The organism is Brevibacillus sp. FW306-2-1A-C05A (assembly GCF_058781555.1).
In genome coordinates, this window is record NZ_JBYSWV010000007.1 from 1 (window position 1) to 114,266 (window position 114,266).

The following is a 114,266-nucleotide window of genomic DNA, read 5'->3' on the forward strand; positions in this document are numbered from 1 at the left end:
AGGAACTTTGTTAAGCTTAGAAAATCAAGTACGCCAATATCTCATTACGGAGAAAAATCTCGATGAGAAAACAATAGTTAGTCTAGATGGCGTTTTTGGGAAGCTTCCGGTCTTTAGTGTAGAAGTTATTTTTGCTGATGAACCCGATGTAAGATACTTTTATACTGAAAAAAACGGAAACATAATACCTTTACATCCATCGCCTAAACCCAAAGGATACGAATACAAACATAAGTGAGTCCCGATAATCTACACGTCCGAATCCCCAGATTCGGGCGTTTTTCCCTGTTATGAGCGATTGGCGTTCCACCGATCGTCTCAAAAAGTCCACCCATTATGGACGTCCTACGCTGGTACCGCCTTTGGAGGCGAAAGGGGGATTGTCCCTCGCGGATGACTGCAATTAACTCCATTTTCATTTGTTGGATACTATCTTCTTGCGGTTGTTTGATATACCGCGATAGAAAAATCATATCTGGCTCAAACAAGGTAATAAGCGTTTCTCATGCTTGCTAGCGCGGTCAGTGGAGCGGCGAGCAACTGCTGCCAGCACCAGCGAAAAAATTTGACCTAGCGAAATACGAATCAGGCTAGCGCAGCCCTTGAAGCCGCGAGCAACTGCCGCCAGCATTCTACGAAAAACTGGCCCTAGCGAAAATCCACCAGCTACTGCTGTCCTTGAAGCCTCGAGCAGCTACTGCCAGCATCCAACAAAAAATCGCCCCAGCAAAATTCGCACACTAATCACGCGGCAGCACTTGCAAAGCAGAATCCTCATGGAAACCAACACAAACGATTGATATTGCGGGCAGTACATCAAAGGCGGCATACTAGAAGGCAAAACTGCATTCGCCAACGCCTTCCTCGATCGCTTTGGACGATTCGAATTTGTTGGTTACGAACTTTGTGCAAGGGACGCTATCTGTTTTCGATGCCGAAAAATTAAGCCAAATACGGCAAGTGCCGGTCGGGGAGTGGCCTACCCAAGTGTTTGTTGTGCCAAAATCGAGTGCGAACGAATAAGGAAGCAAGCCCTGATTTTGGCGTGATTTTGCGAAAGGCAGGAGGCTGAGTGTGAAGGCAGGAGGGCAGGAACACATACAGGCGGGAAAGCATAAAGCCACGAACACACGAACTCATGCCCACCCAACCAACAATTAAGCACCTCCCCAACACCCCCCGAAAGAAAGAACGACTGCACCCCCAACAGATGCAGTCGCCCTTTTCTCGCACAAAACTTTATTCAACAACCTTTCTCATTCGCAATTACAACCTTGTTCCTCCCAGACTCTTTCGCCTGGTACAAAGCCTGATCGGCCAGTTCGATGAGCTGTGTAGCGGAATCTCCGTGGAGCGGGCTGCTGACGATGCCGACCGATACGGTGATGGGCTGGCCCGTCGGATTTGTGCTGCTTTCCATCTGCGTTCGGATTTTTTCCGCGACGGACAAGGCTTCTGTGCTGGAAGCGCTGCGGAGCAGGGCGATGAATTCTTCGCCGCCGAAACGGCCGCAAATGTCGCTTTTTCGCACACAGCTTTTCATGATTTCCGCAAACTGCTTCAAGACTTCATCGCCGACCGGATGGCCGAAGGTGTCGTTGACGTGCTTGAAGTGATCGATGTCCAGCAGGAGGATGGAAAAGTTCTTTTTCTCTTTCGTCCACGTTTGCAAAATCTCTTCGACGGAACGGCGGTTCGCAAGCCCTGTGAGCACGTCGGTGGTTGCTTCGTGGGTCAAGCGGTCGGTTTTCTCTTTGATTTTTTTGGCCGCTGTCCGGAATGCTTTGGTCAATAAATCGGCCTCCCGGTTCCAATGGTGCTTGTCCGGGGGCAGCTCGACTCTTTCTGAGCCCATTTTGCTCATCAGATCGGCTAGGTGGACAAAAGGTCTGGCCAGCTTGTGGGCGAGCTGAATCACAATCAGAAGCAGGAACAGAGACGGAGGCAGCAAGTAGAGCAGCATCATTCGCACCTGGCTGTGCAGCTCGTTGTAAACGAGTTCCATCGGCGAAGTGACGATGACTCCCCAGCCGTTTGCCGGAACTTGCGCATACCCGGCCAGCAGGTGATCGCCGTTGATGCTCAACATCTGGTCGTAGCCGTTGTTGCCCGCGAGCAGCTTTCGTACGACGGGATTGGACTGGATGTTCTGGCCGATCTGCTGTTTGTCCGGATGGAACAGCAACTGTCCATTCGAGCCGACAATCGAATAAGACGAGCCGCTCGTATCTATCTCCGGGTTGCCGATAATCATGTTCAAAATGTTGTGATCCTGCAAATAGATCGTTCCCCCGACGAATCCGCGATACTGTCCGTCCTTGTCAAAGATCGGTTCGCTCATAAACAGCAGGAGGCGCTTGTACTTTTTGGAAATGTAGGGCGATGAGATGTAAGGCTTTTTCAATGCCAGTGCGTATTGCGCTTCCCTGGTCGTAAGCTTCTGTCCGACAGTGCCGAGCGATGGCGGGGACACACTGCGAACCGTTCCGGTTTCATCTACGACAGTAAGCGAGTTGAAGTAGTTGCCGCTTTTGCGAAGAATCTCCAGATGTTCGATGGCTTCTTGTTGCGTCCGTGAGGGATGGTCGATTAAAACGGTGGCGGAATAGCGCAGGCTGCTGCGCATGGATAGGAACAGGGAGTCGATCATTTGGCTCATTTTGCTTGCGCTCGAATAGTTAAGAGTGAGAGTCGTATCAATCAGCGACTTCTTTTTCGATTGATACGAGGCTACGAGAAGAATCGTCAGCGTCAACAGAATGGACAAGGAAACAAGACCCGTCAAAAGGGTAGTCAAACCAATCTTTTTCCCCTGGCTCGTTGGAAAACGATGAAAAACAGGCATATGGCTTAGGCCTCTCTTTGCGTTGGATCGATTCACGATGGAAGAGAACTGTAAAAATTCCATGTGTATTATAAGCGATACAGGCGGGACATGCTATGTAGAAAAATGAATTTTATAAAAAAATCTCGCCGATTCCACAATTATCCAGACATGCACGCAAAAAAACCGCCCTCTACAAAAGAGAGGGCAGTTGCATAAAAATCCAGCCAGCTTTGCTGCTTACGTATTCAAACCGCGAATTTGTTGCTCGATCTTTTCGAAGCCGCCGGATACTTTGACGATTTCCTCTTTTTGCTCGGAGACGAGCACGAGGACTTCTTCGAGGCTTTCCTTGTTTTTGTCGGTGATGTCTGCGTTGACCTCGACTTTGGCGTTGACTTCCTGAATCATGCTGTGGACGTGGACGATGAACTCTTGCAGATTTTTCGTTTTCTCGGCGAAGTTGTGCATGTAGTTGTCCACGTTCGTAAACATTTCCTGAACCTCCATGATCCCTTCGCTGTTTTTCTCAAACGACAGTTGGGACTCGGAGATCATGTCGGAGACGAGCTTCATTTTTTCGCGAATCGTCATCAACAAGGTAGAGATTGATTCGGAGGACAGCTTGGAAGATTCGGCCAGCTTGCGCACCTCGTCCGCTACGACGGCAAAGCCGCGACCATGCTCGCCTGCACGGGAAGCCTCGATGGTCGCATTGAGCGCCAGCAGGTTGGTCTGTGCCGAAATTTCCGAAATCGTTTGGATGATTTTTTCAATGGATTCCGTTTCTTTGTTCAGCTCTTGGATCAGCTTGTTCGTGCCTTGAATGTCCTTGATAAAGCGCTCGAAGTCGTTGCCGATGTTGCTGATGCGCTTGCTGCTTTCATTGGTCGCTTCTTTGGTCGATTCTACGTATTCGTGCATTTCGGTCACGGAGCGGGTCATGTCCTCTACCTGGAGGTTGGTCGTGCCCATCTCGCGGCGCAACTCGTTGGTGTTGTCGGTCTGGATCGAGAAGGAGCGCATGATCTCCTGAAGGGCAGCCACTGTCTCCACCGCGCGGACGTTGACGCCATCTGTAACCTTGTTCAAATTCTCCTGATATTCCTGGACGGAGTTGAGCGATTCGTTGATCTGGTCCAAAATGCGCTGCAGCGACTCTTTGGAGGCGATCGCTTGCTGCTTTTGCTCCTCGCTTTCCCGCTGCAGCTTGTTGTTGAAAACTGCGTGCATCATGCTTGTCGCCGATACGAAGCAGAAGGCCAGCAAGTAGTACATCAAATGAACAGGATCGGACGTGTAGAAAATCGCTTCGCCGTTCGTCAGGAAATAGTAGGTGACGATCCCCATGGCTGCGATGATGGTCAAGATGTTAATCAGTTTGTCCTGATAAATGCCCATGACCGCGACGAAGAACATGATCGTCATGATGTTGACCAGCCAAGGATCGAGTCCCACGATGACGAACATGAAAATGCCGATGACAGCGAAGTTGAAAAACTTCATGAAGGGAGCCATCTTGTCCCGCCAGGCTGGCCGGTTGGAAAGGTAGGCAAAAGGTGCGAGCACCCCGTACAAAATCCCCAGCACGGTTAAAACGAAGGAGAACGGAACCCCCATGATGAGGTTCACGATCTGGACGATGGTAATGATGCTCGCAAAAACAATGACCACCCAGTTATTTCTTCTTTGTAAGAGTTCCATGTCAGCTAACCTCAACTTTTATTTGTTTGCAAAGCTCTTGATACCAGGCAAATTCGGGCTTGTCCTTGTTCAAATAGGCTTCTTGCAGGTGGAAGACGGTCGGAATGGCATTCGCCCCTTTGTAGAAGACCATCTCTTTCACTTGCGTCGCTCTGACGTTGTATTTACGGTTAATCAACTGAAAAAAAGCCGGATCTGCCAAACCGACTGCATGCGTATATCCGTGTTTTTCTGCATAATCGATCATGAGGGCAACTCCCCATCGTCCCAGCTTTCCGCGGAACTTGGGCAAGACAGCGAAACTGTCCACTTCGACAACTTTCATATCGCTCGTCAAAACATCCTGAAACAAATTTTGCAGATAAGCAGAAGATTTTTCATGTGGTGTAAATTCAAAAGTCCCGCCTGGTTCGTCCTCATCCGACAACAAAAGATAGACGTCGGAACCATCTTTGGCGTATTCCATCTCGAAGCCCATTGAGGTCCAGACACTTTCCTTGATTTGATGGAAAAGAGCCAAAGATTGTGCTGAATCAACCAGTTTGTACATAATACTCCACTCCATTTTTCTCTCTCTTTGTTTTTTCATGTACAAGTCTAGTGTTGATCGATAAAATGGCGCCTCCTTTCTTCCATGTGAGCATAAAAAAGGCCATTCCCCATGCGGAAATAGCCCAAAGTCACCATCATCTTCCTGCTATGCTCATGATGTATGGCAACCCGGCTGTCATGGTCAAAGACTTTAGACCCGTGGTTTTGCGTCGCCACCTTTCGATGACTTTGCCTTTGTCATTCATTTGCGAAAAATGTATAGAAGTGTCGAATTATGCAAAATATAATCCAAGAGAAACAATCTTGTCAAGTTTTGGTAGGGTAAAGTAACCGATTGTTCATAAATAGTCCGCTCCAAATTGGTAGTTTGGACAGAGAAAGATGCGAGGAAAAACAGAGAAAAGATAGGAATATAGTCAGGTTGTGCCGGGACTTTTGCCAATGGCCGACTCAGCTACTTGCGCCTGGTGCGTAACAAAAATTTACCATCCGTCCGATAACTAGAAAGAACAGGAGGGATGCGAAAATGAGTCAGGCCAAAACGATTGAGTTTCACTTTTCCGGTGGCGAGCTGGTTAAGATCGAGACAACCGAGCCGGAAGAAATCATCCAAATGGTCGCCAACCAAAAGGATGGGTGGCTGCAATACGATGACATCGTGATTAATGTAAGAAACGTTTCTTACATTAAAGTGCGCGATCTCGCTTAGGCTGCTTGCTTGCCAAAAAGGCCCTCGTTCACGGAGGGTTTTTTTTATTTTCGCTTGTGCCGGGAAAAGCACATTGACAAAGGAACGAACCTGAACCTATAGTGAGTATAAAACTAACTACTAAGAGGTCGGGATGGAAGACATATACAAGGAATTGCAAAAGCTCGGATTTTCCCAGTACGAGTGCAAGGCTTACATCAGTCTGCTCAAGCACTCTCCGATCACCGGATACGAAATCAGCAAACGCTCTGGCGTGCCGCGCTCCATGATTTACGAAGTCGTGGGCAAGCTCGTTGACAAAGGGGCTGTTTACACCGTGCCTTCCGAGCCTGTCACGTATGCGCCGCTGCCAGCAAGAGAGCTGGTCCGCAGGCTGCGCGGGCAGTTCGAAGCGTCCTTCGACTATTTGGAAAAAAACTTGTCGGCCTTAGAGTCCGAGCAAGAGATCGACGTCATTCGGCGAATTAGCGGTGACGAGCTGGTGCTCATGGAAATGAGGCAAATGATCGAGCAGGCTGGCGAGGAAGTGTGGCTGTCGATCTGGGAGCCTCAGGTGCCTTTTATCCAGGAGGCGGTGGACAGACGAACCGAAGAAGGGATTTCCGTCTTTACCGTTTTGTTTGGACAGCAAGAGACGCGCGTAGGGACGACGTATCACCATGACTATATGGCGCCTGATGTGGCCGAGGAACGGATGGGCGGGCATCTTACAATCGTCGCGCGTGATCTGGAGGAAGTGCTGATCGCCAACTTCACGCCAAATACGGCTGCCTGGGCGGTCAAGACGAAGGATCCGGCGCTCGTTCTGGTCGCTGTCGAGTACATTCGCCACGATATTATGTTTGCGGAAGTGACAAAGGTGCTCGGCCCGGATAAGGTCGAAGCGCTCTGGCGCAGCAAGCCGGACTTGTACCAGGTGGTCACCGGGAAGAGATTCAAGTAAGCGGAGCGAAGCAGGAGGCAAGCGCGCAAGCCGGAGTGAAATAAAGAGAGAGTGAGGGAGAAGCAGTGGGGCGAGAACAACTGCAAGTAGAAGCATTGTCGAACGCGGGTGAGCAGGGAAGCTTCATGCAGGGGGTCAAGGATTGCATTCCAACCTTGCTCGGGTATTTGAGCATCGGGTTTGCGGCAGGTGTGCTGGAAAAGACCGCTGGGCTGAGCATCATGGAAATTGCCTTGATGAGCATTTTGCTGTACGCAGGCTCGGCGCAGTTTATTGCTGCGGGCATGATTGCCGCAGGAAGCTCGGCGATGGGAATTATCATTACGATTTTGTTTGTGAATTTGCGGCATATTTTGCTAAGCGCGGCTCTGTCGCCCTACTTCCGCCATCTGACGGCGTTTCGGAACATGCTCGTCGGTTCGCTTCTGACAGACGAGACGTTCGGGGTTGCGATCAACGAGGCGGCGAAGCGCAAGCAGATCGACGAAAAATGGATGCACGGTTTGAATGTGACGGCTTACCTGAACTGGATTGCGGCCAATTTGGCGGGAGCCTATTTCGGACAGTGGATCGCCAATCCCGAGCAGTTGGGCCTTGATTTCGCTCTGCCGGCGATGTTTATCGGCTTGCTGGTGCTGGCGATGATGAGCCGCAAGCAAATCCGGCTCGATATCGTCGTCGCCATCAGCGCAGTCGTCATTGCTGTAGGCGTGTCTGTCTTGTATCCGGGCAACCTTGGCGTCATCGTAGCTACGCTGTGCGCATCGACAATCGGGATGGTGATCGAAAGATGGAAGTGAGATGGGATATCTTCCTCATTATTGTAGGCAGTGCGCTGGTCACGTTTTTGCCGCGGGTGCTGCCCTTGATGGTGCTGTCGCGCATGGAGCTTCCCGCGTGGGGCGTCCGCTGGCTGCATTACGTGCCGATCGCGGTCATGGCTGCACTGGTCGGGCAGGAGCTGTTTTTGCAGGAGGGAAAGTTGTCGCTACTAGCCAATGTCGAGCTATTGGCGGCGATTCCGACGTTTCTGGTTGCGATCGTGACCCGCAGCCTGCTGGGCACGGTTGTCGTCGGGATGGTTTCGATCATGATCTTGCGCTACCTTTTCCCGCTCTTGTAGCAGGGAGAAAGCAGCCGGAAAATGGGTAAACTAGGAAAAAAGGGAGGCGGACGCGAATGACCGTGGAAGAAGTCATGCAACAGTTGGAAGCGTTGGGCACGGAGCAGACGAAGAAGACGTTCATGCGCCATGGTGCCAGGGAGCCGTTTTTTGGCGTGCGAATCGGCGACATGAAAAAGCTGGTGAAGGCAGTCAAGCGCGATCAAAAGCTGGTGCAAGCGTTGTACGAGACGGGCAATCACGACGCGATGTATTTGGCGGGCCTGGCGATCGACCCGCAGACGGTGACGAAGGAACAACTGCAAAGCTGGGTCAGGCAGGCGTACTGGTACATGCTGGCCGAGTACACGGTTGCGGGTGTTGCCGCCGAAAGCTCGTTCGCCCTGGAGCTGGTACGGGAGTGGATCGAAGCGGAGGAGGAGATGATTGCAGCTTGCGGCTGGAGCACGTACGCCAACTACTTGTCGATCACGCCTGACGAGCAGCTCGACCTGGCGGAAATCAGCGCCTTGCTTGCGCGGGTGAAGCAGACGATCCATCAGGAAAGAAACCGGGTACGCTATGTCATGAACCAGTTTGTCATCGCGGTTGGCGCGTCTGTCACGGAACTGCATGCGGAAGCGGTGCAGACAGCGGAAGCGATCGGAAAAGTCCAGGTGGATGTAGGCCAGACGGCGTGCAAGGTCCCGTTGGCGACGGAGTCTATCAAAAAAATCGAAGAGCGCGGCAAGATCGGACAAAAAAGAAAGACGTGCATCTGCTGATCGGCTGCAGGACGAAAGCGCCTGCAAGCCCGTCTCGCGCGCGAACAGGCAAAACGCTGGGGAATCCGGCGTTTTTTGTTTAGGAATGCTTTTCCTGTGCGCTTTTCTTTGCTAAAGTCTCGACTCTTTTTGGATGATGTGCTATCATGATACCTTGTTAACGTATTACCACTTTATCAGAGTAAAAACAAATAGAGACTAGCCGAACTAGGGGGAGAATCACGATGAAAAAATTTGCTTTGCTGTCACTGCTTTTCGGAGCTGTCTTTTCACTGGTAGTGGGCTGCTCCAGCGAGAAAACAGGCGCTGACGCCAATAAACTGATTATCGGAATCGACGACAAATTTGCGCCAATGGGCTTCCGCGATGAGAAAAACGAGCTGGTCGGCTTCGATATCGACTACGCTCGCGCCGCTGGCGAAAAGATGGGCAAGCAGGTCGAGTTTCAGCCTATCGACTGGGGTTCCAAAGAATCTGAATTGAACAGCGGCCGGATTGATCTGATCTGGAACGGATACACGATTACGGATGAGCGCAAACAAAAAGTGCTGTTCACGAAACCGTACTTGAAAAACGCGCAGGTCGTCGTGACGCTGGCCAATTCCGATATGACGAAGCTCGCGGATTTGTCTGGCAAAGTTGTCGGGCTGCAAAAGCTGTCCTCTGCCGCTGACGCTCTGAATGCAAGCGAGCTGAAAAACCAGGTGAAGACGATCACGGAGTTCCCGGACAACGTACTGGCTTTGAGCGACCTGAAAATCGGCCGCGTCGATGCCGTGGTCATCGACCAGGTCGTGGCGGATTACTACATGACCAAAGATCAGGGAACGTTCAAATTGTTGGACGAATCGTTGTCTCCTGAAGAGTACGGCGTAGGGGTGAAAAAAGGCAACGAAGCGCTGCTGAACGAGCTGCAAAAGGCGCTCGACGCGCTCAATCAGGATGGAACCGCCGCGAAAATCTCGGAAAAATGGTTTGGCGAGGATCGCGTATTGAAATAATGAAAGAAACGATGGCTTCGCCAGGAAGATGGGCGAAGCCACGCTTATGTCACGACGAAAAAACAAGGTCAGGCTCCTGCCAGGAAAGCCAAAGCCTGCCTAATCCACATAGGAGCATGAAATATGAGCGCAGACTACATCCTTTCGATTACAAAACCGATGCTGGAAGGAGCGCAGATGACGATCCTGCTGTTTTTGATCGCCATCGTGCTCTCGATCCCGTTGGGCTTTCTCATTACGTTAATGGCAAAAAGCAGCGTAAAGCCGCTGGCGTGGCTGGCACACACGTACGTGTACGTGATGCGCGGGACACCGCTGCTTTTGCAACTGCTGTTTATTTGCTTCGGGCTGCCGCTATTGCCCGGTATTGGCGAATATTTGGTGATGGATCGCTTTGTCGCTGCCTGCGTAGGCTTTGTGTTGAACTACGCGGCCTACTTTGCGGAAATTTTCCGGGGCGGGCTGTTGTCCATCGACAAAGGCCAGTACGAGGCGGCACAAGTGCTCGGCTTTAGCAAATGGCAGACGACGACCAAAATCATTTTGCCGCAAATGTTTCGCGTAGCGCTGCCCGCCGTGTCGAACGAATCGATCACGCTTGTGAAGGATACGGCGCTGCTCTATGCGGTCGCAGTGCCTGAGCTGTTGCATTACGCGCAAACGGCTGTGAACCGGGACTTTACGATCGTTCCCTTTTTTATCGCGGGCGTCATCTATTTGCTGATGACCCTCTTGTTGACTCTGTTCTTTAAATGGCTGGAAAAAAGATTTAAATTCGAATAAAGGACTGGCGTGAAATGGCGATCATTCAAGTAAGCAATCTGAAAAAATCGTTTGGCGAGCTGGAAGTTTTGAAAGATGTCTCGTTTGAGATTCAAAAGAACGATGTGGTCGCAGTGATTGGCCCGTCCGGTTCGGGAAAAAGCACGATGCTGCGCAGCCTGGTCTATCTGGAGCAGGTAAATGGCGGGAGCATCCGTGTCGCGGATGACTTTCTGGTGAAAGACGGCGTCTACAGCTCCAGCCAGCAGATCAAGCGGATCACGGGGAAGATGGGGATGGTGTTCCAGCACTTCAACTTGTTTCCGCATCTGACCGTGCGCGAAAATCTGGAGATTGCGCCGCAGGTGGTCAAGGGGGAGCCGGAAAACGTCATTCGCGCGCGAAGCGGGGAGTTGCTGGAGAAGGTCGGGCTATCAGACAAGGCAAACGTCTATCCCGCCAAGCTGTCAGGCGGCCAAAAGCAGCGCGTGGCGATTGCCAGAGCGCTCATGATGAACCCGGACATTTTGCTGTTCGACGAACCGACGTCTGCGCTCGATCCCGAACTGACGGGCGAAGTGCTCCAGGTCATCAAACAGCTTGCCTCCGAGCATATGACGATGATGGTGGTCACGCATGAGATGGGCTTTGCAAGAGAAGTAGCGAGCCGGATTATGTTTATGGATAATGGAGAATTTGTCGAGTCGGGAACGCCGGAAGAGCTGTTTACGAATGCGCAGCACGAGCGGACGCGCGCCTTTTTGCAGCGGGCGTTGAAATAACAAAGCAGCCCTCTGGAGGCTCCCGGAGGGCTGTTGCGTGCCCGGCCCACGGCTTGAATTACATGACCTGGTAGTGCAAATAGCGTTGGCTAATAAACGAGTGAAAATGCTCACTGAACGAATCGGCATTCAGGAAGGCGTTGTAGGCATAAGGGGAGACTTTGCAGTAGACAAATTCGCGGCCGTCGTGAAACTGGATGTAAAGGTGTTGCGACTCCAAGTCGTAGCGGGTGGCTTTGATGAGGTCGGAATCCAGTTGCTTGTACTTGGGCTCTTCTTCGGTCTTGTTTTTACGAGAAAACCATTGGCGAAAAAAAGATTTCACTTCGCGCCATACTCCTTTTTGTCTATTTCTCCGAGGCTTTTATTTTACTCAAAAACTTGTATTCGGAATATAAAAATAACGCACCGATGACAAAATGAGCCAAGAGAACCGTATGTAGAGCATAGTGTGGAAGGGTAGCAAGCATGTGTATTCCTCCTGTTTGAGAGAATGAAGTCACAAAATGAAAGGCGACTCGCGTGTGCTGCTCGGGACATCTTCCTTCTGCCCGGTTCTTCGGACCTGTATTCTAGTTGTGGAGTAAGGAGGAATTTTCTGAACCATCCTGTCGATCTATGGAAGTGCTTGTCGAAAATAGTCTATATTACCTATTTTATTTTTGCCAATAGTAATTTAGGATCAATAAATGTTGTCGTTTTTCTTTTTCAACTACCTTGTAACACGATGTATAATGTGCTACTCTCTACTCAGGCTTGGAAGGAGTTGTTACTGTGAACAAGGAGTTGCTGAAAGGGAGCATTGATCTTCTGCTGCTCTCGCTGATTGCGCAAAAGGATCAATACGGCTATGAGCTGGCGAAAAAGATCCGCGAGAAAAGCGAGGAAGTCTATGAAATCGGGGAAGGGACGCTGTACCCGGCTTTGAAGCGGCTGGAGAACCAGAAGGCCGTGGAATCGTACTGGGGCGAGTCGAAGGAAGGCGGTCGCCGCAAGTATTACCGCATCACCAGGGAGGGGCAAAAGCTTTTGGCAGACAAGATGAAAGACTGGCAGAGTCTGACGCGGCTGGTTGCGCTCTGCAACGAGGGAAGTGAGTAGGACCGTGAAACTGGAAGAATACGTCGATCAAGTCGTCAATGGTTTGCCCTGCTCCAGGCGGGAAAAGCAGGACGTGAAGGACGAGTTGCTCGATCATGTGACGAGCATGAAGCAAGAGTTGATGGAGGAGGGCTATGCGGAGCAGGAAGCGGCTGCGCTCGCTATCCAGCGCTTTGGCCCTGTGGCTGAGCTGAAAAGCCAGCTTGCTGCGTCCATGCCGCTCATCGACAAGTACGTGCGCAAATGGGTGCTGGCTTTGTTCGGCCTCTATGTAGCGGCTTGCAGCTATTTGCTGCTGCTCTCGCCGGACAGGTGGCACCGCAGACGGTTCACGCTCGAATGGAAGGAGCGGATGCTGCGGCACGGCGCCCCGGAGTACACGTATATTTTTCAAAATACGAAGCCGATGCGCACGCTATTCGACTACGTGTTCCACTACGAGCATTACAGCGCCTATACGATCGCGTACAACCTGCTTGGCAACATCGCGCTGTTCATGCCGCTCGGGCTGCTGCTGCCGTTGTTGTTTGCGTCGTTCCGAAATAGGCACCGCGTGTTTTTCACGGCGTTGTTCGCCAGTCTGGCGATTGAGTTTTTGCAGTTTTGGCTTGCTTTGGGCAGCTTCGATGTCGACGACCTGCTGCTCAACGTGCTGGGCGGCCTGTGTGGATACGGACTGTTCCGGGCGGGCGCGGCATTTGTGTACAGGCAGCGGAGCAGAGAAGCGGACAAGCCGTTTTCCACGCTTTCATGAGCAGAAAAAGGGGATGGCGGTCGAGCCTTTGCTGCCTGCCAGCGCAAGAAGATCGCGGGAGAAGAGGTTGCTGCTTTTCTCTACGCTTCTTGCGCTCATAAACATCGTAATACGAGGTATATAGTCATTCGATTGTGGAGGGAAATTATGAAAAGAATCGTTCTCGCTTTGCTGCTGCTTGTCATGAGCGGCTGCGACAGTGCGGCGCAAAACCAGCCGCAAACCAATCAACCGCTAATCGAAACCGGGCAGCAGCTCGCGGCGCCAAAGCAAGCGCTGCCCTTCTCCTTCGAGGTGAAGCCGGAGACGTTCGAGCTGTTTGTGGAGAGCGGCGGCAGCCGGGAGCGTGCGTCAGAGCCGCTGCCGGCGCGACGCGTCGAGCAGTTGCAAAAAAGCGAACAGGAAGTGAGCTGGAGCTATCCGGACGACAAGCTGCAGGTGCGGATCAGGCAAGCGGCCGATCACTTGCAAATCACCCTGACCTCGACGGGGACAGAGAGCTTTTCCTGGCCGCTTGTGAAGGCTCCTGCTTACATGCTGCCGCTCGGCGAAGGCAAATGGATTCCGGCAGGCGACAAAGTCTGGCAGTCGTTTTTGCGGGAGGAGAGCCTGACCTTTAGCGAATCGTTTTCCATGCGTTTTTTTGCGCTGAACCATGAGAAGTACGCGATCTTTTACATGGTGGACAACATGTTCAACAACACGCTCGATTTTGCCGTGGACCCGGAGATTTCGCTGCGATTCACGCATGAGTTTCCGACGATCAACCATGACAAGTCGTACAGCTTCCGGCTGTATGTCACGCAAAACGATCCGGTCCAGATCGCCGGACTGTATAAACACATCATCCAGCAGCAGGGCGAGTTCGCTACTCTGGCGCAAAAGGCGGCGGCAAACCCGAACGTGGAAAAGCTGTACGGCGCACCGCACTTTTATTTGTGGAACAAAACGTTTTTGAGCGAGGACGATGTGCAGTGGGACGCGCTTAAAAAAGCAGCTTGGCGACGGCTTTACGGACTGGCTCGTGCAGCTTTTGGCTGGCAACAAGGAGGACGGGCAGGAGGCCATCGCGCAACTGCGGGAAATCCAGCAGCAGGATTACATCGCGCCGTACCAGCGCAAGGCGATAGTGGACGGCCTCAACTACGCGCTGCGCTCCCGCGACTTTTACCATCCGCAGTTGTTCGCCCGCGTCGACGATCCAAAAGCGAAAGCGCTGATCCAAAAAGGCGTGAAGCAGCTTAACGAAGTCGAGTTGTACGAGTTGAACAAGCGGCTGCTGAAAAGCGTCTTGCAGGATGCCGTCCCCGCTGTCGAGCAATGGGCAGACAGTGATTCCACACGGTTGCTGGAAAAAATGAAGGCAGCGGGCATCGCTCGTGCCTGGATCGGCTTGCCGGACTGGACAGCCGCTTACATGAAGCCTGCGTTCATCCAGCAGGCAAACGATGCGGGCTATCTGATTGCGACGTACGATTCTTACCACTCGATCCACAAGGAAGAAAACCCGGACTGGAACACGGCTATTTTCGCGGACAAAAGCTTGTATGAAAACGCGACGATAGAAAAGAAAAACGGGGAGAAAAAAGGCGGCTTCCTGCAGCGGGGCAGGCTGTTGAACCCGACCTTGTCGCTGCCGAGCGTCAAACAGCGGATGAACGAGATCATGGGCAACGGCGTGGCCTTCAATTCCTGGTTCATTGACGTGGACGCGGCGGGGGAGTTCCACGACGACTACTCCCCGGAACATCCAACGACACAGGCAGAGGATATGCAGGCAAAGTTGGCGCGGATGGACTACATTCGCGACGAGTGGCACATGGTTATCGGCTCGGAGACGGGCAACGATTTCGCCAGCAGAAGCATCGCCTACGCGCACGGTATCGAAACGCCTGTCATCCGCTGGGCTGACCCGGACATGCGCGAGAACAAAGCAAGCCCGTACTACGTGGGCGGTTACTGGGCCCCGGCAGGAGACATTCCCGAGCGCTACGCCAAGCAGGTGCCGATCAAGGACGAGTATCGGCACGTCTACATCGACCCCGCGTACTCGCTGCCGTTGTTCAAGCTGGTGTACAACGATTCGGTCATCACCAGCCACCATTGGGAGTGGGACAGCCTGAAGATCAAAAGCGAGGTCGGCACACGCATGCTCTATGAGCTGCTCTACAACGTGCCGCCGCTCTACCATCTGAACAGTCGCGTCTGGGAGGCACACCACGAAAACATCAGGCAGCATCTGCAAGTCTGGGCGCCGTTCCATCAAAAAGCGGTGCAGCGCCCGCTGACCGATTTTGCCGTGCTGACCGCAGACAGGCTGGTGCAAAAGGCAGCGTACGGGGATGACCTGCAAGTCGTCGTCAACTTTTCCGAGCATGATTTCCGCTACGAAAACAAGCTGGTAAAGGCAAAATCGGCGCTCATCCTCGACGGCTCCGCTCGCTGCATCCGATGGGACGCCTCGGCAAGCCGGAGGAAGTAGCCAAGGCGGTTCTGTTCCTCGCCAGCGACGATGCGTCGTTTGTGACAGGGACAAGCCTGCTGGTGGACGGCGGCTACACCGCGCAATAAAGCGCACGGAAAAGCAGAAGAGAAGTCTCCTGCGCGGCGTCTGCCATACGGGAGGCTTTTTTGTGGCACCGACCTATCAACCATCGTCTAATCAGGCGCGTTTTGCCGTACATACTGTATAAGTAGTCCACGGCGAACGCGGGAAGGAGGGAGCGGGTTGGCGACATTTGTAGGAAACGTGCAAATTACGAACAACTCGGGTACCATCAATTTCGGTGATACGGCCAACAACTCTCCGAAAAGCGTGAGCAAAACGTTTTCCGGCTCCGGCGGCGAAAACAGCGGCAATGTCGTGAATGTCATCAACGGGCACAGCGAGACGAACACATATGGCAGCGGGGGAGCCGTGAGCGGGCTTTGCTGCAGCAAACGGTCCAGGCGGGCGAAAAGGCGAAAGCGGAAGTAACGTTTTGGCAGATAGCTTACTGAAGCAGCGCGGACAAGCCCAGGCTGGCAGCGCGGAGAAGTGTCGCCTGATCGCCTGTTGGACAGGCTTGTGGGGTTGTTCGTTTTTGCTCTGGAATTGACAGAGGGCAAGCTGAACGTATATGATTTTTTGTATTAATTTTCGAATAATTGCGTGACTACAGGCGGAGCCGCCAAAAACAGTGATTCGCACAGGAGAACGGTCCTGGCAAAGCAGGACGGGCCTTGGGCACAGCGGGCAAGCCAAAATGCGCCTGACGGCTTGGAGCACAGATAGAAAGGGAGAGGAAAGATGACGAAAGCACAGGAAGAAACTTTGCTCTTTACGCGCGTGAGCAAAAGTACGCAGGCACTGCCCGTTTCGATTGAAGATTGGGAGAAACAGGCGAGAGAAATCCTTCCGGACGGTCCGTTTGACTATATTGCCGGAGGCTCGGGAGCCGAAGAGACGCTTGCCGAAAACAGGAGGGCTTTTTCCCGCTGGGCAATCGTGCCGCGGATGATGCGCGATGTCACGAATCGCACCTCCGCGATTACGATGTTCGGCCGAAAGCTGAGCGCGCCGATCTTTTTGGCTCCTGTCGGCATGCAGTCCATCGCGCATCGTGACGCAGAGCTGGCGACGGCCAGAGCGGCGGCTGCTGCGGGTGTGCCGTTTGTCGCCAGCACGGTTTCCTCTACGAGCCTGGAGCAAATCGCCGAAGCGATGGGAGCGGCGGAGCGCTGGTTCCAGCTTTACTGGTCCAACGATCGCGAAGTAAGCGCGAGCATGGTCAAGCGCGCGGAAGCGGCTGGGTACTCCGCAATTGTGCTCACGGTAGATACCGTCATGCTCGGCTGGAAGCGCCGCGATTTCCGCAACGGCTATTCGCCGCTGCGTGAAGGCAGAGGGCTTGCCAACTACATCACGGACCCTGTCTTTTGCTCGCGGCTGGCCGAGGTGACGCCGGAGAATGCGGTCGAGGAAGTGTTGAAAAACATTTATCATCCGGCGCTGAACTGGAGCGATATCGGCTTTTTGCGCGAGCATACCCGCTTGCCGATCCTCGTCAAAGGTCTCTTGCACCCGGATGATGCGAGACTCGCCCTGGAGCACGGCGTGGATGGCATTATCGTTTCCAATCACGGCGGACGGCAGATGGATGGAGCGATTTCTACCCTTGACGCGCTGCCTGCGATTGCGGAGGTAGTAGCGGGAAGCATTCCTGTCCTGCTCGACAGCGGCGTGCGCACCGGCGCGGATGTCGTCAAGGCAATCGCATTGGGAGCCAATGCGGTGCTGATCGGACGCCCGTTTTTGTACGGACTGGCAGTAGCGGGAGAACAGGGCGTGTCCAGCGTCCTCGATACGCTGCTCCACGAATTTGACGTCGCGATGGCTCTGTCCGGCAGCCGCTCGGTCGAGGATCTGAACCGCAGCATCCTGGTGCGCTTGCCGTAGACGGTTTGCCAGCGGGAAACGCCCCTTTGGACTGGGCGCTGTCAGGAAGACCGAAGAGAAAAAGCACACAAGCAACCTGAGTTCGGTAATCATACTGGCTCAGGTTGTTTTAGGTTCGCTGTAAAAACGCGCGTGATGGATACGTGCTGCTTTCTTTTGCTGCACGTTTCGTTCGTTCGCGGCTGTTTTTTTGCACGCAGCGTCAGTTGCTCTGCGGATTTTCCGCTAAAAAACCCCTCTCGGAAGACAGAAGCAGGTGCCGACTTTGGCTGTCTACCAGAAGGGGGATGCGATTATGGCGCGGGCGTTTTCTGTTTACCGTCCCTGTACGGCTACTTCGTGTGCGGCCAGCAGCTCGTGCAACACTTTCGGCCAGCGCTCCAACACTTCCTTGCCGAAGATGACTTCGTCCACGTGACCGACGTGCAGCATGTCGACGATCCGGCAAAGATAAGATTTTCCCATGTTCCACCACGTATTGAAATCATCAATGAAATAAATGTGCTGGATGTTCTTTTGCGTTTCTTTCGAGATGGTATTGATCTCAAAGCCGTCCAACTGTGTTTCATACACCCCGTCTGCGATTCTGCTGCCGAACGTGGTGGTGTAGTAGTATTCTTTGACTTCCCAGATCGCGAGCGGATTTTCCGTACCGGGGTAGGCTCCGTCAAAACGTCTGGACATGATCCCTTGCAGCCTGCCTGCTTCGTCTGTAATATAGGACAAGCTTAGCGGGTTATCGTCAAACTTGACGTCGCGTCCGTACTGCAATCCGTTCTGCTTAGCATATGTGCGAAGAGTGTGTTCAGTCAAAATGTTGACGATGCCTGTAAAATAGGCGTAGTCTTTCTTTTCGCCTTTTTGCTTGTTAAACGGCAGCGCACAAGTATAGCCGTTCTTTTCATAAAGTTCTGCCTGCAGCTTGTAAAACACAGCTCGGGCCGTATGGACATCCATGAACAAGCGCTTGATGATTCCGTTCAGCAAATCTGCGCGATAGTCGAGGTACGCTTTTACTTCGCCGAGCATTTGCGGGTCAATGATAATCCCCAGCTCCTGCAGCTTGTAGACCATTTCTGTCTGCGAGTACTTTTTAATTTCGCCGTCCTTGGAGTAGTTGAGCTTTTCCGATATGAGCTTTGTGTACGCCCAAAAAGCAGAGCTGCGATTTAGAAACTGCGGATTCGGTCTCACGGTGGCTATTCCCCCTTTTCAATCAATAGAAATACGGAAGAGACATGGGTGCGTAAAGCGTTTGCCAGTTTTACGATGTTTTCCAATGACACATTTCTTTCTCCGCGTTCGACTTCGCTGATGTAGGTGCGATGCAGTCCGGTACGTCCCGCCAGCTCTTCTTGCGTCATTTTTTGTTCCATGCGCAGCTTTCTGATCGCTGCCCCAAATTGTTGCTTGATCTCTGTATGCTTCATCGGCTTCATCTGGTATCAACCACTTTGTATCGGTTTCTTTCTTTTTCCATTTGAAACAAAAGTACTATCATGTAGACTATTGGTCTACAGACTATAAGTGACATCATGGTTACTTTTTTCTCTCCATTCATGCTAAAATGGGGCATGGTTGTCAGTCGGAAAATCTAGAAGTTGTGTGAGGTTCTTCATGATGAGTCGATACGTACAAGACAAGCTGGAACGGCAAAAGCTGGCGGACGTCCCGCAATTGCTGAAATGGATCGGGAATAAACACCGTTTTGCGGAAGAGATCGTTTCCTACATGCCCGAAGAAATTCACACGTATGTAGAGCCGTTTTTGGGGAGCGGCGCCGTATTGGGAAAGCTGGCGGCAGAAAACCGGAACAGCTTGTTTCCCCGTTACAAGCAGGCCATCGGCGGCGATATTCTTCCTTTTCTGATCGGCATTTTTGAGTATGTGAAAAACGATCCGGACACATTGGTCCGCCATTACGAGGCTTGTATAAAAGATTACAACGACAACAGAGAACAAAAATATTTGGAAATCAGGGAAAGATTCAATCAAACGTTCAATGCGCTCGATTTTGCGGTTTTGACCAGAACGTGCTATTCCGGTGTCGTGCGCTTCCGAAAAAGCGATGGCTATATGAGCACACCGATTGGGCCGCACAAGCCGATTCCGCCCGAGGCGTTTGCCAAACGGGTAGAAATTTGGCATCAACTGGTGAAGGAAGTAACGTTTATGCATAAAGATTTCCGAGAAGTGATGGGACTGGCTGGCGAAGGCGACCTGGTTTACTGTGACCCGCCATACACGCACAGCCAAAGCATCCTGTACGGTTCGCAGACGTTCAGGATCGAAGACTTGTGGGATGCGATATACGCCTGCAAGCAAAGAGGCGCAAAAGTAATGCTCTCGATCAACGGCAAGAAAAAATCGAAAGCCGAAGACATCGGCGTGCAGCCGCCAGCCGGCTTGTTTGCGAGGAGCATATTGGTAAACTGCGGCATTTCCATGATAAACCGTCTGCAGAGAGCGGGCGAAGAAATGGTCAACGAAGATGTGCACGACAAACTGTTTCTCACCTGGTAAAAGAACCTGAAACGGGTTCTTTTTTTTTTGCGCCTTTGGTCCCTGTTTTCCCCGGAGTGTCAAGCCTCCCGCCAGCGAGCGCGAAGTTTGCAAAAATGTCGCTTCTAACACATGCGTGCTTATTGATCTTTAGCCGATACATGGTAAAATGAAGCAAACTTGTCGTTTTGCGAAAAGTCCGTGAGTAGCGACGCTGCTGCGAAGCATATCAGGGCGAGCATTTACGCAACGCGTCTCCCTACCAAAGAACTACTTTTTCTTTCCAGCACTTTGGCAAAGGCTTTGCTGCAACGCGCTTTACGACAGACAAGTGCTTTTACGAAAATTATCGGCGCCGTGCCTGCCGCATGAGCGCAAACGGGTGATAGATGATGAGAAACAAATTGATGGAAGTTTTGACTCCAGAAGAGTGGGAAGAGTTGCTGCAGGAAAAGGACGGGGAGCTGAAAGTCGTCCTGCGGGAGCTGGCTGACGTAAAGTATGCGCTCGACCAGTCGACGATCCTCGCGATTACCGATCACCGCGGGATTATTCTGCGGGCGAACGAGCAATTTTGCCGCATATCCAAATACAGCCGCAGCGAGCTGCTCGGGCAAGACCATCGGCTGCTCAACTCCGGGCACCATCCCAAGTCGTTTTTCCAGCAGATGTGGAAATGCATCGGCTCGGGCAAAGTGTGGCGGGGCGAAATCTGTAATCGGGCCAAAGACGGCAGCTTGTACTGGGTGGACACCACGATTGTGCCATTCGTCAATACTGCCGGGAAAATCTATCAGTACGTTTCCATTCGCAACGACATTACGGCGCGCAAGCATATGGAGGAAGAAGTCAGAAAAAGCGAGGAGCTGTACCGGATCATCGCTGAAAATACGTCCGATATCATCAGCATGATTAATGCCGAAGGCGACTTTTTGTACTTGTCTCCGTCGCATAAGGCTGTGTTTGAGCATGACATTCCAGATGAGCGCTTTCACAACATGTTCGAATGGATCGTGGAGAGCGACCGGGACGTTATGGCCTATGCGATTCAGCATACGTACTCGACGCGAAAAGAGTACACGGTGGAATGCCGCATCCTGACGCGCAAGGGCGACACGATCTGGACCGAGAGCAAAATCAATCCGGTTCTCGACGAGCAGGGGAACGTGAGCAAGCTGCTGCTCATCACGCGCGACATTACGGATCGCAAGCAGTCGGAGGAACTGATCCATCACCTGGCCTACCACGACGCTTTGACAGACTTGCCGAACCGCCGCATGTACGTCCAGCATCTGAGCAGGGAAATCATCCAAGCCAAGCGGTTCCAGTCCAATCTCGCCGTCCTGTTCCTCGATCTGGACCGCTTCAAGGACGTCAACGATTCCTTCGGGCATGACGTAGGGGATTTGCTGCTGGTGGAAGCGTCCAACCGTTTGCGGGAATGTCTCAGACCGGGCGATGTCGTGGCGCGGCTCGGCGGAGATGAGTTTACCGTCTTGCTCAGCCAACTGACTGACCGGGAGGAAGCGGCGGCACTGGCCGACCAGATCATGAATGCGCTGCAGAGGCCGTTTGAACTTCACGGGCATTCCTTCAACGTGTCGTGCAGCATCGGCATCGCGTTGTTTCCGCAGGATGGAGACAATGCCGACGACCTGCTCAAGCGGGCGGACACCGCGCTGTACACGGTCAAATCGCACGGCAAAAACAGGTACGAGTTTTTTGATCCGACGATGGAGGCGAAGTCGCTGGAGCGCATCCTGATGGAAAATGAGCTGCGCAAAGCGATCGAGCAGGAGCATTTCCAAATCTACTACCAGCCGAAAATAGACATTGTGACAGGGAAGCTGACCGGGATGGAAGCGCTCGTCCGCTGGGTTCATCCGGAGCTGGGCGTGATTTCGCCGATTCGGTTCATCCCGATCGCCGAAGAGACCGGAATGATTATCAGCCTGGGAGAGTGGATTCTGCGCCAGGCGTGCCGCCAAAACAAGCTGTGGCACGACCAGGGCTTCCCGCTGAAAGTGTCCGTCAATCTGTCTGCGAGGCAAATCTACCAGAAAGACCTCGTAGACATGATAAAAAATGTGTTGGAGGAAACCGGGCTGCCACCGGAATGGCTGGAGCTGGAGATTACCGAAAGCATTTTCGTGAAGCTGGAAGAAGCTACGGCTATTTTGCAGCAAATTCGCGACATCGGCATCCGCATTTCCATCGACGACTTCGGGACAGGCTACAGCTCGTTTAGCTACATCAAAAGCTTGCCGGTGGACACGATCAAAATTGACGCGTCCTTTATTCGCGATATTCACCACAATCAAGAGAGCCAGGCAATCGTAAAAGCGATCGTGACGATTGCGCAAAGCTTGAACATGAACGTGATCGCAGAAGGCATCGAGCTGGACGATCAGGTAGCGGCCTTGCAGGAAAATGGCTGCGATCTCGGCCAAGGCTACTTGTTCAGCCGCCCGTTGGCTACGGATGACTTCGACCGCTATTTGCGCAAAGATTTGGCGCGATAGCATGACCTGTAGCACCAAAAGCGCACACAAAAAGCCGGGGAGCACTGGTCATAGCCCCGTCAAGTAGACAGTAAAAAAAGACATTGTATTAAGCGGCGATCGATTCCCGGTACTCTATTGGGGAGAGGTCGCCAAGTTTTTTCTGGAACCGCTCTGTATTGTAAAACTGAAATGTATTCAGCGATCAGTTTGCGGGCGTGAGCCAGATCCCTCGGTTTTTCTAAATACAACTTTTCCGTCTTCAAATGGGAGAAAAACGATTCTACACAGGCATTGTCGAAGCAGTTGCCACGTTGTGCAGATCGAGCACCACAGACAGATACAGGAATCCATCGACGACGCGAATGTAGGTAATATCGGTGACCAATTTCTTTCCGGCCTCCTGTGCAGTGAACTGGCGGTGAAGAACATTGTCAAATACAACGGAAGGCTTACGGCCGACAAATGGACGTTTCTTGCGGATCACCGATCGGATACCTAATTCTCGCATTAGTCGGCGAACTTTCTTGCTGTTCACGTTACGTCCCTCTTTACGCAGGGCGGTGTGCATGCGTTTATATCCAAAGTAAGGGCGAAGGCGGTGGATCGAAAGGATATGCTCCTTTAGATCGGCATCCTGCACTGCTCGTAACCTACGAGCCGTTTCCGTCGCTTTCCACTTGTAGAACCCTGCCCGTGAGACTTCTGCTATTTCGCACAGCATGATGATGGCGTACCGATGGCTCATTTCTTCGATGGTCCTGAACCGGGTTTGCTTATCCAACTTCCCTCTTTGTTCCTTCGTCATACCGCTGCTGCTTTTGCCCTTTATGTGGTGGCATAAAAAATCCCCTCCGGTCAACAGTGTTCCTCTCATGATACCATGAGGGCTTTTCTCACAGTCTACCGTAAGGGGATAATACCACACACACCCGGCTTTTTTGCGTTGGGAGAAAAGTCAAACCCGCTGCTCGCGGTAAATGCCCTGCTCGTAAATGTACGCCAGGCACGCATCCGGCAGCAGGAAGCTGGGATCGCCGCCTTTGCGGATTTCATCGCGGATGTACGTCGAACTGATGCCCATGTTGATGCCTTTGCTCATAATCAGGAAATGTTCGTCATGGTTGCGCAGCAGCGGGTCTTCCGCGATCAGATCGGCCGTCGGGTAGCCTTCCCGCGTCATGACGATGAAGTTGAACCGGGAGACCAGCTTTTCGGCATTGCCCCAGTTCGACAGCCCGACGAGCAAATCCGAGCCCATGATGAAAAACAGCTCATCCTGCGGGTACTTTTTTTGCAGGTGGACCATTGTGTCGTACGTGTAAGTTTCGCCAGGTAGCGCGTCCATCTCTACGGTGGAGATTTCAAACAGCGGCTCCCCGAATTGGTTCGTCTTGTGCTGACACGTCGCCAGCGCTAGCTTCAGCATGTGCAGGCGATGAACGTCCTCCGTCTGCATTTTTTTGTCGTGGCGCTTGGACGAGCAGGGGACGAAGATGACTTTGTCCAGGCGTCTGCGATGAGCGACGGTGGCCGCCGTGAACAGGTGGCTGTAAGTGATGGGATCAAAGCTGCTGCCGTAAATGCCGATGCGCATGATCGTACCTCCCGTATATCTGGCATGACAAGCCTGCCAACGCTTATTTTTTCACGACGGACATGCCCAACTGGTTTTGAAAATGTCCCAAAGCCCACTCGTGTCCGACCGGATTGAAGCTGGCGACGGCATCCTCGTGAATGACGACGCGAAAACCGTGATAAAAGCCTTCGATCGCCGTGTGCAGGACGCAAATGTCCGTGCAGACGCCGACCAGGTGAATTTCCGCAATGCCGCGCGAGCGAAGCTGCAGCGCGAGGTCTGTGCCCTGAAAGGCGCTGTAGCGCGTTTTGTCCATCCAGTAAATCGTGTCCTCAAATTCCTCGTAAATGTCCTGAATGCTGCCGTACAGGTTGCGGCCAGCGGTGCCGATGATGTTGTGCGGCGGGTACAGTCCGGTTTCCGGGTGGTACGGGTCCTGCTCCTTGTGGGCGTCCACCGCCATCACGACAAAGTCGCCTTCTGCGAGAAAATCGCGAATCAATTCGCCGATGCGCCCTTCGATAACTTGCCCAGGCTCCTTGCAGGTCAGCGCTCCGTCCGTCGCGACAAAGTCATTCGTGTAGTCGATCACAATCAACGCTTTCATGGACAACAACCTCCTGAAATGAGTGTGGTCGTGCTTTTAATAAATCATGGCAGTCGGGGTGTAATCGGTAAAGCGGTACAGCTTGGCGGGAGAGTTGGAATACTCCGTGGAGTAGACAGGCTTGCCGTCAGCGTCTACTACCGCTTCGAGGATGCCTTGCCGTCTCGTGGTCGCGAGCAGGCGCCGCTCAAAATTGCCGCGATCGCTCACCTTGAAGCTGGGGACGACCGTTTCGATGACCTGCAGCAGCTCGCTCAGCGTGAACTCGTCAGGGAGAAACGCTTTGGCGATGTTGGTCTGGAGCATTTTTTCCCGCACGCGCTGCAAGGCGTCCGTCAGTATCTCCCGGTGATCGAAGGCCAGGTCGAGAGCGAATGCTTCCTCGATGGGAAACAGCCGGGCATCGGAGGCGTCGTCGGCTGCCCGCGCGTGCTTGAGCAGGTCCTCGTGCACGAGCGAGACGTAGGCGACGCTCGGAATCCAGCCGCGCGGATCGCGTCCCGGCTTGTAGTAAGTTTTGAGCTGCTCGATGTGGACGTTGCGGTCGATGTTCGTCTCTTCCTTCAACTCGCGGTAGGCGCATTCGTCGAGCGTCTCGCTTTCTTTGGAAAAGCCGCCGGGCAAAGCCCACTGCTGCCCGTACGTGTCGCTTTTTCGCTCGATCAGCAGGACGGCGAGCTGCTTGTGCGGCAACGATCTTGTTTTGGTCGGGCGCGGCACGGAAAGGATGGTAAAGAGGCAAATATCCGTCGGCAGCCCGTCTGGCGAGCGGTGTTTTTTGGTGCGAAACCGGATGCGTTTGGCTTGCAGGCGATGCATGCTCACAACGCCCTCCTTTCTGTATGCGCAGTTCGTTAGGTTGCTTTTATATTATGATATCGTTTTAACAATGTCAATGTGACAATATAAAAATTTACCAATAAAAAACGCCTGAGAGACTCAGACGTCGGTTAAAGCGGAGAGGCTGCTTCCAGCAGGGCGGTAATCGGCTTGAGGCGCTGCTGCAGCGAGTGGGCAGGTTGGCTGGACTGAAAGGCTTCCTCCCAAAAAACAGTTGGCTGTTGAACGGGGAGGGGCTTCTCGGCTGCACGCGCACATACGTGCCGTCCGCCATGAGCGTGGCTGTCAATGTCTTCGCGATTCCTTCCTCGTCCAGTCGTCCAGCGTGCAGGTGGTTGCTGAGACGCAAGCTGTATTTGATGTTGTCTACTTCCGTTACCATTCCTGAATCGTCTTGCTCGTAAATGACCAATCTGGCTGTATTGGAGCCAAGATCAATGACACCGATGCTCTTTTTCATGCGATTTTCCACTTTTTTTCATGTGAAAAACGTCCCTGTTTGCGGGCCGCCGTTTTTCGTCCGAAGGTAAAATTGGCCGCTTGCCTCAACAAAACAGTCGTGCCTGCTTTGTCCGAAAAGCTGTCGATCTTTTCATTATGCCATACAACATGCGTCCTTCCACCCAGGAAGTTGTCGGTTGACAACGGCCGAAAACCTTTTTATAATCTGAGACATTCAACCAAACAGTTCATACGCATACGATACATGGCTGTGAAAAGGAAAGTAAAAAAGGGATTTGACGTCCAGAGAGCTGCCTGATTGCTGGGAGGGCGGCCGCGAACTCTTTTTGAAAGCCACCTTGGAGCTCTGCTTTTGAACAATCAGTAGAAAGCAGCGGACTTTCCCCACGTTACGGGGCGCATGTCTTTTTGACAAGACTGCACGAGTTTGCCTTTTGCGAGAAAGGCAAAAAAGCTGAGTGGTACCGCGATACCTTCGCCTCAGCAATCCGATTCATGAAATCATGAGTTGGGTTGCTGGGGCTTTTTGATTTTTGCCAAAAAGAAAAAAACGGGAGTGGTAGGGAATGGATCGCTTGAAGCAAAGGGAACTGTTGCACCTATTGGAAGAGGACAGCCGCATGAGCGCCGAGCAGATCGGCAAAATGCTGGCGGAGCCGACAGAGGCAATCGAGCAGGCGATTGCGGAGCTGGAAGCCGAGAAGGTGATTGTGAAATACCCGGCGCTGGTCAACTGGGAGCGCGTGGAGGACCATCCGTACGTCAACGCCATGATCGACGTCAAGGTGACGCCCAAGCGCGACGTCGGCTTTGATGAGGTGGCCCAGCGCATTTGTCGCTTCCCGGAAGTGAAGGCCGTCTACCTGATGTCCGGTGCCAGCTACGATTTGTCGATCATCCTGGAAGGAAAGACGATGAAGGAGGTCGCCACCTTCGTATCGCAAAAGCTGGCGACGCTCGACTCCGTAGTATCGACAGCCACGCACTTTATTTTGAAACGCTACAAGCACGACGGCATTGAGCTGGAAGATCGTGACGAAGATCGCAGGATGGTGGTTACGCCGTGAATACGCAACTGACAGTCAAAAAAAATCGCTTGTCTTCTACAGTCGCATCCTTGAAGCCATCGGGCATTCGCCGCTTTTTCGACCTGGCGGCGTCGATGGAAGGGGTCATCTCCCTGGGAGTTGGGGAGCCGGATTTCGTGACGCCCTGGCGCATGCGCGAAGCTTCGATTTCCTCCCTGGAGCGCGGACACACCGCGTACACGTCCAACGCAGGGATGCTGCCGCTGCGCGTGGAGATTCAAAAATATTTGGAGGAGCGCTTTTCCGTCAGCTATCATCCCGAGACGGAGATTCTCGTGACCGTCGGGGCCAGCGAAGCGATTGACATTGCGCTGCGCGCCATTCTCGATCCGGGCGACGAGGTGCTGGTAGTAGAGCCGTGCTACGTCTCCTACGAGCCGGTGATTCGTCTGGCAGGCGGCGTGCCGAAGTTTTTGAAAACGACGATGGAGAACCAGTTCAAGCTGACGCCGCAGGAGCTTGAGGCCAACATCTCCGAACGCACGAAGGCGATCATCTTCTGCTATCCGAACAACCCGACAGGGGGCACGATGACGGCGGATGAGTGGAAAACGCTTTTGCCGATCATCGAAAAGCACGACCTCTTGGTGATCTCCGACGAGATTTACGCCGAGCTGACTTACGGACGCATGCACGACAGCATCGCCGCCCTGCCCGGGATGAAGGAGCGGACGATTTTGATTTCCGGCTTCTCCAAGGCGTTTGCCATGACTGGCTGGCGTCTCGGGTACGTGTGCGCGACGCCTGACCTCTTGGCGGGCATGCTGAAAATTCACCAGTACACGATGCTGTGTGCGCCGACGATGGCACAGATGGCGGCGCTCGAAGCTTTGCGCCATGGCCGCGCCGATATGGAGCGGATGGTCGAGAGCTACCGCCAGCGCCGCAACTACGTGGTCGACGGTTTCCGCCAGATCGGGCTTGCGTGCCATGAGCCGGACGGAGCGTTCTACGCCTTCCCTTCTGTGGCGGCGACAGGACTTAGCTCGGCTGAGTTCGCGGAAAAGCTGCTGCTGGAGGAAAAAGTGGCAGTCGTGCCGGGGGACGTGTTCGGCGAGAGCGGGCAAGGACACATTCGCTGCTCGTACGCGACGTCCATGGAACAGTTGAAAAAGGCGCTGGAGCGGATGGAGCGGATGATGGGCAAACTGTCGTAGCTCGCCCGGTGCATGAAGACATAAGCGAAACGAGAACGAAAAACGGCAATCCGAACGTCTAACGGGACGGTCAGGATTGTCGTTTTTTTTCGCAGACCACAAGATAGGGGAACCCACCTATACGATGAACGCGCTGCAACCAGTATGATTAGGCTTGGCTCAGGAGGAAAGCACGGGGGCCAAAGTGACACTTGTTCGCCCCCTCTCTGGCTCTGTAACGTAAAATACGTACAAGGGCAGACAAGAAAATGACCTGGAATCCAAGCTGCGTGGAGGACCTACGATGGATCAAAATCGCTTGTTTTTTGAACGGCACGGAAACGATGGATTAGGGATGGAAGGCGGCTATTTGAGGCAGATTTTCGACCACCTGCAGGACGGGATTATCCTCATGAACGAAGAGCGGAAAATTTTGCTGATGAATCCGTCCGCAGAGAGGATTACCGGCTGGAAATTGGGCGAAAAGGTTCCGTACTGTTCTTATTGCCAAACGAGAAAGCTGGAGCCGGGCGAAGAACGCTGCTATTTGATGGCGAAACGGGAGATTCCCTATTTCCTCTCGTCGATGCCCACCTATGAAGGCCGATACGTTGACATGGAGATGAGCACGGCGATCATCTACGAGAATGGCGAACAGCGCAAGCAAGAAATTCTTTTGGTGCTGAAAGACTTGACGGCCAAGCGAAAAGAAGAAGAGGCCAGAATCTCCAAGCTCGTGTTGCAAAAAACGTTGGAGGCGCAGGAGAGCGAGCACAAACGACTGGCTCAGGAGCTGCACGACGGCGTGGGCCAATTTGTATCGCGTTGACGAGGAAGCAATTGTGGCCTTGTTTGCCTTGTTGGAGAAGCTGCCGAAGCTGGTCAAATATGTAAACGCGATCGAACAGGTCGCTGATTTCCTGGAAAGCGTCGGCCAAGACAAACAGTCTCAGCAGTATTTGCTCGACGGAGTGAAAGCGTACATCACGCCTGTCGCTGCCCAGATGGAAAACGGCGTAGCCGTCCTCCGCGAAGCAAAAGAGCGAGCGGAGCGCAGGCACGAAACGGTTTCCGTTTTCACCCTGCTGCGCCTGATGAAAGATCCTGCCGTGCAAAAGGCGCTGCGCTTTGCCCAATCGCTGTTGGAAGTGCTCGCCGAAAAAAATCGGAAATCTTGAAGAAAAGGGAGGACGTTTCCATGCTGTTGCGTTACTTTTACGATGAAAAGCTGGCCCACGCATCTTATCTGGTGGGCTGCCAAAAAACGGGCGAAGCGATCGTGATTGATCCGGGCCGCAATCTGCAGCCGTACTTCCAGGTCGCGCAAGCGGAAGGCGTGTCGATCGTCGCCGCCACAGAAACCCATATTCATGCAGACTTTGTCTCCGGCGTCCGCGAGCTGGGCGTTGCCCATCAAGCGAAGCTGTACCTGTCCGACGAAGGCGATGCGGACTGGAAATACCAGTATGCCGATGGGCTCAATCATCAAGATGTTCAACTGGGCGATGCAGTACACCGATGAGGAGGAATTTGTCCATGCTCTGCTCGACGGTCAGCCGGAGCCGCCGAAATACTTCGCTGTGATGAAGCACGTCAACAAAGTCGGACCTGCCCTGTTGCGCGACCTGCCTGCGGTAACGGAAGAAACGGAGGCGGAAAAGCTGAAACGGTGGCTGGCGGAAGGACAGCAGGTCGTCGATACGCGTTCTGCCCGGGCGTTTGCGCAAGGACATGTAGCGGGAACGGTCAACATTCCGTTTAACAAAGCCTTTCCCAACTGGGCAGGCTGGCTCGTCGACTACAACCGTCCCGTGTACTTTTTGACCAATCCAGGCGAGCTGGACGAGTTGCTGCAGGCGCTTCGCTCCGTAGGAATCGACAATGCAGCAGGAGTGATGGACGTGAACCGGATTTTGCCGGAAGGCGTCTTTGAACTCGAATCGTACGCGGAAATCACCCCGCTGGAAGCAGCGAGACAGGTAGAAAGCGGAGAAGTACACGTCGTGGACGTACGCAATTTGACTGAATGGCAGGAAGGACACATTCCAAACGCGCAGCACATCATGCTGGGAACATTGCCTGGAAGGCTGGATGAGATACCAGAAGACAAGCCGATCCTCGTGCAATGCCGCTCCGGGGCGCGCTCTGCCATCGGTGCCAGCATCCTGCAGGCAAACGGCTTCAAGCAGGTGCTGAACTTGAGCGGCGGCTTTGTCCAGTGGCAAAAAGACGGATTGGAGAGCGTATGACGTTCAGCCTTGCTCTCACCCTGTTTTTGATCGGCTTTGCGGGGTCGTTCATCTCCGGGCTTGTCGGAATCGGCGGCTCGATCATCAAGTACCCGATGCTCCTCTACATTCCAGCGGCACTCGGACTGGCTGCCTACACGGCCCACGAAGTTTCCGGAATCAGTGCTGTGCAAGTGTTTTTTGCCACCTTATCCGCGGTCTGGGCTTTGCGAAAAGACAAGCTGATTCATTATCAGCTTGTTTTGTACATGGGCAGCGCGATCGTTGTCGGCAGCCTGGTCGGCGGATATGGGGGCAAATATCTCTCGGCTGACGCCATCAACGTCGTCTATGCTATTTTGGCGACGATTGCCGTACTGATGATGTTTATGCCCAAAAAAGCGATCGACGACAAGGAAATGGCCGACATCGCGTTCCATAAGCCTACGGCCGTAACCTCCGCGCTGATTGTCGGAGCCGCTTCCGGCATTGTCGGAGCGGCGGGCGCATTCATTCTCGTGCCGATTATGCTTGTCGTCCTTAAAATTCCTACGCGAGTTACTATAGCGTCTTCGCTTGCGATCACCTTTCTGTCTTCCATCGGCGCGACGATCGGCAAACTGATGGCGGGAGACGTCTTGTTCTGGCCTTCCCTCATCATGGTAATCGCCAGCGTGTTGGCTGCGCCGCTCGGAACTGCGGTCAGCAAGCGGTTGAACACGAAAAGCCTTCAGGCGATTTTAGCGCTCCTGATTTTGGGCACGACGATCAAAATCTGGACAGACCTCATCATGTGAAAAACGGACAGGTTTTCCGCGAAAGGGGGGACCTGTCCGTTTACGATCATCTGTTGCATCTGGTGTCAGCCAGCCAACGGGCTGTTAGACGAGAAGCGTCGTCGCCAATTGCGTGACCAGCGCCGCCAAAATCATGGAAATGCTCGAAACCGTCCCTGTAATCGGACTAATCTCAAACGCCTTGGACGTTCCGGCTCCATGTGCGCTCGTGCCGAGCAGCACGCCGCGGGCGATATCGTCGGAGATGCGCAAATAGGAGATGATGTACGGCCCGATGATCGAGCCGAGCAGTCCGGTCATCAGGACGAGCACAGCGGTGATCGAAGGGACGCCCCCGATCATTTGCGAGACGTTCATCGCAATCGGCGTCGTGATTGAGCGCGGCAAAAGGCTGTACAGCACCTGCTCGTCTGTGTGCAGCAAAAGGGCGAGTACGGCAGAAGAAACGACGGCCACCGCTGAGCCGGACACTACGCTAATCATGATTTGCGCAGCGTGTTTCTTCAATAAAGAGTAGTGTTTGTACAGCGGCACGGCAAACGCGATGGTCGCGGGCTGAAGCATGTACGCCAGCCATTTGCCGCCTTCATTGTAATCACGGTAAGAAAGATGAGTGCAAAGCAGCAGCACGACCAAAACGATTGGCGTAAACAATAGCGGCGAAAACAAGAGAATCGGTCTGTAGCGGTAAAGCCGCTTGGCGATCAGGTAAAGCGCGATGGTGAATAGAAAGCCGAGCAGTCCGATCATCATGAGCGCGAATGCTCCTTTCGCTTGGAAATGCTTTGGGCGATCAAGCCGCTGCACGCCATGACAAACGCCGTGCCGATGACGATAATCAGGACAATTTGCAGCCCTTCATGCAGCATCAAGCTTTGATACGAGACGATGCCGACAGACGGCGGAATGAAAAACAGTAGCAGCTCGGCCATAAGCCAGGCCGCGCCCGATTCGATCCACTCCAGGCGCAGCACTTTTGCCTGGAGCAGCAAAAACACGACAAACATCCCCAAAATGCTGCCGGGGATTTTCCAGCCAAGGACGGAGACGAGCAGGTTCATCAACGCGGACACGATGATGAAAAACGCCACTTGCCCCACGATGATAAGCAGTCTTTTCATGTTGGTCCTCTCCCTTTGTGAAAAGTGTACATCACCTCTTTTCATAGGTAAAATGCATATATAGAATGAGTATCATTCATCATATCTATAGATGAAGCGGAGGGAGCAGCGGGATGGACATTCGCCATTTGCAATATTTTTTGGAGGTAGCCCGCCACAGCAGCTTCACCAAGGCGGCAGAGGCGCTGTACATTACCCAGCCGACGATCAGCAAGATGGTGCGGAACCTGGAAGAAGAAATCGGTGTCGAGCTGTTTGAGCGAGTCGGCAAGCGGATTACGTTGACCGACGCGGGCTGGGTCTTGTTTTCCCAGGCAGAGGTGATGGTGAAGTCGTTTGAAAACATGAAGCTGCATCTCGACGATTTGATGGAGCTGAAGCGGGGGAGAATCCGCATCGGGCTGCCGCCGATGGTAGGGGCGAGCTTTTTTCCGCAAGTGATCGGGAAGTTTTGCGAGCAGTATCCGGGGATCGTGCTGGAGCTGCTGGAGGTCGGCTCCAAAAAAGTCGAGGCGGACGTGGCGTCAGGGATGCTGGACAGCGGCGTTGTTTTGCTGCCGACGAGTGAGGAGCTGTTTGAGTCTTACTCTTTTGTCAACGAACAGATTCGCGTAGTCGTCCACCCTACGCATGCGCTGGCCGGGCGGCAGGAGGTGTCGCTGGCCGAACTGGCAAACGAGCGGTTTTTGCTGTTTCACGAAGATTTTTCCTTGCACAACCGGATCATTGACGAGTGCGTGCGCGTAGGCTTCCACCCGACGGTCATCTACAAAAGCTCGCAGTGGGATTTTCTCTCGGAAATGGTGGCGGCCAACGTCGGGATCACCCTGTTGCCGCAGACGATTTGCCGGGAGCTCGATCCGCGGCGCTTTCACAGCCTCGCGCTGGTCAATCCGACGATCAAATGGCATCTGGGGATGATCTGGCGCAAAAACGCCTATTTGTCGTACGCCACCCGCGAGTGGATTCGCTTTACAAAAGAAATGCTGCCTTCTATAGAAAGAAAGGCTTCATCGCGAGGATGAAGCCTTTCGTTGCGCGGTCGGCCACAGCAGAACGACTGCAGGCTGACGACTGCTTCTTTGATTTATATAAAGGCAGCTTGGCCTTGAAAAGACGCCTGTCAAAGCTGGCGTAAAGCTTGGAAAAAGGAAGGAAAAATGAGATCGAATATTTCGTAACGCGAAATATTAAAGGCCAACCGATTGATTCAAGGTGCTGACAGCGATGTTGTATTGATAGAGAGAATCGGCTGCTTTTGTTTCAGAATCAAACAATTCAGCTTCTGTTTCGATCAGGTCGTTCAGAGATACTTTTTTGTTCGCATAATCGGTGAGTGTGGCGTGATAAGTTTTCCATGCTTCGTCTTTTGCGGCGGTGCTTTCATCCAGCGCTTTTTTTGCTGCGACCGCTTTTTCGTAGGCGTCGCTCACTTCCTGATCGACTTTTTGCTTGAGCTTTTGCAGCAGCAGCTCAGCTTTGCGCAATTCGTTGAGTGCGATTCTTCCTTTGTATGTGCTGATAGCGGCATACTCGGAGGTGTAGTCCAATTTTACCTGGGCAAACGCTCTCTCTGCTTCCGCTTTGACCATGTCAGGGCGTTTTTGGTAGGCGAGAGCTTTGGTTTCTTCCAGCGTTGGCAGCGGGGTATAGGAGAGTTTGCTGGTTTCCAGCAGCCATTGTCTGTCCCTTTTTTCGTTCAGCAATTCATTGAGCTTGGTTAATGCTTGCTTGAAGCTGTTTTCCAGCTCGGACAGCTTTTCTTTCGCAGCGCTGTCCTGGGCCCAGGTTTGGCGTCTGATGCTGTTCTTTTGCAGCTTGATTTTTTCTTCGAGCGCCCGCGCTTCAAAGTACGCTTTTTGTACTTGCATTTGCAAGCTGATTTTCGAAGCGTTATAGGATGCCTCGTCTACGAGCAATGTTTTTTGCGCCTTGGCTGTTTCTTCGTATTTTTTCTTTGCTTCATCCAGAGTATTGATGTCATCTTTCTTGATGGCGGCCTTATCGCGCAGCGTCATGAGGGTTTCGTAGCGGGTGTTGTCATACGTCAGCCGCAGCAGTTCCAGATCAACGTCGTTTTTCAGTGCCTGCTCTACGGCATGGTCGAGGGACAAGGGAACGATTTGGGTCTGTTCCGCTGCTGCGACGAGAGGTTCTTCCGCCAGAGCGAGATGAGCATTGCCTGCCAACAGCGCGGCAACCAGCGTGGTGCTGTAAATGTGCTTGGACAACCTGGATTTCATTATGCTACCTCCTATAAAAAGTAAGAAAATATAATGATAACGATTATCATTATCAAATTTCATGAACAGTATATATTTCCATGCGTTATTCGTCAATACGAAATATGAAAATGTGATAGGAAATATAGTTTGCGCCAAAAAAAAGATTCCCTGCGACGAGGGAATCTTGTAGAGAGTTGTTGCAACGCTATTTTTATTTTTCGTCCATGCTGAGATCGACTTTGTTCAGTGGTACCAGCTTGCTTTTTTTCGTGTATTTGTAAACCAGCCAGACGATCAAAAACAGCGGCAGTCCGATGTAGGAGACGAAAACGCCGTTCCAGTCGATTTCTCCGCCGATGAACGCGGAGTAGTTTTGGCCGATGATGACGATGCAGCAAATGATGAAGGCGAAGATCGGGCCAAACGGGAACAGCTTCGCCCGGTACGGCAAATCGCGCAGATCGCGGCCTTGCGCCAAGTAAGCTTTGCGGAAGCGATAGTGGCTGACGGCGATGCCGAGCCAGGCGATGAAGCCAGACATACCGGAGGCGTTCAGCAGCCACACGTACACTTCGCCATCGCCGAACAGCGAGGACAAAAACGCCAGCGCGCCGATGGCAGCCGTCATGATGAGGGCATTGACGGGGACGCCGTTGCGTGTCACTTTGGAAAACCATTTCGGAGCTTTGCCTTCCTTCGCCAGCACCCACAGCATACGGGTGGAAGCGTACATGCCGGAGTTCCCCGCCGACAGGACGGAAGTGAGAATGACTGCGTTCATTACGGAGGCGGCAAAGGCAAAGCCGGCTTTTTCAAACACGATCGTAAACGGACTGATGGCAATATCGGTAATGTCTCCGCTGATGAGATTCGGATTGTCGTACGGAACGAGCAGCCCGATAATCAGGATCGCGAAAATATAGAACAGCAAGATGCGCCAAAAAATCTGGCGAATCGCTTTCGGGATGTTGCGGGCAGGGTCTTCGCTCTCCCCGGCGGCCACACCGACCAGCTCAGTTCCCTGGAACGAGAACCCGGCAATCATGAACACACCGAGAAGGGCCATGAAGCCGCCGTTGAATGGCGCGTCGCCTTTGGTGAAGTTTTGGAAGCCGACTGCTTCGCCGCCCATGATGCCGAAAATCATCAGGACACCGATCACGATAAAGACGATGACCGTCATGACTTTAATCAAGGCAAACCAGTATTCGGATTCGCCGTAGCTTTTGACAGACAACAAATTCAGAGCAACCATCAGGCAGAGGAACAGGGTACTCCACAAAATGGCGGGAGTATCCGGGAACCAGTATTTCATAATCAGCGCCGCGGCAGATAGCTCGACGGCAATCGTAATCGCCCAGTTGTACCAGTAATTCCAGCCCAGCGCAAAGCCGAGGGACGGATCGACGAATTTGGTGGCGTAGGTGGAAAAGGAGCCGGATACAGGCATGAAGGCAGCCATTTCCCCCAGGCTGGTCATCAAAAAGTAAACCATGATGCTGATGGCGATGTAGGCGACCAAGGCTCCGCCCGGTCCGGCCTCGTGAATCGAGCCTCCACTTGCCAGGAACAGGCCCGTCCCGATGGAGCCGCCGATGGCGATCATCGTCAGATGGCGGGCTTTCAAACCACGTTGCAGTTGATTCTGTGACATATGCTGCTTGCACGACCTTTCTAAAAATTTGAGAAGGTCGGTCGGAAAAGAAAAAACCGCCAATAGCCAAAAAACGGCACAGGGCGGTATGATCCAATCCCCACCAAGCCTTCACTGAAGATAGCACACCACGTTTGCCCGGCAAGCAAACGTGACAGTTCTGTCCCTTTCGGGTACAGCCCCAGCCCATGCGCACAGAGATACGCCATGAGCTTCGGCGGCTTTTCCCTTTCCTGGAGTCATTGATTTCTTCTGAATCTCGTACAGGATGACATAAAAGCCGCGACCTCTACCCTCACCGTGAATGATGAGGATAACATGTATGAAATTGATTTATTTATCAACTATATAAGATTGACGGTTATTTATCAACGAAAAAAGTTGCGCTGCAAAATATTGGCATGGAGCGGTTTTGCTACAAAAAGGATCGGCGTGCAGGCCAGGAGCCTTGCAACTTGCGGATCTGCACGATTTGCCCTGTGTGAAAAGCGTCGTGCAAAATAATGCTCATCACGCTTTGCCCGGCAGGGATGCTCGGAAGCGGCTGGTCGAACGCTTCGTCTGACAGAGCGACGAGCTTTTCATGAATTTGGCGATGGACGGTTTCCATCCGCTGTACGGTGGCCTGCCAGGCTGCTTCGTCGTCGGGCGATCCCGAAGGCTGGAACGTGTCGTCGTTCGTCTCGGCGGTATTGATAAATTCCGTGCCGACGTGCATTCCCATTCGTGAACAAGCAGTTCCATCCGATTCATGTGGTTCCTCCTCGTCTGTCAAACAGATTGGTGAAACGTTATAATGGCAATAAGAAGCAGCTTGTAACCACCTAAATATTTTATGTTGGTTACGGATAGAGAATACCATACACAGGCTGAGCATACAAGAAGCAAAAGAAACGAAAAGCAGATGGGGGAAGAGTGGAGTGAACTGGCTGTGCATTGATTTTTTAAACAGTGATTGGCGCGATTGGCGCGGGTCTGGCCGCAGGGAAAATCGGCTGGCGAAGCAGGAATGGCTGGAGCAGCTTTTGCGGGAATACGCTTTGCACGCCCCATTGCCTATTGATGAGGCGAGTGCAGTGGCGCTGTTGCGTTTGCGCGAATATATGCGCAGTCTGCTGGAGCGGGTCGTGCGCGGGGAAGCGTTGCGGCAGGAGGAACTGGAGGAGCTGAATCAGACGCTCGCGAAGGCGCCTTTTCACGTTCGCGTCATCTCTGCGGGCAAGGAGAGCGGGTATGAGCAGGAGCTGGTCAGCGCCTCCAGCGGCTGGGAGCTGGTGATGGCCCGCATCGCGGCTTCCTTTGCCACGCTGCTGCTTCCTGAGCACGTGCAGCGCATCAAGATTTGCGACAACGAGGACTGCCGATGGGTGTTTTACGATGAAAGCCGCAATCGGGTACGCCGCTGGTGCGATGACAAAATGTGCGGCAATCTCATGAAGGTGCGCCGTTTTCGGGAGCGGCAAAAGGAGAAAAAGTAAGGAATCGGCCGTAAGCTTGCCGACGGAGAGATTCATCGGTTCCGAGAACGCAAACAGCGTGCCCAGGACGGATTCGGACAGCGCTGTTTTGGCCGAGACGCTAATTTTGCTGCCATTCAAAAAAGCGCCCTGTCTTGCAATGGCAGTAAACATCTCATCCCGGCAAGGGTCGTACACAAAGGAAACGGCCGTCTGACCGTCGCGGACGAGGCAGAGAGAGACGGCCCACATCGGCATGCCTTGCAAAAAGTAGACGGCTCCGTCGATGGCATCGCAAATCCAGTACGGGGTCGAGTATTCCGGCTGTTTTTGCAGGGAGGCATCAAATTCTGCATCGGACCAGCGATACGCGGGAAAGCGCTCCGCCAAGCCGTGCCGGAGCAACTCTTCTGCTTGCGGATTTAAGGCGTGAAAACGTTCGTTCATCGCTTGCTTGCTCGTGCAGGCTGGCTCCTGCGCAAATTCGGCAAACAGTCTCTGGCCGACTTTTCGCAGCAAAGCTTCGCAGTACAACACATCGTCTTGCTTCATAACGGTTCCCCAACCTTTCTTGTTTGGATCGTGTCCTTCGGCGCATCGACAGCGCACGTTCCGCGTTCAAGAGCGGTCTGGCCCATTGGTTTGAAAGCTGTTCAGCCAAGGGCAAACGACACGATTTTTATTAGTAGTATGTAAAAGTACTACTAATAAAACAGGTTGCCGTCAATACATGTGCACGCTTTTTGACGGGAATGGGCAAATGGCGCACATGGAAAGGAAGATTGAGACATAATAAGAAGCAAGCAACAAGGGAACGGAAGCGAGGTGGCGGAATGAGTCGGAAACGGAAACGATGGTGGAGGGTGCTGGTCTTGCTGTTGCTCGCCGGAGCTTGTACAGCGATCTGGTATTTGCGGCCGTATCAGCCCGATCAGGCGGCAAAAGACGCGATGCAGGGAGGCGAAGGGATCACGGTGATCGACACGGGCGACTGGATTGCTTTTGAAGGTGGGGAAGCGCGTGAGCCTGGCTTGATTTTGTATCCGGGCGCTCTGGTCACGCCAGAGAGTTATGCGCCGCTCGCACGCACCCTGGCTGGTTCCGGCTATCGGGTATTCATCGCGCGGATGCCGCTGAATTTGGCGATCACCGACGTCGAGCGGGCCAATCAAGTGTTAAAAGCGTATCCGCAGCAGTCGTTCGTCATCGGCGGGCACTCTCTCGGCGGCGCGATGGCAGCCAGATACGCAGCCAGCCAGCTCGAGCGGATTGACGGCGTCATTTTCCTGGGGGCGTATCCAGACAAGCGCGGGGATTTGAAGGAAGCGGATGTCCCCGTGCTGTCGCTGCTCGGCTCGCGGGATGGAGTCATCGACCGGAAAAAATACGAAGAGAACAAGCAATTTTTGCCTGAGCGCACGGTGTACATGTCGATCGAGGGCGGCAATCATGCGCAGTTCGGAAGCTACGGGGCGCAGGAGGGCGACCAGCCTGCCGCCATCACTCCCCAGGAGCAGTGGCAGCAGACCGTGGCGGCGATCAAGGACTGGCTACTGACCGACGTCATTGCCCGTTAGCGAGACGATGCCAGATACGACGCCGGTGATGCGGATGTTTTCGGATGGCAACAGCAGCGGCTCGTCCTCTGCGCGAGTAGTCGTAAACAGGCACTCTACGGGATTGACGTCCGCCGCGATCCGGACGAGAAACTGCCCTTCCTGCCTGACCAGAACGGGCCTGTTGTGGATCGGTTCCGCGGAAAAGTCGGAAATGAGCAGCGCATCGCCCGGCAAGATGCCGAGGCCGCGCAAACCGTCGTCGCGCATGATGAGAGCAAAGCGCGCGACGTGGTAATTCGCCACCGCAATCGACGGCCGCAGCGACAGCTCCTCGTCTTGGTCGAGGGGCAGCTCGAAAAAATGGCGGCTGTATGCGTCTCCGGCTATGAAAATACGTTTCACGAAAATCGCCTCCGAAAAGATGGTCAAAAAACGAACGGCCTGCTAATCGTAGACGGGAAACCCTTTGGCGTAGAGGCGGCTGAGAATCCGGTCAAACCGGGTGCGGGCAAGGGCGAGCGGCACCTGAAAGCGGGTGGCCAACAGCGCGGGTGCCTGGTAGCGCGAGCAATCCGCCAGCACGGAGCCCATCATGTAGAGTGGCAACAGCAGGTGCTCGGCGAAGTGGTTCGCCTGTGATTCCTGCCAGTCGATCATCCATTCGCTGCATTGGGGCTGTACCCCTTCGTGCAGCAGCAGGTGTCCCAGCTCATGGGCGATTTTGACCCGCTGCGTCGCGGGGTCCAGCCGTTCGTCGACCGCGATGATGTAGCGGTTTGGCAGGGTGGGATGGGCGTGGGCGCGGCTTCGGCCCTGGATGAAATGGATTTCGATGCCGTACGTCTCGCAAAGCTGTTGCAGGTTGATGTGCTCCGGCCGCTCCATGCCGTGATGGCGAAGCAACAGGTATACGCGGCTCTCCAGCCATGTTTGCGGTTTGCCGATTTCTTGCAAAAAAGAGAAGTGCATCAAGGACCTCCTGAAACGACTGGAACATACGTTCTGTTTGATTTCGAAAAGAAAACCCCCGCCCAGGGGTTATTTTTTTTTCAGCTCTTCCGTGATGTCAAACAAGGAAGGAGGACGTGTCTCGCGCACCTGGCGCGTTTTCCACTGCTTTTTCAAGTCGTACCAGTAGCGGCGGATTTCTTTTTTTTCCTCCTCGGATGCCTCCAGATAGCCATCCAAAAAATAGTAGTCATCCGGATCGTCGATTTTCTCCTGCAACAGTTCGTCCAGCGAGCGCTGACCAGCCTGGGCAGATGCGGTCGCGACATAAGCTGCCCCATCGTCGGTCCGTCCCAGCAGCCAATCGGTCGTGACCTCCAAAATGTCTGCCAGCTGCATCAGCATGTCATTGGGAGGGGTGCTGTGATTGTTTTCGTAGTTGCTGATCGTTCCCTTGGTCGTGCGGACACGTTCTGCCAGCTCTTCCTGGGTCAGACCTTTTGCCTTGCGAGCTGTGCGTAAGCGCTGAGATAGCATGAGCGCGCCAGTCCTTCCGTTGCATATGTACAACTATATTGTACTAGAGTGAAAGCAAGAAGGAAAGGTTGTATGTGATTTTTATATTTTTTCATTTGACATACAAGAATGTTGTACATTAAGATGCTTGTATAAACAAAACAAGAACATTTGTTCTGTTTTGCGCGAAAGGAGGGAGACATTTTGGAGGGACAAGTGCCTGACGCCGATGGTCTGTTTCAGAAGCGATCCGGATTTGCTGCGAGAGCAGGACATGGATGAAGACCAGACAGGAAGCAAAAAAGGAAGAGGGGAGAATACATGAGAGGAAAACCGGTTGTTTTCCTGCTGCTGTTGGCTGTATTCGCTGTTGCTTGTTTTCCTGGGCGAACGGCTACAGCAGGAGAAGATCCGCTCGCTGCCATCTATGAAATGGATCAGGAGCTGTTGAAGCTTTCGCAGACGTTTGCCTTTTTCCAGGAGGTCGCGTCGCGCAAAAATCATCTGTCGCTCGCCAAGCAAATAGACGAGGAAGCGTCCGCGCTGTTGCGGCAGGCCAAGGAGCTGCACCACATCGAGGCAGCATCGGGCGAGGCGGAGCGGGCTGTTCAGCAAGCGGCAGTAGAGCAGCAGTTGTTGGCCCAAAAAGCGCCGCTTGCCGATTTGCTGCGTACGTACAACGAAAAGGCGGACGCTTACTGGGAGCAACTTCTGCCAGAACTGTCCGCCGCCCGAACGAGCAAAAGCAGCGCGAAGCAGACGAGTCTGCGCGCAACAAGCGCCGTCCTGGATCCGTTCGAGCCGAATGACGATGTCGATACCGCTTACCCGATCACGAGAGGCAATCTGTACAACTCCAAGCTCACCTGGAAAGAGGACATCGACGGATATCGCTACGATTCGGGAGCGCAAGCCGGACAAGCCACGGTCACCTTGTACGTCCCCAACGACGTGAACTATGACCTGATCGTCGTCGAGGCCCCGAACAAGGTGCTTGGCACGAGCATGAGTTCGGCATTGGGACAAGACGAGATCATCACGTTCCAGGTCCAGCCGAACAAGACGTATTATTTTTTCGTATTCAGCATGGATCGCCACTACAGCGAAACTTCGGAATACACGCTCGCCCTCAGCGAAGTGACGGCCGTACTGGGACTCAATCAGCCTGTCGATATCAGCCTGCCTGCCGGGGAGATCCCCACGTATCGCTTCACGGCTCCGATCACAGGCCAGTACCGGATTTACACCAGTCCGTACGGCGGGTTTGGGCCGTTGTTTGACACCTACCTGTTCCTGTCTCGCGACGAGCAACTGAAGCAGATCGTGACCTTCAACGACGAAGCGACGCCAGGCTCGCTTTTTTCCGCCATCGACGTTTCGCTTGAGGCAGGGGTGACTTATTATGCCTACGTCGCCTCCTACGACAAGACAAAAGGCGTTCACGCCAGACTGACTGCCGCGCTGGATACACAGGCAGCAGTTGCCTCGCCTGTCCTGCATGAATCCGCCGCCAACGATGGAAGCGTCACGGAGCAGCAGACCATCACGATCACGAACGGAATGCTTGCAGCGGATGCGGCAAACGCGGTATCCGTCAGCAACGTGCCGCCCGGACTGACGCCACTGGTAACAAGGGAGAGCGATTCCCGGCTCACGATTCAGTTCGCGGGAAAAGCGCTCGCTCATGAGCAAAAGCACAGCGCAGACAATTTGTTCGTGACGATTCCCAAAGCGAAGGTGGCCGGGATGGATGCAGATGTGATCGCGGGTCCTTTTGCCATCGCATTTGCCGATACAGAAAGCTTTTTCATACACGCGCCGCAAGATGTCCATCTGGAGCCAGGGGGCAAAAAAATCGTGAAGTTTACGCCGCCGTCTTCGGGCAGCTTCGAAATTTTTACGAGTTTTTACGGCGGCAATCCTGCGGAGGGAGCGAGCAATACGCAGCTTGCCGTCTATGAAGATTACGCAGGCACGCGGCTTTTGGCGGCCAACGACGACGGCGATCAGCCGCCTTTTTCCAAGGTGAGCCTGTCCATGCAAAAGGGAGAGGATTATTACCTCGTCCTGTCAGCGGCAGACAATGGCGCGGTGCATGCGCGGCTTGCGGCCCGTTACCTGGGCGTGGAATACGTCTACAACGCCAAAGGTCAGCTCGTGCAGATCAAGCAAAACGGCAAAATTTTGGCGGAGTTTACGTATGACGGCAACGGAAATCTCATGCGCAAGCTGATTCATCCATAAGCAGCACAAAGAGGAGGGATAGGATGCGATACAATCGCTGGATGAAGAAAATGGCAGCCGTGGTGTTGAGCGGCACGCTGCTTTTGCCGAACATGGCTTTTGCAGAGGCGAGCCTGCCCGCGAAGCCGCAAGCTTCCTACGCTTCGGGCGAAAGCGCCACGACCAAGAAATGGCTTTCCGCTTATCAGGCTGCCGTGCAGGCGGAAGCGGGGAAAAAGGAACAACGGCCGGATGAGAAGCCGACCTACAGCAAAGCAGAGGTGATGAAGCGGGACTGGACGCCGCTTCCGGCAGAAAGCGTCTGGCAGTTGTACCAGACAGGCAACAGAAAATTGCTGCAACTTGCGGCGTATGTGTATCCGCAAGTCGATCAACTTTTGTCTCATAACGAGCAGGTCGACAAGTACCAATGGGAGGGAGAGACGTTCCAGCAGAAAATGGACGGGCTGTCCGCTGCCGAGAAACAGCAACTGGAAGCGTCCGTGCCGCAGGTCGTCGCCTTGTACGAAAAAGGCAAGCAGGCGGCGGCGGAAAATCAAGCTGCCACGTCAAGCAAGGCGAAAGCGACAGATAGCCTGACGCCAACCGCGGCCGCGACGGCAAGCATCCCTGACGCCATGTTTGAAACCGAAGGCCTGACTTACAAATACCAGCGCACCAACACGGACAATCCGGTGGACGAGCTGTATCGGGCAGCCAACGTGCGGGAAGTCGACGTCCACCTGGAAGGCAAGCACGGCATGGACCTGACCATTGAGCGGCGCTATTCGTCGCTCGATGCGATGACCGAAAACATTTACTTGTCTTCGTCCGGCAAAAACAAGACGTATCCGCTGCAAGGGGACCCCAATCCGTTGCCGACGGGCTGGAGCTACAATTTTCCCCGCTTTCAGGAAGTCTCGAAGGAAGACGCGAAGTGCGGCTTCCGCGCGGATGGATCCAGATATACGTGCGGGGCGTCCGGCGAAGGCAAACGGTACATTTTCACGCTGGAAGACGGGACGATTCTGGAGTCTTCGTCCATCAAAGGGGAATGGGTAAACACGCCGTATCAGCCAAATGGCGGCATGCATTTCTATCGCAAACGCTACGGGGAGTTTGGCGACAACCATATCGTCACCCTTTCCGTGGATGGCATGACCTATGAATTTGGCGAGGAGAGTTACTACCGGAACGAAGAATTGTACGTGACCCATCTGGTCAAAAAGACGAACGTCTACGGAGATACGATCCGCTACCGCATTCCCGAAGACTGGGACGAGCCAATCGAAATCACCGACAGCGTCGGTCGCCTGGTCGTCCTGGAGCGCAACTGGGACATTGATCTCAAGGTGTACCAGGACAGCAGCAAGACGAAGCTGCTCAAGCATTTGCAATACGAAAAAGGAGTCGCGGTGAGCGACAAGGACCGGGTTATCGAGTATAGCGTCACGGGCGGGGAGAGCAAGGTGATCGCCGAGTACACCTACCTCAATCCGCGGACGTACGGCACGACCGAGTTCAACCTGCATCCCGCCTACACCTTCCCGGCTCCGGACGGCGTCATCGCCTTTGACGACGGCGGCCTGGAGTCGACGGCGTACACGAGCCTGGACCAATCGCGAAAAGCGACCGTCAATTACCGCCTGCTCAAACAAGTCACCTATCCGGTGGAAGGCTTGTCCATGACCTATACGTACAGCATCTACCAGCCGGATGCGCCGGGCTTTCTCGACCGGGGGGTGACCCGGATTTATCACGACAGGGAAGCGTTGACGTACACCAGCTATTTGCCGGTCACGGCGGTCAACTTCCGCTTTGCGAAGACGCCGCATCCCGACCAGCCTGCGACGGAGTGGTATTCGTACACGAAATACTACCCGCACATCACGAAAGAAATCTGGAAGTCGCCGAAGTCGCAATCGGGGCGCCTGGCGAAGCAGTCGCTGGATCGGGACGGTTCGATCGTCGTTTCGCGGATGGTACAGGCAGGACTGCCGAGTGAAGACAAGACGTACCGCGCCAACGAAGACCGCAACTTCGTGCTGCAATCGGTGAAAACGTACGTCGGCAACGGAGCCGATGACGACACGATCCAGGGCGCGCTTTCCGTGACGGAAGACGGCAAGACGTATCAGTATGCGCCCGCGAGCTACACGAGCTACTTGTACGAAGACCGTGCCACCAAACCCGCCTATGTGTACCACTTCCTCGGCCGCCCGTCTTCCTTGACCGCGGATGCGGACGTGTACGCGTTCCTGCTCGCCCCGACGTCCGGACGATTGGACAAGGTGCAGGCAAGGCTCGGCCGCTACGCGCACATCATCCAGTACCGCTACAATGAATACGGCGATGTAACCAAGGAAGTCGATCCGAAAGGCAACGTCACACTGTGGCAATACCTCAATCTGTCCGGGCTGCGCGTTCCATCGAGCGTGAAGAAAACGGCGGCGGACAACCCGAACCATTTTCATCACGAGACGTACACATACGGGAGCAATCTCCTGGTAGCGACGGAAAAAATCGTCGACTCGTACCCGGATGGCGCCGGAACCAAAGTAGTGCAGGTCGACCGCACGTACACCTACAACGACAAAAAGCAGCTCACCTCGATGACGGAAACGAGCACCGGACCCGATGCCAAAACGGTCACGCAAGACATTTCGCGCTACGATGCGCTCGGCTTGTACCCGGCCGACATCATCCTGGACGTCGAGGTCGCACCTGGGGAGAAGGACATTTTGCATCACGTTTTTGCCTACGACGGACTCGGCCGCCTGATAGCCCGCGCCTATCCGGACAACACCGTCGTCCTGTACGAGTACGACCTGCTCGGCCGGCGGACCAAGGAAAGCGTGACGAGCAAACAGCAGACGCGGACAACGACCTACGCCTACGACGATGACGCGCGCAAAGTCACGATGACGCTCCCGGACGGCAGCAAGCAGGTCACGCAGTTTACGCCATACGGGGAAGTCGAGTACAAAGCACAGGTCGGCACAGACGGCAGCGTTCGCCCGCTTTTGTACAACACGTATTCCCTGGACGGCAACCATTTGTTGTCCAGCGCGCCGTACGCCGACAACAATCGGGCGACGACCTACGTCTATAATGCAGACGGCAGCGTCTGGCAGCAAAAAGACCCGGTTGGCACCACCGTCTACCTGACAGCCAACGCCGTCCGCGACGAAACCAGCTACGTGCCGGCGCTCACCCGCCTGACGCTCGCGCCTAACGGCTTGCAAACCGTTCAATACCACGACCGCCACGGCCAGGTGGAAAAAGAAGTCCGGCGAACCGGGGACGGTACGCAAAGCTTGACGACGAAGCTCGTCCGCAACACGTTTGACCAGGTCATCCAAAAAACGGAGACCGACCAGACCGGAAAAAGCCGCACCTGGACGTATCGCTACACCAATGACGGCAAGATCACCGATTTGCGCGATCCGGAACAAAACCACTACCAGTACGAGTATGACGCGCTCGGCAACCTGGTGACGGTCAAGGAAAACCAGGTGCTGACGACGAAAAACCATTACAACGCTCTGTCCTGGAAGCTGAGCGAGCAGGATGTCCCGTCTGGCGCCACCGAATCGTCCGCCTACAACCCCAACGGGACGCTGAACACGTTTACCGACAAGGCAGGCAACCGCCATACGTACAGTTATACGCCTTTCGGGGAGTTGGCAAGCATCACGACCCGCAACGCAGCAGGCACGGTGACCAACCTGGAGACGAAAGACTACGTTCCGAACACGTCGCTGGTGCAAAAGGAAACGAACAGCAACGGCGCAGACACCTTCCCGACAGCGAGCCACTACCGGGAGATAACGTACAGCTACGATGCGTTCCAACGCTTGCAAAGCCAGACCGTGTTCGGCCGCACGTACCGATTGGGCTACACGGATCGCGACGATCTCATGGATTCGCTGACGTATCCGGACGGGACGAAGGTGGACTATCGCTATGATCGTGCCGGGCGTCTCACGGAAGTCAACAGCAGCCTGACAGGGAAAATCGCATATGCGTACACGGTGGACAACACCGGAGAGCAAACACAGACGACCTATCCGAACGGCCGCGTCAACAAGCGCAAGACCGATTCTTTCGGACAAGTCGAAACCGTGGCGCACGAGCAAAACCAGGCCGCGATCTGGCAAGAGACCAACCGGTATGAATTTGGCAACGTGGTTTCCATCCAGCGCAACGGCGTCACTCATCAGTTCGCATACGACAAAATCGACCGTTTGACCAAGGAAGTCGTTCCCGGTACGACGAATCAATATTCGTATGACGGCCGTGGCAACCGCTCGGCTTTCGCCGGCACCTTGCCAACCGACTCAGCCAGCTTCACCTACACCTTCGACGAGCGCAACCGCCTGCGCGGCGTTTTGAACGAAACAACAGGCGAGACGTCGACGTACACGTATTTCGGAGACGGCCTACGCGCAACCAAAACCGAAAACGGTGCGCAAACCAAGTACGTCTACCTGAGCGGCAAAGTCATCGAAGAACTGGACGGCACGAACCAACTAAAGGCGCGCAACGTCTGGGGCAACGAACTGCTGTTCCGCCAGGACGCTTCGTCCGGCAAAAACGGCTATTACCACTACAATAGCCACGGGGATGTCGTCACCATCTCAGACGCAAACGGCCAGGAGCTGAACCGCTACGACTACGACACCTGGGGCAATGTCCTTTCCAAAACAGAGGGGATGTCCAATCCGTTCCTGTACAGCGGCGAAATGTACGACGAGCAGACAGGTTTTTACTACTTGCGGGCGCGGTATTACGATCCGAAGGTAGGGCGGTTTATTTCGGAGGATACGTATAAAGGACAGGTTGACAATCCGCTTAGTTTGAATCGGTATACGTATGTGCATAACAATCCTCTCAACAATGTTGACCCAACAGGGCATTGGTGCGAATCTAAGGACGGTAAATGGGCACATGCAGGTAGTTGCAGCAGCAAGGGAAGTAAATTCGAAGCTGATTATAAGCATGATAATGACTTTATTAAAGAAAATGGTGTCATAACAGGAGTCTACGAGCACATTGAAGGTGCAAGAGAAGATGTGGCATTAGAGGTCAACACCTTCTTACTGTTTGCTCCATTGCCCAAATTCTTATGGGGAGGGAAAGCGGCGGCGGCAGGAAAAACGGCTGTTACCGTTTGGGACTCGATTAAAGTTACACAAGCCGCAGTTGCAGGAACAAACATTCCTAAATCGTTTGTACTGAACGGGTTAAAAGCAGGTGGACATGAACTATGGGTACATCCAAACGCAACAAAACATATGGTTGAATACATGTTGAAAAATCCAGAAGTGATTAACCTTAGCACGAAGAGCAAGCAGATGATTGAACAAGCAATGCTGACTAGTTTTAGGACTGCGGTTGAGAAAGCAATTCCTAATCTTAAATCTGGAAGAAACTTCATGACAATAGGACAATGGGAGATAGGAATAAATGTTACTGAGACGGAGGCAGTAATATATCACGCATTGTTCAAGTAATTGGGGGAGTGTTTTTTGAAATTACTTAGCACGTCATCTACCAATAGTTTTGTTTCTGTTTCTCACGAAATCGAATATATGGGAGACAAATTTGTTCTTGTAACTATCACTGTAGATATTCCTGCACCTGAAAAATCATACCTTTATAGGGGAGGTTTTCAATGGAGACTGTATGGTGAAGCAGAACCGTTGGCAGTATCGTTGGATTTTAGGGATGATATTTCTCATGGTGGTGGGGTATTGAAAGAAATCAGATTCTTTATTAGTGAAACTGTTACTCAAGAAATATGTGGGATTAATTTCCATAAGAAGATAAACGGACTCCCAGTGTTAAGTTTGGATAACCAAGAAACTCATCATGGATATTTTCATGAGGAAAAGGGAACTTTCCGCCTCCATCTCGTAGACAAATCTTTATATTGTCTATTTGAAAATATTGAAAGTGATATGGAGGTAGAAATAAATGAACATTTAAGTTGCCTTTTTGATAGTGAAAAAGTATTTTCTGGTTTCGTAATACGAAATCTAGTTGATGAAGAGATAAACGTAATCAAAGAAGCAAACTTAATTTAGTTCACATACCTTACCCCAAACGAGTAACCAATCTCGTCTGGGGTTTCTTTTTGCATTTTTTGACTGGGCGGCAATTGAGATAGACCCCACCCAGTGCCGAATGAACCGCTTTATCTCCCAAAAGACAATATAACCCTTGTAATACCCGTACATTATTTTCATGAAAGTTGTGTTCGGACAAACAATGTTGCAAAAAGTACCCCTAATTCCCCTTTCTTCCCCATTGTTTATTCCATCAAAATAGCCAGATACCATCAATTTTTACCGCAAAAACCTTATCTTCGTTTTCTCCCTGTTTTTTGGAAATCCAATAAGAACGCAACTAACCTATCCCCCATTTCGATAGGGACGGTGAAAGGATAAAAATTTTCTGCAACAATCCGCAAGGATGGAACGATTACTAAGATGCAGAGGGACATGAAGTAAAGGAATCTTGCAACTAATGGGTATGATGTCCCGACTATGAAGAGTGTAAGGAAAAAAATCTGGTAACGTGCCAGTTTACATATAGCAATTGGGAAGGTCATGTGGTAATGGCTAGCCGCCCTCCCCTCTAATTAAGCCAGAAATTCATCAAAATTTTTGGAGGGGGAAGAAAATGAGTAACATCAAGCTGTCGATTGATAAGATGGTCATTGAATACAAGGATGTGCATTGGAAATTCTTTAATCCATTTAAACGAAATATCTGCGACTACTACGGTATCACCGAGTCTATTGGAAAGACAGATTGGGGATTTAAGTATCATCTTCACATCGAATTGTCTGATGAGACCTACCTACATATCTCCTATCAGCCATACCATGAGCCGAAATCACTCAAACACTCTTTGCGTATCGAAACGCACCCAGACTATCTGCCAGAGTTCAAGCACCTATTAGATACGCTTTATCAGAACGCAAGTTCGATATGGTTTGCTCGCTGTGATGTCGCATTTGATATTCCTAGCCCGATAACTAACGTGTTTACTTCATCCAAGACGGGACGGCGAATGAATCTGTACGAGGGGACGAGATACTTTGGTAGAAAAAGTAAACGTCAACAGGCAGGCTACTGTAGGGTGTATGACAAGAGGAAAGAGCAAGAGGAGCGGAAAAGGAAGAATACGGTGGGGGAACTAACTAGAGTGGAAATCGTCTACAAACCAGACGAGAAAATCCCAATGGAGGATTTAGTTCAACATCCCCCAAGATTCAATCAACTATACTTCTGCTCGGTATTGCATGACATAACTCCATTGAAGCCAGAGAAACGAGCAATCGTGTTGGCAATTCAAAACGGTTTGATGACAATGGATGAGTTTACTCCCCACCATAAAAGAACGATTGCTGAATTGCTAAAGTCACAGGAAGTCGTAGACTTCGATAGCATAGCAATCGAACAATGGGAAGAGACTGTACTGCTCCCCTGTGCGTTAGTGTGTGGAAGGGTGAACAGAACTGCCAAAGATGAAGCGTGTTGACCTTTAATCAATCTCAATCAGTTCTTCAATGCTGATATTCAGCGTCTTGCAAATAAGTTCCAAAGTCTCTAAATATACCCTGTCTACCTTATCAGAACAAAGATGATTGACAGTGCTTGCTCTTAACCCTGTAAGTCTTGCTAATTCCCGTTGAGAGATACCTCTTTGTTCAAGAATCTCTCTCAGTTTTACCCGAATTGCCATGTTATTTCCTCCTGAATAGGTAACGCTTAAGCGTACTAGACTTGTCTCATTATAGCATCTCATTAAGAAGAAGTCATTGTGTGTTACGGTTAAACGGTATATAATCAGAGTATGTCGTTTCGGTTAAGCGTTACGTAAATCTCAATTTCTGTAACGATGGGGGAGGAAATGACCATGAACGTCATCGGATATGTCAGAGTTTCTACGCAAGGACAAGCAAAAGACGGCTACAGTCTAGCGTACCAACAGGATGAAATTCTAGCATACTGCAAGGAACAGGGATGGAATCTCCTGCATATGTTCTGCGATGAAGGCATATCAGGGGCAAAAGTGGATGAGGAAGCCCTAGAAGTGGACAGGGAGGGCTTTCAGGACATGCTAGCCGCCCTCTCTACTCATCAGGTGGATTACGTAGTTGTGTTGAATACAAGCCGTTTATGGCGGTCTGACATCGTGAAGGTATTGGTGCATCGGGAGTTCAAGAAGTACGGAGTAGATGTCAGAAGCATTGAACAGCCCACGTACAGTATCCACAAGAAAGACCCTAGCGATTTCTTGATTAACGGTTTAATGGAACTGCTTGACCAATACCAACGACTTGAAATAGCGATGAAACTTGGAAGGGGGCGGAATAAGAAAGCCCAACAAGGCGGCTATGCAGGAGGAAGGGCAACCTTTGGCTATACAGTACCAAAAGGTCAGAAGGCTTTACAGATAGACCAGAAACAGGCAGAAACGGTTCGTAGACTGTTTTCGTTACGTGAGCAGTATCCAACTTGGTCACTCTCCCGAATGGCTCTACAGCTTAATGTGGAGGGCTACAGAACAGCACAGGGCAAGTCATTTACAAAAGTGCAAGTGAAGCGAATCCTAGACCGTGAGGGATTTTACAAAGGGCAATACACATACGGTCATATCGAATCACAAGGTATTCACCAACCGATAATTTAGAACCTTTTCAGTTGTCTAACAGAGAATGTACAAGCTGACGTGTCCGTGCGTGGTCATCTATATGATTAACGCTTGTTCGGAGGGTGCTGACATTCTTTGCATAGATAACTGAAAACAACTAAGATGAGGGGGAAAGAATCATGAATCGTAAATTGACATTGCTTTACATTGGCGTAGACCTGCATAAAAACCATCACACAGCCATCATGATGAATTGTCTGCATGAAAAACTGGGTGAATTGAAGTTTGAAAACAAGCCTTCCGCTTTCCCTGTGTTTCTGAAAGAGGTAAACAAGATTGCCAAGAAGGAAGGTCTGACACCTGTTTTCGGTCTGGAAGATGTGGGCGGCTACGGAAGAGGACTCGCCATGTACCTTATCGAAAACAAGTATGAGGTAAAAGCTGTCAATCCTGCACTAACGGTATCCATGCGGAGAAGCAGTCCAAACAACAAGAAAACAGATGCTTGGGATGCGGAATGTGTGGCTCGTATCCTGATTTCCAACTTGGATACCTTGCCAGACGCCAATCCGCTTGACCTCTACTAATTTCCCAACTGGTAACGAGAAGAGCAAATATCGTTAGCGTTTTGACTGGTTTGAAACTTCAACTCCACCAACAGCTTGGCTACCATTACCCAAGCTACAAGAAGTTCTTTTCACAGGTGGATGGGAAAACAGCATTAGCCTTTTGGCGTAAATATCCTTCCCCAAGCTGTTTGAAAGGGGTGGGGGTGGAGAAACTAGCCGAATTTCTACGTAAGAAAAGCAATTACTGTCTGTCAACCAAGAAGGCAGAAGAAATTCTTTCTCTTGTGGAACAGGACGGTGACACATCAAAGGACTACCAAGAAGCTAATGATTTCCTAGTGAAAGATGTTGTTCGAGACATCATCATTCGTGAGCATCAGCTAGACCAGATTGACGCTGAGTTGAAGAAACATTTGGCTTTACTCGATTACAAGCTAGAAACGATGCACGGAATCAGTACAGTAACGGCGGCGGAGTTGATAGCGGAGATTGGCGACATTTCACGCTTCTCTAATGCAGACAAGCTAGCTAACTTTGCAGGAATCGCACCTGTTCAGCACAGTTCAGGGAACAAGCAGAAAGCTAAAAAGAGCAAGCTAGGCAACCGTAGCTTGTATGACATATTCTACAACCTCGCTATTCGTATGCTTGGCGTATCGAGGGGGGAAAAGAAGCCGAATCATCCAATGTACCATGCTTACTATGAGAAGAAGCTAGCAGAGGGCAAAACCAAGTGGCAAGCAATCATCTGTGTCATGCGGAAACTGGTCAACGTCATCTACAGCATGATGAAGTACAAGACGGAGTATAAAATGCCAGTCCTTACAGAACAGGCGGCGTAATCAGCAGGGTGGTAGCTTTTACGAGTTGCCACCTAACCTTTATCCATTGAGCGCTTTATCATGGAGGATGCGTATAAGGGGCAAGTGGAGAATCCGTTGACGTTGAATCGGTATGTATATACCGCAAACAATCCGTTGAGGTATAGCGATCCAACTGGTCATAGCTATACTTGGTCTCTAAATCTTATTTCGCAAGGTTACAATAGCGGACTATTCTCCGCTGCTGATGCATCTATGATGGTATTTGGATCAAGTGCATTGTCATTTTTGGCACCGGATTTTACTGATACACCTGATCCTGGTGAACCAAATTTTAGAGAGTTATATACTCCTTTCCATGAGATTGCACAGATTAATGTAGCAAAACAACTTTATCAGAAGTACGGGCAGAATGCCGAACTCGAGAAAAAATTAGCCACAGGAGAAACAGAATGGTTTGGACTCAAGAATAAATACTATGAGGCTGACATTGTTTTAGGAAATAAAGTTTGGGAGGTTAAGCCTCTAAATGGACAAGACCCTAAAGCGCAACTAGAATTATATAAGAAGCTTGGTAACCTAAAAGAGGGCGAAAAGTTAAAAACCATGACCAACATTCCAGTTTTTGATAATGTAAAAATGGAGATAACTTTCCCAGAAGCAGGGGTTGCGCGCTATCAAATGTACGCTCAAGGTGATGGCGGTGTGAGAAGAAATTTAAGTACTGTTGGGGCAGCCATAGCTGTGGCACGAGCCTTATTAAAGTCAACTCCAGCTGGTAGAAGACTATCGCCAGGTTTTTAGAAGGGAGACGAACTTGTCTATGGGCATTAGCTGGGATAATATCAACGATGTGTACTCTGTACCCAACTTTGAAGTGAAAAAAGGTACAGTGGTAAAAATTAAGGTGTCTGTGGAAGGTGATTTAAAGGAGTTTGAAAGGAGTCCACTCGGAACAAGGACTATATTAAACAATTGGTCATATCATACAGACAATGGTAAGGAAATAAAACCTTTCAAATTAGTAAATTACTTAGGTTCAGACAGTTATTTTGAAGCAGAGTTAATGTATGTAAAAAAAGACAAAGAAAAAGATGAACTCAAACTTTTGTGCCAAGATTTAATGGACGTTTACAACATGGAGCAAATCAGTATTAAAAAATGGGAAGCTAAAACTATTTAGAAGTTGAACTAGAGCATTGAACCCCAAGCGAATTCACCTACTCGTCTGGGGTTTCTTTTTGCTCTGAGGTTGGGCTACAATAACCCTTTTTATTCATCAATGAGAAGTCGTATGGACTCCCAAGACTTGAAATTCTTCGTCGTATTAATCTTTATCAACGTGAAACAGAAGGATTGAGGGAAACGATACAGTTTGACAAAGTATCCTTGGCATTCGGCACCAGTTTACCTGCAATCCGGCTGATTCCCCATTCTTCTGTCTCCCCATGCGCACATTGCCTGTAAAATTTCGCGCAAACTTTCTCCTTCTTCCGTTAGCGAGTACTCTACTTTAGGGGGAACATCATCGTAAACTCTCCGGCTGATGATTCCGTCTTCCTCTAATTCTCTTAACTGCTGGGAAAGCATTTTTTTCGTAATCAGTGGTATGCCTCTTTGCAGTTCACTGAAGCGTTTTTCTCCTTCTTTTAACAGGCATAAAATGACAACTTTCCATTTTCCTCCGATTACTTCCAGCGTTGCTTCCACTGGTACATTGTATTTTGGCGTAGTCAACGTTGATCCCCCACGTGAAAGTTCTTGGTTTTGCCCACATATAGCCAAGTAAACATGAACGATGGTTACGATTAGGGTACCTGGTTACATGAAAGTGCCGACTTTCCATTCCAACATGTCCTTCATTATACTGAAAAAGAACGAAAGGTAAAAAGGAGAAGAGAAAAAATGACGAACACATATCCTCGTTCATTTTCCCATATTGGATTATCTGTTCCGGATGTACAGAAAGCTGTTGCGTTTTATACAGAGGTATTAGGATGGTATGCCATTATGAAACCGTCTGAAATTCGAGAAGACGATAGCCCGATTGGACAAATGTGCACAGATGTATTTGGAAGGGGCTGGGGAAAATTGAAAATCGCTCACTTGGCAACATCTGATAAAGTCGGTGTATAAATATTTGAATTTTCAGCAAATGGAACTCCTGAAAATAACTTTGAATTTTGGAAAACGGGGATTTTTCATTTTTGTGCACAAGATCCTGATATTGAAGGGCTTGTTGAAAAAGTGGTAGCTCACGGAGGGAAGCAACGTATGCCTATTCGTGAATATTATCCAAATGAAAAGCCGTATAAAATGGTGTATTGCGAAGACCCGTTCGGGAATGTACTCGAAATTTATACACACAGTTATGAGTTAACGTATTCACAAGGTGCTTATTAAAGGGGGGAGCTTACATTGAAGGCATTACTGCTCGAAGAAAAAGCAAACGTATTTGAAATGAAAGTAGGGGATGTAGAAAAACCGTCGCCGAAGCCAGGTGAAATCCTGGTCAAAATAAAAGCTACTGCATGTAACCCTGTAGACTATCAAACAGGGATCAGAGGAAATCCCAATTGGGTATACCCGCATGTTTTGGGGTTGGATTCCGCTGGCGTGGTTGAAGAAGTAGGCGAAAAGGTAACAAATATCCAAGCGGGAGACAGAGTTGTCTATCACAGTGATTTGACGAAAAAAGGCGGATATGCTGAATATGGTGTGACAACCGCTCATACAGTATCGGTCATTCCAGAAGGCGTGTCCTTTGAAGAAGCTGCTGCTCTTCCATGTGCCGGATATACAGCGTATCAAGCCCTGTTCCATAAAATGCGAGCTTCCCGAGGGGAGACGATTCTCGTTCATGCAGGAGCAGGCGGAGTAGGCGGCTTTGCTATTCAACTGGCGAAAAACGCAGGACTGACGGTGTTAACAACCGCCTCTTCTATGAATCATGCGTATGTAAAGAGCTTGGGAGCCGATTATGCCATCGACTACCAAAAAGAAGACTTTGTAGAGAAAGCTTTGGAAATCACGAACGGACGAGGGGTAGATTTGGTCCTTGATACAGTAGGACGTGAAAATGCTGAAAAATCTTTGAAGGCTCTTGCTTTTAACGGACAAATTGCGTTTATTGCCGGAGCTCCTGATGTGAATGATGCGATTTCATTTGCACGTCCCCTGTCTTTTCACCAAGTAGCACTTGGAAGCGTGCATCAGTCCGGTCATGTACGTGAACAGCAAAAACTCTCAGAAATCGGAAACCATATGCTCTTCCTTCTTCAAGAGGGCAAACTGAATCCGCTTGTTGAGAAAATCATTGCAATGGAGGAAGTCCCGGCAGCATTGGCTGAACTGGCTACTCGTAAAGGGAAAGGAAAAGTGGTAGCGAAAATTGGCTGACAAAAATGCGTTTTTCGATGACGTTTGACCATGATGGACTCCAGGCGAGTTGTTGCAGCTCGTCTGGGGTTTTTTCTTGGCGCTTGTTGCCATAAAGCGCTAAAGCGCTGAGGCCAAGCGAACTTCTTGACGCTCTCTCTTTTTCCTCCGACTTGCAACAAAGCCAACTCTGCCTGTATGCTTATAATCGGCAGGAAGGGCTTGCCATCGACAAGCTCGTCGCCGCCAACGAAACCAGTATGACTGCTCGTAACAAGAACGTATTTCCTTGCGAATCGGAGGGTACAGCATGAAATGGACAATCAGAAAGAAAATCATTGGCGGATTTTTAGCGGTGTCTCTGCTTATGGTGATCGTGAGTGGACTGTCGTTCGCCTTTCTGAAGGAAGTGGACACCTCGTACACGGAGCTGGTAGACGTACAGGCGAAAGTGCTCCTGAACGCCAAGGCGATTCAGGTACAGGCAACGCAGATGAACAGCAGTTTGCGGGATTACCTGCTGACGCAAGATCCGGAAGCCGCGAAAAAAATGGAGGAGGCAAGCAAGGAGCTATCTGCTCTCGTGTCCTCCACCATGGAAATCGCCTCAACGCCAGAGACCAAGGATGCGCTGGGCAAAATCGAGACTTTGAACAAGCAATACGATGAAGTGAAAAACCAGATTCTCTCCGTGAGCAGCGACCGGGCTCTGGAAATCGCCACGACCACGTTGTTTCCGCTTTCCAGGGACATTCGGGCGGTAGCTGACGAAATCAATGAGCGGGAACAAGCACAAATGACGCAAGCCTCGCAAGAAAACTCCATTCGGGTAGACGGCGTCATCACAACCGGACTCATCATCAGTGCGATCGCAGTCGTTTTGGCACTTTGCATTGGCTATTTTGTCTCGCGCTGGATTGCGAGACCCGTCGTCTTGTTGGCCTCTTCTGCACAAAAAATGGCGGCGGGAGACCTGACTGTGGAAGATATCGTGGTAAAGAACAAGGACGAGATCGGAGAACTGGCGCGTTCCTTTACCGTCATGAAAAACAACTTGCGTACCCTGATACATCAAGTGGGCGTCAATGCAGAACAGGTTGCCGCATCTGCGGAAGAGTTAACGGCAAGCGCTGAACAAACAAGCAGAGCCACCGAGCAAGTCGCTTCCATCATGCAAGAAGTAGCCTCGGGCTCCGAGCAACAAGCCTCCAGCGTAGACCAGAGTGCCCAGACACTTAACGAAATGGCGCAAGAAATTGAAAAAATTGCGGCCAACGCCCAGAAAGTATCCGCTTCCGCCGTACAAGCAGCGCAAGTGGCAGAGGAAGGAAATCAGGCGCTCCAAACCGCAAACGAACAAATGGGTTCCATTCACGCCAAGACGCATGACCTGGCAAATGCAATCCAAGATTTGGGCGATCGTTCAGAGGAAATTGGCGAAATTGTTCAAGTGATTACCGACATTGCTGCTCAAACGAATTTGCTGGCTTTGAATGCAGCTATTGAAGCGGCAAGGGCAGGGGAACACGGCAGGGGATTTGCTGTCGTTGCAGAGGAAGTAAGAAAGCTTGCGGAGCAGTCAGCCGGATCGGCAAGTAAAATCAGCGATTTAATTTCGATGATCCGCGAACAGATGCAAAAAGCGGTAGCTTCCATGGCTCAAGTGAAAAACGAAGTAAGCGAAGGTATGGTAGTAGCAACCCAGGCAGAAACTTCCTTCGCGCACATCCAACGCTCAGTGGGCGATGTTGTTGTTCAGATTCAAGCGGTGTCAGGCAGTGCGCAGCGGGTCGCAGGGTCGATGGAAGACATTGTGCAATCGGTGGCAACCATACGGGAAGTAGCCAGAGAAATAGCAGCCGGAACGCAAAATGTTTCTGCTGCTACGGAAGAGCAGTTGGCTTCCATGGAAGAAATTGCTTCGTCAGCTTTGGCTCTGTCCAAGATGTCCGAAGAACTGCAGAAGATCGTTTCGAATTTCAGGTATTGAGGAAATAATCGTTTGTGTAGGACACTGACAACTCCCTTAAGTATAGGCATGCTTGGGGGAGATTTTCATATAAGGGAGTTAGCTCGTTTTTTTGGCTATCGCGAAAGTCGTCAGCGTTTGTGCGCCTAAATTCCTCGTTTTCAAGGGGGACGAGTTATATTATCATTGAGGGTACATTCCATAAAATTCTACTTTTTGTGAAAAGGGGAATACATAGCGCAATGTTTAATGAACGGAAAGCGTTGCAGATGACACTGCAGGCCATGCTGGAGCAGCGAATGGCTCTGCGCCGGCAATACGTAGACCAGGACAAGCAGTTGGGAGCAGACATCAAGCAAATTCTGAACCGGATTCGGGAAATGGATGCCGAGGCAGGCTTTGATGCAACTGAGCTGTCTGACGAAGTAGCGGTGGCGACTGAGGAGCTTCCGACAGATATGGTGAAGCGGATCAAGGTACGAAAGACCCACATTCGTCACAATTATCAGGAAGTGGCCAATCACATCGAGAACATCTTGCGGGAAAGCATGTCTCCGATGTCCCTGGCCGATCTTTGTTCGATTTTGAAGGAACGGCATGACGTAGAGTTCGCCAGCCCGTACATCGGCGTACAAAAGTCATTGAAGTATCTGCCTCAGGTAAAAGTGGGAAAAGATGGAAGAAAGCTGATTTTTTCACTGGCGTAGACAGAAAAGACGGCTTGCCTGCTTCGGACTTGGACTGGGTAGCCGCTTGATTCACAGCAAAAAAGGCGACGTGCAAGCACGATCGCCTTTTTGTATGGGATGGTAACGGGCAAGCTGTTATTGCAGGAAAGCGTTGAGCATCCAGATGTGTTTTTCCAGACCGCTGCGAATTTCCAGGAGCATGTCCGCTGTCGCCTCGTCGTCTGCTTGTTCGGCAGCCTCGATTGCCAGTTTCAGCTCGTCGACGAGGATCGCGAAGTCGCGGGCGACGGTTTCCACCATTTGCTCGGCGGTTTCATTGCCTTCCGCTTCTGTGATGCTCGCTGTATTCAGACATGCGCTCAATGTGCCTACAGGTTTGCCGCCAATTGCCAACACGCGCTCTGCCAATGCGTCGATGTGCGCCGAAGCTTCGTTGTACAGCTCTTCAAACTTCGCGTGCAGGGTGAAGAAGTGAGGGCCTTTTACATTCCAGTGAAAGTTGTGCAGCTTGGTGTACAGAACTGTCCAGTTTGCCACTTGTTTATTCAAAACGTTGAACATAGTGTTTTCCATAATCGTAACCTCTCCTTTTTTAAAATGATTTCTTATTTATAATTATTATAAACTAATAGTGGTTATTGTCAACCCTTGCAGGAAAAAATCTTGGAGACGGCAGGAGATGTTTATGCAGCCAAACGTACACGCGGTCATTCTGGCTGGCGGAAAAAGCAGCCGGATGGGCGTCGCGAAAGACCAGCTTCCATGGCGCGAAGGCACCTTGGTGACAGAGCTGGGAACAGAAATTTTGGCGATGGGGATGCCTTGCCTGATCGTGTGCAACGAGCCTGAGCGCATCCCGGCAGAGCTTGTCAAACGAGACGGCGTGAGCGTGACGGCCGATCTGGTGCCGTCAGCGGGACCCGTGAGCGGCCTGGTGACGGCGTTTCGCCTGTGTAGGAAGGACGTGCTGCTCGTGCTCTCCTGCGACTTGCCGTTTATGGACCGGACGCAGCTCGCAAGCCTGCTCGCCTATGCCGCCGGAAAAGACGGTTGGGACGCGGTCATTCCTTCGGCACAGGGGCGGATTCATCCGCTGTGCGCCTTGTACCGCAAAAGCACGCAGCCCGTCTGGGAACAAGCGTTGGAGCAGGGCGAGCTGCGGCTGATGAATACGATTCGCAAGCTGTCCGTCCTGGAAGTGCCGGACGGCTGGCTCGACCCGTGGGCGCTGTTCAATGCCAATACTCCGGAAGAGTACGCGGCTGCCATCCGCGAAGAGCAACGCAGAAAAACAGGACGGCCGTAAGCTTGTCCTGTTTTTCACGCAAGAAGCGGAGCTAGGGCAAAATGATCCGCTCCGGATGCGTGTACACATTCATTTTGTTTTGGCGGATGAAGCCGACGGCCGTGATTTGCAGTTCCTCTGCCAGTTGCAGGGCGAGGTCGGTCGGAGCCGATTTGGACAGGATGATGCCTGCGCCGATCTTGGCGGCTTTCAACAAAACTTCAGACGAGAGCCGTCCGCTGAACACGAGAATCTTGTCCGCGGTCGAGATATTATCCCGCAAGCACTTCCCGTAAATTTTGTCCAGCGCGTTGTGGCGTCCGATATCCGAATATTGCAAGAGAACTTGGTCAGGCGTGCACAGAGCCGCGTTGTGAACGCCTCCTGTCTGCTGATGGATAACGGAGGAGGCTTGCAGCTCGTCCATGAGTCTGGTGCATTGGGCAGAGGTGACGGTGGTGGTGCCGCTCGCCGGCTTTGCTGTGCGGGCATCGCTGAAAAAGTAGAAGGACTGTCTGCTTTTGCCGCAGCACGACGTAATTCTGCGCTTGGAGTAAAAGCTCTGGGACAAAATCGTTTCTTTGTGCAGGTCTACGTAGGCCAGCCCTTTTGCCTCGTCTATCGTGATCTGCCTGATCTCCCCGAAGCTTTGGATGGCTCCCTCCGCTGCGAGAAAACCGATCACCATCTCGTCCAGATCGGCTGGCGTGCAGACGACGGTGGCGAACTCTTCGTCATTGAGAAAAATCGTGAGCGGGTACTCCGTGACGATCTCGTCGTCTTCCCAGTGGTGCTGGTCAGCCGTCACTTTCAGGACGCGCAGGCGGGTTGTTTTGCTCAGTTTTGACATGCGAACCTCCCGTATCATGTTCATGCGTGGAGAAATGACAAGTTGTGAATAGATTTTGACAGAGAAAATATTGTCGAGTGAGCGCTTACATGGTAGTATACTATGTGAGGGTGAAAGTGTCATAAAATTTTCTACTTTCAGTAACTTCCTGCGCGTATAGAGCGAAAAGACACGGAACAGCGAACCTGTCACCGAATCTCTCGCTGTGAATCGCCAATTGAATACGATGGCACGTGCTTGTTGATGCTGACGTAGCGTTCCTGCTGATGATTAACTGCTGTGTTTCATTGATACCTTTGTTTCCGTGTGTGCGGAAAAAGCGGGGGGTGTCGATGAAATCAGCAGTTTTTCTTTTTGCTTTCGGAGTGGCGCACCAGTGATTGGGCTTCATTCCAACCAAGACCATTTTAAAGGAGATGAACATGATGGAGCAACAAGTGAAAAACCGTTGGCTGATTGCACTGGCTGCGGTGGGGATCCACATCTCGATTGGATCGGTGTACGCGTGGAGTGTATTTACCAAGCCGATCACCCAGCAATTTGGCTGGGAACTGCCCGATGTGCAGTTCACTTTCAGCATCGCGATTTTGTTTCTCGGGCTGTCCGCGGCTTTTCTCGGACACTACGTAGAAAAGCACGGGCCGCGAAAAGCGGGAACGCTCGCCTCGATCTTTTTCGGCGTCGGGATTGTCGGCTCCGGGCTTGCCATCCAGCTTGCCAGCTTGCCGCTTTTGTACATTTGTTATGGCGTGCTGGGCGGAATCGGCCTTGGGGTCGGGTATATTACCCCGGTGTCTACGCTTGTGAAGTGGTTCCCGGATCGCCGCGGACTGGCGACAGGACTTGCGATCATGGGCTTTGGCTTCGCTTCGATGATCGCCAGCCCGATCATGAACGCGCTGATTGAGAGTGTCGGCATTGCGAACACCTTTTACATTTTAGGTATCATTTATTTCGTCGTCATGTTTGCATCTGCGCAATATTTGTCTCCGCCGCCAAAAGGCTGGGTGCCCGCAGGTTTTTCGACCGAAGGGGCAGCAGGCGACAAGCAAATCAAAAAAGACTTGTGCCAGCTTACCGCCAACGAAGCGATCAAGACGCGCCGTTTTTACTGGCTGTGGCTGATGCTGTTCATCAACGTGACTTGTGGAATTGCTGTCATCTCCGTCGCTTCGCCGATGGCGCAGGAAATGGTCGGCATGTCCGTGCAAACCGCTGCGCTGATGGTGGGCCTGAACGGCTTGTTCAATGGCGGCGGACGAATCGGCTGGGCTTCGCTGTCTGACTACATCGGGCGGGCGAATACGTACACGGCTTTCTTCGCGATCCAGATGGTGCTGTTCTTCCTGTTGCCGAACATGAGCAACCCGGTGCTGTTCATGATCGCGATGTTCATCATCATGACCTGCTACGGAGGCGGCTTCGCCTCGATTCCTGCCTACATTGGCGACCTGTTTGGCACGCGCCAGCTCGGGGCGATTCACGGCTACATTTTGACCGCATGGGCGGCGGCAGGGCTGGCAGGCCCGATCTTCGCCGCATGGGTGCGCGAGACGACGCAAAGCTACACAGGAACGATGAGCGTGTTCGCTGCGATGTTCATTGTAGCCTTCTTTATTTCCCTCTTAATCCGGTTGGATATTAAAAAATTGAAGGAAGAAGCCAGACAAAGAGAAAAGTCAGTTGAATTGGCTAGTTAATCAATGGTAAAGTCTTAGTAGAGAATGATTGGAATAAAGGTGAGTACCGTCGATGAATAAGTTCGAAGCAGAGTTCAGTAATTTGGTCAGAGCTTTCCGGAAGCGCCATATGGGGAAAGGACCTAGCAAGATCAGCACCACGTTTTGCAAAAACTGGGCGATCTGCGAAATGGAGGGCAATCTTTCGCCGGTGGAAAAGTTCATTGCCACTTCGGAAGATGGAAAGCAGACACTACGAGCTGCCAGAACCGAAATGGTCAAGGAGATGTATCGGAAACACCAGCCAGTTGACATGGAAGCGTTTCTGGGCGCAAAACTCGTCGACCTGTTCGTCGACATTGACATTGAACGTGATTTTGGGATGTCCATCTTTGTTTTCGATCAGGACATCGAGAAAAAATGGAAAAACGAACCGTAAGTCTAAGCGAAGCAGCGTTCCTGTTCACCGGTTAGACAAAGCGGACTTCGCAAGCAAACACGACGTTGAGACTAGGTAGCGAACCTGCCGGAGACAACCACCGTGAACGCGCTCTCTTCCTATCAGGGATCAGGGACGGTTTCATGGTGGTTTTTTTAATCTCACGCGTGTTTGACCAGAGAGGAGCGTAAAAACAAATGGGCAAGACCAAGCATAATGGACCCGTCAAACTGGACACGTCGCTGAAGCCTTCCTTGTGGGCTTCCATGATACCCATGGGACTTGGCAAAATCAAGCCGCATCACATCATTGACACGATGAAGGTCGTGTATGACAACCGGGACAACCTGGGCTACGCCTACCGGATTTTGACCCAGGGAGTATGCGACGGCTGCGCGCTCGGCGTATCCGGTCTGTACGACCAGACTCTCACAGGCCCGCATTTGTGCACGACGCGCCTGAACGTGCTGCGCCTCAATACAATGCCTGCCATGGATGACAAATGGCTCGAAGATGTAAGCGCTCTAAAACAGATGTCGAGCGTGGAGTTGCGCAAGCTGGGCAGGATTCCTTATCCGCTGTCGCGCAAGCCGGGCGAAAACAAATTCACGCGGATCAGTTGGAACGACGCTCTGGACCGGATCGCGAACAAGATCAAAGGCATCAGTCCTAAGCAGCTCGCGTTTTTCTTGACTGCGCGGGGAATTACTAACGAAGTGTACTATACGGCAGCAAAAATGGCCCGTTTTCTGGGGACGAACAACATCGACAACGCCTCCCGCATTTGCCACTCGCCGAGCAAGACAGCCTTGAAGCGGTCGCTTGGCATCGGGGCGTCAAGCTGCAACTACCAGGACTGGATCGGCACGGATGTGCTCGTCTTCTTCGGCTCGGTTCCGGCGAACAACCAGCCTGTCTCCACGAAGTACATGTACGCGGCCAAAAAAGCGGGAACGAAGATCATCCTGATTAACCCTTACAAAGAGCCGGCGATGGAAAAATACTGGATTCCGTCGGTGCCGGAGAGCGCTGTGTTCGGCACGAAGCTCGCGGACGATTTTTACCAGGTCAACATCGGCGGCGACATCGCCTTCATGAACGGCGTGATGAAGCACTGGTTTGAGATGGAGGAGGCCAATCCGGGCTCGGCGATCAACCGCGAGTTTGTCCGGGAGCATGCAAACGGCATCGAGGAGCTGCGGGGGCATGTGACCAATCTGCCGTGGGATCAGATCGAGCAATCCTCTGGCTTGAGCAGGGAGCGGCTGAAAGAATTTGCGCTTTTGCTCGCCAATGCCAAATCAGGCGTATTTGTATGGAGCATGGGACTGACCCAGCACCGCTTTGGGACCGACAACATTTCCTCCGTTGCCAATCTGGCGATTCTGCGCGGCTTTTTGGGCCGGAAGCACTGCGGCGTGATGCCGATTCGCGGCCACTCCGGCGTGCAAGGCTCCGGGGAGATGGGAGCGGACCCGTTCAGCTTGCCTGGCGGCGATTTTGACGAAAAGAACTGGACGAGAATCGAAAAGCTGTGGAAGTTCCCGATCCCGAAATGGCAAGGCGATATTGTCGGCATCTCGCTCGAAAACGCCCTGCTGCCCGATGGACACGAGCGCAAGACGCGGCTGTTTTACACGAGCGGCGGCAACTTCCTGGAGACGATGCCTGACCCTGACTTCATGGAAAAATGTTTGGAGAATGTCGAGCTGCGCGTCCATCAGGACATCATTTTCAACACGTCTACCCTCGTCGATGCCAAGGAAGAGGTAATCGTCCTGCCGGCGATGACGCGCTACGAGCAGCCGGGCGGCGGCACGTCGACCAGTACGGAGCGGATGGTGTACTTCAGCGCCGAGATCGAGGGACCACGGATTGAAGAGGCGCGGGCCGAGTGGCAGATTTACGTCGATTTGGCTGCGCGCGTGCATCCGGACAAAAAGCACCTCATGCATTTTGCCAGCGCGGAGGAAATTCGTGCGGAAATCGCGCAGGCGAATCCGAACTACGACGGCATCCAGCATTTGAAAAAACGCGGAGATGTGTTTCAATGGGGAGGGGCCTGGCTGTGCGAGGACGGAGTGTGCCCGACGCCAGACGGCCGAGCGAATCTGCTGCCGATCGAAATTCCGCAGCTTGACAAGCCGGAAGGGCATTTTTACGTGACCACCCGCCGCGGCAAGCAGTTCAACTCGATGATCTACAGCAACAAAGACCCGTTCAACAACGCGGATCGCTACGATATTTTAATCAATCCGGAAGACGCGCGGGAACTGCGCATTGCGGAAGGCGAAACGATTGTCGTGTATAATAGCTATGGCACCTACCAAGGGCGCGCCAAGTTTGAAGATACGAGAAGAGGGAATATCCAGGTGTACTGGCCGGAAGGAAACGTGCTGATTCCAAAAGGCGTGTACGAAGCGTTCGCGGGTATCCCGGAATACAATACGGCAGTGAAGATCGAAAAGGCGGATTCGTTCACTGCTAATAAAGATTTGAAATACAAGGAAAAACCGATAGAAGATCTGGAAGTAAACGTCGGCTGACAAAAACGGCGTGATGGGCGGTCACAATTAGGAGGAACGGACGATGCGTTTTGCGCGACAAACAGTCTCGGTAGAGGAAGCGATGGGCAAATGGCTCGCGGCATTGCCTACGCTGGAAACAGAACGGGTGCACATCGGGGAGGCTTACGGGCGAATTTTGGCTTGCGATTTGTACGCAACGTACGATTTGCCGCACTTTGACCGCTCGCCGCTGGACGGCTTTGCCGTAAGGGCGGCGGATACGGTCGGGGCTACGATCGCGAGCCCGCTCGCCCTCAAGGTGATCGAAACCGTAGCGGCGGGACAGGTGCCTGAGCGAACCGTGACGGAAGGCTGCGCTACGCGGATCATGACCGGAGCGATGATGCCGGAAGGCGCCGATGCCGTGATTATGTTTGAGCAAACGCAAAACCCTGGCGAGCACGCGGAAACCGTCTGGATCAAGCGGGCGATGCAGCCTGGGGAAAATGTCTCCCGCCGCGGCGAGGAGATGGCAAAAGGAACGGTGATCGCCAAGGCTGGCGAGAGGATCAACGCAGGCACGATCGCCAGTCTGGCTACGTTTGGCTACGCGCAAGTCGATGTTTTCCGCCGGCCGCGAGTCGGTCTTCTGGCGACGGGCAGCGAGCTGTTAGGCATTGACGAGCCGCTCGTCCCGGGAAAAATTCGCAACAGCAATATGGTGATGCTGACCGCTCTCATTGCCGAGGCGGGGGGCATCCCTGTTTGCTTTTCCGGCCTGCCCGATGAACTCGCCGTGGCGAAGCAAAAAATCAGCGAATACATGCAGCAAGTGGATGTGCTCGTCTCCAGCGGAGGGGTGTCAGTGGGCGATTTCGATGTGATCGCGCTCCTGACGGACGAGCCGGACGTGGAACTTTTGTTCAACCGGGTAGCGATGCGCCCGGCCAGTCCGACGACGAGCATGCTCGTTGGAGGCAAGCCGTACTTGGCGCTGTCGGGAAATCCCGGAGCCTGTTTCCTCGGCTTTGAGCTGTTCGCGCGGACGGCGATCCGGCGCCTTTCCGGGGCGGCAGAAGTCGTCCCGCACGCAATCCGGGCGAGGCTGGCCGTTTCTTATCAAAAGCCGTGCCCGTTCCCGCGCTATTTGCGCGGCAGGCTGCTGGAACAAGACGGCGGACTTTTGGCGGTGCCTGATTTCAATGAAAAGGCGGGCAATCTCGGAACGCTCAAGGACAGCGAATGCTTCATCGTCATTCCGCCGGGCGGAAGCGGCAAGCAGGCGGGCGAGCTGGTCGAAGTTTTAACCCATGCGGCCCCGACCTGGAGGAAGGAAGGATAGCGAATGGACCTGGACAAACAGCCGTGCGTGTTGCAAATCGTCGGCTATTCCAACAGTGGCAAGACGACGCTGTTGACGAAGCTCATTCCTCTGCTGGAGGGCGCCGGGCTGCGGGTTGGCGTCATCAAGCACGATGGCGGCCACGATTTTGAATGGGATCAGCCTGGAAAAGACACGTGGCGCTATCGCGAGGCAGGAGCTTCGATCGTGGCAATCACCTCGCGGACGAAGACGGCAATCGTCGAGCAGCGCCCGCAAGAGCTGGCCGTACTCGTACAGCGTCTCGCGGCCGCCGGAGCGAACCTCGTCCTCGTGGAAGGCTTCAAGCGGGAAGGCTACCCCAAGCTCGTGCTGTTGCGGCGGCCGGAAGATGCTGAATTGCTCCGGTCCGTGTCCAACCTGGTCGGAGTGGTAAGCTGGGGAGAGCAGAAGCAGGCGGAGCTGCCCTGTTTTCACGTAGACGACATAGACGGCATCGCCCGGTTTGTGCGAGAGCGGATCGAGGAAGCGCCGCCAACTATTTAATAGAAGCAAAAAGATCATCCCGGCCGAGGCGAGGGATGATCTTTTTTTGGATCGGGGCCGCGAAGGCTTGTCGCCAGTGCCTGGTGCAGCCAGGTTTTCTAATAGGCAAAACGTTTCGACTGGCACAAACGTTTGCTCACGACTCAGGCTGTTGCCGCTCGAACAAATAAAGCGCGCCGTTGCTCGCAATTTTGAACTTCGGTCCGTTGAAGCCTCGGCGAATCAGAATCGCCCAGAGCAAAAACGGCAGCCTAAGCCGTGCAGGCAAGGCAGGCGGCGCGATTTCCTTTAGCTCGGCCATTTGCGTAATCGGTCCCTGAAAGATCAGCTCCGCCGTTTTTACCGCACGCGAAAGCGAGCTGGAATAGCATCTGCTCCACTCAATTCCTTTCAGGTCGGTCCGGCCTGCCTCAATGTCGGCCAGGTCGTACGTTTGAAACCATGCATTCACGTCCCGGCCGCATATGAACGCACCTTTTGGATAATCTTGCTTGACTTTGTAATGTCTTACTAAACCTATTTTCAATGTCAGTTCCATTCCTTCCCCGTTGAACCGGATGGCAGGAGACAGGAGCTTTGCGCACGGTGCTGCAGAAACATAGAGTCGCAGACTGCCAGACTGCCGACGGGGAACGCGTCATGCCCGGTGCTTTTTTCGGCTGTTCACAAGTAAGACTGAACCCTGTTCATATCTGTCAGCAAGTATGGATTGTCCTTTTTCATCGCTGCAATCAATGTCTCCGCCTGCGCAGGGTCGTCCTTCAACGCTTCCAGTTCCTTTTGCGTAATGCCGACCAGTTGCAAAAACTCTACTCTGCCATGGACGGTGTCGATTCCTTTTGCTTCTGTATCCTCTACAATGAGCAGGGCCGTAATCGCCGAATCTGTGCCAATATGAATCGACGTGCCGTTCCCTGCGACAAACTGGTTAGGCTCGAAAAACCGTTTCTGGGTGTATGTATAGCGCGCCAGGTTGGACAGCATGTCGATCGCCCACATACATTCCTCGTTGGAATCTTTCTTTAACTTGATCGTCATCTCATAGCCCCAACGGCTCCATTCGCCGCCGTATGCCTCTTCGTCCGTGTACAGCTCCGTCATGCCGTAGGTCAAAATGTGCTTGTAGCCGTTCGGAGATTGATAAATGCTGAAGCCATCCAAATAGGCGTCCCCGCCAAACATGGCGCGATTCACCATATTTGTCGCATAATGTGCAGGCTCCTGTGCAGGATAAAGCTGATGGAACACTTCGTCGATCGCGTCCCAGCCCGGTGCCCAGTCGTCCTGCTCGGATGCGCGTTGTTTGTATTCTTCCAAAGTCAAGCAGCATACCCCCTCCAATTTTGGTTATATCTTACTATAGCGCAGGACGGAGCAACAGGGCCAAATCTCGTAAAACTTTTATGATTAACCAGCTTCAGCAGGCAGGAAGCTCTTTTTTTGTTGTCACAAATCGTTTCTTTTTCCTGTGATTACAATCACAGGAGGCAAAAGCTTTGCTCCGGTACACTAGTGACATAGATCACAGGTTGATTTTTCAAGGAGGGCCAATATGCTGAACCAAAAAACGATCGATATTATCAAATCCACCGTGCCTGTACTGGAAGTGCACGGGACAACGATAACCAAACGCTTTTATCAACGGATGTTTGCCAACCATCCAGAGTTGTTGAACATTTTCAATCACGCTAACCAAAAACAAGGCAGACAGCAAACGGCACTGGCTAATGCGGTGTATGCGGCTGCCCTGTACATCGACAAGCTGGAAACGATTTTGCCCGTCGTCAAACAGATCGGACACAAGCACCGCAGCTTGGGCATCAAGCCGGAGCATTATCCGATTGTCGGGGAAAACTTGCTCGGTGCGATCAAAGAGGTGCTGGGCGATGCCGCGACAGACGAGATCATCGAGGCTTGGGCGGAAGCGTACGGGGTAATCGCAGACGCGTTCATCAGCGTGGAGGCGGAAATGTACGAACAGGCGGAGAATCAGCCAGGCGGCTGGGCCGACTTCCGGGAGTTTGTCGTGGAGCGCAAAGTAAAAGAGAGCGATGTCATCACGTCCTTTTACCTCGTACCGAAGGACGGGAAAGAGATTGCGAGCTACGAGCCAGGTCAGTATGTAAGCGTCAAAATGGAGATCCCGGGAGAGGAAAATACGCACATTCGCCAATACAGCCTCTCGGATGCGCCGGGCAATCCGTACTACCGCATCTCCGTCAAACGGGAGGACGCGATTGGCGACAAGCCAGCCGGAAAAGTATCCGTGTACTTGTGGGAGCACGTTAACGAAGGAGACATTTTGCCTCTGTCCGCGCCAGCAGGCGACTTCATTCTTGACCAGCAGGATGACAGACCTGTCGTGCTCATCAGTGGCGGCGTAGGGCTGACACCGATGATGAGCATGCTGAAAACGCTGGTGAAAACGGGCTCGAACCGCCCGGTGACGTTCATTCACGCAGCGCAAAACGGAAACGTGCATGCGATGAGAGACAGTGTGGAGGAGTTGGCTGCCCAGCATCCGCAAGTAAAAGCGTTCTGGTGCTACGAAAAGCCGACCGAGCAGGATCGGGCAGCGCAAGCCTTTCACAAAGAGGGCTACATTGACTTGCCTTGGCTGCAAAGCGTCATTGCCGACAAAAACGCGAGCTTCTATTTCTGTGGCCCGGTTCCTTTCATGAAAACAGTCAATCGGGCCCTGAAGGAGTGGGGAGTGCCTGCGCAGGACATTCACTTTGAGTTTTTCGGTCCTGCCGGAACGCTGGACTAAGAGCTGGAAGCAAGCTCGCAGCGCTTACTTGCGGGCGCCTGACTGGGCACGCAGCAAGCGGTTGACCGTTTCCCGGCGCAGCCCGATGAACTGGCCGATTTCGTCCTGGGTCAGCACTTCGGACAGGGAAGCGACGGGAACGAACGACTGGAACCAGAGTTGCAGCTTGCGCAGTCTTTCCGCCGGAGATACTTCGGACAACTGGTCGATGCGCTGCTGCATCATGCGCAGCTTTCCTTGCAACTGCAAGGCGATCTCCCGGCATTTCTCGTGGTTTTCTTCCAGTTCGCGGTACCAGTCGGCCGCGGACAGCACTTCGACCTCACAGGTGACGAGCGCGACGGCTGTTCCGTAGTAAGGATTCGGGCTGAGCAGCGAGTGATGCGGGATCGTCTCGCCTGGCACGATGACGTTGACCAGCGTGAGCGTCCCGTCTGCGTGCACCCGGTTGATTTTGAGCATGCCGCTTTTCAGATGGTAGAGCGGCCCTGTCTCGCCTTGGCGGAACAGCGTTTCCCCTTTGTGCAAAATCATTGGTTTTCCTCCTTGTTCAAACGATCCATACGGCAGTAGCAGTATATCACAATCTGCTTTGCCAGCACCTGCTTTCCGCGACTGGAGGGCAGGTGCTTTTTCGCGTAGTGGACAGGTGCGGTTTTATGTGGAAATCAGCAGTTTCCGGCATGTTTTGCCCTTGCGTTCCAGACGGAATCGTTTGCTATAATGAGACAATCACGTTATGGAAAAAGGTGTTCTCTGATGCAAAGTACGATCCTCATCTGGCTTGGCTACCTGCTCGGACTGCTCGTTGTGGGCTTTTTTGGCTACGTGGCGTACCGTTACTGGTACCATATGGGACAGCTTCCGAAGCCGCCGTTTCGAGAGCTGGATGCGAAGCCTGCGCCTGAGAACTGGTCTGATGATGAGGTGACGTTTACGTGGATAGGCCACTCGACGATTCTGTTGAATGTTTACGGAACCAAAATCTTGACTGACCCGGTATTAGGCGAAAAATTGGGACTTCGCGTCGCAGGGCTGCTGCATTTTGGCCCCAGGCGCTTCACGCCTCCCGCTCTTGATTTTGACGAGATCGGCAGCGTGGATTTGATTTTATTGTCCCATGCCCATATGGACCATGTCGACCTGCCGACGCTGCGCCGGCTGGCTCATCCGTACACACACGTCATCACGGCCAGCAATACCGGAAAACTGCTTCGCCGCATGCCGTTTGCCTCCTGCAAGGAGCTTGCCCCGGGGCAAGCCACGACGACAAAAGACGGAGTGACCGTCACGGCGATTCCGGTCAGACACTGGGGCAACCGTTTCCCGTGGAACCATGACTACGGTTACAACGGCTACGTCATCGAGAAAAACGGCGTGCGCATTTTGTACCCTGGCGACACTGCCTACATGTCGATGGAGAGTTTGCCGCAAGAGTTTGGACAGTTTGACCTCGTGTTCATGCCGATCGGAGCCTACAAGCCCGATTCCTACCAGGCTGCGCATTGCACGCCCGAGCAGGCGTGGCAAATGTTCAAGGAGAGCCGGGGCAAATGGCTGGCGCCGATTCATTGGAACACGTTCGTCCTCTCGCGCGAGCCGGTAGACGAACCGATGCAGCGTTTGCTTGCGGCAGCGGGCGAGGAAAAAAATCGGATTATCGTCGAGCGGCAAGGAGAGACGTTCACCTTGCCCGTGCGATAGCAGCGATTGCTTGCGTGAAAAAGCAAGGTTGGAAGCGACTGCTTGCGGGCAGTCGTTTTTTCGTACAAATAAGAATTGATAAGATTTTTATCCGGTATAAGGCAAGGAAGGTTGCACCAATGCAATGGCTTGGCGCAGCCAGGCTTTCTACTGCTCGCGGCAGCTTTTGGCAGGCGCGGGATGGCTGGCGACGTGCCGCGATGATAGCCGCCCGGACGAACTGCATAAACTAGAAGGAATCACCTGCTTCTTATAGAAATTATTTTATCAAGAGTTTTGGAGGAGGGATACATATGACGAAAGCATTGCCGCAGCGTTGGGATTTGGATGTATTATTTCCCGGTGGAAGCGAGTCGACTGCGTTTTTGGCTTTTCTGGAGCAGTTGGAAAAAGATATTTCGCAACTGAAAGCCCGCGTAGAGGATGCCGCACTCGCCTTGCAGGAAAAGGACGCGTTTTTGGAGGTTGTCTCCGAGGTGCAAAGCATCGCGGTGCGGATGAGACAGGCGGGCGCGTTCATTTCGTGCCTGACCGCGCAAAATGTGAAGGACGAACCAGCCAAGCTGCTCGGCGGACGGGTGAAAACGATCTCCGCTGCATTCGGCGCCGTGCTGACGCGCTGGGATGAACAGTTGCTGCGCATCGACGAAGCGGCATGGAACAGCTTGCTGGAGGACGGGGAGCTGCAGCCGCTCGCGTTTGTGCTGAACGAGCGCCGTCGCCGCGCCCAGGAAAAGCTGTCGCCGGAGCAGGAAGTGCTGGCGAGCGACCTCGCTGTGGACGGCTACCACGCCTGGCAAGATTTGTACAACGCCGTGGTGGGCCGGATGACGATCGAAGTGGAGCTGGACGGGGAGACGAAGCAGTTGTCCGTAGGGCAAGCCTCCAACCTGATGAGCCATCCGGACCGCGCCGTTCGCAGCCAAGTATTTGCCAAATGGAAAGAAGCATGGGGCAAGGAAACCGAGCTGTGCGCGCAAGCACTCAACCACCTGGGCGGCTTCCGTCTCGCCCTGTACCGCCATCGTGGCTGGGATTCCGTGCTGCGCGAGCCGCTCGACATCGGGCGGATGCAGGAAAAAACGCTCGAAGCGATGTGGCAGGCGATCGACAATCGCAAAGACCGTCTCGTCGCTTACCTGGAACGCAAGGCGAAGCTGCTCGGCATCGACAAGCTGAGCTGGTCTGACGTATCCGCTCCGGTCGGAAGCGTGCACAAAAAAGTGTCGTACGACGAGGCCGCTGCCTTGATCGTCGAGCACTTCAACCGTTTCAATCCGAGCATGGCGCAGTTCGCCCAAAAGGCGTTTGAAGAAGGCTGGATCGAGGCGGAGGACCGCCCGGGAAAACGTCCGGGCGGCTTCTGCACGAGCTTCCCTGTGAGCAAGCAGTCCCGCGTCTTCATGACGTATGCGGGAAGCGCAAGCAACGTCTCCACGCTCGCGCACGAACTGGGGCACGCGTACCACCAGCAGGTGATGTGGGATTTGCCGCCGCTCGCCCAAAACTACGCGATGAACGTAGCGGAAACCGCCTCGACGTTTGCCGAGATGATTCTCGCCGACGCTGCCGTGAAAAACGCGGCCAACGACGAAGAGCGCCTCGTGCTGCTCGAAGACAAGCTGCAATCCGTCGTCGCGTTCTTCATGAACATTCACGCGCGCTTCCTGTTCGAGAAAAACTTCTACGAGCAGCGCAAAAAAGGTCTGGTGAGCGCAGCCGAGCTGGACCGCATCATGGAAGAGGCGCAAAAGACGGCGTTCAAAGACGCCCTCGCGGAGTACGAGCCGCACTTCTGGGCGTCCAAGTTGCATTTTTACATCACGAGCTATCCGTTCTACAACTTCCCGTACACTTTCGGCTACTTGTTCAGCTTGAGCGTGTACGCGCGTGCGCTGGAAGAAGGCGAGAGCTTCGCGGCAAAATACGATGCGCTCCTGCAGGACACCGGCCGTCTGATGGTCGAGGATTTGGCGAAGAAGCATCTGGGCGAAGACATGACGACCGTCGAGTTTTGGCAAAAAGCAGTCGACCTGGCTGTGGCAGACATCGACGAGTTCCTGCGCCTGACGTAAAAAAGCAATTAGAAAACCTTGCGTATAGATTGGTGAGTCAAGCAGCCTGTTGCTTCGGTGACAGGTTGCTTTTTTTATGCGGAAAAGAATTGGCCCGCTTCTCTCTCGTATAAAGGCCGTTTTTGCCTCCATTCGTAGAGATTTTGTAAAGCTGCCGTCAAAAGCTTCGGATAACTTTTACCTGCGCTTTACCGAAATCCCGCTGTTCGTTTCGTACAGTAAAAGCGAAAGGGATAGCATGCAAAGGGAGGGATTATCATGGACACTGCCAGCCATCTTTTGCTCGGGGTCACGCTCGCGGGCCTGGCCCAGCTCACTCCTGCCGTTGCGCACGATCCGGTGTTGGCGCAAGCGGTCATGGTCGCAACGGTAGTCGGCTCTCACGCCCCCGATTTTGACACGGTGGCCAGACTTCGCGGCATCTCTTTTTACATCCGTTTTCATCGGGGAATCACTCATTCGCTTCCCGCCTTGTTCCTCTGGCCGCTCCTCATCTCGCTTCCCGTCGCCTGGGGCTTCGGGCAGATGGAGTATTGGGGCATGTTGTACGGCTGGACGTTGTTGGCCGTCGTGCTACACGTCTTCCTCGACATGCTGAATGCGTACGGTGTCCAGTGCATCCGGCCGTTCAGCCGCCGCTGGGTGCACCTCGACGTGCTGGCGATTTTCGAACCGTTTTTGTTTGCGCTTCATTTGACGGCGGCCGTTTGGTGGATCGGCTTCGGCGGGGAAGCTGCCGTGCTGTTTCCTGCCGCCTACGCCATTACGTTTGCGTACATCGGCGTGCGCGCCTGGCAGCACCAGCGCCAGGTCAAACGGGTGAAAAGCGCCTTGAACACAGACGGCGTCTGCCATGTTTTGCCCAGCTTCCATCCGTTTCGCTGGCGATTCGTGATTGAGGCGGAGCAGCGGTTTTATACGGGAAGAATCGAGTATGACCACGTGCTCTTGGAGGACGTCTACCCGAAGCAGTACCGCGACGAGATCATTCAGGCGACTGTCGGCGTGGACGGCGTGCGCGCTTTTCTCGGCTTCGCCCAACGAATCCACGTCACCTGGAAGGAGCGCCAGGACGGGTATGAGGTCACCTGGAGCGACGTGCGCTTCTGGTACGACCGGAAGCTGCCGTTTGGCGTCGACGTGGTGCTCGATCGCGAGCTGAACGTGGTGGAATATCGGCTCGGCTGGCGCAAAAAAGCGTGGGACCCGCCTTTTGTCTGAGCAAAAACAGGTTCGCTTGCTGCTAACTCCGTCAGAAACCTGGCGGGGTTTTTTGCTGGGGAAAGGTGCACTTGCTGTCTGCTTGGGGGAAGGGCTCGAGAAGGGGCACTCGCTGTCAACTTGCACCCCTCCCTCCCCTTGCAAGCAAAGCCGCGAAAAAACCGCGTACTCCAATCCCCCAATAGCCATGCTCTTTTCAAAAGCAAACAGAAGTGATACACTGAAAAAAATAAAAAGTTCGATGGTGATCGAATGAACAACTCATATTCAATAAAAATCGAATGGTCTGTCGTTTATGAATGCATCATCAGCCTGTATGCATTTATTCACGAGAAGGAAAGAAAGCATTTGCAGCTCGGCAACGCCTGGATGGAAGAGACGAAGAAGCAGCTCCCGGACGCTTTTGCCGACGAGCTGGCGGACGAGCGCTGGGAGGTGCTGCACAGGCTGGTGCTCCTGGTTGCGCAAAGCCCGCAGAAAAAATCGGTCGATGATTTTCTCGGGTGGCTGGGAAGCATTCCGCCGGGAGAAATCTACGAGCGGCTGGCTCCGTGGGTGGACACGATTCCGCTCAACCTCGGCGAACTTCGCGACCATAGCGTGTCGCTTTTGGCGCGGTGGAACGAGCATTACTTTTCCAAGCTCGCGCCGGCGATTTTGGCAAGCCTGGAGCGAAGCGCCGCCGAAATGGCAAAGCAGGCGCAAAACATGTCGCCCATCGAGCTGGTCGACCATGCCTCAAATGGGCTCTGGATCGAGCCGGTCCCGGAACTGCGGGAGGTGGTGCTCATTCCCCAGTACCATTGCGCTCCGACCTCGGTGCTCGACTTTTACCGCGGCCTCGCCACTTGCTTGTATCCGGTAAAAGATGCCGGACAGGCACAGTCGCAGCCGCTAACGGAGCTGTTGCCACTCACCCAGTGTCTCGCGGATGAAAAGCGGCTGCACATCCTGCGCTGCCTCGCTGAAAAAAACTGCACGCTGGGAGAGTTGCAGCAGCAAGTGTCGCTTGCGAAAAGCACCGTCCATCATCACGTGACGGCGCTTCGCCGGGCCGGGCTGATTCGCGCGCACTACGCAGGCAGCACGACCGTTTCCTCCTACAGTCTGCGCGAATCGTTTGTCGATCGCCTGCCTGTTTTGCTGCGTTCGTTTTTGCACAGCCGTAAGTAAGGAAACAGGCTCATCCGAGCGGATTGGGCCTAAGAGAAGGCAGGGAGAACAAAAGATGAGCAAGTGGAGAACGGCTTTTGCGGCGTATCATCCGATTGTGCATTTGCTGATGGCGGGAACGGTATTTGTCAGCCTGACGCAGTCGATGAGCATGCCATTTTTGGCGATTTATCTCAGCGAAACGACGACGCTCACGCCTGCCTACATCGGGCTGATTATTGGTGCGGGGCCTTTGGCCGGGACTGTCGGCGGTTTTCTGGGCGGGATTTTATCGGATTTGTTCGGGCGGCAGAAGCTGATGCTGCTCTCCATGCTGTTGATGGCCGCAGCGTTTGCGGGGTTTGTCTTTTTGGCGCATCCGCTTTTCCTCCTGCTCATCAGCCTGTTGCTCGGGTTGGCGGCGTCGTTTTACGGCACAGTGTCGAAGGCGATGATGGGAGATTTGACAGCGGAAGAAAAACGGTCTCGCGTGTTTTCCAATCGCTATTTGGCGATTAACCTGGGGGTAGCCGTCGGCCCGATGCTGGGGGCGTTTTTGGGGATTTCCGGCAGCGGGATCGCGTTTATGCTGACGGCGTGTTCTACGGTGCTGTTTGCGGCCGTGCTGGGGATCGCCTGCCAAAAGTATCAGGTGTCCGCTCATGCAGCCGCCGGGCAGAGCGCTGAAAAAGCGAGCTTGCCGCAAATCTGGAACGTGCTGAAACGAGATGTCGCTCTGCTCGCTTTTGTCGTGGGGGGAATCTTGCTGGTTACGGTGCACGGGCAAATGTCCGTCACGCTGTCCCAGTATTTGCGCGAAAATATGGCAGAAGGCGTGGCCCTGTTCGGAGTGATGATGAGCGCCAACGGCATTACGGTGCTGCTGTTGCAGGTGCCGTTGACGAGGCTGGTCGAGCGCTACTCCCTGTTTTCGCGGATTGCCGGGGGAGCCGCGCTGATGGCAGTCGGCGAGCTGGGCTTCGCTTTTTCTGCCACCTGGAGCTGGTTCGTGGCGGCGATGATCGTGTTTACGTTGGGCGAAATCTTGATTGTGCCTGCCGAGTACGCGCAAATCGACCAGATCAGCCCGGCGAACATGCGAGGCACCTACTACGGCGCGCAAAGCGTCAGCATGCTGGGCAGCTTTCTCGGGCCTTGGGCGGGAGGCATGGTGCTTCACGCTTACGGCGGGCCGCCGATGTTTGTGCTGATGGCCGCTCTCGCCATGATTAGCGTCATTTTTTACGGGCTGGGCCGCAGGCTGCACGAAAAGCGGAGCAGGCAGGACGGCGTCCAGATGAAGACCGTCAGTTAGGGGAGAGGCTGAAGATTGCCTTTTTTCACCAATTGTCATACAATAAAAAGCAATTCTTTTCAAAAGGGGAAATGTTGATGTCGGTGTGTGTTCTTAACTAGGCAAAATTGGATAAGGTTCTCCCGTGCTTTTGCAGCAAAAAAGCCACGAATTTGGTGGTTTGTTTTGCGATGCCAAAAAGGGAGACTCCATTAGTTAAGAACATCGGTCATCCACCTACCCAATCTCATCAACTGCCGGAACCGTGCTCTTTGGCGCGGTTTTTTTGTACAGATAAGAATGGATAAAATTCTTATTCAGTATAAAGGCAACGAAGGCTGCGGCAATGACTTGGCGCAGCCAGGTTGTCTAACGCCATTGGCGGCGTTGTCAGCGGCAGCGAATTTCTGCTAGCAAGGCAGAGGGGAGCCATTTTGTTCTTCTCTGCCTTTTTGCGTGGGAGAGGGGAGGAATCATCCCTTATGAAAAGAGGCTTACTCATGCGTAACTATATCGAAGAAATCTATCAAAACGTGCAACTGCAGGAAGGACCAACCGCAATCGAGCAGTTTCTCGTGCATTGCTATTTCCAGCCGGGAATGCCGACCAAAGAGCTGGTGAGAAAACTCATGCTGCCCGTTCCGGTTGCGACGGCGATCAAAAAAGAGCTGATCCGGGCCGGGGCGCTGCAAGCGACAAACGGCTTGGCTTGCACCGAAGACGGCCGGGCTTACACGGAAAACGTATTGGGCTTCGGCGGACTGGACCGGAAGCTGTTCGACAGACTGATGCAGGACGAAGCCGCCTGGAAAATAGAGCTGCCCGAGCTGTCTCAGGAACTGCGACAAATTTTGTCCCGGCGCCCACAAGCCAACGTGCAGCTCGACCAGGCGAAGTGTACGGCAGAGACGAGTTTGCGCCGGGCGATCCTTTGCCTGCGAAACCATGCGCTCGTCGGCAAAAAAATATTGTGTGTGGGCGACGACGATTTGGTCAGCGTCTCGCTTGCCTTGCTGCTCAAACGGCTGTTTCCGGGGAAGGAAGTAGCCTCCGGGCGGATCGAGGTAGTCGATATCGACGAGCGCTTCCTGCAATTCATCACAGGGGTGGCGAAGCAGCATGCCTTGCCGATCCGCTGCCATCGCGCCGATTTGCGCCAGCCGCTGCCGAAGAAATTGCAGCGGCAATACGACTGCTTTTTTACCGATCCGCCCTATACGCTGCAAGGGATGTCCCTGTTTTTGTCGCGGGGAATCAGCGGCTTGCAAAAACGCAAAGGACTGCCGATTTTCCTCTCCTTTGACCACAAGTCTCCTGATTTTGCGTTGCGCATGCAGCAGCAGTTCGTGCAGGCGGGGGTGAGCGTCCGCGAAGTCATCAGCCATTTCAACGAGTACGAAGGGGCGCAAATGCTGGGCGGAAAAGGGCAAATGATCGTGCTTGCCACTACCGAACAGACGGCGCCGATCGTGGAGCATGCCTTCACGGAGCCGCTTTACACCGGAGAAGAAGCGCGCTCGCAGCGTTTGTACCGTTGCCAAAAATGCGCCCACGTCAGCAAGGTCGGGGCCAGAGAACAGGTAGCGACGATCGAAGTGTTGAAAAGCAAGGGCTGCCCGCGCTGCCGCCATGCGCGCTTTGCGCTGATTGCGCGACGCCCTTCCAATCGCGACTGATTGTCCAGCGTCCGGCATATGGTAGAAGTGAGGGGGGCGACTATGGCCTACGAAAAGGCGTTCACTGTCTTGCGGATGACGACAGGCTTGCTGTTTTTGCTGCACGGACTGGCGAAGCTGCAAAAGGGGATGGACCCTGTCACGCAAATGTTTGGCGATCTCGGCTTGCCGTGGTGGCTCGCCTATTTGGTGCTGGGGATCGAGCTGATCGGCGGGCTCGCCTTCCTGCTCGGCATCGGGGCGAAATACGCGGCCTGGGGGCTGGCGGGGGTCATGACAGGGGCGATTGTGACCGTGAAGTGGAAGCAAGGATTTATCGGCGGATACAATTTGGACCTGATATTGCTTGCGGTCACGATCTGCGTCGGCTTTCAGCAGACAAAAGCAAGACCCGGCTAGGGAAAAGGCGCAGCCGGGTCTTTTGCATTTATTGGTCCGTCTCCAGATGCTCGTAGCTGTCGGCAGATACAGCGGCAAGCAAAGGCGTTTTTTCCTGGCAGTAGTACAGGTGCAACTCGTGCATGGCCCGCGTGCAGGCGGTGTAAAACAGCTTGCGCTCGCTTTCCTCGCTGTAGCTTGCCGAGGACGCGTCGTAAATGATGACGGCGTCGAACTCGACTCCTTTTGCCAAGTACGCCGGGATGACGAGACAGCCGGTATCGTAGGACAAGGTCGAGGTCGTAATCAACCGGATCGGCATGCGGCTGGCCAGCCGTTCATGGGCTTGCTCGGCTTCTGCTGCCGTTTTCGTAATGACGGCAATCGTCTTGTGCCCGTTTGCCAGCAGCTTTTGGATGCGCTCTTCAATCTGCTTCGCGAGAGCGTCGCGGCTGTGCACCTTCGTCACAGTGGGCACCAGCCCCGCGCGGTTGAACGGCTCAATCCGCTCGCCGCCTTCCACCAACTGCCGCGTGAACTGGACGATGGGCAAGGTCGAGCGGTAGCTTTTCGTCAGGACGAACGTCTCCGTCTCCTGCGGTTCAAACAGCGACGCGACAGTGCCGAAGCTCTCGTTGTGGAACGCGTGCGCGTAAATCGCCTGGTTCCAGTCGCCGAGCACCGTCATTTTGGCGCGCGGAAACAGGCTCTTGATGAGCGCAAACTGGAAGGCAGAGTAGTCCTGGGCTTCATCGAGGAAAACGTGGCGGACGAGATTATTCGTCTGCTGGCCTTCCAGCCGCTCCTGCAAGTACAGGTAGGGCGGAATGTCTTCCTGGGCAAGCTGTGCCTGTTTGGTTTGCGCAAGCGTCATGGAGCAGATTGCGGGCCACGCCTCCGGAATTTGACTTTGTTCGTCCGGCAGCAGTTGAGGATTGGCATAAAACTGCTCGTAAGTGGCCTTCGTATCAATAAATTGCAGCGCGGCAACAAAGTCGCGAATCGGCTGGAAATGCTGTTTGACGATCCGCTTTGCCAACAGCTCCTGTTCGCGGTCAAAGTCGTCGAACGAGTCCTCGCGAAACTGCTTTTTGCGGCGCAATTGCTGGTAGGCGGCGGCGAATGCGTCTTTGTCGAGCATTTCCATTTCGTCCTCGACCCACGGCTGCGTCCGTTCACGCCGCTCCAGTTGCTTGACTTCTGCCAGCAATGCTCGGGCTACCAGGCTCATCCGGTTTGGAATCGGCAGGGAGGTGTCCAGCGCATAAAACAGCTCGTGGATGTGCGCGGCGGATATAAGCGTCCGGTTGCGGAATACAATCGGGCGAAACACAATGCCGGCCTGCATCAGCCGCTTGGCGTACTGATCCATGACCCGCAAAAACAGCCCGGACGATTTGAAGCGGATGGCGGCCAGCCGCGCCGCGTACTCCGGCTGGTCTTTTGCCGTAAGCACGTACTCCATCTGTTCCAGCGGGTCTTCCAGGCGAAAGTCGTCGCCAAGCCGATGCTCCGCATATTCCTGGAAGGTCGTCTGCTGCATGTTTTCCTCGCCCAGCTCCGGCAAAACCGTCGAGATGTAGCTGTTGAACAGCGAGTTGGGGGAGAACAGGACGATCTGCTCCGCAGTCAACGTCTTGCGGTAGCGGTAGAGCAAATAGGCGACGCGCTGCAGCGCCGCAGACGTTTTGCCGCTGCCAGCCGCCCCGGAGACGATCAGCAGCCGGCTTTTTTCGTTGCGGATGATCCGGTTCTGATCGCGCTGGATCGTGGCGACGATGCTGCGCATTTGCGAGTCGGCTTGTTTACCCAACACTTCCTGCAGCAGCTCGTCGCCAATCGTCACGCCTGTATCGAACATGTGGAGCAGCTTCCCGTCGCGGATGATGTATTGCCGTTTACACGTAATCTCGCCGGAAACGACTCCGCTTGGCGTATCGTACTGGGCAGGGCCCGGCGAATAGTCGTAGTACAGGCTGGAAATCGGCGCGCGCCAGTCGTAGACGAGAAAATGCTCGTCGTTTTTGTCCAATAGCGACGCGATGCCTAAATAAATGCGTTCGGAGCGAGGCTCCGTTTCTTCGCGAAAATCAATTCGGCCAAAATAGGGAGAGTGCAACAACCGCTGCATGGTACGCAACTGATGCAGGGCATGACGGTGGCTGCGCTCCCGCTCGGACAATACTTCAGCCTGCTGCTTGATGCTGACGTAAGTTTCGATCGCCTCGGTGGCATCCTCGAAGTTGACTGTCACATCGTCCCAAAAATGCTTGCGGATTCCGACAATATCTTCACTCACGACTTTTACCTGCTCCTTGAGCTCGGAAATCCGTTTGCTGATTTCTGCGACGACTGTCTCAACCCGTTGTTGCTCGTTTTGCCTGTCTTGCTCAGTAGCGCTCATGGTACCGCTCCTTTTTCATTCCCCATTTTTGATCTGAAGGTTTGACAAATGAAATCCAATGTGGTACTATTATATTGGGATTATAGTGAACATATATCGAGAAGTGACCTAAAGACCAATTTCCATTGTAGCAGACGGGAATTGGATTTTCAACATGCGTGTGTAGAAAAAATAACGGAGTCGATAACGAAGACGGTGCGAGAGGCATGCGTCTTCGTTTTTTTGTGTTTGGGTTGGGGGAAGGGGGCGGTTGGTCGCTGCTCGGCAGGGTGTAGCTTGTGGGGCTGGGTCTCGTCCTGCGCATATTTGTGCCTCGTCCGCACGATTGCATCGCGCCCGCACAAATGCGCCGTTCGCAGGATTGGGCCTCGTCCGCACAAATGCGCCCCGTCCCGCACAATTGCACCGCGTCCGCAGGATTGCACCGCGCCCGCACGATTGCGCCCCCCACGCCCGTTTGCTCCACATCCCGCACATCTGCTTCTACCCACCAAAACGTATGTAATGGGAAAAAGCATCGGGCTTTTTCCTTTTTTACTGTCATGCCTCATACAAAGGCTGCTCCCACCAGTTCACGCAAAACGAAAAGGACGACTTTTCCCCTGCATCCGGCACACGGACGACCATCGCCATTCCCGGACCGATCACCCACTGACCGTGCGGCTCGGCGCCTGTCGTTGTCAGCGGCGGGATGATCCGGGTGGACGCGAATACGCCATCCCGTTCGCCGTGAGCGCTGCCTGAGCCGAACATGATTTGCCCCTGGGCGGCGGGACAGGCAGCGAGCTGGATGTAGCCGGATGTCACCTGGCTGGACGTCTTCGCCTTGCCGATGCTGCTCGCTTTGCCAAACCAGATGTGCGCTTCGAGGGGAGCGGGAGAGAAGTTGGTGAGGAGCCACTGGTTTACGTATAAAAGGACGCTGGAGCGCAGCGGGTTGACCAGGGAAGCGAAGCCGTGCTCGCCGTCCGAAGCTTCTATTTTTTCCGTTTGTCCCATGTACGATTTGCACGGATCGGCTAGCGGGTGGGCGTAAGGGCTGTTTCTGCTCAGTTGGGCCGGGGGAGGCGGCGTGGGAAAAGGAAAGTATCCCATCTGCATGTACATGTCAGGCAGGCCGTAATAGTAGGAGGGACGCGCGTAGGGGGGCTTTGTCATGATTTCCTCTCCTTAGCGATTCAGTTAGTGCCAGCCCTACAGCATATGGCATACGTCCAGCGAGGGTGCCGCCGGGCTGAGAGGACAGAGCGGCGTGCTGGTCAGCATGCTCTCCTGAAACAAAAGAAAAACGCCCAAATCGTCGAGGATTGGGCGTAAGTGCGCAGCAAGACAGGGGTTACGAGACAACTTTCCAGGCATGGATGGCGAGCAGCGCCCAGCCCGCGAGGAACAGTACGCCGCCAATCGGCGTAATCGCGCCAAGCACCTTGATACCGGTCATCGCCAGCGTGTAAAGGCTGCCGGAGAAAATCAGCGTCCCGGCGGCAAAGCACCATCCGGCCCAGACGAGGCCCGAAGAGTCCGGGTACCATTTGAGCAACAAGGCGACGAGCACGAGCGCCAGAGCGTGAGTCGTCTGGTAGGTCACCCCGGTATGGAAAATGCCAAGTGAATATTCGTCCAGCTTTTCTTTCAGGGCGTGAGCGCCAAATGCGCCAAGCGCGACAGAAAGAAAGCCGCTAATACTGCCCAGCAGCAAAAACAGCTTCATGCGTGATTCACTCCTTCTACGTTCTCCATTATGCACATGTGTCCACCTTTATTGTACCGCACAACGATGGCCCATGCCCAATTGCAATTTGATGAACAGCACGCCGGACAATCGTACAGACCGCTTGTCAGCTTCCGACATAGAGTGAAGTAGTGCAGCGGCTTCATTTTCAGGCTGTTGTCTAGGGAGGTGACGTGGACATGAGCAAATGGCTTTCCTTGGCAGGTGGTCTTCTCGGTGGCTACGCTTTGCTGGAAACTCCGTTGGATGGCACGTTCTTGAATGGGCTGAATCCGGTTGTGGATGGAATTGGCCTCATCACCATGCTGGTCTTCTCGGGCGCACTTATTTATACTGGCGTGCGCGACTGGTTCCAGAAATAAGGACAACACAAAACGATAACAAAGGCGCTTCCTGATGTGAGGGCGCTTTTTCTTGCTCCCAAAAACAGACAAAGACCGTTTTTTCACAAGAACGCTGGCGTCTTTTCCCCATCAGCCCCATATACATAAAGTAGGCTTTGGCGAATGGAGGGGGAAATGCAATGACAGGCGACGAGCGCAAAGAACTGGAGCGATCCATTGATGAGATCACGGAGATAGCCAAGGGGTTCAACCTTGATTTTTATCCGATGCGATACGAAATTTGCCCGGCGGATATCATTTATACGTTTGGCGCGTACGGAATGCCGACCAGGTTTTCGCACTGGAGCTTCGGGAAGAGCTTCTACCGCATGAAACTCCAATACGACCTGAACCTGAGCAAAATTTACGAGCTGGTCATAAACTCCAACCCGTGCTACGCGTTTTTGCTCGACGGCAACTCCCTGATCCAAAACAAGCTGATCGTAGCCCACGTGCTGGCCCACTGCGATTTTTTCAAAAACAACATGCGCTTCTCCAACACGAATCGCGACATGGTCGAGAGCATGGCCGCCAGCAGCGAGCGGATTCGCCAGTACGAGATCGAGTACGGCAAGGAAGCGGTGGAAAACCTTCTGGATGCGAGCCTGGCGATTCAGGAGCACATTGATCCGGGCCTGCTTCGTCCCAAGCTCAGATGGAAGCGGGAGTCTGAGGAGCCGACGAAAAAAGGCAAGGTCGAGCGCACTTCGCCATACGACGACCTGTGGCGACTGGACCGCAAAGAAAAAGTCGAGGCCGATCCGGCCAAGCAAGTGCGCAAATTCCCGCCCGAGCCGGAAAAAGATTTGCTGCTGTTCATCATGGAGTACAGCGATGTGCTGGACGATTGGCAGCGCGATGTGCTGACGATTATCCGCGACGAGATGCTCTATTTCTGGCCGCAGTTGGAGACGAAGATCATGAACGAAGGCTGGGCGACCTACTGGCATATGCGCATCTTGCGCGAGCTGGATCTGACGGAGTCGGAGACGATTGAATTTGCCAAGCTGCATTCCTCGGTCATCCAGCCGTCGACGACGAGCATTAATCCATATCATTTGGGCTTGAAAATTTTCGAAGACATTGAACGACGCTGGGACAATCCGACAAAAGAAGAGCAGGAGCGCTTCGGACGCAAGCCGGGAGAGGGACGGACGAAAATTTTTGAAGTGCGCGAGCTGGAGTCGGACATCAGCTTCATTCGCAACTTCCTGACGAAAGACCTGGTGAGCGATCTGGACCTGTACATGTTCGGCAAGCAGGGCAACGACTGGGTCGTGACCGAAAAGCAGTGGGAGCAGGTGCGCGACGGGCTTGCTGCCACGCGGGTCAACGGCGGCTTCCCGTATGTGCTGGTGCACGATGGAGACTACTTGCGGACTGGCGAGCTGCTGCTCAAGCATCACTTTGAAGGACTGGAGCTGGACGTGAAGTACGTGGAGAAGACGCTGCCCTACATTTACACGCTGTGGGGAAAAAATATCCACCTGGAGACGACAGTGGAAGATCGGCAAGTGATATTTACGTACGATGGCAAAAAGGTGCACCGCCGCTTTTTGTGAAGCGAAAGAAAGCCGTACGTCCGGTGGAAGGCATAGCCGGATGTACAGCTTTTCTGCTGCGCCGGGCAGGATTTAGCCGCGGATTGTGGAAATTTTTCGAAGAAAGAGCGGTTTACCTACTTCCCGGGAGGTTCTTCACATGACAAAGCACGTAGCGGTTATCGGATCAGGGGTTATGGGGCATGGGATCGCCCAGCTTTATGCGCTGGCAGGCTTCCCTGTTTCGCTGTATGACCTGCAGGAAGAATTGCTGCACAAAGCAAAGGCGAGCATCGAACAGAGTCTGGCGCTGCTGGAACAAGAGGGAGTCATTACCGGACAAGACAAGTCCAATGCGCTGGAGCGGATTACGCTGACTACCGATTTGCAGCAGGCGGTGGCCGATGCCGATGTGATTACAGAAGCGGTGCCGGAAGTGATCGAGCTGAAGTGGCAGTTGTTTGCGACGCTGGAGCAGTACGCGAAGCCGGAGGCGATCATCGCGTCCAACACCTCGACGTTTTCGATTGCGCGGCTGATTGAAAAAGCACAGTCGCCGCACCGTTTTATCATCACCCACTTTTTCAACCCGGCGCAGCTCGTGCCGCTGGTCGAGATTGTCCGCCACGAAAAGACGGCGGAGGAAGTCGTCAGAGCGACAGTCGAGCTGATGAAGCGGATTGGCAAGGCGCCTGTGCTCCTGAAAAAAGATGTGCCAGGCTTTATCGCCAACAGGCTGCAAGCGGCGCTGATGAGAGAGGCGTTTCATTTGCTGGCGGAAGGCGTGGCTGACGCGGAGGAAATCGACACGGTCATGAAAGAAGGCATCGGGTTTCGCTGGGCGTTTGTCGGTCCGATCGAAACGGCGGACTTCGGCGGCCTCGATACGTGGAAGCGGGTTATGGACAATTTGGCGCCAGAGCTGGACCAGTCCACAACGGCTCCGGCGATCATCGCCGAGCGCGTGGAAAAAGGCGAGCTGGGAACCAAATCCGGAACGGGCATCTACGCGTACGAGCGCACCTCTGTCGCAGAAAAGCTGCATGCCAGAGATGAGCAGTTCATCCGTTTGGCCAAGCTGAAAAAAAGTCGCTAGAGCGAAAGCTGGGCACAAAAAGGTCGGGGTTGATCCCGGCCTTTTTGCGCCGAAGATGAGCAATTTTCTTGCGCCATCTGCCAAAAGCACGTTGATTTTCGCCCGGTTCACGGTTGCGATATAAATGACGTATCCGCTTCTCGATACGACAGTACGCCAGTTTCGATCGAATTCCGAACGCAGAACCCGGCTGGAGTACACTTGATTTTCCACGCGTGTCGCCGTTTTTTTCATAGAGATCAACACCTCCTGTCCCTTTCACTGTATGCAGCAGCATGGCAATGGTGTGGACAAGTGTGCGTAGATAAGCCCCTATTTTTGTTGCATCGGACTGGCAAGCGTACTATGATAGCAGCAAGGACGGCAACTGCAGTGCTATAGCCTGCAGGCGTGCCGGGGAAAAAGGAGTGAGCGAGCATGGCAAAAAGCAACGCACGCAAGCAGCGGGAAAAGCTGGCGCGGGAAGGCAAGCGCAACCCGGAGCTGAACAGAAGCATCTTCGCCTTTGCCGACATGAGGCAGCGGACGACGAAGACCAAAGCGGAAAAACTGAATCAGCAAAAGCACAAGAGGTCGTTATCCTGGCAAAGTGATGACGGCCTTTTTCGTTGCCGTTTTTCTGTCCCCTGTTTTGTGATAGCATGTAGCCAATAGCCAGCGCGATGAGGTGAATCCATGGAAAACACTCCCTTTACCGTTTAGCGGCTGCTGCAGCTACCCGTTTTTCGCGGAGCGGAAATCATGGCCGGACGCGAAGGAATTTCCAAAGAAATCTACTACATAAGCTCCGTCGAAATGCCTGATCTGACAGGGTTTCTCCGCCCGAACGAGCTGATTATCACGACAGGCTACGCGTTTCGCCACGAGCCAATGCTGCTCTGCCGGCTGCTGGATGAGATGCACCGGATCGGCAGCTCGGCAATCGGCATCAAGACGAGAAGAGTCATCCAGGAAGTGCCGCCCGAGGCGCTGTACATACCAATCAGGGAGGAACAACGATCTCGTTGAAGCAAACGATGACGAAGCACAGATCGTCCCGCCGCTACGGCTGCATGAAAGTTTTCCGGACTTTGGCGGGGAAGCGGCAGAGTAAGCAAGCAACGGGGAGCCCGTCGTCTTGTCCGCCGCGCTCATGGCGAAGCTTGTTTCGGAATGGGTATAGCGTGAAAAAAGAAAGCCGGCCGGGGACTGGCTTTTTGGCGGAAGGGAAACGAAGGCTGCACGGAGCTTTTCGTTTGCGAACAGGCAGATTGGGTTGTAGGAAACGGCGGGATTGCTTATGCTAGGAGGACAGCTATAAGCAGAAATGAGGCATGCGCGAATGAATGAGCGTGTTACTGGCGCGTCCAGCCCAGCCGTCCATCCCGAGTGCGCGAGGGCGATCCGGCAGCTTTTGCAGTTGCAGGAGCCGAAGCGCGAAGACTTTTTGGCGCTTCGCACGTACGGCAATGATCGTTATTCGTCCATGGGCTGGGAGGAACTGCAATCGTATATAAATGAAAAGACGGTAGTCATCGTCGAGCAGTTTGAAAACGAGCAAAACATCATGTCCGCGCTGCGCTGGGTTGCGCGAGGGCTGCCCGTCTGGCACGCGATTCGCAAAGTGAAGGCGGATTACTCCGTGTACGGATACAAGGGGCAAAGCTGAGCGGGCTACTCGCACCAGCCTCGCCCGGCACGTCCAAAATGCAAAGAGAAGAAAAGTCTGTCAGAGTGGCAGACCTTTTCTATTTTTGATAACGCTTACGGCAAAAAAGTGCAGGCAAATCCGAAAAAAATACTGCACGCGAAAATGAAAAGGTCTATTATTGTCACTATCATCATCTTTGGAGGGGGCCATCATGACAGAATTCTTACTTAGCTTACTACAGATCATCATCGTCAATCTGGTCTTGAGTGGGGACAACGCCGTCGTGATCGCGCTGGCTTGTCGCAACTTGCGTCCAGAGTTGCAAAAGAAAGCAGTCTTCTGGGGCGGCTTCGGAGCGATCGGACTGCGGGTCATCCTGACCTTTATTGCTATTTGGCTGCTCCAGATCCCGTTTGTTCAGGTGGTCGGGGGACTTTTGCTCATCTGGATTGCCGTCAAGCTGCTGAAGGGCGAGGAAGAGGAGACCCATATTGGCGGCGGCTCGAACATGTTGGAGGCGCTGAAAACGATTATTTTTGCCGACCTCATCATGAGTCTGGACAACGTTATTGCTGTGGCGGGGGCTGCGAACGGAAACATGCTGCTCGTCGTCATCGGACTTGCCGTCAGCATCCCGCTGATTATTTGGGGCAGCCAGTTGCTGATGCTTTTGATGAACCGTTTTCCGGTCATCGTGCTGTTGGGGGCGGCTTTGCTCGGTTACACCGCAGGCGAGATGATCGTCGGCGACAAAGTAGTCGGAGCGTTTCTGGAAGGGGTGTTGCCAGCGCTGCACATCATTTTGCCGGTCGCTTTGGCACTGGTGGTCATTGCTGTTGGCACGTACCTGAAGGGCAAGCGTGAAAAATCAGGGGAGGACCGCGTCGCACAAGACCACGCGGAGACACTGTAGCCATGGAATATCGGGACTGGTCGATTCTCCAGACGCTTTATCGGGAACAAAACATCACCCGGACGGCAAAAAGTCTGTACTTGTCCCAGCCTGCCCTGACCAAACGGCTGCGGCAGATCGAAAAAGAGTTTGGCGTGCAAATTGTCCAGCGCGGCAGGCGAGGCGTCCACTTTACGCCAGAAGGGGAGTATTTGGCGAGTTGCGCGGATGAAATGCTTTTGCGTCTGCGCAAAATCAAGGAGCACGTCGCCAATATGGGCGAGCAGGTGAGCGGCACGCTGCGGCTGGGCGTCTCCAACTATTTTGCCCACTACAAGCTGCCAGGTCTGTTGAAGCTGTTCAAGCAGGAGTATCCGCTGGTAGAGTTCAAGGTCGTGACGGGCTGGAGCAAAGACGTGTACCAGTCTGTGTACAACCAGGATGTGCACGTCGGTTTTGTTCGCGGCAATTACAATTGGCCGGATGGGAAGCTGCTGTTGTTTGAGGAGAGCGTGTGCATCGTCTCCAAAGACCCCGTCGATGTAGCCGACCTGCCGAGCCTGCCGCGCATTGACTACAAGACAGACCCGCTATTGCAGGCGCTGGTGGACAGTTGGTGGGCCGAAAACTACTCTTCGCCGCCCCGGATCGGAATGGAAGTGGACAAGGCGGATACGTGCGGCGAAATGGTCGCAAACGGACTCGGCTACGCCATTCTCCCCCGCCTGGTCGCAAACGGCAAACAAAACTTGTACCTGATCGAAATTAAGGACGCCGCGAACAAGCCCGTCAAGCGCAGCACCTGGATGTTTTACCACGAGGCTTCCCTGGAGCTGCAAAATGTGAGAGCCTTCGTGAACTTCATGCAGCGCATGGATTTTCCGCATTCGTATTAAACGCCAACAGAGCGGGCGACCAGCCGCGGACCGCTGCTTCGAGAACAGGATGACTTCTCGAAGGCAGCGTTTTTCTTTTTCTGCCATTCGCGCAAGGAATCGCCCGCGATAACGAATGGCTATTTTTCAGATGGCTTTTTCTGGCGTACACTGGAGGTACAGCAAGAGAGCAACAAAAGCAACGTCAGACAAGAAAAGAGGGATCAGCATGCTTTTGCTTTTGCTTCGCATATTGCTCACGCTGCTGCTCGGTTCAGCGGGAGGCTGGCTGTTTGCCGAGGTGCTTCACAGCCCGCTGCCGTGGTTGATCGGTTCCTTGCTGGCGACTGTCGCGGCGACCATGCTCGGGGTGCAAAAGCTGTGGATTCCGGGCTGGTTCCGTCAGGCGGGACTGATTGTGATCGGCATATCGCTTGGCCTGCGCATGACGCCGGATATTTGGCAGACCATGACAGATCATATCGGTTTGATGCTGATCGCCACGCTGCTCACAGTGCTAATCAGCCTGCTCAACGCGTGGATTTTTTACAAAATGGGCAAGGTCGATCGGGTTACGGCGATCTTCAGCAATATTCCCGGCGGTCTGTCGGAAATGGTGACGATCGGCCAGTCTGTCGGCGGCAATCAACAGGTGATCTCGATTTTTCACTCGATTCGTGCGGTGACGATCGTTTTGTGCACGCCATTTTTAATCTCCTGGCTGTTTGACGGGCACGCCTCGTCTGTGGTGCTGTCGACAGGCGGTCACGTGCTGGAGTGGCTCCCGACCATTTTGCTTGTCACAGCCAGTCTGATCGGTGCGCTGGTGGCTACCCGCTGCTCCATTCCTGCGCCGTATTTGCTTGGCCCGTTGCTGATTGCCGCACTCGTCTCCCTGAATACACCGTGGACGGGCGAGAATCCGGCGCTGGCAGGAGGGCTGGTCAAAGCCGCGCAAGTGTGGATCGGAGTAAGCATCGGGCTTGGTTTTCGCAAAGAAGACATCCGAAAACAAAAGCGTTTTTTCCTGCTCGGCGCCATACATTCGCTGCTGCTGTTCGGCATGGTGACGGCGATGGCTGTGGGCCTGGCCTATTTCGCCAACATAGAAGTGGCGACGAGCATTTTGGCGACGGCGCCTGGCGGAATTGCCGAAATGAGCTTGACCGCCATGTCGATCGGGGCAGATCCGCTGCTCGTGACGGCCTTCCAGTTGTTTCGCGTCCTGTTTGTGCTCACGCTGTTTTCCTTCGGCGGCCGTAGCTGGGGAAAACGGCATCGGGCCGAGGCGGCAGCGACTTTGGACAGAACGGCCTGACGTTGGCAAAACGGAGGGCGGCAACAAAATCCGGCAGCATCAATGAGCAATAACAGAATCCGGTAGCACCAAGCGAATACGAAAGCCTGCAGCCTGTTTGCGAACAGCGAAGCTGCAGGCTTTTTTTATCGGGACAAGCAAAAATCTTCTACCGATCAACAAAAAGCGCCGCTTCACAATTAAGACACAAAGGAAAAATGTAACAATCGCTAGTTCAATAGGTTTGTGGAAAAAGTTTTGACAAATTTTCAATAAAAATTTGAACAAAACATGAACAAAAAGTGAATTTTGTGTTACAATAAATTCAACAAAGAAAACGACGCAAGGTAAAATTCCAAAACGACAGGGGTTTTGAACCATGAATACAGATAAAAAAGCTGCTGACTTGCTGAGATGGATCGCTTGGACAGCAATTGCAATCGGCGGATTGTTGATGGCGTTTACTGCAAGCGATTTCAGAGCGGAGAACTTCCCGTTGATGGTATCCATCGGATTTTTGATCGCAGGCATGAACATTTTCATCATGAGCACGGTTTTCCGCTTGATGAATCTGCGCAAACAAGAAGTGTAACAAAACGATGCCAAATCCATAAAGGAAACCTCTCATTTCTTCCTTATATAATGAGAGGTTTTTTGTTGCCTGTAGCTGAAAAATAACGGAAACAATAGCGGAAAAACCGAACACCGCTTACGCAAATGCGCGGCGTAGCCTTCTTTTTGGAGCTGTCCAAGAGGAAGGCTTTTTTTATTTAAATTGAAAGCACAAAACGGAGGTGATCAAACTGGATATTATATCCATGTTTGGGTGTGGTTGTGCATCCGAGGGGATTCCTAACAAGAATTTGAGCAACTCGTGACTGCTTCGTGAACACTTTGTCACAGAAAAGCTACGAATTATTGAACGTCCGAAAAAACAAGTACAAAAGTTGAGCGTCTCTGCTAGTATGTATATGCGGATATCTGGTATGTTCACTTTCGTTAAAAAAATCTCTGCTGAGTCCTGTTCGAAGATGGATTCCATCCTCTGCGTGAAAGACTCAGAGGGGAGGCGAACGCGAATAGCGGATGCACCATCAGTTTAGATGCTTGTTGTTTTGTGAAAGAGGAGGGATTAGGAGAATGATTGGAGGAAAAATGCTGAGGCAAATCCACTTTTGGATCTTGGCAGCGTTGACCACCGTCCTGCTTTCAGGCTGTGGTAGTGAGTATCTTGTCTTGAATCCTAAGGGGCCTGTAGCAGAGACGCAGTACAATCTCATTATTATTTCCACTATATTGTGCGCTGTCATCATCGTTCCGGTTCTTGCGCTTACCGCTTTTATCGTCTATCGATATCGGGACAAACCGGACAACAAGGCACCTTACAAGCCAGAGTGGGCACACAACACGGCCCTCGAAGCAATCTGGTGGGGGATTCCGGTGGTCATCATTGCGATCCTGGGATACTTTACCGTTCGCGATACGTATGTGTTGAAAGAGTCTCCGAATAAAGAAGTAGCTCCAATGACGGTACAAGTGACCGCGTTGGATTGGAAATGGATGTTTACTTACCCTGAGCAAAACATTGCGACGGTCAACCACCTGGAGATTCCGGTTGGCGTACCGGTTCACTTCCAGATTTCTGCGGAAGCGCCAATGAACTCTTTCTGGGTACCATCGCTTGGCGGCCAGGTTTACGCGATGGCAGGGATGGCGACCGAGCTGTACTTGCAAGCTGACGAGCCGGGCGAATACGCCGGATTCAGCTCCAACTTCTCCGGTGAAAAATTCGCTCACATGCAGTTCAAAGTTGTAGCGAAGCCGAAAGAAGAGTTCGACCAGTGGGTCAAAGAAGTAAAAGGCACGAGCCCAGCAATGACGAAAGAAGATTACAACGAGCTGAAAAAACAAGGATTGTCCGAGAAAAAGCTGTACTCTGCATTCCCGGAAGGCTTGTTTGAAGAGATTGTGCAACGATACAGCCATGGTCACGATATGGACCATGTGATGAAAAAACAGCCTGCTCCGACAGGTGACAAGTCAAAAGAAACTTCGCAAGAGACGCAACAGTCGACTGATATGAGCAACATGCATGGAATGGATCATTCCAGTATGAAACATTAGGCGAAAGGGAGGAGGAATACCACGTGTGGGAGGACATTAAAGAATTTGCATCCACGTTCTTCGTAACTGGTGACCCACTGATTTACGGTGCGGACGTATCGATTGTGCTGACAATGCTCGCGATCGTGTTTGTCCTGACCAAATATAAAAAATGGGGTTGGCTCTGGCGTGAATGGCTGACTACCGTTGACCATAAACGTATCGGGATCATGTACCTGATTTCATCGCTTCTCATGCTGTTCCGCGGTGGGGTTGACGCCCTGCTGATGCGTCTGCAGTTGGCATTCCCGAATCTGGAATTTTTGCATGCCGATCACTATAACGCGATCTTTACCACTCACGGTACGATCATGATTTTGTTCATGGCGATGCCGATGATGTTCGGTTTGTTCAACATGGTCGTTCCGCTGCAAATCGGGGCGCGCGACGTTGCGTATCCGTTTTTGAACGCACTCAGCTTCTGGCTGTTTTTCCTTGGGGCGATGCTGTTCAACCTGTCTTTCGTTATCGGGGGTTCCCCGGACGCAGGTTGGCTGTCTTATCCGCCATTGTCGCAAAATGATTTCAGTCCAGGACCAGGGCAAAACTTCTGGATCTGGGGAATTCAAATCTCCGGTATCGGTAGTTTGGCAACAGGTATCAACTTTATCGTAACGATTCTCAAAATGCGTGCACCAGGTATGACGCTTACCAAAATGCCGCTGTTTAGCTGGTCTGTTCTGTCGTCCAGCATCATGATTATTTTTGCTTTCCCGATCTTGACTGTCACCATCGCACTTTTGTTCCTTGACCGCTTTGCAGGTGCGCACTTCTTCACGATGGATGGCGGCGGTAACCCGATGATGTACCTGAACCTCATCTGGATGTGGGGTCACCCTGAGGTGTACATCGTAGTTGTACCAGCGTTCGGTATTTTCTCTGAAGTTGTGGCGACATTCTCGCGCAAACGCATTTTCGGTTACAAATCCATGGTGTGGGCTTTGATGGCAATTGCGATCGCGTCCTTCTTCACATGGGCTCACCACTTCTTCACAATGGGTACAAGCGCCAGCGTTATCGCCTTCTTTGCGATCTCGACGATGGTCATTGCGATTCCGACCGGTGTGAAGGTGTTTAACTGGCTGTTTACGATGTTCCGTGGTCGGATATCCTTTAAACAACCGATGCTGTGGACCATTGCGTTCATTCCTTGCTTCCTCGTAGGGGGAGCGACAGGTGTCATGCTGGCGGTAGCTCCGGCAGACTACCAGTACCACAACAGCTACTTCCTGATCGCCCACTTCCACCAAGTGTTGATCGGTGGGGTTGTGTTCGGTTACCTGGCAGGTATTTACTACTGGTGGCCAAAACTGTTCGGCTTCAAGCTGGATGAGAAGCTGGGACGTTGGGGCTTCTGGTTCTGGAACATCGGTTTCTATATTTGCTTCATGCCGCAATACGCGCTTGGCTTTATGGGTATGACTCGCCGTTACTACACATACGGTTGGGATCGCGGTTGGGAAGACCTCAACCTCGTATCGACTGTCGGTGCGTTCATGATGGGGATCGGCTTCATTTTCCAAGTATGGCAAATCGCTTACAGCATCAAGCACGGAGAACGGGATACGACAGGGGACCCATGGGATGCACGTACCCTGGAGTGGTCGATTCCATCTCCAGCGCCGTTCTACAACTTCGCTGTCGTTCCGCATGTGAAAGAAGCGGATGACTGGTGGGCAACAAAACAAGCAAAAGCAAATGGCACGTATAAACAAGAGCCGGCGCATTTGGAACCGATTCATATGCCGAAGAACTCTGGTATTCCGATTATCATGTCGACCTTCTGGTTCTTGATCGGATTTGGATTCACCTTTGGATGGGTATGGATGGCCGTAGTTGGATTCATCGGAGTTGCCGTGTGCATGTGGGTACGCTCCTTCCAATATGATACGGATTATTACGTACCGGTGGATGAAGTGCGTCGCACGGAGGCTTCACTGGGGAGGGTGTTGTAATGATGGCTAATCATCACGACCATAGTCATGGCCACGACCATCATGAAGAGCATGAGCAACTAAAGGTTCTTGGCTTCTGGATTTTCGTTGTTACGGACTGCATTTTGTTCGGTACGCTGTTTGCCACCTATGCAGTAATGATGCATAGCTTTGCAGGCGGACCGACTGGAAAAGAACTGTTTGAAATGCCTGGGATCATCGCTTCAACTTTTATCCTGTTGACCAGCAGCTTTACGAGCGGACTTGCTGTGCTGGCGATGAACAAAGGAAAAGTAAAAGAACTGATCGGATGGCTGGCGGTTACAGCCGTCCTGGGTCTGGCCTTCGTCGTGCTGGAGATCAACGAGTTTACGCACTTGGCGCATGAAGGAGCAACCATCGCGACTAGCGGTTACTGGTCCGCCTTCTTCACCCTGGTTGGAACGCACGGGTTGCACGTAACCATCGGTCTGTTCTGGATGGTCGCGCTGATGATGCAGTTGAAGCGCCGCGGTATCAATGCGGTGACTCGCCGCAAAATCACCAACCTGAGCTTGTACTGGCACTTCCTGGACGTTGTGTGGATCTTCCTCTTCACAGTCGTCTATCTGATGGGGGTGATGTAAGATGACACAACATCAAAATCATGGCAATCACGATCACGGGTCGCTGAAGTCGTACGTCATAGGCTTCGTCCTCTCGATTGTGCTGACCATTATCCCGCTGGTGCTGGTCATGAACCAGATGCTCGAAAAAACGGCTCTCGTAATCACGATCTTGGTGATGGCCATCTTGCAATTCGTTGTTCAACTGTTCTTCTTTATGCACATTCGCGAGGGAGAAAAACCGCGCTACAATGTACAGACATTGATCCTCGGTCTCGTGATCGTGTTTACGATCATCGCAGGTTCCATCTGGATCATGATGTTCAACAAATACTAAGCAGCATTATAGGGAAAAAGCCAAAAGGCGTGAGTCAAGCGATCGGTTGCTTGTCTCGCGCCTTTTTCTTGCTCCGTCATGTTTAGCGTGCTAAGATAGACGGAAATTATTGACAGCACATTCGAAAGGCAGTGGGAGTATGGCAGAGCAGCTCGCTTTGGTCAAGCCTTCCGCCCGGCGACAGCAGGAGTATTTGGCTTATTACGAAGAATGGAAGCAAAGCGGGGAACCGTTTGTCCCTTGGGTGGCCGGGCGCGAGCCGTACGATTTTGGCGCTTACCTGGCGTTTCTTGCCAGCGAGGGAAGCGAAGAAAGTATTCCGGCCGGCTGGGTTCCGCACTCAACCTACTGGCTGGTGAACGGCGAGGACAAAATCTTGGGGGTAGTCAACATTCGCCATCGCCTGAACGAGCATTTGTACAACGCAGGCGGCCATATCGGCTACGGCATCCGGCCGAGCGAAAGACGAAAAGGCTACGCGACGGCGATTCTCGCGCTCGCGCTGGACAAGACGAGAGAGCTTGGCCTGGAGCGGGTACTGGTTGTGTGCGATCGGGACAATACCGGCTCGGAAAAAACAATTCGCGGCAATGGCGGGGTGTTGGAATCCGAGTTCACGGAAGCGGACGGCAATGTGGTGCGGCGGTATTGGATTGCATTGTGACAGAGCCAATCCCAGCGATTAAGACGCTACCAGTGACAAAGGCTATCGTTTTCTTAAAAAAAGGCACACGCGTCCTTTCTATTTTTACCTGCCGCAAAGTTCGCGAATGTTTTTACTGCCGCCAACCCTTTTCTTTTTCAAAACAAAGTATATAATTATGTTGTGTAACGTATTTTGGAAAGGGGAGATTTCTTTGTTTGATATCGTGATTGTTGGAGCAGGCCCAGCGGGTGGAAGCGCAGCATTGTTTGCCGCGAAGGCGGGGAAAAAGACGTTGTTGATTGACAACGACAAGAGCATGACCAAACGCGCGTGGATGGAAAACCACTATGGCATCATGGAAATCTCGGGCCCTGACCTGATCGAGACAGGGAAAAAGCAGGCTGCCAAATTCGGGGCCGAGCTGGTGGAAGACCAGGTAACCAACGTGAAGAAAACCGAGCAAGGGCTGGTCGTGGAGACAGCGGAAAAAGGCTCGTTCGAAGCGAAGCATGTCATTTTGGCGACAGGCGCGGTAGTGGCGCTCGCCGAAGAGATTGGCGTCAAGACAAAAGAGGGCACCGAGCCGCGCATCAAGTCGATCGTAGACGTTGACGCACAAGGAAAAACGAACATCGAAGGCATTTGGGCGGCAGGCACGTGCGCAGGCGTGAGCGTACATACGATCATTACCGCTGGCGACGGGGCGAAAGTCGCGATTAACGTCATCAGCGAGCTGAACGGCGAGCGTTATGTCGATCACGACGTGTTGAAAACAAACTGAGCTTTAGATGTACAGGCACCTTCTCTTTTCTGAAGAGAAGGTGTTTTTTCGCAGCAGTAGCAAACGGTTCCTGCCCTATATTTTGCAGACATATGGTCAAATTTGAATATAATAGACTATATTAGTTTGATTTGACTGTTAGGAGGAAAACGGCAATGATTGCCAAGGAAAGCAACGTAAATTTTGTCGTCGCAGCGCTCATGCTGGGGCTGTTGATCGCGTCCATGGACAACACGATTGTGGCGACAGCGATGGGGACGATTGTGGGCGAGATGGGCGGCATGGACAAATTCGTCTGGGTGACGTCCGCGTACATGGTCGCGACGATGGCCGGGATGCCGATTTTCGGCAAGCTGTCCGACATGTACGGGCGCAAGCGGTTTTATATTTTCGGCCTGATCGTTTTTTTAGTGGGCTCCATTTTGTGCGGGACGGCGAGCAGTATTGTCGAGCTGAGCATTTATCGCGCGATTCAGGGGATTGGCGGCGGCGCGTTGATGCCGATTGCCTTCACGATCATTTTTGATGTGTTTCCGCCGGAAAAACGCGGGAAAATGACTGGGCTGTTCGGGGCGGTTTTCGGTACGTCCAGCGTGTTCGGGCCGCTGCTTGGCGCGTACATTACGGAGTATGTCAGTTGGCACTGGATTTTTTACATCAACGTGCCGATCGGGGCTTTGTCGCTCTGGTTTATCAGCGTGTACTACAGAGAGTCGCTGGAGCACCGCAAGCAAAGCATCGACTGGTGGGGAGCGATTACGCTTGTCGGAGCGATTGTCAGTCTGATGTTTGCCCTGGAGCTTGGCGGCAACCAGTACGCCTGGGATTCCGTGCAGATCATCGGGCTGCTCGCAGCCTTTTTGCTTTTGTTCATCATCTTTTTGTTCGTGGAAACGAAAGCGTCCGAACCGATTATTTCGTTTGCGATGTTCAAGCAGCGGCTGTTTGCGACGACGAACGCGGTCGCGCTGCTGTATGGCGCGGCTTTTATCATTACGACCGTCTTTTTGCCGATCTTTATCCAAGGGGTGTACGGCGGGTCTGCGACCAACTCCGGCCTGCTTTTGACGCCGATGATGCTCGCCTCTGTCTGCGGCAGCCAACTGGGCGGGTTTCTCACGACGAAGACGAGCTTCCGCAACATCATGCTGTTGTCCGCTGTCTTTTTCGTACCGGGGATTTTCCTGCTGAGTACATTGTCGCCCGACATGGCTCGTTCGACGGTCACGGTGTACATGATTTTGACTGGCTTTGGCGTCGGCTTTTCTTTTTCCGTATTGGGGATGTCGGCGATTCACGGCTTCGACATGCGGCAGAGAGGCTCGGCCAGCTCGACCAACTCTTTTTCCCGCTCGCTCGGCATGACGCTGGGCATTACCGTATTTGGCATCTTGCAGCGCAACCAGTTTGAAAACGGCATGGCTTCGACTTTTTCGGGGCAAGGAGCTGTCGGGGCGATCACGGACCCGCGCGCGATCTTGACGCCGGAAGCGCGGGCGGCTATCCCGGCTCCTGTGCTGGAGACGATCACGGACATTCTCGCTTCCTCGATTGCTCAGACGTTCATGTGGGCGCTCGTTCCTGCCATTCTCGCCGTCATCTGTATTGCGCTGATGGGGAACGAGAGTGCGCTCGGCAGGGCCAAAAACGCACCGCAAGCAAACCCGGAACGCGGGTAAGAGGAGAGGGTCATGAGTCTGAAATTGCTTATTTTAGGGCTGCTGATGGAAGGGGAGCGACACCCGTATGAAATCCAGCAGCAAGTGAAGACGCGAGGAATCGACTGCTACGTCAAGTACGCCAAAGGCTCCCTCTACTATGCGATCAATCAGTTGGAAAAGGGTGGGATGATCGAGGTTACGCAAGTCATTCGCGAGTCGAACCGCCCGGATAAGACAATGTACCGGATCACCAAAAAAGGGGAGGCAGAGTTCCAGGAGCTGCTTTTGCAGGAAATGCGCAAGCCGATGCAGTTGACAAACCCGATCTACGCAGCTCTGACTTTTGCTTCCCACGGCGATCCGGCGAAAATGGGAGAGGCGCTTGCTACAAACATCGAGGAGGTACAGCGGCAGGCTGCCTTGCTCGAATCGATTCTCGAGCAGCAGCGAGCGCGGCTGGATTGGGGAGCGAGGACGATTTTGCTCGGGGCGATCGAGCATCTGCAGGCAGAAGTGCGCTGGTTGGAGCGCATCCGCGAAGAAGCGTGGGGCCGCCAGTTTTGAATTTATTATGAACATTGGGCAATTCCCATCATTCTGATAGTTTTTCATTTATAATGATGATAATTACAGGCAAGGATGGTATCCGCTCATGATGAATACCGCACTCGGACGTTTTCGCGTCATCGGCATTATCGAAGGAATCTCGTATTTGGTATTGCTCTTGATTGCCATGCCGCTAAAGTACTATCTCGACTTTCCGGCCGCTGTAAAAATCGCCGGCTCGCTGCATGGGCTGTTTTTTGTCCTCTATATTTTGGCACTGGCGCATGTTACATTTAAAGACAGATGGTCTGTTCTCAAGGTGATTGGGGCGTTTATCGCGTCGCTCTTGCCATTCGGCAACTTCGTTCTGGATGCACGATTGAAAAAAGAGCAATAAAACAGCAGAGTTTGCAGCGAAAAAAGGCGGGTCAGCGTACCCGTCTTTTGAGCACCATCAGACAGAACCGATCATACATAAGCGCAACGCTGTTCAAATATGGATCGCGATGGGGGAGGATCTGTGTGGAGACCAGAATTTTGGCAGGTGTTCTTTTATGGGATAACGAAGGGCAATACGTTCTCGAAACCGGGATGGAGAATCGGTACAAGCTGGTGCTGCCACAGATCATCACATTTACGCAAAGCGATGAAAAAGTGGCGTCAGATGAATTGGGCGAGCAGCACGTCGGCAAAAACGTGATTGCCAGATGCTTTGTGTGAGCGAGGGTAGGCACGAGCCTATTCTGGAACGAAAAACGACAGACTATTCCGAAAAATAAAAGGGCGATGCACATGGAACTGCGCGAGCGATATACAAAAACAGGCGGAAATCAAAGGCTCCGGGTACGTCGTGGAATCGCTGGAAGCGGCGCTGCCTGGGCGGATGCTCGACCTGCTCGCGAAAAAAGAGTGGATAGAAGCGCTGGCGGGTAAATTGTACGAGCACAGCCGCGCCTAATCAGCCTCTCGCGGGGAAAAACCGACCGCACGAGCGGATTCAGGATTCACGCTGCCGTTGCAGGCTGGCTCAAGTATCCAGTCGGCAGCTTCGGCTGGGGATTTTGCGCAGTTCCGCACGTCGCCTAGCCTGCTCGTGCCGCCCTTTCCGACCGAGCAAGCACGGCTTGCGGTGGAAGATTTTTGCGCCTTTTTCCGTCTGGATTTTGCCTGGCAGATCGATTATATTGTAGTAATTGTGAGTACATAACATATTGGCCCGAGTAGATTCGGGTGGGGGTAGGGGAGCAATGGGCTTCGAGTTTGTGTGGATCATCATCGGGATCAATATTTTGTACGTGTCGTTTTTCACGTTGCGACTGCTGATGGTGATTAAAGGGTATCGTGTGCTCGCTTCGCTGTTGGCGATGGTGGAAGTATTCGTCTATTTGAAAGGACTCGCGATTGTACTCGACAACCTGGACAATCCGGTCAACCTCGCCGCGTACTGTATCGGCTGGGGAATGGGTGTGTACATCGGCAGCAAAATCGAGGAGTATTTGGCCTTGGGCTATGTCACCTTGCAGGTAGTGGTCGATTCCGTCGACCTGGATGTTCCTGTGCGGCTGCGCGAGCACGGCTTCGGCGTCACCTCCTGGGTGGCGGAAGGCCGGGACGGGCACCGCCTCATGATGCAGGTGCTGACCAAGCGCAGCAACGAGAAAAAGCTGTGGCAGCTCATTCATGAGATCGCGCCAAAAGCGTTTGTCATTTCCTTTGAGCCGAAAAACTTGAAGGGCGGCTTCTGGGTCAACCGCCTGCGCCAGTAGGAGCAGCCGTTCCTTTTCCAGTTGTAAAAGACGCCAGTCGTCTTCTGTGCCAAACAGGCAGGAAGCGGCTGGTTTTTTGTTTGTCTGCTCGGCCAAAAAGCCGGGTCCTACGCCTTTATTATTAGAAAATTATAAAGAGAAATAAAATACTTTGTATTTTTCTGTAGATTCGGGTAGTTCGTCCTTACCATACAAACTATGACAGAGAGCAAGGGGGGATCTGGTTGATTAGTTTTCATCAAGTCAACAAACATTACGGGAGCTTCCACGTCCTGAAAAACATCGACCTGCATATCAACCAGGGAGAAGTAGTCGTCGTCATTGGCCCGTCTGGATCGGGGAAAAGTACGATGGTTCGCTGTATCAACAGATTGGAAACGGTTACAAGCGGAGAGCTGCTGGTAGACGGGGTAAAAGTAAACGACAAAAACACCGACATCAACAAGCTGCGCCGCAATATCGGCATGGTGTTCCAGCACTTCAATCTGTATCCGCACAAAACCGTGTTGGAAAACATCACGCTGGCGCCGATCAAGGTGCTGGGCGTATCGCAGAAGGAAGCGGAAGAAACCGCGCTCTACTACCTGGAAAAAGTAGGGATTCCGGAGAAGGCGGAAAAATTTCCGACCCAGCTCTCCGGCGGCCAGCAGCAGCGTGTAGCGATTGCGCGCGGACTGGCCATGCGCCCGAAAATCATGCTGTTTGACGAGCCGACCTCGGCGCTCGATCCCGAGACGATCGGGGAAGTACTGGACGTCATGAAAAAGCTGGCGAAGGAAGGCATGACGATGGTCGTGGTCACCCACGAAATGGGCTTTGCCCGCGAAGTGGCAGACCGGATCGTGTTCATGGACCAGGGCAGGATTCTTGAAGAGGCTACGCCGCAAGAATTTTTCGAAAATCCGCGTGAAGAACGCGCGCGCCTGTTCCTGAGCCGGATTTTGAATCACTAGACATTCACTTAAAACAATAAAAAAGAGATGAGGGGTAATTCAGATGAAGAAAAGTGTATGGAAAAAACTCGCAGGTATGGGTCTTGTATTGATGCTGAGCGCAACCGCACTCGCAGGCTGTGGCGGGGGCAAGACAGAAGGCGGCGCGGCAGGCTCTGCATCGAATGGTGCGGCGGCTGGTGCCGGAACATTGGCAAAAATCAAGGAAAGAGACAAGTTTGTCGTAGGCGTGAAGTACGACCTGAACCTGTTCGGTCTGAAAGATCCGTCGACAGGCAACGTAGAAGGCTTCGACATCGACATCGCCAAAGCGATTGCAAAAAAAGTGCTCGGTGACGAAAACAAAATCGAGCTGAAGGAAGTTACCTCCAAAACGCGTATCCCGATGCTGAAAAACGGGGAGATTGACGCGATTATCGCGACGATGACCATCACCGAAGAACGCAAAAAAGAAGTAGACTTCTCCGATGTGTACTTCATGGCAGGACAGTCTTTGCTGGTGAAAAAGGACAGCCCGATCAACAGCATCAAAGACTTGCAAAAAGGCATGAAAGTGCTGACCGCAAAAGGCTCGACTTCCGCGAAAAACATTCGCGAAAGCGCACCGGATGCAGAAGTGCTTGAATTTGAAAACTACGCAGAAGCCTTTACCGCGCTCAAAGCTGGACAAGGTGACGCGCTGACTACCGATAACGCCCTGCTGTACGGAATGGCGAAGCAAGATCCAAACTACCGCGTAACCGAAGAAACATTCACCGAAGAGCCATACGGAATCGCGATCAACAAAGGCGACGCCGAGTTTGTAAAAACCGTGAACGACGTGTTGAAAGAAATGAAGGAAAACGGCGAGTACGACAAGATTTATGAAAAATGGATCGGGGAAAAACCAAAAAAATAAGCGGTTCGACTCCATGACGGATGAGCGGTTCACTCTGCCGCTCATTCCCTTATTTTCTTACGACTAGGGGGATCGCAACAGAGATGATCGATTTTTCTATCTTGTTTGAGCACTGGGACATGTTTATCGAAGGCTTCTGGAACACCGTGCAAGCCAGCCTGCTCGCTCTTGTCGGGAGCTTGGCTTTAGGGACGCTTTTCGCCATTTTTCGGATTTCGCCGATTCGCCCGCTCAACTGGATCGGTACGGCTTACGTCGAGTTTGTGCGCAACATCCCGCTGATTCTCGTCGTCTTCCTGTTCTTTGTCGGCTTGCCGGCGCTCGGGATTGTACTCGCGCCGTTTGTCGCTGGTACGCTCGGGCTGACTGTCTATACGGCAGCGTTTATCGCGGAGACGATTCGCGCCGGGATTCAAGCGATTCCAAAAGGGCAAATGGAAGCAGCCCGTTCCTCGGGTCTGACTTACAACCAGGCGATGCGCTACATCATTTTGCCGCAAGCGATCAAAGTCGTAATCCCGCCGATGGGCAACCAGTTTATCAACCTGGTGAAAAACTCTTCGGTGCTTGGCGTCATTGCAGGTCTTGACCTGATGTACTTCGGCGACCTGATTTCCGCTGATACGTTTGTGACGTTTGACGTTTACATTTTTGTCGCAGTCTTTTATCTGATTCTGACACTTCCGTTGAGCTTGCTCGTAGGCTACCTGGAGCGACGCTTGGCTGGAAGCCGCTAAGGGGAGGGGACATCATGGACTTTATCGGAGCATACGCGCCCAGTCATTTGACCTTCCTGCTAGAAGGTTTCTGGATTACCCTGCAGGTTGCCTTTTTATCGATTGTGTTCAGCTTCGCCATTGCCATCGTCGTAGGGGTGCTTCGCTACGCGAAAATTCCCGGCGTCTCCCAGGTGCTGGCTACCGCCGTCGAGCTGATTCGCAACTTGCCGCTCTTGTTGATTATTTTTTTCACGTACTTTGCCTTGCCGGAAGTCGGCATCAAGCTGGACAAGTTTTATGCGGCTGTGCTGGCACTGGTCATCTTCGAGGCGGCCATGCTGTCGGAAATCGTGCGCAGTGGTTTAAAATCGGTGGAAAAAGGGCAGATTGAGGCTGCGCGCTCCTCTGGCCTTACCTACGTGCAGACGCTCTGGCACATTGTGCTGCCACAGGCGCTCAGACGGATGGTTCCGCCCATCGTCAGCCAGTTTATCTCGCTTCTGAAAGACACTTCGCTCGCGGTCGTGATTGCGCTGCCGGAGCTGATGAACCATGCGCAAATCATCAATGGCCGCAACGTCAACTACGTGATTCCGACTTTCCTCTTGGTGGCAGTCATGTACTTTGTGGTCAACTACGCTTTGTCGATCGTATCCAAACGTCTTGAAAACAAACACGCCTGATGCAAAAGCATCTTTTCCGATCTCCAGTTCTTTGTAAAATAGGAATGGGAGATCTTTTTACGTGCTAAAGGGGGCATCTATGCGCGAGCGCCTGTTGGTCCTCATGATTATTATGCTGGCAACCGCCTTTTTCGGAGAGATGAAGGTCAACCCGCTCGGGGGAACGTTTCGTTTCTCGCTGGGGATTGCCGCTTTCTTTTTCGGCCTGCTCTGGTTTTCGTCCGTGCCCGTGATCTTGACCGGCTTTTTGACCGGGACGTTCATTCTCGTCTTCCGCGTCGGGCTGGATTTGTTGATGGAATACCGCCCGTTGCTGGAGAGCGTGTCTGTCCATCTGCCGTCCGCGTTTTACTACTTCAGCTTCGCGATTTTGTTCCGTGTGCTGCGGGCCCGAGACTACCTGGAGTTTCCGCTGAAGATGGGGCTGATCGGCGCGTCCGTCGACTTTTTGTCCAACCTGGTCGAGCTGCGCGTGCGCGAGTATTTTACCGACTTTCCGCCGCTTACGTGGCAGAGCTTTTTCATGCTCCTGATCTTCGGCGTGTTGCGCAGCTTTTTTGCCGTCGGCTTGTACAACAGCGTCTCGATCCGGCAAATTCGCGCGGTCGGGGAGGTGCGGCAGCAGGAGCTGGAGCGGCTGCGGATGATAAATACAGAGCTGTACGAAGAGGCGTTCTACCTGCGCAAGTCGATGACGCAACTGGAAGACATCACGCGCGAGAGCTATCGGCTGTACAGGCGGCTCTTGACCTCGCAGCACGCCGAATCTCCGACGGCATTGACGATTGCCGAAAATGTGCATGAGGTGAAAAAAGATTCGCAGCGCATCCTCGCGGGCATCTCCAAGCTGATTAACCAGGAAGGGCTTGCTTCCCAGCTTCCGATCAGCGAGTTGTGCGAGCTGGTGATGAGAGCCAACCGGAAGTACGCCGAAATGCTGGGCAAAGAAATTCAGTTTACATGGAGCTGTTATGTCAGCTTGTCGACGAATCAAATCTACGCGCTGCTGTCTGTGCTGAACAATGTGGTCGCCAATGCAGTAGAAGCGATTGACGAATCGGGTAAAATTGTACTGAATGTCCAACTGGACGGACGGCACATCGTCTTTTCCGTGCTGGACAGCGGACCGGGGATTTCGCAAGAGGAACGGGAATGGGTGTTTGAACCGGGCTATACGACCAAGTATGATGAAAAAGGCAATGCGTCCACCGGCATCGGCCTGACACACGCCAGAGGCATCGTGCAGAGCTTAAAGGGACAACTGCAAATTTTGCACGACAGAGGGCTGTGGACGCATTTTGAAGTGCGGATTCCGACGGATCAATTGCTGAGAGGGGAGGGAGTATAGCCGATGATACGTTTCTTTTTGATTGAAGACGATGCCGTGGTGCGCCGCATGCTGGAGCGCATTATTGCAGACAGCGGCCTGGGCGAGATCGTGGGCCAGGCCAGCGATGGCAATCGCGTCTCCATCGACCAGTTGTACGGAGTGGATGTCGTGCTGATCGACCTGCTCATGCCAGGGCTAGACGGCATCCAGACGATCAAGAAGCTGCAAGCGGAAGGATTCACGGGCCGATTCATCATGGTTTCCCAGGTGGAAAACAAGGAGATGATCGGGGAGGCTTATTTGCAGGGGATTGATACGTTTATTCAAAAGCCGATCAACCGCCTGGAAGTCATTTCTGTGCTCAGGAGGGTATCCGATTACTTGACACTGGAAGCCTCGCTGCAATCCATCCGCAAGTCGCTGCAAATTTTGGATGTCAAAGGAAAAGAGCAGCCGGCGAGCGGGCTGAAAAAACCATCCTCGGACGAAGAGAGCCTCGCGCAAAAAGCGAGACAACTGCTGCTGCAGCTCGGAATCGCCAGCGAAGCGGGAGCGCACGATCTTTTGGTCATCATGGGCTGGCTCGCCCAGAACGAGCGGGAAGTGGACAAGCTGCGCGATTTGCAGTTGAAGGAGCTGTACACGCAAATTTTGACCAAGCTGCATGGCAACCTCGATGAACAGGCGCTGACCAAAGAAGTGCGAGCGATGGAGCAGCGCATTCGCCGCATGGTGCTGCAAGCGTTTACGCATTTGTCCTCGCTCGGCTTGACGGATTACGCCAACCCGACCTTCGAGCATTTTGCCCCGCGCCTGTTCGATTTCCAGGAAATTCGCCAGCGGATGCAAGAGCTGGAGGCCGGAGAAAAAACGACGAAATGCCGGATCAGCGTGAAAAAGTTTTTATCTGTTTTTTATATGGAAGCAAAAGCGATTTGAACCGGGGGAGAGCATTAAAATTGTAGCTGCCGATCATACTGGCAGCTTTTTATATTGTAGGTAAAAAGTATTGTTGTTCATTTGTTTGAAGTGCAAAAATTACCAAAATGATACTTAGATGTAGTAAAATAGGGGAAGGGGGGATTAGGAAAATGGAAAATACGTTAATGCGATGGGACCAATTGTTGAGCGGGGTTCGTTTGCGAGACCGAAAGGTGAAAGATCGAACTAAGGATAACGAATATGATCTGCGTAATGACTTTGATGACGACTATACCCGATTGGTAATCAGCTCGGCTGTTCGCAGACTTCAAGATAAGGCGCAGGTTTTTCCATTGGACAACAGTGATTTTGTACGTACACGTTTGACTCACTCTCATGAGGTAGCTACAATTGGCCGATCCTTGGGAATTAGCGTGGAAAAGTATCTTCACAAGCAAAAGCCTCAGGCCTTTCAAGAAGAGTCTGTTGGAAAGTTGAGTGCACTGCTAGCTGTTGCTGGCCTTGTTCACGATTTAGGAAACCCGCCTTTTGGCCATTTTGGGGAAGCGGCCATTCAAAATTTCTTTCGAGATTGGTTTAACGAAGATAATGTAAAAAAATTGACTTCGGTAGCTCTCCAAAATGTAGAGCAGATGCAAGCTGATTTTGAAAATTTTGAAGGAAATGCTCAATCATTTCGCTTGCTGACCAAACTGAATGGATTGGTGGATGAATACAGCTACAATCTCAGTGCAGCTTCGCTGGCAAGTATTTTGAAATATCCCCGATCTTCGCTTGAAGGAAACAAAAAGAAAAAGGAGCGACAGGCGAAAAAGCTCGGGATTTCCTATAAAAAGTTTGGGTATATGACTTCCGAACAGGACCGTTTTGAACTGGTTCGTGAATATACGGGTATTTTGTCCTTTCGCCATCCGGCTACTTTTTTGCTTGAAGCTGCAGATGATATTGCTTATTCGGCAGCGGATATCGAAGACGGTTGCAAAAAGAAAGTTCTGGATTATTCGATTATTACAGATGTGTTTGCGGAATTCTTTACGACGGAAGAAGAGAAAAACTTACTCGATTCATTTAGGAACGACTTTAAGCAAAATACTGAGGAACGACGTTCAGATCGCTTGGACAACGCAGTGCAGAAGTTGCGGATTAAAGCGCAAGGACTCATGATTCATGGAGTAGTTGAAACGTTCCTTCTTATGCACGATAAAATTTTAAATGGCGAATTTGATGACGAGATTCTCGAGAAGTCAAAAGCGGCAAAGGTTAGGGAGGCGTTTCGAACCCTCGCAGAGAATTATATTTTTCCTAATCAGGAAATAATCACACGCGAGCTTGTTGGAGGGAAAGTTATCCGCGGGCTGCTAGAGATCTTTGTGAGTTCAGTAAGTAGCGATAACATTTATGATGGAAAGGAATTGGAAAGAGATATCTTCAAGTTCCACGATGAATTTGCTCGCTCGGAGAAGGGAAAAAACTTTATGCTGATCTCTGATAACTATCGTTACCTTATGCAGAAGTATCCGTTCTCGCTTCAAGCGGATAAATCGCCTAGTCTGTATGACCGATTATTGCTGGTCACAGATTTTGTTTGTGGCATGACTGACACTTATGCGCTAGAATTGTATCAAAAGCTATCGGGCATAAAATTGTAAGGAGGGCTACCTATGGGCGGGGCATGGAAATGTGCTCAAGATGACTATAAGCAGACAGTTGTAATCCTAAAAAGGATTGAACTGCTAAGACAAGTCAGCCCACAAGTAGATCGATTGCTAAACGACCTTAGTTCCTATGGCGATTTAATTTTTATTGGCGGCGCAGTGCGGGACTTGGCTGAGTACAGAACCCCACGTGATTACGATATTATTGTCGATAGCTCACATACGGATTTTTCGGCAGCTTTTTCGGGCTTGTCTTATAAGAAAAATCGCTTTGGAGGCTATAAGCTAAAGGTAGATGGGATTGAATTTGATATATGGGGAATACAAACTAACTGGGCTTTTCGCGAACGCTTACTAGTTCCGTGTTTTGAGAATATATCAAAAGGGGTTTTTTTTAATTTTGATGCACTTTGCTTCCATTTACAGTGGCAAAGCCTTGACTGTACGCATTTCATGGAAGCTATAGATAATAAAGTGCTGGATATTTTGCTGGATGATGAAGCTGTATGGAAAAATCCAACACCGGAAGTCAATGTTGTCCGAGCGTGGAAGATACATAAGACACGAGGCCTGCAATTTTCTGATCGAGTGAGGAAATATATCAGGGATTGGGCTGCTACTGCTGATAATCCTCAAGAGAGACTTTTAGAGGCAGAACGTAAGCATTACGGAGATAAGAGTAAGTATTCCTATGAGGACTATGCACAACTCTTATCGGTTGTTGAAGTTTGATGCTCAAAACCACTGATACCATGTGTCAGTGGTTTTGGAAAACATCATTATGCTTATTTATGTCGTGCCGGCAAATCTTCATTAACACGAGAAAATTTTCTCGTGTTTTTTCATTTATGCATGCGCGCGCGATACCAGCTCGGCAAACGCGCCGTACAGGCCGACGGTCCCGTACTGCTTCTGGTAGCTGCCAATCGTGTCGTCGCGGACGATTTGGCCGTTCATGAGAAAAATCGCCCGGTCCGCCACCGCGTCAGCGACCTGGAGCTGGTGCGTCGAGAAGATGACGGATTGTCCCGCCAGCCGCAGCTCGCGCACCAGGTCGACGAAGGCGTCCATCCAGTAAGGATCGAGGCCGTTCGTCGGTTCGTCCAGGACGACGAGCGCGGGCTTCGCCAGAATCGCCTGGGCGAACAACAGCCGCTGCTGCATCCCTTTGGAAAAGTGCGTCACGCGCTTATTGCGGGCATCGTGCAGGCCGACCGCCTTCAGCATTCTGTCGGCGTCCTCGGCGGTGCGGTTGCGCAGGGCGGCGTAAAACTCCAGCGTTTCTCGCGCGGTCAGGCCAGCGCTGAAGGAGAAGTGGTCAGGCATATACCCGATCTGCTGCAAGTATTCGACGCGCTGCTCCTCCCAGGTCAGGCCGTTGAGCTGGATCGTGCCAGCAGTGGGGCGGAGGATGCCGACCAGCATGCGCAGGATCGTGCTTTTGCCCGCGCCGTTTCCGCCGCACAGAGCGACGACTTCGCCAGGCTCGATGCGCAGGCTGAAAGGATGGACAATCGTTTTGTCGTTGATCGTTTTGCTTACCTGATCGACGGTAAGTCCGAAGCTTTGCACGGTGTTACCTCCTTTCCCATGCCCGGGTAGCAATCCACAAGGTCGCGCCAATCCAGAGCAGACAGAGAGCGACGAAGCAAACGTCGCCGAGCGCAGAGTCAATCCAGTAAATCCACTTGTAGTATTCGGGGCCGAAGATCGCGCCGCCGCCCAGCCTGGTCACAGAGTAAATCCGCACAAATTCAGCCGGGTTGAAAAAGGTCACAATCTGCAACAAAGGCTTGATCCACGTATAAGGTACGAAGCTGAGTACGGAAATCAACAGCGTCGGCCAGGCCAAAATGTAAAAGAACCAGATGCTGACGCCCATCGTCAAAGCTTGCCAGCGGTTGCGGCACAAGGCGCCGATCACCATGGCGATCCCTAAAAACAGCAGAATGAGACAGATGGAAAAGACGAGCAAAAACAGCAGGGTGGAAAAGGCAAAGCTTTTTCCGAGCAACAGTCCAGCCACGCCGGAGACGCCGTAGCCGAAGCTGACGATGGCGATCAGCACCAGCGCCTGTCCCGCGTATTTGCCCACGAGAAACGACGAGGTCGTCATCGCGTAGGTGGAGAGAAGCTGCCAGCTCCCTTCCTCTTTTTCCGCCGTGAGGGAAAAAGAGGAGAGCAGCATAGTCATCAGCGGCAGCAGGTACAAGATCAGATTGAGCATGGTGCCTGTCGTGTACGTATAGCCTTTCATGTAGGACTGCGACTGGATGATGAGCAGCCCCAGGCTAAACAGGGAGAACAGCGCCATGAAGGAGTAGGACCACGGATTGCGGAAGCCTACCTTCACTTCCCGTTTGGCGATCAGATTGATGTGCAAGGCTCTCCACTTCCTCTATTAGTGGTGTGTCGTTGTCGTCGTGCTGCTGCCGTGCGCAGGGGTGCTCTCCATGTCGCCCGATTGATGTCCGCCCGAGGAAGGGCCTTCCGAAGAATGCCCGTCCTTTTTCATATGCTTGCTCATGCTGCGCTCCCACGTATGGTTTTTCAGGCCTTCCGCGTCCATGATGACGCCTTTCTTTTGCTCCGCGACGAATTTCTCCGCTTCCGCCTTGTCTTTGAACGAGTAGATGCCGTAGCTCATCGGCGTTTTGAACTCTTTGTCATAGGCGAATGTCGCCTGCTCGGCTTTTGTCCACTCCGCTGTGTAGTAGTCGCGGACGTACTGCATCGCGACTTCATCGGTGCCGTGCTGTTCCGTCCATTCGTGCAGGCAGCCGATGTCGTCGAATTTGAGCGCCTTGCCGTCTTTCAAAATGATTTCGGTTGCGTTGTGATCGTTCGGGACGTGCATGTGGCAAATGTCGCATTTGTCCACGCCTTCCGCGATCTCGACAGGCTGTGCTTCTTCCTTGCCGCAGCCGACGATGAGCAGGCTGATGCCTGCGATTGCTCCGAGTGTGGTCACCCATTTTTTCAAATTCATCATGATTTTTTCACTCCTACGTAAATGAATGTACAGCTTCCTGCCAAAAGAATAAGGCCAAGGATGCCTGCGCCCCAGTTGCTGCCTGTTTCGGCATTAGCAGAGACGACAGCAGAGGTCGGCATCAGCGGTGTTTCGTCCCGGATCGGGCTGCCTGCACCGCTCGTAAACAGATTTTCCAGAAAGACGAAGCCCGGCGATTGGAAAAACAACTGGTAAGCGGGAATCGCGTCTGTCAGGCCGAGGTAAAACGGATTCATTTCATACGGCAAATCGCTTTTGTGGTCGCCGTCCACATCGAGGCCGAGCAGGTTGTCCCAGTAGTTGCCGTTCAGGTTGTCCGTTGCGCTGTCCTGGGCCTGGGCGGCGATGACATTGGAGATGAAGTGGTTGTTCGTCCACGTATTTCCCGCGGAGGCGATCAACTGCATGCCGACGAAGTTGAGCGAGAGCTGGTTGCCTGTGACCGTAATCCCGCTGGAGCGCTCCAAGTATAGCCCGACGCGGTTTCCTTCGATGTGGTTGTCCGCAAGCAGCGAGTTTTGCACGTCGTAGAGCAGGATGCCCTGGGAATTGGGGTTTTTTTGCTGCTTCAAAAACCGGTTTCCGACGACGGTGGCATCGGCTGTTTCCATCAGCATCGCGCCTGTGACGTTTTCGCTGCCTGTATTGTTCTTCAGGGAAGTTTGCGTGGTGCCCATCAGGTGGTAGCCGTAGCGCGATTTTTCCACCCGGTTTTGCGTGAGCTCGTTCCCAGTGCTTTTTTCCAGGTAAATCCCGTCAAAGACGTTTGTGACCTGATTTTCAATCAGTCGGTTGTCGTGCGAGTCGTACAGGTCGATGCCGTTTCCTTTTTGGGCCTGGACCGTCACCTTTGGCTTGCTCGCGCTTTTGGACAGATGCGCGCTGTGGTCGTGGCCGGCATCGCTTGCGCTGCCTCTGTCCTTTACCTTGCCGATGACCGAGACGTTGCGTATCGTGTTGGCATTCGCGCCTCGCAACTGAATCCCGGTTCCCATCGTTTCCACGGTGACTTTTTCCAACAGGTTGCGGCTGCCGCTTACGATGATGGAGGCGTCCTCGCTGTTGATTCGTCTGTCCAGCACCGTAATGCCTTGCAAAGTCACGTCGTCTGCCGCGATCGTCAGAGCGGCTTCCTCGCTCGGATTGGTCAGCTTGACCTCGCCTTTTGCCAGCAGCTTGAGCGGCTTCGTGATGCGGATGGGACCTTCGTACTTGCCTTCCGGTATCGTGACGGTGTCGCCTGGCGCTGCCTGGTCGATCAGCGCTTGCAGGGACGCTTCGGCCTGCGCCGGATAAGCCGCTGGCAGGATGAGCACAAGCGCCAATGAAGATGCCAGCAGCAGGCGGAACGCGGTTTGGTTTTTTCTTGTGCGAGTCAGGGTAGATTCCCCCTTTGTAATGAGAGCTCTCGAACTTTCCTCCTGAGGGAAGGGCGGCCAGCTACATTCAGGATAGCAGTCCCTTTTCATTTTCGGATGACTCAAACGGGCTATAAAACGTGTCAAAAATCGCAACGATTTTATAAAAACTGGAAGGAGTTGTCGGCAGGCGGACACGGCTGGAAGACGGCGGGGAAAAAACGCTTTCCTCGCTGCTTTTCGGACAGGGGGAGGAAAATGGCAGATTGGAAGGCAACATCGGCATAGAAAAACGCTTCCCCGGAAATAGCGAGGGAGGCGTTTTTGCGTGCGGTACGCATGGGCTTTGTTATTTCTAATATTTGGGTGAAATGGACAAGGAAAAGTTCCGATACATACAAAGAAGAGATGAGGAATAATATGACAAAATTTCTTTGATAAGGGATTTTATAAAAGATAATAAAGGCGGTACGAGCTATGGAGCATAGGGATGAAAAGATACTGGCATTATTGAATGAATCGGAAAAAGCGAGCGT

107 protein-coding genes, 10 pseudogenes, 2 riboswitches and 1 other annotated feature (1 of these 120 running past the window's edge) are annotated in these 114,266 nt (G+C 52.8%); of the genes and pseudogenes, 81 read left to right on the forward strand and 36 right to left on the reverse strand.

Annotated elements, in window-relative coordinates:
• Nucleotides 1-238: DUF3139 domain-containing protein (locus tag AC3WJN_RS07290; protein WP_492329235.1), on the forward strand; the 238-nt coding region annotated here is incomplete at its 5' end.
• Between the two features lie 1,005 nt (nt 239-1,243).
• Here AC3WJN_RS07290 and AC3WJN_RS07295 read toward each other — a convergent pair.
• The 3 genes from AC3WJN_RS07295 to AC3WJN_RS07305 all read right to left on the reverse strand — a co-directional run bounded on the left by AC3WJN_RS07295 (nt 1,244) and on the right by AC3WJN_RS07305 (nt 5,078).
• Nucleotides 1,244-2,845, reverse strand: a complete 1,602-nt coding sequence (locus AC3WJN_RS07295) for a sensor domain-containing diguanylate cyclase (RefSeq protein WP_005835274.1) — start codon at nt 2,843-2,845, stop codon at nt 1,244-1,246.
• 219 nt (nt 2,846-3,064) lie between these two features.
• Nucleotides 3,065-4,528, reverse strand: a complete 1,464-nt coding sequence (locus AC3WJN_RS07300) for a methyl-accepting chemotaxis protein (RefSeq protein ID WP_039971733.1) — start codon at nt 4,526-4,528, stop codon at nt 3,065-3,067.
• Between the two features lies 1 nt (nt 4,529).
• Nucleotides 4,530-5,078 (reverse strand): GNAT family N-acetyltransferase, encoded by a 549-nt coding sequence (locus tag AC3WJN_RS07305; RefSeq protein WP_005835270.1) that lies wholly within the window; start codon nt 5,076-5,078, stop codon nt 4,530-4,532.
• 161 nt (nt 5,079-5,239) lie between these two features.
• A riboswitch (cyclic di-GMP riboswitch) is annotated at nt 5,240-5,323 on the reverse strand.
• Nucleotides 5,324-5,606: 283 nt separating this feature from the next.
• Here AC3WJN_RS07305 and AC3WJN_RS07310 point away from each other — a divergent pair.
• The 8 genes from AC3WJN_RS07310 to AC3WJN_RS07345 all read left to right on the forward strand — a co-directional run bounded on the left by AC3WJN_RS07310 (nt 5,607) and on the right by AC3WJN_RS07345 (nt 11,164).
• On the forward strand, nt 5,607-5,789 hold the full coding sequence (locus AC3WJN_RS07310; protein WP_005835267.1) for a hypothetical protein: 183 nt from the start codon (nt 5,607-5,609) through the stop codon (nt 5,787-5,789).
• A gap of 133 nt (nt 5,790-5,922) precedes the next feature.
• The gene (locus AC3WJN_RS07315; RefSeq protein WP_005835265.1) at nt 5,923-6,732 is read left to right on the forward strand and encodes a TrmB family transcriptional regulator; all 810 of its coding nucleotides are present in this window, start codon (nt 5,923-5,925) and stop codon (nt 6,730-6,732) included.
• Nucleotides 6,733-6,857: 125 nt separating this feature from the next.
• The gene (locus tag AC3WJN_RS07320; RefSeq protein ID WP_005835263.1) at nt 6,858-7,532 is read left to right on the forward strand and encodes an AzlC family ABC transporter permease; all 675 of its coding nucleotides are present in this window, start codon (nt 6,858-6,860) and stop codon (nt 7,530-7,532) included.
• Entirely contained in the window at nt 7,523-7,855 is a 333-nt protein-coding gene (locus AC3WJN_RS07325; protein WP_007780718.1) for an AzlD domain-containing protein, read from the forward strand. Before AC3WJN_RS07320 ends, AC3WJN_RS07325 begins: the two co-directional genes overlap by 10 nt.
• A gap of 56 nt (nt 7,856-7,911) precedes the next feature.
• On the forward strand, nt 7,912-8,619 hold the full coding sequence (locus tag AC3WJN_RS07330) for a DNA alkylation repair protein (protein WP_492329236.1): 708 nt from the start codon (nt 7,912-7,914) through the stop codon (nt 8,617-8,619).
• 224 nt (nt 8,620-8,843) lie between these two features.
• Entirely contained in the window at nt 8,844-9,620 is a 777-nt protein-coding gene (locus AC3WJN_RS07335; RefSeq protein WP_005835257.1) for an amino acid ABC transporter substrate-binding protein, read from the forward strand.
• Nucleotides 9,621-9,743: 123 nt separating this feature from the next.
• Complete coding sequence (locus AC3WJN_RS07340) at nt 9,744-10,403, forward strand: amino acid ABC transporter permease (RefSeq protein ID WP_005835255.1); 660 nt, start codon at nt 9,744-9,746, stop codon at nt 10,401-10,403.
• Between the two features lie 14 nt (nt 10,404-10,417).
• Nucleotides 10,418-11,164: an amino acid ABC transporter ATP-binding protein gene (locus AC3WJN_RS07345; RefSeq protein WP_005835253.1), complete on the forward strand. Its 747-nt coding sequence runs from the start codon at nt 10,418-10,420 to the stop codon at nt 11,162-11,164.
• Between the two features lie 58 nt (nt 11,165-11,222).
• Here AC3WJN_RS07345 and AC3WJN_RS07350 read toward each other — a convergent pair whose 3' ends face one another.
• Entirely contained in the window at nt 11,223-11,489 is a 267-nt protein-coding gene (locus tag AC3WJN_RS07350; RefSeq protein WP_007780706.1) for a KTSC domain-containing protein, read from the reverse strand.
• Between the two features lie 449 nt (nt 11,490-11,938).
• Here AC3WJN_RS07350 and AC3WJN_RS07355 point away from each other — a divergent pair, with 449 nt between their 5' ends.
• From AC3WJN_RS07355 to AC3WJN_RS07380, 6 genes and pseudogenes are all read left to right on the forward strand, one after another.
• Nucleotides 11,939-12,265: a PadR family transcriptional regulator gene (locus AC3WJN_RS07355; RefSeq protein WP_007780697.1), complete on the forward strand. Its 327-nt coding sequence runs from the start codon at nt 11,939-11,941 to the stop codon at nt 12,263-12,265.
• Nucleotides 12,266-12,269: 4 nt separating this feature from the next.
• Nucleotides 12,270-13,019 carry a VanZ family protein gene (locus tag AC3WJN_RS07360; RefSeq protein WP_197186347.1) on the forward strand — a complete coding sequence of 250 codons (750 nt, stop codon included), beginning with the start codon at nt 12,270-12,272 and terminating at the stop codon, nt 13,017-13,019.
• A 147-nt stretch (nt 13,020-13,166) separates the two neighbouring features.
• A pseudogene (locus tag AC3WJN_RS07365) lies at nt 13,167-15,501 on the forward strand (glycoside hydrolase).
• Nucleotides 15,453-15,590: pseudogene (locus AC3WJN_RS07370) on the forward strand (SDR family oxidoreductase); the annotation flags it as partial. The pseudogenes AC3WJN_RS07365 and AC3WJN_RS07370, both read left to right, overlap by 49 nt.
• A gap of 157 nt (nt 15,591-15,747) precedes the next feature.
• The gene (locus AC3WJN_RS07375; RefSeq protein WP_005835243.1) at nt 15,748-15,996 is read left to right on the forward strand and encodes a spore germination protein; all 249 of its coding nucleotides are present in this window, start codon (nt 15,748-15,750) and stop codon (nt 15,994-15,996) included.
• A 312-nt stretch (nt 15,997-16,308) separates the two neighbouring features.
• A complete protein-coding gene (locus tag AC3WJN_RS07380) occupies nt 16,309-17,457 on the forward strand; it encodes an alpha-hydroxy-acid oxidizing protein (protein WP_005835241.1) in 1,149 nt (382 codons plus the stop codon).
• 315 nt (nt 17,458-17,772) lie between these two features.
• Here AC3WJN_RS07380 and AC3WJN_RS07385 read toward each other — a convergent pair whose 3' ends face one another.
• Both AC3WJN_RS07385 and AC3WJN_RS07390 read right to left on the reverse strand, forming a co-directional pair.
• Nucleotides 17,773-18,651 (reverse strand): DUF7687 domain-containing protein, encoded by an 879-nt coding sequence (locus AC3WJN_RS07385; protein ID WP_026557975.1) that lies wholly within the window; start codon nt 18,649-18,651, stop codon nt 17,773-17,775.
• Between the two features lie 5 nt (nt 18,652-18,656).
• The gene (locus AC3WJN_RS07390; RefSeq protein ID WP_005835235.1) at nt 18,657-18,896 is read right to left on the reverse strand and encodes a helix-turn-helix domain-containing protein; all 240 of its coding nucleotides are present in this window, start codon (nt 18,894-18,896) and stop codon (nt 18,657-18,659) included.
• A 181-nt stretch (nt 18,897-19,077) separates the two neighbouring features.
• On the opposite strand from AC3WJN_RS07390, the gene AC3WJN_RS07395 reads away from it, so the two are divergent.
• Together AC3WJN_RS07395 and AC3WJN_RS07400 are read left to right on the forward strand one after the other, a co-directional pair.
• The gene (locus tag AC3WJN_RS07395; RefSeq protein WP_005835233.1) at nt 19,078-19,980 is read left to right on the forward strand and encodes a DNA adenine methylase; all 903 of its coding nucleotides are present in this window, start codon (nt 19,078-19,080) and stop codon (nt 19,978-19,980) included.
• Between the two features lie 386 nt (nt 19,981-20,366).
• Complete coding sequence (locus AC3WJN_RS07400) at nt 20,367-22,481, forward strand: putative bifunctional diguanylate cyclase/phosphodiesterase (RefSeq protein ID WP_492329237.1); 2,115 nt, start codon at nt 20,367-20,369, stop codon at nt 22,479-22,481.
• An 88-nt stretch (nt 22,482-22,569) separates the two neighbouring features.
• On the opposite strand, the pseudogene AC3WJN_RS07405 reads toward AC3WJN_RS07400, so the two are convergent.
• The 5 genes and pseudogenes from AC3WJN_RS07405 to AC3WJN_RS07425 all read right to left on the reverse strand — a co-directional run.
• A pseudogene (locus tag AC3WJN_RS07405) lies at nt 22,570-23,283 on the reverse strand (IS3 family transposase); the annotation flags it as partial.
• A 135-nt stretch (nt 23,284-23,418) separates the two neighbouring features.
• Nucleotides 23,419-24,057: a nicotinate-nucleotide adenylyltransferase gene (gene nadD, locus AC3WJN_RS07410; RefSeq protein WP_005836174.1), complete on the reverse strand. Its 639-nt coding sequence runs from the start codon at nt 24,055-24,057 to the stop codon at nt 23,419-23,421.
• Between the two features lie 43 nt (nt 24,058-24,100).
• On the reverse strand, nt 24,101-24,646 hold the full coding sequence (locus AC3WJN_RS07415; RefSeq protein ID WP_005836175.1) for a cysteine hydrolase family protein: 546 nt from the start codon (nt 24,644-24,646) through the stop codon (nt 24,101-24,103).
• Nucleotides 24,647-24,682: 36 nt separating this feature from the next.
• Nucleotides 24,683-25,465: an NUDIX hydrolase gene (locus tag AC3WJN_RS07420; protein ID WP_007781533.1), complete on the reverse strand. Its 783-nt coding sequence runs from the start codon at nt 25,463-25,465 to the stop codon at nt 24,683-24,685.
• 94 nt (nt 25,466-25,559) lie between these two features.
• Nucleotides 25,560-25,946 carry a hypothetical protein gene (locus tag AC3WJN_RS07425; RefSeq protein WP_005836179.1) on the reverse strand — a complete coding sequence of 129 codons (387 nt, stop codon included), beginning with the start codon at nt 25,944-25,946 and terminating at the stop codon, nt 25,560-25,562.
• A 243-nt stretch (nt 25,947-26,189) separates the two neighbouring features.
• Nucleotides 26,190-26,434: a binding site (T-box leader), on the forward strand.
• Nucleotides 26,435-26,514: 80 nt separating this feature from the next.
• Here AC3WJN_RS07425 and AC3WJN_RS07430 point away from each other — a divergent pair.
• The 6 genes and pseudogenes from AC3WJN_RS07430 (at nt 26,515) to AC3WJN_RS07455 (ending at nt 31,197) form a co-directional block, all read left to right on the forward strand.
• Nucleotides 26,515-27,015, forward strand: coding sequence for an Lrp/AsnC family transcriptional regulator (locus tag AC3WJN_RS07430; protein ID WP_005836183.1), 501 nt, complete (start codon nt 26,515-26,517; stop codon nt 27,013-27,015).
• Nucleotides 27,012-28,193, forward strand: a complete 1,182-nt coding sequence (locus tag AC3WJN_RS07435) for an aminotransferase (RefSeq protein ID WP_005836185.1) — start codon at nt 27,012-27,014, stop codon at nt 28,191-28,193. The genes AC3WJN_RS07430 and AC3WJN_RS07435 overlap by 4 nt, the downstream gene beginning before the upstream one ends.
• A gap of 283 nt (nt 28,194-28,476) precedes the next feature.
• A pseudogene (locus tag AC3WJN_RS07440) lies at nt 28,477-29,000 on the forward strand (PAS domain S-box protein); the annotation flags it as partial.
• A 14-nt stretch (nt 29,001-29,014) separates the two neighbouring features.
• Nucleotides 29,015-29,350, forward strand: coding sequence for a DUF1641 domain-containing protein (locus AC3WJN_RS07445; protein WP_007781542.1), 336 nt, complete (start codon nt 29,015-29,017; stop codon nt 29,348-29,350).
• Between the two features lie 20 nt (nt 29,351-29,370).
• Nucleotides 29,371-30,421, forward strand: a pseudogene (locus AC3WJN_RS07450) (rhodanese-like domain-containing protein).
• On the forward strand, nt 30,418-31,197 hold the full coding sequence (locus AC3WJN_RS07455) for a sulfite exporter TauE/SafE family protein (RefSeq protein ID WP_005827036.1): 780 nt from the start codon (nt 30,418-30,420) through the stop codon (nt 31,195-31,197). Before AC3WJN_RS07450 ends, AC3WJN_RS07455 begins: the two are co-directional and overlap by 4 nt.
• Before the next feature lie 84 nt (nt 31,198-31,281).
• Here AC3WJN_RS07455 and AC3WJN_RS07460 read toward each other — a convergent pair whose 3' ends face one another.
• Complete coding sequence (locus AC3WJN_RS07460; protein ID WP_005827033.1) at nt 31,282-31,950, reverse strand: LrgB family protein; 669 nt, start codon at nt 31,948-31,950, stop codon at nt 31,282-31,284.
• On the reverse strand, nt 31,947-32,318 hold the full coding sequence (locus AC3WJN_RS07465) for a CidA/LrgA family protein (RefSeq protein ID WP_005827031.1): 372 nt from the start codon (nt 32,316-32,318) through the stop codon (nt 31,947-31,949). Before AC3WJN_RS07465 ends, AC3WJN_RS07460 begins: the two co-directional genes overlap by 4 nt.
• Nucleotides 32,319-32,431: 113 nt before the next feature.
• Between AC3WJN_RS07465 and cidR the strand changes: the two genes are divergently transcribed.
• Complete coding sequence (gene cidR / locus AC3WJN_RS07470) at nt 32,432-33,343, forward strand: cidABC operon transcriptional activator CidR (RefSeq protein WP_005827029.1); 912 nt, start codon at nt 32,432-32,434, stop codon at nt 33,341-33,343.
• A gap of 165 nt (nt 33,344-33,508) precedes the next feature.
• Here cidR and AC3WJN_RS07475 read toward each other — a convergent pair whose 3' ends face one another.
• From AC3WJN_RS07475 to AC3WJN_RS07485, 3 genes are all read right to left on the reverse strand, one after another.
• A complete protein-coding gene (locus tag AC3WJN_RS07475) occupies nt 33,509-34,699 on the reverse strand; it encodes a TolC family protein (protein WP_237716620.1) in 1,191 nt (396 codons plus the stop codon).
• A gap of 55 nt (nt 34,700-34,754) precedes the next feature.
• Nucleotides 34,755-36,197 (reverse strand): amino acid permease, encoded by a 1,443-nt coding sequence (locus tag AC3WJN_RS07480; protein WP_007781568.1) that lies wholly within the window; start codon nt 36,195-36,197, stop codon nt 34,755-34,757.
• 113 nt (nt 36,198-36,310) lie between these two features.
• Nucleotides 36,311-36,497, reverse strand: a riboswitch (Lysine riboswitch).
• A 115-nt stretch (nt 36,498-36,612) separates the two neighbouring features.
• Nucleotides 36,613-36,921 carry a hypothetical protein gene (locus AC3WJN_RS07485; protein WP_005827022.1) on the reverse strand — a complete coding sequence of 103 codons (309 nt, stop codon included), beginning with the start codon at nt 36,919-36,921 and terminating at the stop codon, nt 36,613-36,615.
• Nucleotides 36,922-37,117: 196 nt separating this feature from the next.
• Here AC3WJN_RS07485 and AC3WJN_RS07490 point away from each other — a divergent pair, with 196 nt between their 5' ends.
• Entirely contained in the window at nt 37,118-37,675 is a 558-nt protein-coding gene (locus AC3WJN_RS07490; RefSeq protein ID WP_005827020.1) for a CGNR zinc finger domain-containing protein, read from the forward strand.
• A 39-nt stretch (nt 37,676-37,714) separates the two neighbouring features.
• Here AC3WJN_RS07490 and AC3WJN_RS07495 read toward each other — a convergent pair.
• A pseudogene (locus AC3WJN_RS07495) lies at nt 37,715-38,206 on the reverse strand (inositol monophosphatase family protein); the annotation flags it as partial.
• A gap of 281 nt (nt 38,207-38,487) precedes the next feature.
• Between AC3WJN_RS07495 and AC3WJN_RS07500 the strand changes: the two are divergent.
• Nucleotides 38,488-39,231, forward strand: a complete 744-nt coding sequence (locus AC3WJN_RS07500; protein WP_007781574.1) for an alpha/beta fold hydrolase — start codon at nt 38,488-38,490, stop codon at nt 39,229-39,231.
• On the opposite strand, the gene AC3WJN_RS07505 is transcribed toward AC3WJN_RS07500, so the two are convergent.
• The 3 genes from AC3WJN_RS07505 to AC3WJN_RS07515 all read right to left on the reverse strand — a co-directional run bounded on the left by AC3WJN_RS07505 (nt 39,205) and on the right by AC3WJN_RS07515 (nt 40,698).
• Nucleotides 39,205-39,615, reverse strand: a complete 411-nt coding sequence (locus AC3WJN_RS07505) for a hypothetical protein (RefSeq protein WP_007781577.1) — start codon at nt 39,613-39,615, stop codon at nt 39,205-39,207. The genes AC3WJN_RS07500 and AC3WJN_RS07505 overlap by 27 nt on opposite strands.
• A 42-nt stretch (nt 39,616-39,657) precedes the next feature.
• Nucleotides 39,658-40,182: an ImmA/IrrE family metallo-endopeptidase gene (locus AC3WJN_RS07510; protein WP_007781580.1), complete on the reverse strand. Its 525-nt coding sequence runs from the start codon at nt 40,180-40,182 to the stop codon at nt 39,658-39,660.
• 69 nt (nt 40,183-40,251) lie between these two features.
• Nucleotides 40,252-40,698 (reverse strand): helix-turn-helix domain-containing protein, encoded by a 447-nt coding sequence (locus AC3WJN_RS07515; protein WP_007781582.1) that lies wholly within the window; start codon nt 40,696-40,698, stop codon nt 40,252-40,254.
• A gap of 300 nt (nt 40,699-40,998) precedes the next feature.
• On the opposite strand from AC3WJN_RS07515, the gene AC3WJN_RS07520 reads away from it, so the two are divergent.
• The 4 genes from AC3WJN_RS07520 (at nt 40,999) to AC3WJN_RS07535 (ending at nt 50,451) form a co-directional block, all read left to right on the forward strand.
• Nucleotides 40,999-42,921: a hypothetical protein gene (locus AC3WJN_RS07520; protein WP_005827006.1), complete on the forward strand. Its 1,923-nt coding sequence runs from the start codon at nt 40,999-41,001 to the stop codon at nt 42,919-42,921.
• Between the two features lie 23 nt (nt 42,922-42,944).
• Nucleotides 42,945-48,416 carry an RHS repeat-associated core domain-containing protein gene (locus AC3WJN_RS07525; RefSeq protein WP_007781584.1) on the forward strand — a complete coding sequence of 1,824 codons (5,472 nt, stop codon included), beginning with the start codon at nt 42,945-42,947 and terminating at the stop codon, nt 48,414-48,416.
• Nucleotides 48,417-48,431: 15 nt separating this feature from the next.
• Complete coding sequence (locus tag AC3WJN_RS07530) at nt 48,432-48,989, forward strand: hypothetical protein (RefSeq protein ID WP_007781587.1); 558 nt, start codon at nt 48,432-48,434, stop codon at nt 48,987-48,989.
• Nucleotides 48,990-49,587: 598 nt separating this feature from the next.
• Nucleotides 49,588-50,451: a hypothetical protein gene (locus AC3WJN_RS07535; RefSeq protein ID WP_005826983.1), complete on the forward strand. Its 864-nt coding sequence runs from the start codon at nt 49,588-49,590 to the stop codon at nt 50,449-50,451.
• 3 nt (nt 50,452-50,454) lie between these two features.
• Here the strand turns inward: AC3WJN_RS07535 and AC3WJN_RS07540 are convergent, their stop codons facing one another.
• The gene (locus tag AC3WJN_RS07540) at nt 50,455-50,655 is read right to left on the reverse strand and encodes a helix-turn-helix domain-containing protein (protein WP_005826981.1); all 201 of its coding nucleotides are present in this window, start codon (nt 50,653-50,655) and stop codon (nt 50,455-50,457) included.
• Between the two features lie 174 nt (nt 50,656-50,829).
• Between AC3WJN_RS07540 and AC3WJN_RS07545 the strand changes: the two genes are divergently transcribed.
• The 4 genes and pseudogenes from AC3WJN_RS07545 to AC3WJN_RS07560 all read left to right on the forward strand — a co-directional run bounded on the left by AC3WJN_RS07545 (nt 50,830) and on the right by AC3WJN_RS07560 (nt 54,140).
• Entirely contained in the window at nt 50,830-51,606 is a 777-nt protein-coding gene (locus AC3WJN_RS07545; RefSeq protein ID WP_005826978.1) for a recombinase family protein, read from the forward strand.
• A 140-nt stretch (nt 51,607-51,746) separates the two neighbouring features.
• Nucleotides 51,747-52,978 (forward strand): annotated as a pseudogene (locus AC3WJN_RS07550) (IS110 family RNA-guided transposase).
• A gap of 45 nt (nt 52,979-53,023) precedes the next feature.
• Nucleotides 53,024-53,140, forward strand: a pseudogene (locus AC3WJN_RS07555) (RHS repeat-associated core domain-containing protein); the annotation flags it as partial.
• Nucleotides 53,141-53,774: 634 nt separating this feature from the next.
• Entirely contained in the window at nt 53,775-54,140 is a 366-nt protein-coding gene (locus AC3WJN_RS07560; RefSeq protein ID WP_129552242.1) for a hypothetical protein, read from the forward strand.
• Between the two features lie 224 nt (nt 54,141-54,364).
• Here AC3WJN_RS07560 and AC3WJN_RS07565 read toward each other — a convergent pair whose 3' ends face one another.
• Nucleotides 54,365-54,694, reverse strand: a complete 330-nt coding sequence (locus AC3WJN_RS07565) for a winged helix-turn-helix transcriptional regulator (RefSeq protein ID WP_007781603.1) — start codon at nt 54,692-54,694, stop codon at nt 54,365-54,367.
• Nucleotides 54,695-54,862: 168 nt separating this feature from the next.
• On the opposite strand from AC3WJN_RS07565, the pseudogene AC3WJN_RS07570 reads away from it, so the two are divergent.
• From AC3WJN_RS07570 to AC3WJN_RS07585, 4 genes and pseudogenes are all read left to right on the forward strand, one after another.
• Nucleotides 54,863-55,360, forward strand: a pseudogene (locus tag AC3WJN_RS07570) (lactoylglutathione lyase family protein).
• Between the two features lie 15 nt (nt 55,361-55,375).
• On the forward strand, nt 55,376-56,356 hold the full coding sequence (locus AC3WJN_RS07575) for a zinc-binding dehydrogenase (protein WP_007781612.1): 981 nt from the start codon (nt 55,376-55,378) through the stop codon (nt 56,354-56,356).
• 289 nt (nt 56,357-56,645) lie between these two features.
• Entirely contained in the window at nt 56,646-58,325 is a 1,680-nt protein-coding gene (locus AC3WJN_RS07580) for a methyl-accepting chemotaxis protein (RefSeq protein WP_007781614.1), read from the forward strand.
• Nucleotides 58,326-58,546: 221 nt separating this feature from the next.
• Nucleotides 58,547-59,011, forward strand: coding sequence for a hypothetical protein (locus tag AC3WJN_RS07585; RefSeq protein WP_007781617.1), 465 nt, complete (start codon nt 58,547-58,549; stop codon nt 59,009-59,011).
• Between the two features lie 117 nt (nt 59,012-59,128).
• Here AC3WJN_RS07585 and AC3WJN_RS07590 read toward each other — a convergent pair whose 3' ends face one another.
• Nucleotides 59,129-59,566 (reverse strand): Dps family protein, encoded by a 438-nt coding sequence (locus tag AC3WJN_RS07590; RefSeq protein WP_007781621.1) that lies wholly within the window; start codon nt 59,564-59,566, stop codon nt 59,129-59,131.
• A 112-nt stretch (nt 59,567-59,678) separates the two neighbouring features.
• Here AC3WJN_RS07590 and mobA point away from each other — a divergent pair, with 112 nt between their 5' ends.
• Nucleotides 59,679-60,299 (forward strand): molybdenum cofactor guanylyltransferase, encoded by a 621-nt coding sequence (gene mobA, locus AC3WJN_RS07595; RefSeq protein ID WP_007781625.1) that lies wholly within the window; start codon nt 59,679-59,681, stop codon nt 60,297-60,299.
• 31 nt (nt 60,300-60,330) lie between these two features.
• Here mobA and fdhD read toward each other — a convergent pair whose 3' ends face one another.
• Nucleotides 60,331-61,128 carry a formate dehydrogenase accessory sulfurtransferase FdhD gene (gene fdhD, locus AC3WJN_RS07600; protein ID WP_007781627.1) on the reverse strand — a complete coding sequence of 266 codons (798 nt, stop codon included), beginning with the start codon at nt 61,126-61,128 and terminating at the stop codon, nt 60,331-60,333.
• Between the two features lie 425 nt (nt 61,129-61,553).
• Between fdhD and AC3WJN_RS07605 the strand changes: the two genes are divergently transcribed.
• The 5 genes from AC3WJN_RS07605 (at nt 61,554) to mobB (ending at nt 67,620) form a co-directional block, all read left to right on the forward strand.
• Nucleotides 61,554-62,828, forward strand: a complete 1,275-nt coding sequence (locus tag AC3WJN_RS07605; RefSeq protein WP_007781632.1) for an L-lactate MFS transporter — start codon at nt 61,554-61,556, stop codon at nt 62,826-62,828.
• Nucleotides 62,829-62,880: 52 nt separating this feature from the next.
• The gene (locus tag AC3WJN_RS07610) at nt 62,881-63,246 is read left to right on the forward strand and encodes a Na-translocating system protein MpsC family protein (RefSeq protein ID WP_007781634.1); all 366 of its coding nucleotides are present in this window, start codon (nt 62,881-62,883) and stop codon (nt 63,244-63,246) included.
• A 197-nt stretch (nt 63,247-63,443) separates the two neighbouring features.
• A complete protein-coding gene (locus AC3WJN_RS07615; RefSeq protein WP_025847980.1) occupies nt 63,444-65,792 on the forward strand; it encodes an FdhF/YdeP family oxidoreductase in 2,349 nt (782 codons plus the stop codon).
• Nucleotides 65,793-65,835: 43 nt separating this feature from the next.
• Nucleotides 65,836-67,095, forward strand: coding sequence for a molybdopterin molybdotransferase MoeA (locus AC3WJN_RS07620; protein WP_025847982.1), 1,260 nt, complete (start codon nt 65,836-65,838; stop codon nt 67,093-67,095).
• A gap of 9 nt (nt 67,096-67,104) precedes the next feature.
• Complete coding sequence (gene mobB, locus AC3WJN_RS07625) at nt 67,105-67,620, forward strand: molybdopterin-guanine dinucleotide biosynthesis protein B (protein WP_025847984.1); 516 nt, start codon at nt 67,105-67,107, stop codon at nt 67,618-67,620.
• Nucleotides 67,621-67,756: 136 nt separating this feature from the next.
• Here the strand turns inward: mobB and AC3WJN_RS07630 are convergent, their stop codons facing one another.
• Both AC3WJN_RS07630 and AC3WJN_RS07635 read right to left on the reverse strand, forming a co-directional pair.
• Nucleotides 67,757-68,071, reverse strand: coding sequence for a histidine phosphatase family protein (locus tag AC3WJN_RS07630; protein WP_235694749.1), 315 nt, complete (start codon nt 68,069-68,071; stop codon nt 67,757-67,759).
• Between the two features lie 212 nt (nt 68,072-68,283).
• Nucleotides 68,284-68,943, reverse strand: coding sequence for a suppressor of fused domain protein (locus AC3WJN_RS07635; RefSeq protein ID WP_429779048.1), 660 nt, complete (start codon nt 68,941-68,943; stop codon nt 68,284-68,286).
• A 229-nt stretch (nt 68,944-69,172) separates the two neighbouring features.
• Between AC3WJN_RS07635 and hmpA the strand changes: the two genes are divergently transcribed.
• Nucleotides 69,173-70,390, forward strand: a complete 1,218-nt coding sequence (hmpA, locus tag AC3WJN_RS07640; protein WP_007781656.1) for an NO-inducible flavohemoprotein — start codon at nt 69,173-69,175, stop codon at nt 70,388-70,390.
• A gap of 24 nt (nt 70,391-70,414) precedes the next feature.
• Here the strand turns inward: hmpA and AC3WJN_RS07645 are convergent, their stop codons facing one another.
• Entirely contained in the window at nt 70,415-70,924 is a 510-nt protein-coding gene (locus tag AC3WJN_RS07645) for a Crp/Fnr family transcriptional regulator (RefSeq protein WP_007781659.1), read from the reverse strand.
• Between the two features lie 225 nt (nt 70,925-71,149).
• Here AC3WJN_RS07645 and AC3WJN_RS07650 point away from each other — a divergent pair, with 225 nt between their 5' ends.
• The 7 genes from AC3WJN_RS07650 (at nt 71,150) to AC3WJN_RS07680 (ending at nt 79,911) form a co-directional block, all read left to right on the forward strand.
• On the forward strand, nt 71,150-72,094 hold the full coding sequence (locus AC3WJN_RS07650; protein ID WP_007781661.1) for an MBL fold metallo-hydrolase: 945 nt from the start codon (nt 71,150-71,152) through the stop codon (nt 72,092-72,094).
• Between the two features lie 293 nt (nt 72,095-72,387).
• Nucleotides 72,388-74,169 (forward strand): M3 family oligoendopeptidase, encoded by a 1,782-nt coding sequence (locus AC3WJN_RS07655; RefSeq protein WP_007781666.1) that lies wholly within the window; start codon nt 72,388-72,390, stop codon nt 74,167-74,169.
• Between the two features lie 258 nt (nt 74,170-74,427).
• Nucleotides 74,428-75,390, forward strand: a complete 963-nt coding sequence (locus AC3WJN_RS07660; protein WP_309479844.1) for a metal-dependent hydrolase — start codon at nt 74,428-74,430, stop codon at nt 75,388-75,390.
• A 252-nt stretch (nt 75,391-75,642) separates the two neighbouring features.
• Entirely contained in the window at nt 75,643-76,563 is a 921-nt protein-coding gene (locus AC3WJN_RS07665; protein WP_025847993.1) for an ArsR/SmtB family transcription factor, read from the forward strand.
• Between the two features lie 55 nt (nt 76,564-76,618).
• A complete protein-coding gene (locus AC3WJN_RS07670; protein ID WP_309479845.1) occupies nt 76,619-77,857 on the forward strand; it encodes an MDR family MFS transporter in 1,239 nt (412 codons plus the stop codon).
• A 479-nt stretch (nt 77,858-78,336) separates the two neighbouring features.
• Nucleotides 78,337-79,512 carry a bis-aminopropyl spermidine synthase family protein gene (locus AC3WJN_RS07675; protein WP_429775422.1) on the forward strand — a complete coding sequence of 392 codons (1,176 nt, stop codon included), beginning with the start codon at nt 78,337-78,339 and terminating at the stop codon, nt 79,510-79,512.
• A gap of 42 nt (nt 79,513-79,554) precedes the next feature.
• A complete protein-coding gene (locus AC3WJN_RS07680) occupies nt 79,555-79,911 on the forward strand; it encodes a DoxX family protein (protein ID WP_221843573.1) in 357 nt (118 codons plus the stop codon).
• Nucleotides 79,912-79,939: 28 nt separating this feature from the next.
• On the opposite strand, the gene helD is transcribed toward AC3WJN_RS07680, so the two are convergent.
• The 3 genes from helD to AC3WJN_RS07695 form a co-directional block, all read right to left on the reverse strand.
• Nucleotides 79,940-82,294, reverse strand: a complete 2,355-nt coding sequence (gene helD, locus AC3WJN_RS07685; protein WP_327919978.1) for an RNA polymerase recycling motor HelD — start codon at nt 82,292-82,294, stop codon at nt 79,940-79,942.
• A gap of 540 nt (nt 82,295-82,834) precedes the next feature.
• Nucleotides 82,835-83,452 (reverse strand): DUF6143 family protein, encoded by a 618-nt coding sequence (locus AC3WJN_RS07690; protein ID WP_005835048.1) that lies wholly within the window; start codon nt 83,450-83,452, stop codon nt 82,835-82,837.
• Nucleotides 83,453-83,630: 178 nt separating this feature from the next.
• Nucleotides 83,631-84,005, reverse strand: a complete 375-nt coding sequence (locus tag AC3WJN_RS07695; protein ID WP_005835046.1) for a DUF423 domain-containing protein — start codon at nt 84,003-84,005, stop codon at nt 83,631-83,633.
• Nucleotides 84,006-84,205: 200 nt separating this feature from the next.
• Between AC3WJN_RS07695 and AC3WJN_RS07700 the strand changes: the two genes are divergently transcribed.
• The 3 genes from AC3WJN_RS07700 (at nt 84,206) to AC3WJN_RS07710 (ending at nt 87,046) form a co-directional block, all read left to right on the forward strand.
• Nucleotides 84,206-84,388, forward strand: a complete 183-nt coding sequence (locus tag AC3WJN_RS07700) for a hypothetical protein (RefSeq protein WP_005835043.1) — start codon at nt 84,206-84,208, stop codon at nt 84,386-84,388.
• A 161-nt stretch (nt 84,389-84,549) separates the two neighbouring features.
• The gene (locus AC3WJN_RS07705; RefSeq protein WP_007781691.1) at nt 84,550-85,971 is read left to right on the forward strand and encodes a SpoVR family protein; all 1,422 of its coding nucleotides are present in this window, start codon (nt 84,550-84,552) and stop codon (nt 85,969-85,971) included.
• Between the two features lie 139 nt (nt 85,972-86,110).
• Complete coding sequence (locus AC3WJN_RS07710; RefSeq protein WP_005835039.1) at nt 86,111-87,046, forward strand: 3-hydroxyacyl-CoA dehydrogenase family protein; 936 nt, start codon at nt 86,111-86,113, stop codon at nt 87,044-87,046.
• Between the two features lie 48 nt (nt 87,047-87,094).
• Here the strand turns inward: AC3WJN_RS07710 and AC3WJN_RS07715 are convergent.
• Nucleotides 87,095-87,280 (reverse strand): annotated as a pseudogene (locus AC3WJN_RS07715) (hypothetical protein); the annotation flags it as partial.
• A gap of 183 nt (nt 87,281-87,463) precedes the next feature.
• On the opposite strand from AC3WJN_RS07715, the gene brfA reads away from it, so the two are divergent.
• The 6 genes from brfA (at nt 87,464) to AC3WJN_RS07745 (ending at nt 91,761) form a co-directional block, all read left to right on the forward strand.
• The gene (gene brfA / locus AC3WJN_RS07720) at nt 87,464-87,700 is read left to right on the forward strand and encodes a ribosome rescue factor BrfA (RefSeq protein WP_005835037.1); all 237 of its coding nucleotides are present in this window, start codon (nt 87,464-87,466) and stop codon (nt 87,698-87,700) included.
• A 54-nt stretch (nt 87,701-87,754) separates the two neighbouring features.
• On the forward strand, nt 87,755-88,054 hold the full coding sequence (locus tag AC3WJN_RS07725; RefSeq protein WP_255320449.1) for a PucR family transcriptional regulator ligand-binding domain-containing protein: 300 nt from the start codon (nt 87,755-87,757) through the stop codon (nt 88,052-88,054).
• A 313-nt stretch (nt 88,055-88,367) separates the two neighbouring features.
• Nucleotides 88,368-88,694, forward strand: coding sequence for a hypothetical protein (locus AC3WJN_RS07730; RefSeq protein ID WP_003842489.1), 327 nt, complete (start codon nt 88,368-88,370; stop codon nt 88,692-88,694).
• A 193-nt stretch (nt 88,695-88,887) separates the two neighbouring features.
• Complete coding sequence (locus tag AC3WJN_RS07735) at nt 88,888-89,589, forward strand: TerC family protein (protein WP_007781701.1); 702 nt, start codon at nt 88,888-88,890, stop codon at nt 89,587-89,589.
• 2 nt (nt 89,590-89,591) lie between these two features.
• On the forward strand, nt 89,592-90,464 hold the full coding sequence (locus tag AC3WJN_RS07740) for a LysR family transcriptional regulator (RefSeq protein WP_007781706.1): 873 nt from the start codon (nt 89,592-89,594) through the stop codon (nt 90,462-90,464).
• A 208-nt stretch (nt 90,465-90,672) separates the two neighbouring features.
• Nucleotides 90,673-91,761, forward strand: a complete 1,089-nt coding sequence (locus tag AC3WJN_RS07745) for an AbrB family transcriptional regulator (protein ID WP_007781712.1) — start codon at nt 90,673-90,675, stop codon at nt 91,759-91,761.
• A 39-nt stretch (nt 91,762-91,800) separates the two neighbouring features.
• On the opposite strand, the gene AC3WJN_RS07750 is transcribed toward AC3WJN_RS07745, so the two are convergent.
• Entirely contained in the window at nt 91,801-92,352 is a 552-nt protein-coding gene (locus AC3WJN_RS07750; protein WP_007781715.1) for a hypothetical protein, read from the reverse strand.
• 528 nt (nt 92,353-92,880) lie between these two features.
• Here AC3WJN_RS07750 and qoxA point away from each other — a divergent pair.
• The 19 genes from qoxA to AC3WJN_RS07845 all read left to right on the forward strand — a co-directional run bounded on the left by qoxA (nt 92,881) and on the right by AC3WJN_RS07845 (nt 110,091).
• Entirely contained in the window at nt 92,881-93,864 is a 984-nt protein-coding gene (qoxA, locus tag AC3WJN_RS07755; RefSeq protein ID WP_005835025.1) for a cytochrome aa3 quinol oxidase subunit II, read from the forward strand.
• A 23-nt stretch (nt 93,865-93,887) separates the two neighbouring features.
• Complete coding sequence (locus tag AC3WJN_RS07760) at nt 93,888-95,858, forward strand: cbb3-type cytochrome c oxidase subunit I (protein ID WP_005835023.1); 1,971 nt, start codon at nt 93,888-93,890, stop codon at nt 95,856-95,858.
• 2 nt (nt 95,859-95,860) lie between these two features.
• A complete protein-coding gene (cyoC, locus tag AC3WJN_RS07765) occupies nt 95,861-96,463 on the forward strand; it encodes a cytochrome o ubiquinol oxidase subunit III (protein WP_025848022.1) in 603 nt (200 codons plus the stop codon).
• Nucleotide 96,464: 1 nt separating this feature from the next.
• Nucleotides 96,465-96,779, forward strand: a complete 315-nt coding sequence (cyoD, locus tag AC3WJN_RS07770; RefSeq protein WP_005835019.1) for a cytochrome o ubiquinol oxidase subunit IV — start codon at nt 96,465-96,467, stop codon at nt 96,777-96,779.
• 139 nt (nt 96,780-96,918) lie between these two features.
• The gene (locus AC3WJN_RS07775; RefSeq protein WP_007781723.1) at nt 96,919-97,443 is read left to right on the forward strand and encodes a GNAT family N-acetyltransferase; all 525 of its coding nucleotides are present in this window, start codon (nt 96,919-96,921) and stop codon (nt 97,441-97,443) included.
• Between the two features lie 193 nt (nt 97,444-97,636).
• Nucleotides 97,637-98,206, forward strand: a complete 570-nt coding sequence (locus AC3WJN_RS07780; RefSeq protein ID WP_007781726.1) for an FAD-dependent oxidoreductase — start codon at nt 97,637-97,639, stop codon at nt 98,204-98,206.
• Nucleotides 98,207-98,361: 155 nt separating this feature from the next.
• Nucleotides 98,362-99,885 (forward strand): MDR family MFS transporter, encoded by a 1,524-nt coding sequence (locus AC3WJN_RS07785; RefSeq protein ID WP_005835013.1) that lies wholly within the window; start codon nt 98,362-98,364, stop codon nt 99,883-99,885.
• Nucleotides 99,886-99,897: 12 nt separating this feature from the next.
• Nucleotides 99,898-100,431 carry a PadR family transcriptional regulator gene (locus AC3WJN_RS07790; protein ID WP_007781730.1) on the forward strand — a complete coding sequence of 178 codons (534 nt, stop codon included), beginning with the start codon at nt 99,898-99,900 and terminating at the stop codon, nt 100,429-100,431.
• An 88-nt stretch (nt 100,432-100,519) separates the two neighbouring features.
• A complete protein-coding gene (locus AC3WJN_RS07795; RefSeq protein WP_005835010.1) occupies nt 100,520-100,810 on the forward strand; it encodes a DUF3817 domain-containing protein in 291 nt (96 codons plus the stop codon).
• A 125-nt stretch (nt 100,811-100,935) separates the two neighbouring features.
• Entirely contained in the window at nt 100,936-101,133 is a 198-nt protein-coding gene (locus tag AC3WJN_RS07800; RefSeq protein ID WP_005835007.1) for a hypothetical protein, read from the forward strand.
• Nucleotides 101,134-101,660: 527 nt separating this feature from the next.
• Nucleotides 101,661-102,179, forward strand: a complete 519-nt coding sequence (locus AC3WJN_RS07805; RefSeq protein WP_005835003.1) for a DUF2179 domain-containing protein — start codon at nt 101,661-101,663, stop codon at nt 102,177-102,179.
• 224 nt (nt 102,180-102,403) lie between these two features.
• On the forward strand, nt 102,404-103,132 hold the full coding sequence (locus AC3WJN_RS07810; protein ID WP_005835001.1) for an amino acid ABC transporter ATP-binding protein: 729 nt from the start codon (nt 102,404-102,406) through the stop codon (nt 103,130-103,132).
• 43 nt (nt 103,133-103,175) lie between these two features.
• The gene (locus tag AC3WJN_RS07815; RefSeq protein WP_005834999.1) at nt 103,176-104,030 is read left to right on the forward strand and encodes a transporter substrate-binding domain-containing protein; all 855 of its coding nucleotides are present in this window, start codon (nt 103,176-103,178) and stop codon (nt 104,028-104,030) included.
• An 83-nt stretch (nt 104,031-104,113) separates the two neighbouring features.
• Complete coding sequence (locus tag AC3WJN_RS07820) at nt 104,114-104,767, forward strand: amino acid ABC transporter permease (RefSeq protein WP_007781739.1); 654 nt, start codon at nt 104,114-104,116, stop codon at nt 104,765-104,767.
• 14 nt (nt 104,768-104,781) lie between these two features.
• Nucleotides 104,782-105,432: an amino acid ABC transporter permease gene (locus AC3WJN_RS07825; RefSeq protein WP_005829028.1), complete on the forward strand. Its 651-nt coding sequence runs from the start codon at nt 104,782-104,784 to the stop codon at nt 105,430-105,432.
• 79 nt (nt 105,433-105,511) lie between these two features.
• Nucleotides 105,512-106,780: a sensor histidine kinase gene (locus AC3WJN_RS07830; protein WP_283858797.1), complete on the forward strand. Its 1,269-nt coding sequence runs from the start codon at nt 105,512-105,514 to the stop codon at nt 106,778-106,780.
• Between the two features lie 3 nt (nt 106,781-106,783).
• Entirely contained in the window at nt 106,784-107,701 is a 918-nt protein-coding gene (locus tag AC3WJN_RS07835; protein ID WP_005829032.1) for a response regulator, read from the forward strand.
• A gap of 152 nt (nt 107,702-107,853) precedes the next feature.
• Nucleotides 107,854-109,353, forward strand: a complete 1,500-nt coding sequence (gene dgt, locus AC3WJN_RS07840) for a dGTP triphosphohydrolase (RefSeq protein ID WP_007781749.1) — start codon at nt 107,854-107,856, stop codon at nt 109,351-109,353.
• A 12-nt stretch (nt 109,354-109,365) separates the two neighbouring features.
• Entirely contained in the window at nt 109,366-110,091 is a 726-nt protein-coding gene (locus AC3WJN_RS07845; RefSeq protein WP_005829036.1) for a nucleotidyltransferase family protein, read from the forward strand.
• Between the two features lie 114 nt (nt 110,092-110,205).
• Here AC3WJN_RS07845 and AC3WJN_RS07850 read toward each other — a convergent pair whose 3' ends face one another.
• The 4 genes from AC3WJN_RS07850 to AC3WJN_RS07865 are packed head-to-tail and all read right to left on the reverse strand — an operon-like array spanning nt 110,206 to nt 113,697.
• Complete coding sequence (locus tag AC3WJN_RS07850; RefSeq protein ID WP_005829038.1) at nt 110,206-110,931, reverse strand: ABC transporter ATP-binding protein; 726 nt, start codon at nt 110,929-110,931, stop codon at nt 110,206-110,208.
• Between the two features lie 4 nt (nt 110,932-110,935).
• Nucleotides 110,936-111,742: an ABC transporter permease gene (locus AC3WJN_RS07855; protein WP_007781753.1), complete on the reverse strand. Its 807-nt coding sequence runs from the start codon at nt 111,740-111,742 to the stop codon at nt 110,936-110,938.
• Nucleotides 111,743-111,760: 18 nt separating this feature from the next.
• Nucleotides 111,761-112,351, reverse strand: a complete 591-nt coding sequence (locus AC3WJN_RS07860) for a nitrous oxide reductase accessory protein NosL (protein WP_005829041.1) — start codon at nt 112,349-112,351, stop codon at nt 111,761-111,763.
• On the reverse strand, nt 112,348-113,697 hold the full coding sequence (locus AC3WJN_RS07865; RefSeq protein WP_174435234.1) for a right-handed parallel beta-helix repeat-containing protein: 1,350 nt from the start codon (nt 113,695-113,697) through the stop codon (nt 112,348-112,350). Before AC3WJN_RS07865 ends, AC3WJN_RS07860 begins: the two co-directional genes overlap by 4 nt.
• 510 nt (nt 113,698-114,207) lie before the next feature.
• On the opposite strand from AC3WJN_RS07865, the gene AC3WJN_RS07870 reads away from it, so the two are divergent.
• Nucleotides 114,208-114,266, forward strand: partial view of a hypothetical protein gene (locus AC3WJN_RS07870; RefSeq protein ID WP_007781762.1) — the start only. Its footprint extends 541 nt past the window's final position; only the first 59 of its 600 coding nucleotides appear in the window; its start codon is at nt 114,208-114,210; its stop codon lies beyond the right edge, outside the window.

Coding starts and splice junctions, on each gene's coding strand:
- AC3WJN_RS07835 (WP_005829032.1), top strand. CDS start 106,784: ATGATACGTTTCTTTTTGATTGAAGACGATGCCGTGGTGCGCCGCATG.
- AC3WJN_RS07680 (WP_221843573.1), top strand. CDS start 79,555: ATGGCCTACGAAAAGGCGTTCACTGTCTTGCGGATGACGACAGGCTTG.
- AC3WJN_RS07795 (WP_005835010.1), top strand. CDS start 100,520: ATGATGAATACCGCACTCGGACGTTTTCGCGTCATCGGCATTATCGAA.
- dgt (WP_007781749.1), top strand. CDS start 107,854: ATGGAAAATACGTTAATGCGATGGGACCAATTGTTGAGCGGGGTTCGT.
- AC3WJN_RS07710 (WP_005835039.1), top strand. CDS start 86,111: ATGACAAAGCACGTAGCGGTTATCGGATCAGGGGTTATGGGGCATGGG.
- AC3WJN_RS07660 (WP_309479844.1), top strand. CDS start 74,428: ATGGACACTGCCAGCCATCTTTTGCTCGGGGTCACGCTCGCGGGCCTG.
- AC3WJN_RS07310 (WP_005835267.1), top strand. CDS start 5,607: ATGAGTCAGGCCAAAACGATTGAGTTTCACTTTTCCGGTGGCGAGCTG.
- hmpA (WP_007781656.1), top strand. CDS start 69,173: ATGCTGAACCAAAAAACGATCGATATTATCAAATCCACCGTGCCTGTA.
- AC3WJN_RS07425 (WP_005836179.1), bottom strand. CDS start 25,946: ATGAAAAAGAGCATCGGTGTCATTGATCTTGGCTCCAATACAGCCAGA.
- AC3WJN_RS07735 (WP_007781701.1), top strand. CDS start 88,888: ATGACAGAATTCTTACTTAGCTTACTACAGATCATCATCGTCAATCTG.
- AC3WJN_RS07615 (WP_025847980.1), top strand. CDS start 63,444: ATGGGCAAGACCAAGCATAATGGACCCGTCAAACTGGACACGTCGCTG.
- mobA (WP_007781625.1), top strand. CDS start 59,679: ATGCAGCCAAACGTACACGCGGTCATTCTGGCTGGCGGAAAAAGCAGC.
- AC3WJN_RS07510 (WP_007781580.1), bottom strand. CDS start 40,182: ATGCACTTCTCTTTTTTGCAAGAAATCGGCAAACCGCAAACATGGCTG.
- AC3WJN_RS07330 (WP_492329236.1), top strand. CDS start 7,912: ATGACCGTGGAAGAAGTCATGCAACAGTTGGAAGCGTTGGGCACGGAG.
- AC3WJN_RS07465 (WP_005827031.1), bottom strand. CDS start 32,318: ATGAAAAGACTGCTTATCATCGTGGGGCAAGTGGCGTTTTTCATCATC.
- AC3WJN_RS07820 (WP_007781739.1), top strand. CDS start 104,114: ATGATCGATTTTTCTATCTTGTTTGAGCACTGGGACATGTTTATCGAA.
- AC3WJN_RS07845 (WP_005829036.1), top strand. CDS start 109,366: ATGGGCGGGGCATGGAAATGTGCTCAAGATGACTATAAGCAGACAGTT.
- AC3WJN_RS07500 (WP_007781574.1), top strand. CDS start 38,488: ATGAGTCGGAAACGGAAACGATGGTGGAGGGTGCTGGTCTTGCTGTTG.
- AC3WJN_RS07415 (WP_005836175.1), bottom strand. CDS start 24,646: ATGAAAGCGTTGATTGTGATCGACTACACGAATGACTTTGTCGCGACG.
- AC3WJN_RS07325 (WP_007780718.1), top strand. CDS start 7,523: ATGGAAGTGAGATGGGATATCTTCCTCATTATTGTAGGCAGTGCGCTG.
- AC3WJN_RS07580 (WP_007781614.1), top strand. CDS start 56,646: ATGAAATGGACAATCAGAAAGAAAATCATTGGCGGATTTTTAGCGGTG.
- AC3WJN_RS07815 (WP_005834999.1), top strand. CDS start 103,176: ATGAAGAAAAGTGTATGGAAAAAACTCGCAGGTATGGGTCTTGTATTG.
- AC3WJN_RS07775 (WP_007781723.1), top strand. CDS start 96,919: ATGGCAGAGCAGCTCGCTTTGGTCAAGCCTTCCGCCCGGCGACAGCAG.
- AC3WJN_RS07395 (WP_005835233.1), top strand. CDS start 19,078: ATGAGTCGATACGTACAAGACAAGCTGGAACGGCAAAAGCTGGCGGAC.
- AC3WJN_RS07300 (WP_039971733.1), bottom strand. CDS start 4,528: ATGGAACTCTTACAAAGAAGAAATAACTGGGTGGTCATTGTTTTTGCG.
- AC3WJN_RS07860 (WP_005829041.1), bottom strand. CDS start 112,351: ATGATGAATTTGAAAAAATGGGTGACCACACTCGGAGCAATCGCAGGC.
- AC3WJN_RS07380 (WP_005835241.1), top strand. CDS start 16,309: ATGACGAAAGCACAGGAAGAAACTTTGCTCTTTACGCGCGTGAGCAAA.
- AC3WJN_RS07830 (WP_283858797.1), top strand. CDS start 105,512: ATGCGCGAGCGCCTGTTGGTCCTCATGATTATTATGCTGGCAACCGCC.
- AC3WJN_RS07675 (WP_429775422.1), top strand. CDS start 78,337: ATGCGTAACTATATCGAAGAAATCTATCAAAACGTGCAACTGCAGGAA.
- AC3WJN_RS07295 (WP_005835274.1), bottom strand. CDS start 2,845: ATGCCTGTTTTTCATCGTTTTCCAACGAGCCAGGGGAAAAAGATTGGT.
- nadD (WP_005836174.1), bottom strand. CDS start 24,057: ATGCGCATCGGCATTTACGGCAGCAGCTTTGATCCCATCACTTACAGC.
- AC3WJN_RS07420 (WP_007781533.1), bottom strand. CDS start 25,465: ATGCATCGCCTGCAAGCCAAACGCATCCGGTTTCGCACCAAAAAACAC.
- AC3WJN_RS07515 (WP_007781582.1), bottom strand. CDS start 40,698: ATGCTATCTCAGCGCTTACGCACAGCTCGCAAGGCAAAAGGTCTGACC.
- AC3WJN_RS07665 (WP_025847993.1), top strand. CDS start 75,643: ATGAACAACTCATATTCAATAAAAATCGAATGGTCTGTCGTTTATGAA.
- AC3WJN_RS07650 (WP_007781661.1), top strand. CDS start 71,150: ATGCAAAGTACGATCCTCATCTGGCTTGGCTACCTGCTCGGACTGCTC.
- AC3WJN_RS07540 (WP_005826981.1), bottom strand. CDS start 50,655: ATGGCAATTCGGGTAAAACTGAGAGAGATTCTTGAACAAAGAGGTATC.
- AC3WJN_RS07785 (WP_005835013.1), top strand. CDS start 98,362: ATGATTGCCAAGGAAAGCAACGTAAATTTTGTCGTCGCAGCGCTCATG.
- AC3WJN_RS07825 (WP_005829028.1), top strand. CDS start 104,782: ATGGACTTTATCGGAGCATACGCGCCCAGTCATTTGACCTTCCTGCTA.
- AC3WJN_RS07730 (WP_003842489.1), top strand. CDS start 88,368: ATGAATGAGCGTGTTACTGGCGCGTCCAGCCCAGCCGTCCATCCCGAG.
- cidR (WP_005827029.1), top strand. CDS start 32,432: ATGGACATTCGCCATTTGCAATATTTTTTGGAGGTAGCCCGCCACAGC.
- AC3WJN_RS07305 (WP_005835270.1), bottom strand. CDS start 5,078: ATGTACAAACTGGTTGATTCAGCACAATCTTTGGCTCTTTTCCATCAA.
- AC3WJN_RS07520 (WP_005827006.1), top strand. CDS start 40,999: ATGAGAGGAAAACCGGTTGTTTTCCTGCTGCTGTTGGCTGTATTCGCT.
- AC3WJN_RS07790 (WP_007781730.1), top strand. CDS start 99,898: ATGAGTCTGAAATTGCTTATTTTAGGGCTGCTGATGGAAGGGGAGCGA.
- AC3WJN_RS07655 (WP_007781666.1), top strand. CDS start 72,388: ATGACGAAAGCATTGCCGCAGCGTTGGGATTTGGATGTATTATTTCCC.
- AC3WJN_RS07335 (WP_005835257.1), top strand. CDS start 8,844: ATGAAAAAATTTGCTTTGCTGTCACTGCTTTTCGGAGCTGTCTTTTCA.
- AC3WJN_RS07695 (WP_005835046.1), bottom strand. CDS start 84,005: ATGAAGCTGTTTTTGCTGCTGGGCAGTATTAGCGGCTTTCTTTCTGTC.
- AC3WJN_RS07455 (WP_005827036.1), top strand. CDS start 30,418: ATGACGTTCAGCCTTGCTCTCACCCTGTTTTTGATCGGCTTTGCGGGG.
- AC3WJN_RS07590 (WP_007781621.1), bottom strand. CDS start 59,566: ATGGAAAACACTATGTTCAACGTTTTGAATAAACAAGTGGCAAACTGG.
- brfA (WP_005835037.1), top strand. CDS start 87,464: ATGGCAAAAAGCAACGCACGCAAGCAGCGGGAAAAGCTGGCGCGGGAA.
- AC3WJN_RS07610 (WP_007781634.1), top strand. CDS start 62,881: ATGAATAAGTTCGAAGCAGAGTTCAGTAATTTGGTCAGAGCTTTCCGG.
- helD (WP_327919978.1), bottom strand. CDS start 82,294: ATGAGCGCTACTGAGCAAGACAGGCAAAACGAGCAACAACGGGTTGAG.
- AC3WJN_RS07705 (WP_007781691.1), top strand. CDS start 84,550: ATGACAGGCGACGAGCGCAAAGAACTGGAGCGATCCATTGATGAGATC.
- fdhD (WP_007781627.1), bottom strand. CDS start 61,128: ATGTCAAAACTGAGCAAAACAACCCGCCTGCGCGTCCTGAAAGTGACG.
- AC3WJN_RS07390 (WP_005835235.1), bottom strand. CDS start 18,896: ATGAAGCCGATGAAGCATACAGAGATCAAGCAACAATTTGGGGCAGCG.
- AC3WJN_RS07525 (WP_007781584.1), top strand. CDS start 42,945: ATGCGATACAATCGCTGGATGAAGAAAATGGCAGCCGTGGTGTTGAGC.
- AC3WJN_RS07315 (WP_005835265.1), top strand. CDS start 5,923: ATGGAAGACATATACAAGGAATTGCAAAAGCTCGGATTTTCCCAGTAC.
- AC3WJN_RS07485 (WP_005827022.1), bottom strand. CDS start 36,921: ATGGGAATGCACGTCGGCACGGAATTTATCAATACCGCCGAGACGAAC.
- AC3WJN_RS07605 (WP_007781632.1), top strand. CDS start 61,554: ATGGAGCAACAAGTGAAAAACCGTTGGCTGATTGCACTGGCTGCGGTG.
- AC3WJN_RS07750 (WP_007781715.1), bottom strand. CDS start 92,352: ATGGATTTGGCATCGTTTTGTTACACTTCTTGTTTGCGCAGATTCATC.
- AC3WJN_RS07320 (WP_005835263.1), top strand. CDS start 6,858: ATGCAGGGGGTCAAGGATTGCATTCCAACCTTGCTCGGGTATTTGAGC.
- AC3WJN_RS07460 (WP_005827033.1), bottom strand. CDS start 31,950: ATGATGATCGGACTGCTCGGCTTTCTATTCACCATCGCGCTTTACCTG.
- AC3WJN_RS07340 (WP_005835255.1), top strand. CDS start 9,744: ATGAGCGCAGACTACATCCTTTCGATTACAAAACCGATGCTGGAAGGA.
- AC3WJN_RS07545 (WP_005826978.1), top strand. CDS start 50,830: ATGAACGTCATCGGATATGTCAGAGTTTCTACGCAAGGACAAGCAAAA.
- AC3WJN_RS07585 (WP_007781617.1), top strand. CDS start 58,547: ATGTTTAATGAACGGAAAGCGTTGCAGATGACACTGCAGGCCATGCTG.
- AC3WJN_RS07620 (WP_025847982.1), top strand. CDS start 65,836: ATGCGTTTTGCGCGACAAACAGTCTCGGTAGAGGAAGCGATGGGCAAA.
- AC3WJN_RS07700 (WP_005835043.1), top strand. CDS start 84,206: ATGAGCAAATGGCTTTCCTTGGCAGGTGGTCTTCTCGGTGGCTACGCT.
- AC3WJN_RS07345 (WP_005835253.1), top strand. CDS start 10,418: ATGGCGATCATTCAAGTAAGCAATCTGAAAAAATCGTTTGGCGAGCTG.
- AC3WJN_RS07745 (WP_007781712.1), top strand. CDS start 90,673: ATGCTTTTGCTTTTGCTTCGCATATTGCTCACGCTGCTGCTCGGTTCA.
- cyoC (WP_025848022.1), top strand. CDS start 95,861: ATGGCTAATCATCACGACCATAGTCATGGCCACGACCATCATGAAGAG.
- AC3WJN_RS07645 (WP_007781659.1), bottom strand. CDS start 70,924: ATGATTTTGCACAAAGGGGAAACGCTGTTCCGCCAAGGCGAGACAGGG.
- AC3WJN_RS07740 (WP_007781706.1), top strand. CDS start 89,592: ATGGAATATCGGGACTGGTCGATTCTCCAGACGCTTTATCGGGAACAA.
- AC3WJN_RS07430 (WP_005836183.1), top strand. CDS start 26,515: ATGGATCGCTTGAAGCAAAGGGAACTGTTGCACCTATTGGAAGAGGAC.
- qoxA (WP_005835025.1), top strand. CDS start 92,881: ATGATTGGAGGAAAAATGCTGAGGCAAATCCACTTTTGGATCTTGGCA.
- AC3WJN_RS07690 (WP_005835048.1), bottom strand. CDS start 83,452: ATGACAAAGCCCCCCTACGCGCGTCCCTCCTACTATTACGGCCTGCCT.
- cyoD (WP_005835019.1), top strand. CDS start 96,465: ATGACACAACATCAAAATCATGGCAATCACGATCACGGGTCGCTGAAG.
- AC3WJN_RS07670 (WP_309479845.1), top strand. CDS start 76,619: ATGAGCAAGTGGAGAACGGCTTTTGCGGCGTATCATCCGATTGTGCAT.
- AC3WJN_RS07805 (WP_005835003.1), top strand. CDS start 101,661: ATGGGCTTCGAGTTTGTGTGGATCATCATCGGGATCAATATTTTGTAC.
- AC3WJN_RS07535 (WP_005826983.1), top strand. CDS start 49,588: ATGAGTAACATCAAGCTGTCGATTGATAAGATGGTCATTGAATACAAG.
- AC3WJN_RS07480 (WP_007781568.1), bottom strand. CDS start 36,197: ATGTCACAGAATCAACTGCAACGTGGTTTGAAAGCCCGCCATCTGACG.
- AC3WJN_RS07400 (WP_492329237.1), top strand. CDS start 20,367: ATGGAAGTTTTGACTCCAGAAGAGTGGGAAGAGTTGCTGCAGGAAAAG.